The sequence below is a fragment of the Bradyrhizobium sp. P3_C3 genome (genome assembly GCF_056402655.1).
Genome location: NZ_JBFUGY010000003.1, coordinates 221,567 through 320,458, shown reverse-complemented (window position 1 = coordinate 320,458; position 98,892 = coordinate 221,567). Strand labels below are relative to the sequence as shown.

The following is a 98,892-nucleotide window of genomic DNA, read 5'->3' as shown; positions in this document are numbered from 1 at the left end:
CGGCGAGATCGTGCGCAGGGTCTCATCGACAAGACCCTACATCTCCTTCAAGGGACGCTTCTGGAAAGTTCCCCAGGCCTTCGCCCGCGAACGCCTTGCCATCCGGCCACTGGTTCGTGACGGCCACTACGGAATCTTCTTCGCCAGCTGGCAGGTCGCATCGATCGACTTGACCAATGGCCAACCTGTCAGTGATGTGTCCGAACAGGTGTCAGCCATGTCTCCGGACTAAACAGAAAGCGGGTGATCCAGTATTCCAGAGACGGTAGTGGTTCCTTGATAGGCCGCGGCGTACTGGATTCCCCGCCTGCCGCCTACGCTAAAGCTTCGGCGCCCCTGGACCGCAGCCCCGGCGTAGCCGGGTCGCGGGGAATGACAGCAAGTGTGTGGCTAAGCCTTCGCCCCGAGCCACGCCAGGATCATCTCCACGATCTGCGTCCGGCTCGTCGCCAGCACCCTGGGCTCGCTGAGGTCGCGGTCGAACAGGGCGCCGAAGGTGTGGCGGTTGGCGACGCGGAAGAAGCAGTAGGAGGAGATGGCGAGGTGCAGGTCGATGGCATCGACGTCGTCGCGGAAGACGCCTTCGCCGCGGCCGCGTTCGAGGATGCCGTCGAGCGTCGCGATCACGCTGGCGTTGAGCTGGCGCAGTTGCAGATTCTGCTTCAGGTGCTTGCCGTGGTGGATGTTCTCGATGCTGACGAGGCGGATGAAGTTCGGATTGCGCTCGTCATGGTCGAAGGTGGCCTCGATCAGCCTGCGCAATCCCTCGCGGGCGTCGCAGCTTTCGATGTCGAGCTGGTCCTCCAGCGCGCGGATGCTGCGATAGGCCTCCTCCAGCACCGCGAGGTAGAGCTGCTCCTTGCCGCCGAAATAGTAATAGATCATCCGCTTGGATGTGCGCGTGCGCGCCGCGATCGCATCGACGCGGGCGCCGGAATAGCCCTCCGAGGCGAATTCGGCCATCGCCACTTCGAGGATGTCGCGCTTGGTGCGCTCGGGGTCGTTGGTGCGCTTCGATGGGGGCGGCATGCGCTCGAGCATCACTGTTTCTCCCGCCAGTTTCCACGGATCACCTTGAAGGTGAAGGCAAATTTCATTCGTCCGGGCACTGATCCAATGCGTATTGCATAAACGTACTAGTTCGTACATTATCGCCCCAGACCAAAGTTGCGGCAACCAGAACCAGAAAACGCGCGAGGCGATCTGCCTGACGCGAACCGCACCGGCCACATGGGGAGGAGCCTTCAATGACGTTGACGTCAACCGCGCCGCTGCGCGCATCATCCAGCGCGGAAGCCGCGCCGAACAAGCTGCCGAAGCGCGCCGCGCTGGTCAGCTTCGTCGGCAGCATGCTCGAATACTACGACTTCTTCATCTACGGCACCGCCTCGGCGCTGATCTTTCCGAAAGTGTTCTTCGCCAACGTCGATCCCTCGACCGCGACGCTGCTCGCGTTGCTCTCCTTCGGCATCGGCTATATCGCTCGGCCCGTGGGCGCCGTCATCCTCGGCCATTTCGGCGACCGTATCGGCCGCAAGACGGTGCTCTTGTTCACGCTGGTGCTGATGGGCGGCTCGACGCTGGCGATCGGCCTGTTGCCGGATGCCAAAACGATCGGCAATGCCGCGCCTGTCATCCTGACGCTGCTCCGCCTGTTGCAGGGCCTGTCGGCTGCCGGCGAGCAGAGCGGAGCCAACTCGCTGACGCTGGAGCATTCCGCTAATTCGAACCGCGCCTTCTTCACGAGCTGGACCCTGAGCGGCACCCAGGCCGGCGCGATCCTTGCAACACTGGTGTTCATCCCGGTGTCGAGCCTGCCGGAAGACCAGTTGTTGAGCTGGGGCTGGCGCATTCCGTTCCTGCTCTCCGCGCTCGTGCTGCTGGTCGCCTACCTGGTGCGGAGGACCATGCCGGAAACGCCCGTCTTCGAAGACATCAAGGACAAGGCGCAGGTGGCGCGCTTCCCCGTCGTTACGCTCATGCGCGACTACTGGCCGGACGTGCTGCGCGTGATCGTCTGTGCGCTGATCGCCACCGTGAGCACGATGACCGCGGTGTTCGCGCTCGGCTATGCCACCAGCAAGTTCGGCGTCGCGCGCCCGACCATGCTGTGGGCCGGCGTGCTCGGCAATGTCACCGCGCTGATCACCCAGCCGCTGTGGGCGCTGCTGGCCGACAGGATCGGCCGCAAGCCGGTGTTCATCGGTGGCGTGCTCGGCTGTGCAGTGCTGGTGTTCCCGTACTTCATGCTGGTGACATCAGGGAATACGCCGGCGATCTTCGCCGCGGCAATGATCCTCTCGGGCGTCATCTACGCCGCGCCGAACGCGATCTGGCCGTCGTTCTATGCGGAGATGTTCGAGGCGCGCGTGCGCTATTCCGGCACGGCGATCGGCACGCAGCTCGGCTTCCTCGCCGCCGGCTTCACGCCGCTGGTGAGTGCGAGCCTGGTCGGCGAGGGGCCGAACGGCTGGATTCCCGTGGCAATCTTCGTTGCCTGCTGCTGCGTGATCTCGGCGGCATCAGCGGCAACCGCACGCGAAACCCACAATGTCGACATCGCCGATCTCGGCAAGCAGCGCGCCTGAGTCAGGATGAGTGAAAGTCGTATGCTGACCAACGCAGTTTCGACCACCAGCGGGCCGATCATCGGCGCCGAGCAGAACGGCATACGCGCCTTCAAGGGCGTGCCGTTCGCGACCGCGCGGCGCTTTGCCAGGGCGACACCGCCGCTCGCGTGGACGGAGCCGCGCCAATGCACGGACTACGGCGCTTACGCGCCGCAGCCCGGCCATCTCGATCATGCTGACGAGGAATCCTGTCTCAGCCTGAATGTCTGGACACCGGCAGTGGCCGATCGCCCACTGCCGGTGCTGCTCTTCATCCATGGCGGCGCCTTCGTCACAGGTGGCGGCGCTGATTATGACGGCGGCTTCCTCGCTACGCACGGTCCGGCCGTGATCGTCACCGTCAACTACCGGCTGGGCCCGCTCGGCTTCCTGCAACTGCATCGCCATGGCCTGACGGAAGCCAACAATCTTGCGCTCCAGGATACGCTTGCCGCGCTCGACTGGGTCCGTGCCAACATCGCAAATTTCGGCGGCGATCCGGATGCGATCACGCTATCCGGTCAGTCCGCCGGCGCCTCCATGGTGATTGCGCTGGCAACCCTGCCGCAGGCGAGGGGCAAGTTCATTCTCGCCCTTGCGCTCAGCGCGCCCGGGCGCAACATCATGAGCGCGGATCATGCCGACGACGTCGCGCGCCGCGTGCTCGATGAGCTCGAGCTTGCACGCGAGCCGAGCGCGATCGCGTCGGTGCCGCTGCAAGAACTGTTCGCGGCGGTAGAGCGCGTCAGCCGCAGGCTTGCGGACGAGACGGAGGCAGGCACCGTATTTGGTCCGGTGCTCGACGGCGCGGTGATTCCGCGCGAGCCGCGCGATGTTTTCGCCGACGGGACCTTGCGCGACATTCCGCTCTGGCTTGGCTCCTGTCGCGACGAGATGGTGATGTTCCTGAAGAGCACGCCGCCGGCCGCGATGATCCGCACCACCGAGCGACAAGTGCGCGCGGCGTTCGGCGATGCCGGCTGGTGCCGGCTACTATCCTATTATCGCGCCACCGCGCGGCTTGACGAGGATCCGTACGAGGCGTTGCTCTCGGATGCGTTCTGGCATCGTCCCAAGGCCGATCTTGCGCGGGTTCATGCTGCGGCCGGCGGTGTCGTGTGGCTGAGCCGGTTCGACCATCGCCCCGCGCTGGAGCCGTTCCTGTCGCAGGGACCGACCCATGGCGCGGACAATGCCTGCCTGTGGGCGCATCTGCCTGACTTCATCGATCGGCCGATCCTCAGGCGCAAGGGCGGGCCGATGACGCCGGCCGACATCGATGTCGCCGCGCGGTTTCAGGCGAGCGTGCTGCGCTTCGTCACGACCGGCAGGCCGGATGTCGCGCAAGCCTGGCCGCGGTTCGAGCCGGGCCATGAGCCGCTCGCGATCTTCGGCCAGCCGTTTCACATCGTGCCGCTCAACGACGGCACGCGCTTCCGCGTATGGGCGGAGCTATTGGCGCAGTCCGGACCTACGACACAGCAGCGAGAGATCGCTCCATGATGATCGTGCGCTCATCGCCAAAGTAGCTGTCGCGCACGGCCTTGAACCCGAGCCGCGTGTAGAACGATTCCGCGGTGACCGAAGACGGGACGGTCAACAAAGCGAACTTTCGCTCGCGCGCTATGCGCTCGATCTCGGCCATCAGGAGCTTGCCGATCCCCTGGGCCTGAGCGTTGGGAGCCACGAAGACCGTACGGACGACGTTTCCGTCAAGGCTCGCCGTTCCAACGACGCGGCCGCCAAGGGCGGCAACAAGGACCGTGCGTTTGCGGATCAGCTCCAGAACGGCGGTCGGGCTGAAGCTATGCTCGACCCGCTCGATGATCTCGTCTGTGTAATCCCTCGCATTTGTCTCGCGCAGTGCGCGCAGAACGACGGCGCTGATTTCGCCGCTATCCTCTTCGCGCGCCGGGCGGATGCTGCAATCCATTGATCCCCCCACCTCCCGGCAGTCGCTAGCCCTCACTGCATTATCGACGCCGCGATCTTCTCCGCCGACATCAGCACCGGAAAWTTGGTGTTGGCGCACGGCACCACGGGGAAGATCGAGGCGTCGACGACGCGCAGGCCCTGAACGCCCTTGACGCGGCCTTGATTGTCGACCACCGCCATCGGATCGTCGGCCCGGCCCATGCGGCATGAGCACGAGGCGTGCCACACCCCGATGGTCGCCTTGCGGACGAAGGCTTCCAGCGCATCGTCGTCGTTCATCACCTGGTCGAAGGTGAAACCTTCGACGACAAAATTGTCGATCAGGTAGTGGCGCAGCGCCGCCGGCCCGTCCATCAAGGTCGCGGCGATCTTGGTCAGGATCCTGTTCTTGGTATTGACCACGCCGATCTTGCGCACCTTGTCCGTATAGGCGGCCGGAAACGGCTTGTCCGTCACTGCTTTCACCACGTCGCTCATCTGCACGGCCGCCATCTTGCGGAAGCCGCTCATCAGGCGATCGAGATCGCGGCGGTCGGACAGCAGATTGAACTCGACGATCGGCTCGGCGGCGGGATCGCGCGAGGCGAGCTTGACCTGTCCGGTCTCGGAATAGGTCTTGTTGACGAAGGTCAGCAGCGAGCCGATCTGCTCGCCGACCGCGTGCCAGGCCGATTTGCTGAGCAGGACGACGAACATGTCGCCCTTCGGTACGCCCGACAGCCCGGATGAATAACGCAGGCCAAGCTGCATGTGGCGCCTGGTGTGCTCGTTCATGCGCGCGCCGCGGCGGACAAAGGACGACAGCGAAATCGAAGGATGATCCATCAGGCGCTGGCCGACGCCTGCCAGCCCCATCAGGACCGGAATGCCCATATCCTTGAGATGACCGACCGGGCCGATGCCGGCGCGCAGGAGATGCGCCGGCGAATGGATCGCGCCGCTGGAGAGGATGATCTCGCGGCCGCGGAATTCCTGTTCCCGTCCGTCGACCATCGCCTTCACGCCGACGCATTGCGTGCCTTCGAACAGCAGCTCTCTCACCTGCGTGTTGGTGGAGATGGTGAGATTGGCGCGCTTGCGCGTGTCACGATCGAGATAACCCATCGCGGCCGAGACACGTTGCTCGGCCTGATTGGAATGCGTCACCGGAAAATAGCCGTCGACGAACTCGCCGTTCTGGTCCGGCACGAACTGATGGCCGGCCTGCTGGAAGGCGTCGGCGAACGCCTGCGAATGCCGCGTCCAGTGTTCACGGGGAATTCTGCGTACTGGAATTCGGCCGTCCTTGCCGTGGTACGGGCCGTCGAAATCGAGGTCGCGCTCGACCTTCTTGAAGAAGGGCAGCACGTCGTTCCAGCTCCAGCCGTCGGCGCCCCGCGCGTCCCATTCATCGTAGTCGGTCGGTGCGCCACGGTTGGCCATCTGGCCGTTGATCGACGAGCCGCCGCCGAGCACGCGCGCCTGCTCGTATTTGCGCAGGGGAGGACGCGCTTCGTTCGGATTGTTGTGGCTGACGATCTGGGTCGTGACCTTGAGTTCGGTCCAGTGGAAGCGGGGATCGAAATAGGCCGTGCCCGGATAGCTGTCCCTGATCTCGGCGGGCTCGTTGCCGGGCGGTGTGTCCTGTCCGGCCTCGCACAGCAGGACCTTGTTGGCGCTCTTTGCGGAGAGCCGGTGGGCCAGCACGGACCCCGCCGAGCCGCCGCCGACGATAATGAAGTCGTACACGATTGGCGTTTCCTCTTGGTCTTGTCCGGGAAACGTAGCGCGTTATTTTCCCGAGGTCACGTCGGCATTGCCGCGACAGTTCGTAACTCGCATTGCTTGCCTGGCAACCACGATCGTGTAATTCTTCTGCCAGCGCCGATTTGATCCTCAGCTTGCGGGCGCTTCTACAAATGCCGCTAAAGAGACGTAGCTAAATTGACTAGCCAGTCCTGCATCCCCCGCATAGCGAGAACGATCGGCCATTCCGAATGGGAGGGGCCAAATGAGATTTGCTGCCATCGCGGACGTGCATGGGAATCGTCCGGCACTTGAAGCCGTCCTTGCGGACGTTGCCATGCTCGGCATCGACGAGGTCGTGAACCTCGGCGACCACGTCAGTGGCCCGCTCGAGGCAGCCAGGACCGCGGATCTGTTGATGGCGCGAGGCTTTCCGTCGATACGGGGCGATCAGGATCGAATCCTCGTCGAGCTCTGGGAGGCCGGCGGCTCCCCTCGCAGCGATTTCCGTGAGCTCGCGCGCAAGCATTTCGAGTGGATGGCAAGCATGCCGTCCACACTCACGTATCAGGAACGGGTGTTCCTGTGCCATGGATCGCCAAGGGATGACGCAGCTTTCTGGCTCGACCACATCGCCGACGACGGCTGCCCGCGCCCGAGCGGCATCGACGCGATCGAGGCTGAAGCTGAGGGGATCGACGCCGAGATCATCCTGTGCGCCCACACGCACATTCCGCGCGTGGTCCGCCTGAGGGATGGCCGGCTGGTCGTGAATCCCGGCAGCGTCGGCTTGCCCGGTTATGACGGGAAGGCGCCCGTTCCTTACGTGGTCGAGGTCGGTACGCCGCATGCGTGCTACGCGATTCTGGAGCATGCCAGCGCAGACTGGTCCGCGACGATCCGCTACGTGCCCTACGACACCGCGGCCATGGCCTCACTGGCGCGCAGCAAAGGCATGCTCAGCTGGGCAAGCGCGATTGCGACGGGTTGGGTTCAGCGGGAGGGGAGGGAGGCCGACGCGTCCGTCACGCCCTGACGCGTCTCGTTCCGGCCGGCAACGAGGGGCAGCGGGGCTCGTTCAGCGCAGGAACGGCACCGGATTGGCCGCGCGGTAGAACAGATTGATCAACGTGTTGATGTCGAACACCGGAAGGCCCGAGACTTCGGCAACGTCCTTCGAGAACGGGCACATGTTGGTGCATTCGAACAGGATCGCGCCCGGGTTTTTGCAGGACGCCATGAAAGCTTCCGTCATCTCGATCATCTCGGCGCGCAGCACGTCGGTGTCCAGTTCCTCGCGGCCGAGAATGTAGGTTGCGGGAAACTGCGCATCGGGCTTCATGCCCTGGATCTGGACGGCGATCTCGTCCGGCGACCAGCCGACACCGCGGAAATGCCCCTCGTTCATGTGGTGGCCGCGTTCGGTGAAGATGCCGATGACCTTGCCCGGCGGTAGCATGGCATGGATCAACGGCGCCTGGATCAGGCTCGAGGTGAAGACCGGGATGTTCACGGCGGCCGCGAGTTGTTTCTGGAATGGCGCGAGGAAGCCGCAGCTCGTCGTGATCGCCTTGACGCCGTCGGCTTCCAGCTCGCGAGCCGCCGCGATGAACGGCTCGAGCAGGGCGGGATCGGGATGGTCGCCCATGATCCTTGTGGCGTGAGCGCCGCGCACGATCTTGTAGCGCACCGGGAAATCATAGGAGAGCGCATTGCCGATGTCGCCGCGCGGGCGCGGGAAGCGGGTATCGAGCATCAGGATGCCGATGGTCTCGCCGTAGTTCGTGAAGCCGCCGCGGAGTTTCATAATCTACCCACCGATTTGGGATGGTCGTGACGGCAGTCTAATGCGTCTCGTGAAACCGGGCCAGGAACGCCTTCAGCCGCTCGCTGCGCGGCTGGCGGATCGTCTCTTCGGGCGTGCCGATCTCGGCCATGATGCCGTCGTTCATGAAGCCGACGCGGGTGGAGACGTCGGCGGCGAAGGCCATCTCATGCGTCACCAGCACCATGGTCATGCCTTCGCTCGCGAGGCTGCGGATGACGGAGAGGACTTCGCCGACAAGCTCGGGATCGAGCGCCGAGGTCGGCTCGTCGAACAGCATCACGTCTGGCTTCATCGCGAGCGCACGCGCGATCGCGACGCGCTGCTTCTGGCCGCCGGAGAGGCGGCTCGGAAAGGCGTCGGCCTTGTCGGCGAGGCCGACCTTGGCGAGCAAATCGCGGCCAAGCGCATCGGCTTCGTTTCGCGCCATGCCCTTCACCTGCACCGGCCCTTCGGTGACATTGGCGAGCACCGACATGTGCGGGAACAGGTTGAAATGCTGGAACACCATGCCGACGCTGCGGCGAAGCAGCGCAAGCTGCGCATCGCCGGCGGCGCGCATGCCCTTGCCGAAGGCGAATTTGTGCGTGCCGATGGCAAGCTCGCCCTGCTGCGGCATTTCCAGGAGATTCAGGCAGCGCAGGAAGGTGGATTTGCCGGAGCCGGAGGCGCCGATCAAGGTGACGACCTCGCCGCGTGCGACCGAAAGCGAGACGCCCTTGAGCACCTCATGGTCGCCGAACGCCTTGTGGATGTTGTCAGCGATCAGAGCACTCATCGATGCGCTCCCATTTTCAGCTCGACCCGGTCGGCGACCAGCGTCAGCGGGAATAGCACGACGAAATAGAGCACGGCGATCGTGGTGTAGACCTCGAGCGGCTTGTAGCTCGACGCCGTGATGACAGTGCCCTGGTAAAGCAGGTCGCCGACCGCGACCACCGACACCAGCGAGGTGTTCTTGAGCTGCATGATGGTCTGGTTGATGAAGGAGGGGATCATCACCTGCGTCGCCTGCGGCAGCACGATGCGGCGAAAGATCTTGCCGCGGCGCATGCCGATCGCGCGGCCGGCCTCCCACTGGCCGGTGTCGACGGCCTCGATGCCGCCGCGGAAGATTTCCGCATAGAACGAGCCGGCATAGAGCGACAGCGCGATGAAGCAGGCCATCGCCGGCGACATGTCGACGCCGATCAGCACGGGCAGGGCATAGTAGACCCAGATCAGCTGCACCAGCAGCGGCGTGCAGCGGAACACCTCGATATAGAGACGCAACGGCACCGTGACCCAGCGCGGAGCCGTCGTGCGCAGGATGCCGACGAACAGTCCGATGGCGAGACCCGCGACCACCGTGGTCACCGTGTAATACACGGTGACCAGGAGCCCTTGGCAGATCAGGCCCCAATACGGCTTGAGCGCCGCGAAGTCCCAGACGTACATCGATCGACCGTCAGAACTGCACTTCGGGCGGGAGATCGTCGGCGGTGAGGCCGACCGCCTCAAAACCCTTGAGCATCCATTCGCGGGTCTGGCCCATCGCGCGGTTGTAGTCGGCCCAGGCGCTGAGGAAATCCTTGTAGCGGCGGTCGCTCTCGGCGCGGATACCCATGTTGGTCGGCAGCGTCAGCAGCGGCCGCGGAATGGCGAGATCGCCGAGGTTCGGATTCTTCTTCAGGGTCGAGACCGAGAGCACGGCCAGCGAGACGTTGCAGTCGGCGCGGCCGGTCGCAACCGCAAGGATCGCCTCGTCGCGGTTCTTGAAGCCGAGGATGGTGGCCTTCGGGCAGTAGCGGCGCGCGATCGTCTCATGGGTCGAGCCGATGTCGACGGCGATCTTGACCTCGGGCTTGTTGAGCTCGGCCCAGGTCTGCGGCTTGGCAAAGCCCTTCTTGGTGATGACGGTGAAGGAGTGCACCAGGATAGATCGGCGTCGAGAAGTCGATGACGAGCGCGCGCTCCGGCGTCGGGTTCACGGCGAAGGCGAGGTCGACCTTGTCGGCCTGGAGATCGAGGATCTGGTTGCCCCAGGTCGATTCCAGCGTCTCGACCTTGGCGCCCAGCTTGCCGGCGATGTCCTTGGCCATGTCGATGCAGGCGCCCGACCATTCGTTGGTGGCGAGGTCCTTATGGAAATAGGGCTCCTGGCCGACGATGACGGCGACGCGCAGCACGCCATTCTTTTTGATGCGGTCGAGCGTGGAGGTCGGCGCATCGGCCTTGGCCGGGCCGCTCGCGGCGGCGAACGCTGCGCCTGCCAGCGCGACGGTGGTGAGAGCATCCCTGCGATTCATGGTCTCTGTCTCCCTGGAATCTGGGTCGGATCGTGTCCGGCCTCTGGACTATTTCTGTATTCAGGATAAAATGCAATACGGTATTTCGAGTTGCTGGCCATTTGGGCGGCAAGGCAGAAATGAGCCCAATATCTTGGCAGGATTGCGCAAAATTCCTGATGGGGAGGGGTTGTAAATTGCATTTAAGTCTGAATACAAGACTGAACGCAATATGGAAGTGAGCTGAAGGAGAGGCCTGTGCGCGCCCTATTCGTCGATGCGAACGAGACCCTGGCGGCGGTGACCGACAAGCTGCTGCGCTCTGCGAGCCTGCCGGTCGGCATCAACCGCAATCCCTCGATCAAGCCCGACGATCTGCCCGGCCTGCTCGGCGATGCCGAGATCATGATCGTCGACCACACGGCGGTGCCATCAGCGATTGCCGAGAAGTGCGCGAAGCTGAAGCACGTCGTCTTCCTCGGCACCGGCGCGCGCAGCTACATGAATCCGGAAGAGCTCGCTGAGCGCGGCATCTCCGTCCACACCATCAAGGGTTATGGCGACACCGCGGTTGCCGAATGCGCGATCGCGCTGATGTGGGCTTCCGCGAAGAGCTTTGGCGAGATGGATCGCGGCATGCGCGAGGGCAACTGGCTGCGCCGTGACGCGGTTCAGCTCACCGGCAAGACGCTCGGGCTGATCGGTTTTGGCGGCATCGCCGCGGAAGCCGCGCGTATGGCGGCAGGCTGCGGCATGAAGGTGATCGCCTGGAACAGGACGCCGAAGACGCATCCCGGCGTCGAGTTCGTTTCGCTGGAGAAGCTGCTGGCCGAGAGCCACGTCATCTCGCTGCACCTCCTGCTCAACGACGAGACCAAGGGTTTTCTGTCGCGTGAGCGCATCGCCCAGATGCGTAAAGGCAGCATCCTGATCAACACCGCGCGCGGCGCTGTCGTCGACGAGGACGCGATGCTTGACGCGCTGCGTTCAGGCCACATCGCGCATGCCGGCCTCGACGTCTTCACCGTCGAGCCGCTGCCGGCGGGGCATCCCGTAACCAAGCTGCCGAACGTGACGCTGTCGGCGCATTCGGCGTTCCGCACGCCCGAGGCGAGCGACAATCTCATCGGCGCGGCGCTCGACCACTGCCGCCGCATCATCGCCACCGGCAAGTAAAAGCTAGGGACATCCCATGTCTGATATCACCCGCATCGACCAGAACGCCCGCCGCAGCCGCGCCTCCGTGTTCGGTGATCTCGTTTTCCTCGCAGGTCAGGTGGCGGACACCAAGACCGCCGATATCACCCAGCAAACGAAAGAGGCGCTGGCGAAGGTCGACGACATGCTGGCTCGCGCCGGCACCGACAAGTCCCGCCTGCTCAGCGTGCAGGTCTGGCTCAAGACCATGGACGATTTCGACGCCATGAACGCGGTCTATGATGCCTGGGTCGTGCCGGGCAATACGCCGACCCGCGCCTGCGGCAAGGTCGAGCTTGCCGATCCCGCCTTCCGTATCGAAGTGATCGCGATCGCCGCGCGCAGTTGAGGCTCGGCCGTGACCGTCCAGGCGCCCGCATCGACCTTCCGTCCCGCCCAGCGCATCAGCGCGATCGGCGTCTCCGAGATCCTCAAGATCGGCGCGGTCGCGCAGCGGCTGAAGCGCGAGGGGCGACCGGTGATCGTGCTGGGCGCCGGCGAGCCTGACTTCGATACGCCTGATCATGCCAAGGACGCGGCGATGCGCGCCATCCGCGCGGGGCAGACCAAATACACCATCCTCGACGGCACGGTGGAATTGAAGGCGGCGATCGCCGAGAAATTCCGCCGCGAGAACGATCTCGTCTATGCCGCCGACGAGATCACCGCAGGCGCCGGCGCCAAGCAGGTGATCCACAACGCCTTCATGGCGACGCTCAGTCCCGGCGACGAGGTGATTCTCGCCGCACCGTACTGGACCAGCTATGCCGACATGGTGCGCATCGCCGACGGCACGCCGGTGGATGTGCTCTGCCGCGAGGAGAACGGCTTTCGTCTCGACGCCGCCGATCTCGAACGCGCGATCACACCGAAGACGCGCTGGCTGCTGCTGAACTCGCCGTCCAATCCGACCGGGGCCGCCTATTCGGCCGCGCAGCTTCGCCCGATCCTGGATGTGCTCAAGCGCCATCCGCATGTCTGGTTGATGGCGGACGATATCTACGAGCACCTGATCTATGACGGCATGCCGTTCGTGACCGCAGCGGCGCTCGAGCCGAGCCTGAAATCACGCACGCTGACCGTGAATGGTGTTTCCAAGGCCTACGCCATGACCGGCTGGCGCGTTGGCTACGGCGGCGGTCCGCGCGAATTGATCGCGGCGATGGCGGTGGTGCAGAGCCAGAGCACGACCAATCCCTCCTCGGTGAGCCAGGCCGCTGCGATCGCCGCGCTGACCGGCCCGCAGGATGTCCTGATTGAGCGTCGCACCGCGTTCCAGCGCCGCCGCGACATCGTGGTCGATGCGCTCAATGCCATCGACGGCGTCAACTGCCGCCGGCCGGAAGGGGCGTTCTATACCTATGCGAGCTGCGCCGGCCTGATCGGTCGCCGCACGCAGGATGGGACCGTTATCGATAGCGATGCCGCGTTCTGCCGCTTCCTGCTGGAGAGGCATGACGTGGCCGTGGTGCCGGGCAGCTGTTTCGGCCTTGCACCTTATTTCCGCCTGTCCTACGCCACCTCGGAACAAAACTTGCGCGAGGCCGTGATGCGCATCGCCAAAGCCTGCAGGGAGCTGTCATGACCATTCGCAACACCCGCACCGGGGGCCAGATCCTGATCGATCAGCTCGTCGCCCAAGGCGTCGAGCGCGTCACCTGCGTGCCGGGCGAGAGCTACCTCGCGGCACTCGACGCGCTGCATGACAGCCCGATCGACGTCGTGATCTGCCGCGCCGAGGGTGGTGCTGCGATGATGGCGGAAGCCTATGGCAAGCTCACCGGCCGTCCCGGAATCTGCTTCGTCACCCGCGGCCCCGGTGCCACCAATGCCAGCCACGGCGTCCACATCGCGATGCAGGATTCGACGCCGATGATCCTGTTCGTCGGACAGGTCGACACCGGCATGCGCGAGCGCGAGGCGTTCCAGGAGCTCGACTACAAGGCGGTGTTCGGCACCATGGCGAAGTGGGCCGTCGAGATCGATCGCCCCGATCGCATTCCGGAGCTGGTCGCGCGTGCCTTCCGCGTCGCCATGCAGGGCCGTCCGGGTCCCGTGGTGATCGCGCTGCCGGAGAACATGCTGACCGAGACGGCGGCCGTTGCCGATGCCATGCGCATCGAGCCGGCCGTGAGCTGGCCGGCACCATCAGATCTCGAGCGCGTCGGCGCCATCCTCGCGAGCGCCAAGGCGCCGCTCGTCATCCTCGGCGGCTCGCGCTGGACGGATGAGGCGACCAAGAGCATCGCGCGCTTTGCCGAGCGGTTCGACCTGCCGGTCGCGACCTCGTTCCGCCGGGCCTCGCTGATCGACGCCGATCATTCGCATTATGCCGGCGATCTCGGCATCGGGCCGAGCCCTGGCCTGAAGGCGCGTATCGATGGCGCCGACGTCATTCTCCTGATCGGCGGCCGCATGTCGGAGATGCCGTCCTCGTCCTACACACTGTTCGACATCCCGACGCCGAAGCAGAAGCTGATCCACGTGCATCCGGGCTCGGAAGAGCTCGGCCGCGTCTACCAGCCGGCGCTCGCGATCCAGGCGACGCCTGCCGCGTTCGCGGCCGCCGTCGAAACGCTGAAGCCCGCTGGCGCCGTTGCCTGGAAGGGTGAGGCCGCCAAGGCGCATGCCGATTACCTTGCCTGGACCGACAAGGCGCGTGAGCTGCCGGGCACATTCCAGTACGGCCAGGTCATGACCTGGCTGCGCGACCGCCTGCCGAAGGACGCGATCGTCTGCAACGGTGCCGGCAACTATGCCGGCTGGATCCATCGCCATCACCGTTTCCACAGCTTTGCCGCCCAGCTCGCGCCGACTTCGGGCTCGATGGGATATGGCGTGCCGGCCGCGGTGCTTGCAAAGCGGCAATATCCGGATCGCGTCGTCGTCGCCTTTGCCGGTGATGGCTGCTTCCTGATGAATGGCCAGGAATTCGCGACCGCCGTGCAGTACGACGCGCCGCTGGTGGTCATCGTCGTCGACAACTCGCAATACGGCACCATCCGTATGCACCAGGAGCGTGATTATCCCGGCCGCGTGGTCGGAACTCAGCTCAAGAACCCTGACTTCGCGATGTATGCGAAGGCATTCGGTGGCCATGGCGAGCGCGTCGAGCGCACCGAAGAGTTTGCGCCGGCGTTCGAGCGCGCGCTCGCTTCGGGCAAGCCGTCGATCCTCCACTGCATCATCGATCCGCGCGCGATCTCGGTCGGCAAGGATTTCGCGCCGGCGGTGAAGGCGTAGCCGATGTCGGAAGGCCGCCACGTCGCTATCATCGGAGCCGGCGCGGTCGGCGTGATCAGCGCCATCGAGGCGCTGCGCGAGGGGCATCGCGTCACGCTGATCGACGCAGGCGAGCCCGGTGGCGAACAGGCGGCGAGCTACGGCAATGCCGGCTGGCTCTCCTCCCATTCGGTGATTCCGCCGGCCGAACCGGGCCTCTGGAAGAAGGTGCCGGGTTATCTGATGGACCCGCTCGGCCCGCTCGCGATCCGCTGGTCTTACTTGCCGAAGGCGCTGCCCTGGCTGATCAAGTATTTGCTCTCGGGCTGGACCGAGGCACGGGTCGAGAAGACGGCGTTTGCGCTGCGCGATCTGCTGAAGGACGCGCCGCTGCTGCACAAGAAGCTCGCGGAAGAAGCGGGCGTGCCCGAGTTGGTCGAGCGCAACGGCGTGATGCACGTATTCCCGTCGCGCGGCAATTTCGACAGCAATCTCGGCTGGCGCCTGCGCAAGAAGGTCGGCGTCGAATGGATGGAGCTGAACGCCGACGAGATGCGTCAGCGCGAGCCGGATCTGCATCCGCGCTACACCTTTGGCGTGGTGGTGGAGGAAGCCGGCCGCTGCCGCGATCCCGGCGCTTACGTTGCGGCGCTGGCCCAGCATGCGCTCGCGAGCGGTGCCAAGCTCGTTCATGCCAGGGCGACCGGTCTGAAGCTTTCAGGCACCAAGCTCGTTGCCGTTCTCACCGAGACCGGTGAGATTGCTTGCGATGCCGCGGTGGTCGCCGCCGGCGCGCGGTCAAAACAGCTCACCGCATCCGTCGGCGATCCCTTGCCGCTCGAAACCGAGCGCGGCTATCACGTCATGATCGAGAACCCGGAATCGGGTCCGCGCAGCTCGATGATGGCGTCCGACGTCAGCATGGTGGTGAACTGGACCGACAAGGGCCTGCGCGCCGCGGGCACGGTCGAGATCGCGGGCCTCGAGGCCGCGCCGAACTGGAAGCGCGCCGAAATCTTGCGCAACAACCTCTTCAGCATGTTCCCAAAGCTGCCGAAGGACATTCCCCCCTCGCGCATCAAAACATGGTTCGGTCATCGGCCGAGCATGCCGGACGGCCTTCCCTGTATCGGCCATGCGCGTGCCTCGCGCGATATCGTCTACGCCTTCGGCCATGGCCATGTCGGCCTGGTCGGATCGGCCCGCACCGGCCGTCTGGTCGCGCAGCTTCTGAGCGGCAAGCAGCCGGAGATTCCGCTCGCGCCGTTCGCGCCCACTCGCTTCCTCTGAGAACGCAACATGACCTATCCAGCCAACTCGTCCTCTCGCATCGCCCGCGGCGGCAAGGCCATCTATGGCGCGCCGCTCGGCATTTTGATGCTGGAAGCGCGCTTTCCCCGCATTCCCGGCGACATGGGCAACGGCACGACCTGGCCGTTCCCCGTGCTCTATCGGGTGGTGAGCGGCGCTTCGCCGGAGAAGGTGGTACTGAAGGGTGCCGCCGGCCTGCTGCCGGATTTCATCGAGGCGGCGAAGGATCTGGTCCGGTTGGGCGCGGAAGCCATCACCACCAATTGCGGCTTCCTCTCGCTGTTTCAGAAGGAGATCGCGGCGGCCGTCGGCGTTCCCGTCGCGACCTCGTCGCTGATGCAGGTGCCGTGGGTGCAGGCGACCTTGCCCCCAGGCAAGCGCGTCGGCCTCGTCACGGTATCAGGTTCGACCTTGACGCCGGCCCATCTCGAAGGCGCCGGCGTGCCGCTCGATACGCCGCTGGTCGGCACCGAGCACGGCAAGGAATTTTTTCGCGTCCTGATCAAGGCCGAGAAGGACGACATGAATGTGGCCCAGGCCGAGCGTGACGTGGTCGAGGCGGGCAAGGAGCTGGTCGCGAAAAATCCGGATGTCGGCGCCATCGTGCTCGAATGCACCAACATGCCGCCTTATGCGGCAGCTCTGCAGGCCGAAGTTGGCCTGCCGGTCTACGACATCTATTCCATGATTACCTGGTTTCATGCTGGACTGCGCCCGCGCGCGTTTGCCTGAGTCCGGCTGTCGCAAAGCTCTGCACAAGATGTGCTAGGCAGCTGTTTGGATTGCAATCGTCCATGCAGCCCCGGTATATTGGGCTGTGTTCGGGCATGAATGCAGCTTATGAAGAGCAACGTGGAACTGGCTTCCGATAGTATCGTCGATCGCGTCTATGAACAGCTCAAGGCGATGGCCGTGAGCTATGAGTTCAAGCCGGGCGAACGGCTCAACGAGGGCGAGCTGGCAAAACGCCTCGGCGTCAGCCGCACGCCGCTGCGCGAAGCGCTCAACCGTCTCAACACCGAAGGCTTCCTGCGCTTCACGCCGGGCAAGGGCTTCTTCTGCCGCGAGCTCGACGCGCACGAGATCTTCGATCTCTACGAGCTGCGCAAGTCGATCGAGGTCGCCTCGATCCGCCTCGCCATCAAGCGCGCCAGGGACGAGGACATCGACGCGCTCCTGAAATTCCTCGAAGCCACCGGTCCCGATCCCGGTGAGCGTTCGTCGGTGGAGCTGGTCGAACTCGACGAGACCTTTCACGAGCGGCTGATGGCAATGTCGAACAACGCCGAGATGCTGCGCGTGCTGCGCAACGTCAACGCCCGCATTCGCTTCGTGCGCTGGATCGACATGGACCGCATCAATCGCTCCAACACCCAGGCCGAACACCGCGCGGTCGTCGAAGGACTGAAGGCGCGCGACGAAGAGGCTTGCGTCTCGGTGCTGGAGAAGCACATCGACCGCCGATTGGATCGCATCACCTCGGCGATCAAGGAAGGCTACGCGCAGATCTACATGCCGGCTGCGGCGAGGTCCGCGGCGAACTAGGATTCTTTCTTCCCTTCTCCCCTCATGTCCGCCGAAGCCTTGGCGAAGGCGGATGCGGGAGAAGGTGGCGCGAAGCGCCGGATGAGGGGTATCTCTCCGCGCATATCGATGCATATGAATGCGCCGAGAGATACCCCTCACCCCAATGAGTTTGTATCTTCCTGCGGTGATGCCCTCTCCCACAAGGGGAGAGGGCGCAGTCATGCGCATCGTGCTCTGGTCCAGGCGACAACGGAAAAGGCAGCTATACAATCCTTCAATACCTGATCGTGCCAGACGGTCAGAGCCGTCGCGCGGAATAATCGCTAGCGTCTGCCCGAATCTCATGGAGACCTCGCGGTGCACAGCCCTGAACCGAATCCCGAAGCGCGCAGCAGTGACGACTGGCCGTCCGAGCTCTATCGCGTCCTCAAGGCGGCCGACGTGCGGCAGATGTCGTACGTGCCGGATGCCGGCCACAGCCAGCTCATCCGCATGTTCTCGGCCGACCGCGATGTCACCACCAACGTGCTGACGACCGAGGAGGAGGGCATCGCCATCGCCGCGGGCGCCTGGCTTGGTGGCCAGCGCAGCGTGCTGCTGATGCAGTCGAGCGGCGTCGGCAATTGCATCAACATGCTGTCGCTGTCGGCGATCGGCCGCTTTCCGCTGCTGATGCTGGTGACGATGCGCGGTGAATGGGCCGAATTCAATCCGTGGCAGGTGCCGATGAGCCGGGCGACGCAGCCGTCGCTGGAAGCGATCGGCCTGAAGGTGATGCGCGCGGAGACGGCGGAGGATCTGGTCGAGACCGTCGAATCGGCGGCGTCGCTCGCCTACGAGTCCGATCAGCAGATCGCGGTTCTGATCGGGCAGCGCCTGATCGGCAAGAAGAAGTGGTGATGCCAATGCAAGCTCAACTCGATCGTCGCGCCGCTGTCGCCGCGCTCCTGAAGGACCGCAAGGACACGCTGGTCGTCTCCGGTCTCGGCTCGCCCACCTATGACCTGCATTCCGTGGGGGATCACGACGGCAATTTTTATCTTTGGGGCGCAATGGGTGGCGCCGCGCTGATCGCTCTTGGGCTCGCGCAGGCGCAGCCGGGCAAGCGTGTCCTTGCGTTGACGGGCGATGGCGAGCAGTTGATGGGGCTCGGCGGCATAGCCACGATCGGCGTCGCGCGCCCGCGCAATCTCGACATCGTCGTGATCGACAATCAGCATTTTGGCGAGACCGGCATGCAGGCGAGCCACACCGACCGCGGCGTCGATCTCACGGCAATTGCCGCCGCCTGCAGCTTCGCCGCGACCGGAACCGTGCGGACGCTCGAGGAGGTGCAACGCCTCGCCGCGCAGATCGCCGGACCGGCCGATGGCCCGCGGCTTTTTGTCGTCAAGGTTTTGGCCGAAAATCCGCCGCGCTCGCTGCCCTCGCGCGATGCCGTCTTTATCAAGAACCGGTTCCGTGCTCATCTCGGCTTCGCGGCGGCTTGAACCGGGGTCCTCTCCGGGATAGCTCGCTGCCCAAGCAGCTATCCTGGAGTGAGACCCATGAAACTATCCGGCAAGGTCGCCGTCATCACCGGCGCGGCGCGCGGCATTGGCAAGGCGTGCGCAAAGCGGTTCCTCGACGACGGCGTCAAGGTCGTCATCTCGGACGTCGATACGGATGAGCTCGAGAAGACGGTCAACGAGCTGGGCAAGCCCAAGGAATTGTATGCCGTGCCATGTCACGTCGCGCGGCGTGCGGACGTCGATCGCGCGGTGGCGACCGCGGTCAGGGAATTCGGCCGGCTCGACATCATGGTCAACAATGCCGGCGTCGCCCGCAACCGCGACATCCTGGAGATTTCCGAAGAGGAATTCGACGAAATCATCGGCATCAACCTGAAGGGCGCGTTCTTCGGCGTGCAGGCCGCGGCAAAGCAGATGATCGCGCAGGGCGGCGGCGGGGTCATCATCAACATGTCCTCGGTGAACGCGCTGCTGGCGATCCCGACGCTTGCGACCTACGCCATCTCCAAGGGCGGTATGAAGCAGCTGACCTCGGTCGCCGCGGTCGCGCTCGCCCCGCACAACATCCGCGTCGTGGCAGTCGGGCCGGGCACGATTTTGACCGACATGGTGGCGTCGTCCATCTACACCTCGGAGGATGCCCGCAAGACGGTGATGTCACGCACGCCGGCTGGCCGTGGCGGCGAGCCGAGCGAGGTCGCCTCTGTCGTGGCGTTCCTTGCGAGTGATGACGCGTCTTACATCACCGGGCAGACGATCTATCCGGATGGTGGGCGGTTGATCCTGAACTACACGGTGCCGGTGAAGGAGAAGTAGGGCTTCAAGACTTCACCGCGCCCGACGTCATGCCGTCGATGAACTGACGCTGCAGCAGCACGAAGATCGCAACGATCGGCAGCACGATGGTGACGGCTGCGGCCAGCATCTCGCCCCAGTCGGTCGAATACTGGCCGGTCAGATTGTAGAAGCGCACGATCGCGGTGACGTTGCTGTCGTTCTGCAGGAACGTCACGGCGATGACGAACTCGTTCCAGGCGTTCAGCCCGACGATGATGGCGACCGTGAGCAGCCCGGGCCGCATCATCGGCAGGATCACGTACCAGAAGGTCTGCCACGGCTTTGCGCCGTCAACTTGGGCTGCTTCCTCGAGCGCGACGGGAATCGCGAGCGCGTAGGTGCGCAAGAGGAAAATCGCAAACGGCGAGAACATCGCCGTGTAGATCAGCGCCACCGCGGGGATCGAATTGACCAGCCCGAGCTTCGCGAAGATGAAGTAGAGCGGGTAGAGATAGAGCTGCACGGGCACGGTGATCGTGGCCATGAAGTAGAAGGTGATGAAACGCCAGAATTTCCCCTTCTGCCGCGCCAGCACATAGGCGCAGGGCGTCGCGGTGACGCACACCATCAGAATGGTCAGGATCGCGACTTCGGCACTGTGCAGCAGGCTCGGGCCAAGCTGGGCGTTGCGCCAGGCCGAGGAAAAGTTCTCCCAGTGCAGCTGCGTCGGCAGCGCGAGCGGGTTGCTGCCGATCTCGACCGTCGTCTTCAGTGCGTTCATCACGGCAAGCACGATCGGCAGCAGCGAGCTGAACGATGCGATACCGATCAGCCCGAGGCTGATTGTCCTGCTCCAGCGATTCCCGATCATGTCGATTGCGCGTCGTCGGTGATCTGGAGCCAGAGATAGACGGCGGTGGCACACAGGCCGAACAGGCTCATGACGCAGGCGGCGGCTGCAGCCTGGCCGACGTCGCCTTCGAAGAAGGCGTGGCGGTAGGCAAACGTCGCCAGCACCTCGCTGCCATAGGCGGGGCCGCCGCGGGTGACGATGAAGATGAATTCGAAGACCTGGAACGACCAGATCACGGTCAGGATCAGCATCAAGGTCAGCGTCGGGCGGATGCCCGGGATCAGAACGTAGCGGAACAAAGCAAAGAAGCCGGCTCCGTCGAGCCGCGCGGCTTCGATCTGGTCGATGCTGATCTGCCGCATCGCCGACAGGAACACGACCGCGAGAAAGCCCCACCAGTGCCAGATGTCGACCGCGGCGACAGCATAGAGCGAGCGGTCGGGATCGGCGAGGGGATCGGAGATCGAAAAGCCGTGCTCGTTCAACCAGGCGACGACGCCGGTCGCGGGGCTGAAGATCATGCCCTGAAAGATGCGGCCCGTGACTGCGACAGCGATGATGCGCGGCAGGAAGATGATGGACTGGACCACGATGCGCGCCTTCGGCGCCATCAGCAGCGCCGCTGCCATCACGAGCGCGAGGCAGACCGGCACGGTGAGGAAGATCGCCGTCCAGATGAAGTTATTTGTCAGCGCCGACCAGAACACGGGATCGGCGAACATGTTCTGGAAGTTGGTCAGTCCCGCCCACGCCGGCTTTCCGACACCGTCCCACATGAAGAACGCCGCCGTGAATGTCAGTACGGCGGGAACCAGGATGATGCAGACGTTAATCAGGAGCGCTGGAAGCGCGAAGAGCCCCATCGTGCGTCAGGCCGTCCGCGGCGGCAGCGGCGGCACCTTGCCTTCCTTTGCTTCCTGGCTGAAGAGCGTCTGCATCCGCGTGAGGTAAGCGTCCGGCGTGATCTTGTTGAGCCAGACCTGCTCGATGCCTTCGATCAGATAGGAGTTGGTGGCGCCGGGCCAGAACGTCCAGGTGGTGAAGCCGTACTGCCCCTTGCTGAACGCTTCGTGCAGATTCGCGATCGTCTTCTCGAATAGGGGATAGCCGATGCCCTGGAGCATGTCCGGCGGCAGCTCCTTGACCGGGAGTGCCCATTTGCCGGGCCAGTCGCGGTTCATGGTCTCGTAGAACTTGCGCGTCAGCATGAACTCGAACACTGCGGCTGCGCCTTCCGCATTCTGCGAGTTCTTGGCGATCGACAGCGTCGCGCCGCAGGCGAGATGTACCAGTGATCCCGTGAAGGCCGAGCCGAGGGTCGGCGTCGGCATGACGTCCATCACGGTATCGGGCTTCGACATGCCGTAGGATTTGGTGCCGAACGACCAGGTGCCGCTGAACGCCATCGCCGCCTTGGCGTTGACGACCTGGAGGAAGCTCTGCTCGATGGTCAGCGAGAAATAGTTCTTGCCGAAATAGCCCTTGTTGTACCACGCCTTTGACAGTTCGACCGCCTCGACGAACGGCGGCGCGGTCCAGGGCAGTTCGCCGGCAAGTGCCTTGCGCACGTTGTCGGGGCCAGCGACGTTGTTGAAGAACACCGTCATCAGCCACTCGTTCACGCCCTTCCAGTCGGCATTGCCGGCGCCGAAGGGGATGATGCCTTTGGCGAGCGCTGCGTCTGCGATCGCCTCCATCTCCTGCCGGTTGGTCGGCTGCTTCCAGCCGTTCTGCTTGAACAGCTCTTTGTTATAGAACAGGTGCATCGACTCGTAGTCGCGCGGCAGCGCGTAGAGCTTGCCGCCGTAGACGCTGGTGTTGAGCAGCGGCGCCAGGAAGCGATCCTTCCACTTGTACTTCTCGGCGAAATCGTCGAGCGGCAGCACCTGGCCGGCATTCGCGATCGCGGTGAGATAGGCGGGACCCGCTGTCTGCACGATGTCCGGGCCGTTACCGGCGACGAGTGCGACCTTCAGGAGGTTGTTGACGGCGGCGCCCTTCACCTCGAGCTGGAGCAGATATTTGTCCTGCGAGGCGTTGAACGCCTCGACCAGATCGTTGCGCAGAGCGGCCTGGCCGTCCGAATTCGCCTGGCCGAACCAGAAAGTCACGACCTTGCGCCCGTCCTCGGCGCGAACGTCGCGCGGCAAGCTAACGGCAAGCGCGGCAGCGGGGATGGCGGCAACAAGCTGGCGTCGGGTCATGGTCATGGCGATGAACCTCGGTTTCCTCAGGTCATTGGCGGGTGATTGTTGATTTTCCTTTAGTAATACGTATAACTAAGCCAAATGGCGACGTCAACAACGAGGACGAAGCGGGGGAAGGGGCGCGACAAGCAGGCGCCAGCCCGCCCCACGCAGAAGGATATCGCGCTCGCGGCCGGTGTTTCGCAGGCCGCGGTGTCGCTTGTCCTGAACAAGACGGAGACGCCGTCCGTTCCGCCTGCGACGCGCACGCGCATTCTTCAGGTCGCACAGGATCTGGGTTACCAGCCGAACCATCCGGCGCGGATGCTGCGCAGCGCGCGGACCATGACGTTTGCCTGTGTCATTCCAGATATCACCAATCCGTTCTATCCAGGCCTCGTCCGGGGATTGCAGACGGTCGCGGCGCCGGCTGGCTATGACGTCCTGATCTTCGACACCGACGGGCGGCCGGAAGGCGAGGCCCGCGCCATCGACTGGCTGCTCCAGGGACGGGCCGATGGCGTCGTCGCAACGTTCTTTCATCTGCGGGCGCCCCAGCTCGCCGTGCTCGCGCGTAAGGGCATCCCGCTGGTGCGGCTGGAGAGCCAGCACAAGCCGGACGGACCGCTCGCGATCGACAGCGTCTATATCGACAATGCCGAAGCGGCCGCGGAAATGACGCGGCTTCTGATTGCGCGCGGGCACCGGCGTATCGCGATGATCCAGGCCGAGTTCGGCCCGAGCCAGCGGCGCGCGCAGGGTTACGGCGCGGTGATGCGGGAAGCGGGACTTGCGCCTGATTTCATTACCGACAGCGCCTATTCCGAGGAATCCGGCGCGCGTGCGATGAAGCGGCTGCTCGAAAGAAAGGGCGATCGCCCGACCGCCGTGTTCGGCGCGAGCGACGTGCTGGCGCTCGGTGCGATGGAGGCGGCGCGTGCTTCCGGGCTCTCGATCCCCAGCGACATTGCAATCGCTGGCTTCGACGATATCCCGGTCGCAAAGCTGCTCGGGCTCACCACGGTGCGGCAACCGGAGTTCGATCTCGGCGCGCTTGCGGCGGAGACGTTGGTCAAGCGGTTGCAACCGGGCGGGCTCGCGGCGCCGGGCCGGAGCCATGAATTGAAATTCGAGATCATGAAGCGCTCGTCGGTTTGACCCGCGAGCCAAGCAATTGGATATGGGAGTGAACTCGTGACAGCTATTCCTCATGACTACGCGGAGCGGGTCTATGCCGGCGTGCTTGGCAAGCTCATCGGTGTCTACCTCGGCCGGCCCTTCGAGGGCTGGACCTATGAGCGCATCATGAAGGAGCTCGGGCCGATCAACTACTATGTCAACGAGCGTCGTGACGTCGCGTTGCGATCCCATCATCTCGTCGTTACCGACGACGACGTCTCTGGCACTTTTGCGTTTCCCCGCGCGCTTGCCGACAATGGCTATCCGAAGCGTCTCACCTCGAAGCAGATCGGGCAAGCCTGGCTGAACTACATCGTCGAGGAGCGCGCCATCCTGTGGTGGGGTGGCATCGGCAATTCCACCGAGCACACCGCCTATCTGCGGCTGAAGTCCGGTATCCCGGCGCCGCAGAGCGGCTCGATCGAGCTGAACGGCACGACCGTAGCCGAGCAGATCGGTGCGCAAATCTTCATCGACGGCTGGGCGATGGTGAGCCCGGGTAATCCGGAGCAGGCCGCTTATCTGGCCGAGCAGGCCGGGCGCGTGAGCCATGATGGTGAATCCGTACATGCCGCAAAACTGCTCGCGGCGATGGAGGCGCTGGCCTTCGTCGAGCACGACGTGCAGAAGCTGATTGATGTCGGGCTCGGCTTCGTGCCGAAGGACGCGCTGATCCGGCGCGTCGTCAACGACGTCCGGGAATGGCACGCCGGCGACAACGGCAACGACTGGGAACGGACCCGTGCGCTGATCGCCGAACGTTACGGCTACGACAAATTCCTCGGCAATTGCCATGTCGTGCCCAACCACGCGCTGATCATTCTGGCGACGCTCTACGGCGGGAACAGCCTTCAGGAGGCGATGCGCATCGCCAACACGGCCGGCTGGGATACCGACTGCAACGCCGGCAATGTCGGCTGCCTGTTCGGCATCCGCACCGGACTTGCCGGCCTCGACGCCGGGCCGGACTTCCGCACCCCCATCGCCGACCGCATGTACATCTCGACGGCCGATGGTGGCGCTGCGATCTCCGACGCCGTGATCGAGACGCAGTCGCTGGTCGCGGCCGGGCTTGCGCTCGCCGGTGCGCCGGCGCTGGCGGTCGCCAAGGACGGCGCGCGCTTCAACTTCAACTTTCCGGGCAGCCTGCAGGGCTTCCACGTGAAGGGCGGCTCGCCCGCACGGCTCCACGAGGTCGAGCTCAGCAATGTCGCCGGCCACAGCCGCACTGGGGAGCGGAGTCTGGCGATCGACTTCCGCCGTCTGGCCCCCGGACGCGTGGCACGCGTTGCGAGCCCCACCTTCTTCGACAAGGAGGTGTTTACGATGCCGACCTACCAGCTTGTGGCCTGTCCGACGCTGTATTCGGGGCAACGGGTCGAGTGCCGGATCGAATCGGAGGCGGATAGCGGCACCGTGGCGGTGCGGCTGTTTTCCAGCGTCTATGACGAGCACGACGAGCTGATCCAGATCTACGGCGATGCGCAGGAACTGACCGGCGGCTGTCACGCCGTGCTGAGCTGGGAGGTGCCGGAGACCCATGCCTATCCGATCTTCGAGATCGGAGTGGAGATCGAAACGCGCGATCCGCTCGGCGTCGATGGCACGCTCTATCTCGACTATCTGACCTGGGGTGGCGCGCCTGACACCGTGCTGAAGCGGCCGGACAACAATCGGAGCACGATGTGGAAGCACGCCTGGGTCAACAATGTCAGCCAGTTCCAGACCCGCTGGGAGGGCCTGCGCGTTACCAATGGCGACGGGCTCGGCTTCATCGCGCAAGGTACGCGCGACTGGAAGGATTATCGCGTAACGTCCGAGATCATGCCGCTGCTGGCGAACGCCTGGGGCCTCGCGGCGCGGGTGCAGGGACGCGAGCGCTATTACGCGCTGATGTTCGACCGTGCCGAGGGCGGCCGCGTCCGTTTGGTCAAGCGCGTGCATGACGAACTCGTGCTCGCCAGCGAACGCTTCGACTGGCAGCTTGACCGGAGATATCGGATTGAGCTGCGCGTGGCCGGAAGCGACATCGAAGCCCATGCCGATGGTAAAAAACTCTTCAGCGTTCAGGACACGGGCGATCTCCCATTGACCAGCGGCGCCGTCGCGCTCGTCGTCGACAGCGGATCGATCTCCGCGGAGGAGGTGCGCGTGTCGCCGGCCTAACAGGCCTCACTCCGCCGCGATCGTCATCCCGTAGCCGAGCCGCTTCGAGATGCCGCCGGCGCAGTCGCGCAGGGCATGGGCGATCGGGCTGTCCCAGCGCGCATCAAACGTGCCTTCCGGCCCCATCGCGGTGATCACCAGTGCGACATGGCCGGAATGATCGAAGACCGGCGCCGAGAATGCATTGACGCCGGGCAGGGGATCACCAAGCGCGCGGGCGAGGCCGTGCTTGCGGACCTCCGTGAGCATCTCGGCGACCTTCGCGCCCTTCACCGCCCGCTTCGGATTGTAGCCGACGCCGTGACGGTCGAGGCCGCTCTCGAGCGCCGCGTTGATCGTCTTCTCCGGCAGGAACGCCGCAAAGGCGCGGCCGGTCGCGGTCTCCAAGAGCGCCATCACCGAACCGGCGCGCATCACGATGTGAACGGGTTGGCCCGGCTCTTCGAGCTGCACCACGGTCGGGCCGTGCGTCCCCCAGACCGCGAGCGAGACGGCATGGCCGATCTGACTTGCGAGCGCTGCGATCTTCGGACGCGCGATCCGCACGCCGGAGAGCCGGCGCAGGCTGATCAGGCCGAGCTCCAGCGCCAGCGCGCCGATCTCGTAGCGGCCGGTGGTCTCGTCCTGCTCGATCAGCCCGATGCGGGAGAAGCTGGCGAGATAGGGATGCGCCTTGGCCGGCGTCATGCCGGCCTCGCGCGCGAGATCGCGCAGCATCATCGGTTCGCCGCATCTCGCGAGCGCACGAAGCAATTCTCCGCCGACCTCGATCGACTGGATGCCGCGGCTTTCTCTCTTCATGCGTCTCCTGGCGCGTGGCTTACGCCGCGTTGCGCTTCGCGGCGCTGTCGGCGAGATGACGGCCGGCAATGTAGCCGAAGGTCAGCGCCGGCCCAAGCGTGATGCCGGCACCGGGATAATTGCCGCCCATGATGCTCGTCATGTCGTTGCCGGCGGCATAGAGCCCGGGAATCACCCGGCCTTCGGCGTCCAGCGCCCGCGCGTTCTCGTCGGTGACGATGCCGGCATAGGTGCCGAGATCTCCGATCACCATCTTGATGGCGTAGAACGGGCCGTTCTCGATCGGCGCGATGCAGGGGTTCGGGCCGTGCATGGCGTCGCCCTGGTAGCGGTTATAGGCTTTTGAACCTTTGCCGAAGGCGGCGTCGTGCCCTAGCGGCGCAGTCGCATTGAACTGCCTGACCGTCTCGGTGAACGCCGTCGCATCGATGCTGGCCTTTGCCGCCAGCGTCTCCAGCGTGTCGCCACGCATGAGATAGCCGGTATCGAGGTGATGACCGAGCGGCATCGGGAACGGCGGCACGCAGCCGAGGCCGTATTTGCGCAGCGTCGGGTGATCGCAGACGAGAAATGCCGCGATCTCCTCGCCGGGCTTGGCGGCCTTGATCATGGCCTGGACGAAGTCGTGATAGGAATTGCCCTCATTGGCAAAGCGCTTGCCGTCGCGCATCACCGCGATCACGCCGGGTTTGGCGCGGTCGATGAAATGCGGCATCACTCCGCTCGAACCGTCCTTGCGTTTGGTCACCGACACCGGCACCCAGGCCGCCGCGTTCGGCAGACGATCCTCGACATGCCCGCCGGCGCTCTCTGCAAGGCGCAGGCCGTCGCCGGTGTTGCCGGCCGGTCCCGGCGAATAATGCTCATGGCCGGTCGGTGCGTGTGGAAACATCTTCTTGCGGCGCTCGACGTCATGCGGGAAGCCGCCGCAGGCGAGCACGACGCCTTGGCGCGCGCGAATGCGGATCTCGCGTCCTTCGCGAGTCACAATGGCACCCGTGACCGCGCCGTTCTCGACCGTCAGCTTGCGCACCGGCGAGGACAGCCACATCGGAATCTTCAGATCCTGTGCGGATTTTGCGAGGCGCCCGGCGAGCGCGTTGCCGTTGGTCAAGGTCATGCCGCGGCCATAGCGCAGCACGTCCATCAGGTGCCGTGACAGGCGCTTGGCGACGTATACCGCCGAGGTCAGCGACTTCGTCACGCGCATGAAATGGATGATCTCCTTGCCGGAGCCGAGCATCATGCCGAACACGGTCAGCTCGGGCAGCGGCATACCCAGCGTCTTGATCTGGTCACCGAGCTCGCGGCCGTCGAACGGGCGCGTCACCATGGAGCGGCCGCCTTGGGCGCCGCCCGGCGCTTCGGCGTGATAGTCGGGAAACACGAGCGGCATGTCGAAGCGCAGCGCGGTCCTGGTGGTGAAGAAATCGACCGCTTCCGGACCCGCACTCAGGAATGCGTCGACCCGCGCGGCATCAAAATTGTTGCCGGCTTCGTGCCGCAGGTAGGTGCGGGCCTGCTCCGGCGCCTCCTCGATGCCGTAGGCCTTCGCCAGCGAGGTGCCGGGGATCCAGAGCCAGCCGCCGGAGCGGGCGGTGGTGCCGCCGAAGCGCGGCTCCTTCTCGACGATCAGCACGTCGAGGCCGCGATAACCCGCGGTGATCGCGGCCGACATGCCGGAGGCACCCGATCCGGCCACGAGCACATCGCACTCGTAAGTCTCAATTGCGTTGCGCTCGTTGCCGGTCATGCGGGCCTCATTTCTTCAGCAGCGGACATTTGGATTCGGAGACCGGGCGGAAGGCGTCCTCACCCTTCACGGTCTTGACGATCTCCAGATAGTCCCACGGCTCCTTGGACTGCTCGGGCGATTTCACCTTGGCGAGATACATGTCGCGGATGACGCGGCCGTCCTCGCGCAATTTGCCGCCATGCACGAAGGTATCCTCGATCGGCAGCTCGCGCATCTTGGCCATGACCTTGGCGGGATCGTCGGTGCCGGCGGCCTTGATGCCCTTCAGATAATGCAGCACCGAACCGTAGACGCCGGTCTGGATCATGGTCGGCATCACCTTGGTGCGCTCGTAGAATTTCTTCGACCAGGCGCGGGTCGCCTCGTCCATGTTCCAGTAGGACGCCGTTGTCATGTAGGTGCCCTGCGCGGCCTTCAGGCCGACCGCATGCACGTCGGTGTCGAACATCAGGAGACCGACCAGCTTCTGGCCGCCCTGCACCAGGCCGAACTCGCCGGACTGCTTGATGGCGTTGTCGGTGTCCTGGCCGGCATTGGCGAACGCCACCACGTCGGCCTTCGAACTCTGCGCCTGGAGCGCAAAGGAGGAGAAGTCGGCTGTGTTGGTCGGATGCTTCACGCCGCCCAGCACCTTGCCGCCCATCTCGTTGATGAACCGCGAGGCGTCCTTTTCGAGCTGCTGGCCGAAGGCATAGTCCGCGGTGATGAAGTACCAGGACTTGCCGCCTTCCTTGATCACGGCGGAGGCCGTCACCTTGGACAGCGCGTAGGTATCGTAGGTGAAGTGCACGGTGTTCGGGCTGCACAGCTCGTCGGTCAGTGAGCTCGCCCCGGGGCCGGAGAGCAGCGCGATCTTGTTGCGTTCGCGCACCATGTTGTGCACGGCGATCGCGATGCCGGAGTTGGGGATGTCGACGACCGCGTCGACCTTGCCGTTGTCGAACCAGCCGCGCACGATCTGCACGCCGACGTCGGTTTTCATCTGATGGTCGGCGCTGATGATCTCGATCGGCATGCCGAGCACGGTCGGCCCGAACTCCTCGACCGCCATCTTGGCCGCCTCGACCGATCCCGGCCCGCTGTTGTCACGGCCCCAGCTCGACAAATCCGTCAGCACGCCGATCCGCACCGCGTCATCGGAGACTTGCGCGCGCGCCGCCGTGGTCATGGCAGCCGAAGTCATGGCCGCGAGCAAGGTGCAGGCCAAAAGCCCTCTCATCGTCGATCCCTCTCTTATTGGCCGCTTGGCGCGGCTGGTTATTGGGGGTAAATTAGATATTGGCGAATGAGTTTGTCAATGGCGAATAAAGGGGGTTGATGAGTTCCATGGTCGCCCGGGAGACATTGCCGGAGGCGTGCGCGCAACTGCCGCCACACCCGTCATTGCGAGCGCAGCGAAGCAATCCAGACTTTCTCCGCGGAGGCAGCCTGGATTGCTTCGTCGCAAGAGCTCCTCGCAATGACGGAGTGCGGAGCAGCGACGCGCAAAAATCTCGCATCGTAATCTCGCACACAGATCACACCTCCGCAGGTTGCAACCGCCATCGCGATTAGCCATGATGCCGTCAGGAAGCTTTGGGGCATGGCATGACGGCAGCAACGGGGGTCTCCGCGGCCGCGGAGAGATCGACGACGGCGCATGTGGTGTGGGCAAGCGCGCTCGGCACCGCGATCGAGTGGTACGATTTCCTGATCTACGGCACGGCGGCTGCGCTGGTCTTCAACAAGCTGTTCTTTCCGAGCTTCGATCCCTTCGTCGGAACGCTGGTGGCGTTCTCGACCTATGCGGTCGGCTTCGTGGCGCGCCCGATCGGCGGCGCCATCATCGGGCATTACGGCGACCGGCTCGGGCGCAAGACCATGCTGGTCGCGACCATGATCGCGATGGGGCTCGGCACCTTCCTGATCGGCTGCCTGCCGACTTACAGCCAGATCGGCGTCTGGGCGCCGATCCTGCTCATCATCCTGCGCTTCGTCCAGGGCATCGGGCTCGGGGGCGAATGGAGCGGCGCGGTCGTGATGGTGATCGAGCACGCCGGTGATCGGCGCGGCTTCTACGGCAGTCTGGTGCAGATCGGCTTTCCGGTCGGCGTCGCCGCTTCGACCGGTATCTTCGGCCTGATGACGCAACTGCCCGAGGCGGACTTTTTGAGTTGGGGCTGGCGCGTGCCGTTCCTGATCAGCGTCCTGCTCGTCGGCGTCGGCTTCATCGTGCGGCTCAAGCTCGCGGAAACACCGCATTTCAAGGAAGTCGTCGAGCGCAAGGAAGTGCTGGCGCAGCCGGTGCTGGAGGTGCTGCGCCGCGACTGGCGCAGTTTTCTGCTCGCGATCGGCATCACGGTGTCGGAGGTCGGGCTCGCCTATCTCCTCACCGTCTTCACCGTGGTCTATGCGACGACGAAACTCGGCCTGCCTCGCCAGGTGATCCTGAACGCGGTGGTCTATGCCGCGCTCGTCGAGTTCGCGACGCTGCCGCTCGCCGGCTGGCTCTCCGATATCTTCGGCCGCAGGGCGCTGTATCTCGCCGGCGGGGTGTTCTCGGTGGCGCTGGCGTTTCCGCTGTTCTGGTTCCTCGACACCAGGGAGCCTGCGCTGATCACGTTCGCGCTCGTCGTCACGATGACGCTGACGCACGCGCTGCTGTTCGGGCCGAAGGCGGCCTTCATGCCGGAGCTGTTCCGCACCCAGGTGCGCTACAGCGGCGCATCGCTTGGCGCCAACGTCGCGGCCGCGCTCAGCGGCGGCTTCTCGCCGCTGATCGCAACGGCGCTGCTCGCATGGGCCGGCGCCTACTGGCCGGTGTCGGTCTACATCATTGCGCTCTCGATCATCACGATCATCGCGACGCTGATGGCGCCGGAGACGGCGCGCGACGCGCTGAAGTCGTAAGCGCGGTCACCGGCAGGCGGGGTTTGCTGCGTCCGGAAACGCCAGGAAGGTGACGGTCGCCGGCACCAGCCGGATCGCTCCCGCAGGTGTTGCGCGCGGCTCAAGCCGGGGCAGCTCGTCGTCGGCGCTCAGCGCGAGCGTCTTGCCGTTCAGCTGAACTGTCGCGTCTTGCAGCCGCGTCGCATGGATCGTGTAACGCTCGGCGGGGTGTGACAGCGTCAGGGTCGATGATGCGTGCCGCGATGCGTTGATTGCGAGCACGGACACGGCGCCCCGCATGCCCGGATGGCAATGTGCGTAGAGATGGAGATCTGGAGCGGCGACCGGGTTCGCGTCGAGCACGATCGTTCCCATCAGCCGATGCCAGAGCAGCGCAGCCCAGTAGTTCGGCCGCGGACGAAACGTTCCCTCGTCGAGCAGGCCGTAGTCGCTGGCGGCCAGCGTGTTGTGCATCACCACCTGGACGCCGGCCCTTGCGAGGCGTCCGTGCTGGTCGAGATAGCGAAAGGTGTCGAGAAAGGTCGAGTCCGATGGATTGCCGCCGCAGGCGGCGTTCGCCGTCTCCGTCAGCCAGATCGGCTTGCGAGGCTCGAATGCGTCGCGCAGGGCGCGGTAGGTCGCGAACGTCGCGTCGGTGCGTGCCAGCCAGTCCGAGGAGAGCGCCTGCGCTGGATCGTCGCGGCCGCCGCAGCGCGGCGAGAGCGTGTTGTAGTGATGATAGGAGAAGCGATCGATGCCGGGGGCGGATGCGGCGAGCAGATCGCGCGTGGTGATGCCCGACCCGGATGGCGACGGCGCGTCGCCGGTTGAACCCGGACCGACGATCAGCGTCTCGGGCGCCGCGCGTTGCATCCATTCGCGAAAGATCCTGAAGTCCCGGCCATAAGCGGCCGCATCATATCCCGGCGGCGCGCCGTTCGTCGCCGCAAGTGTCGGCTCGTTCATGAATTCCACCGCCGCGATGTGGCCACCCAGCGAACGCGTCCTGTCGATCAGGCGCTGCGCCTGATCGGTCTTCCACGCGCCATCCGCATCGCGGCTGCCCGGACTGATCGCGAAGGACGTGACGATCTCCGCGTCGACTGCGCGAGCAAAGTCGATGACGTCGCGCCATCGGTTGCGGCTGAGCACGTCATTGAATCCCGGCGGGGGCTTGGCCGGCGCATGGTTCGTGTCGGCAAAGAACGTCGCATTGGCCCAGGTGCCGCTCACGCGCAGATAGGCCGGCGCCAAAGCGGCGGCGAGCTTGCGCAGCCGCGCATTGGCAAGATCGATCGGCGGCCTCTCGTCGTAACGATCCCGCTCATCGAGCGCGCGCATCGTTCGCGGATAGGGCTTCCAGAACCGGCCGCCGGTCACCTCCACCATCTCGATATTGTAGGATTGAAAGCGCGCATCGATCGTGCCGATCGCTTTCAGCTCGGCGGGTGCGATGGAGACGCCGCCGGCGCGCGCCGCGTCTAACGTTGTGGCAGCGAGCAGGCTCATCAGCAGCATCTGCGGCCGAAGCAGCCCGAAGGCCGACTTGATCCGCGACACGGTCATCTGGTCCGCGGCGCAGCGGCGATGGATTTCCCTCCCGGCCGGCCCTTGCGCACCGAATTCCAGAAATTCTCGGCCGCCCGGGTCATGCGGGCCCGCGTGCGGAACAGCGAGACGCTGATCGGAATGTCCCAATCCGCGCCGCCGGCGCGCAACAGGCGGCCGCTGTCGAGATCGGCGCGGACGAGGCTCATCGGAGCCCACGTCACGCCGCGCCCTTCGCGCGCCATGTCGACCAGCAGCATGACCGGCGCGGCGAAGCCGGGCGCTAGCCACGCCGTCGAATCCTTCGCGGCCAGGAACGAGGTGACGAGCCGCCCCACGCCCGAGCCGGGGTGATAGGCGAGATAGGGCAGCGGCGCGCCCGATGCGCCGGGCAGGGCGTAACGAGGCTGTGCCTTTTTGCTGCTGCGTCCACCGCGGCCCGGTTTTGCGGCCGGCGCGCTGATCGGGATCAGCACGTCGGTCGCGAGATCGACGCGCTGGAAGCGGTCCATGTCAAGCCGGCTCACCAGCGTCGGATGGTAATGCGCCAGCATGAAATGCGCTTGCGCGTCCAGAAGTAGCTTCTCGCAGCCGGCGAAATTCGAAGCGACGAGCTGAACGGCCGAGTCGGCCCGCGCGCTGTCCGAATTGCGGATCCATTCCGGAAAGAAGGTCTGCGACAGTGAATGCGTGGCGGCAAAGGTGATGGTCTCGGCCTTCAGCCGCGCCATTTCGAGCGCTTCCTCGCGCCCGACCAGGACCCTGCGCAGCACGTCCTCCGCGACGGGGCGGAAACTCTCGCCGGCCGGCGTCAGCGTGATCGTATGGGTCGAGCGTTCGAACAGCGGCGTGCCCAGCCACTCCTCGAGCGACCTGATGCGGCGGCTCAGCGCCGGCTGGGTCACATGTCGTCGCTGGGCGGCGCGCGAGAACCCGCCTTCCTCGGCGATGGCAAGGAAATCCTCCAGCCAGACCAGGTCCATGATGCGGTTTTGTCCTCAAATCATACCGATACGGCATTAGCGCCTGACACGCCGCTGGTCCAATGTAAACGGCATCGCAAGACAAGAACAAAGCGCCACCTTCGCATGGCGCGACGATGCCGTTGGAGGAAGCAAATTGCAGATCGCCGCAACGCCGCTGTCTGAGCCCATATCGACTGAGCCGATGTCGCGCTCGGTTTCCGAACGCCGCCGCAAGCCGCTCTGGCGCGAGCAATATGTCCTGGTCGTCGCCGGCGCCGCGCTCGGCGCACTGTTCGGCTTCCTGCTTCCGACCGTCGCCGTCGACTTCAAGCCGCTCGGCGATGCCTTCATCTCGCTGATCAAGATGACGATCGCGCCGCTAATCTTCCTGGTGGTGGTCACCGGCATCGCGCAGGTCGGCGACATGAAGGCGGTCGGCCGCATCGGGCTCAAGGCCTTCGCCTATTTCGAGGCGGTGACGACCGTCTGTCTGTTGATCAGTTTTGTGGTGGTGCGCTGGATGCAGCCCGGCGCGGGCGTGGCGCATGCCACGGCGCAGCAGGCGGAGACCGTCGCGCGCTATTCGCAGGCCCATGTCGGGTCGCTGTCAGCCTACATCCAGCACATGATCCCGGAGAGTTTTGTCGGCGCGTTCGCGGCCGGCGACGTGCTCCAGGTTCTCGTGCTCGCGCTTCTGTGCGGTATCGGCTTGCTGCTGCTCGGCGAAAAGGCAGCGCCGCTGCGGACGGGCCTTGAGCGGATCACCGAACTCGTGTTCAGCGTCGTCCACGTCGTGGTGGCGCTGGCGCCGATCGGAGCGTTCGGCGCCATGGCCTTCACGGTGGCGAAGTTCGGCGCCGCCACGCTCTATGCGCTGGCGCTGCTGGTCGGCACCGCCTGGGCGATGATGGCGTTCTTCATCTTCGTCATTCTCAACGTGATCTGCCGTCTCGCAGGCATCCGCCTGATGGACCTGTTGCGACTGCTGCGGAACGAACTGCTGGTCGTGCTCGGCACCTCCTCGTCGGAAACTGCCATCCCCGGCATGATGGAGAAGCTGCCGAAGGCGGGTGTGGGGCGGGCAGTAGCTGGCCTCGTCATTCCCTCCGGCTATTCCTTCAATCTCGATGGTGTCGCGCTGACGCTGCCGCTCTCCACGATGTTCGTCGCTCAGGTCTACGGCATCGAATTGTCGGCCGGCCAGCAATTGAGCCTGTTCGTGGTGATGCTGTTCACTAGCAAGGGCGCCGCGGGCGTCACCGGCGGCGCTTTCGCCGCGCTCGCCGCGACGGTGATCGCCGCGGGGTTGCCGGCGGAGGGACTGGCGCTGCTGCTCGGCATCGACCGCTTCATGTCGCTGGCGCGCGCCATCACCAACACCATCGGCAATGCCGTCGCCGCCGTCGTGGTCGCGAAATGGGATGGGGAATTCAACCGCGAGGACTGGGCTCAGTCCGCCGCTCAAATCCAAGCAGTGAAGTAAGGACTCAGGTTTCTATCATGGCTACCAGCACCAAAGAACTGCCCGTCATCGCGCTCACCCCCGGCGATTGCACTGGCATCGGCCCCGAACAGGTCGCGCGCATTCTGTCCGATGACCGGCTCGCGGATGCGGCCCGTCTCGTCGTCGTCGGCGATGCCCGCGTGCTCGAGATGGGCATGGCGCATGCCGGCGTGAAGCTGAAGGTCGAGCGGATTGCCTCGCCCAGGGCTGCCAATTGGGGCCGTGGCGCTGTGCAGCTCGTCGACCTCGGCAACACCGATCCCGCCCAATTCCCGATAGGCAAGGCCAGCGCGGAATCGGGCCGGCTGACCGGCGAGACGCTGTCGCGTGCGATCGATTTCGCCAAGGCGGGCGAGGTCGATGCGATCACGTTTGCGCCGCTGAACAAGCGCGCGATGTTCGACGGCGGCTGGAAGTTCCCCGACGAGCACAAGATGTTCGCGAGCCTGCTCGGGCACAAGACCTACTTCTCCGAGATGAACGTGCTCGATGGGCAATGGATGTCGCGCGTCACCGGGCATCAGTCGTTGCGTGAGGCGCTCGACGGCATCAATCCGGTAAGCATCACCGACTCGATCGAGCTGGTCGACCGCATGATGCGGAGGGCTGGCGTCGCCAGGCCGCGCATCGCGGTCGCCGCGCTCAATCCGCATGCCGGCGAGAACGGCCTGTTCGGCCGCGACGAGATCGAGATGATCCGCCCGACGGTCGAGGCCGCCGCGAAGACCGGCATCGCCTGCACCGGGCCTTATCCCGCCGACACCGTCTATATCCGCGCCTTCGCCGGCGAATTCGACAGCGTGGTCGCGATGTATCACGACCAGGGCCAGATCGCGACCAAGCTGCGCGGCTTCAACCGCGGTGTCACCGTCACCGCGGGCCTCGAGACCGTCTTCACTACGCCGTCGCACGGCACGGCGTTCGATATCGTCGGCACGGGCGTCGCCAAGACCGGCGCGCTCGAAAGCGCGGTGCGGCTCGCGGCACAACTGGTATCGATCAAGGCCAAGGAGGCTGCCTATGTACACTGATCGCAGGACTCTGCTTCAGGCGGCGGCCGCACTGCCGCTTGCCACTGTCGGCGCCAACTCGGCATTCGCGCAGGCACCCACCGCAGCTCCCGCAGCGGCGCCACCCAAGGAGGTGACGCGTGCGCTGGCGCATTATCTCGTGACCGCGAGTTATGACGACCTGCCGGCCAATGTGCGCAAGGAAGGCGTGCGCACGCTGCTGAACTGGGTCGGCGTTGCCATCGGCGGCTCGCATCACGAGACGGTCGATATCGCGGTCTCCGCGCTCGGTCCGTTCTCCGGGCCGCAGCAGGCCTCGCTGTTCGGGCGGCGCGAGCGGTTCGACATCATGAACGCGGCCTTCATCAACGGTGTGTCGAGCCATATCTTCGACTATGACGACACCCACCTGAAGACGATCATCCATCCTGCCGGTCCCGTGGCCTCGGCCATTCTCGCGCTGTCGGAAATGCAGCCGGTATCGGGCAAGGAATTCCTGAACGCGCTGGTGCTCGGCGTCGAGACCGAGTGCCGGATCGGCAACTCGGTCTATCCGAACCATTACGATGTCGGCTGGCACATCACCGGCACCGCCGGTGTGTTCGGCTCGGCCGCGGCCGTCGGCAAGCTGTTGAATCTGAACGAGCAGCAGATGACATGGGCGCTCGGCCTTGCCGCCTCGCAGCCGGTGGGCCTGCGCGAATCCTTCGGCTCGATGAACAAGAGCTTCAATCCAGGCCGTGCCGCATCAAGCGGCATTTTCGCGGCGATCCTGGCCTCGAAGAATTTCACCTCGTCCGACGCCATGATCGAGGCCAAGCGCGGCTGGGCCAACACGATCAGCACCAAGCAGGACTACAACGAGATTCTGGGCGACCTCGGCAAACGCTATGAGGCCGCGCTCAATACCTACAAGCCATTCGCCTGCGGCATCGTCATGCATCCGGCGATCGACGCCGCGATCCAGCTCCGCAACGAGAGCAAGGTGACTGCGGACCAGATCGAGCGCGTCGACCTCAAGGTCCATCCGCTGGTGCTGGAACTCACCGGCAAGAAGACGCCGAAGGCGGGCCTCGAAGGCAAGTTCAGCATCTATCACGCGGTCGCGGTCGCCATCGTCGAGGGCGCCGGCGGTGAGAAGCAGTTCAGTGACCGGGCCGTGACCGATCCGACCGTCGTCGCGCTGCGCGGCAAGGTGAACCCGGTCATAACATCAGKCATCAAGCCGGAGCAGGTCGATCTCACCATCGTGCTCAAGGACGGCCGCAAGCTCAACCGCTACATCGAGCATGCGATCGGCAGCGTCGAGGTGCCGATGACGGACAAGCAGCTCGAAACCAAATTCTCGGACCTTGCAGAGGGTATCATCCCTGCTGCGACGATCCGGCGCGTGATGGACGCCTGCTGGAATGTTGAGAACCTGCCGAACGCGGCGGAGATCGCAATGATGTCGGTTGCAACCTGACCGCGGAGGAGAACAGCATGCCGTCACGCCGCCGTTTCCTGCAATCCGCCGGTTCGGTTGCCGCCCTGGCCGCGACCGGCGGCCGTGCGGCTCTCGCGGCGAGCCCAGGTGTCACCGAGCGTCTCGCCCGCTACATGGTCGCCGCGCGCGACCAGGAGCTGCCGGAGCAGGTGCTGCGTGAATGCAAGCACCGCATTCTCGATACGCTCGGCGCGATGGTGTCGGGCTCGCGAATGAAGCCGGGCGAAATGGCGCTGAAATATGTGCGCACCCTCGGCGGCGATGCCCAGGCGTCCGTCGTCGGCTCCGATTTCCGGACCACGGCTGTTAACGCGGCGTTGGCGAACGCGATGTGTGCGCATGCCGACGAGACCGACGATTTCGAGCCCGTCACCAAGGCGCACCCGGGCTGCTCAGTGGTGCCGGCCGCACTTGCTATTGGCGAGCGCGAGCATCGCAGCGGACAGGATTTCATTCGCGCCGTTACGCTCGGCTACGACCTGACCTGCCGGCTGCTGATGGCGCTGGGCCCGGATCTCGTGCGCGGCTCGCATCGGAGCGCGGAGGGAACGTCGTCGACATTTGGCGCGCTCGGCGCCGCCGCATCGCTGGCTCAGCTCGACGAGAAGGGGACGCGCTACGCGATCTCCTATTCGTCGCAGCAGGTGTCCGGCCTCTGGAGCTGGAGAAGGCCTTCGACTTCGCCGGCATGGGCGCACGCAACGGCGTGATGGCCGTCGACATGGTGAAGAATGGCTTGACAGGCGTCGACGACGTGCTCGACGGCACGCATAATCTCTTCATTGCACTGTCGAGCGATCCGAAGCCGGAAGAGATGGTGAAAGAGCTTGGCAGTCGCTTCTACGTCACGGAGACCGCAATCAAGACCTTCTCGGTCGGCTATCCCATCCAGTCGCCGCTGGATGCGATGCTGACGCTGCGCAAGCAGCACAGCCTCACGCCAGATAATGTGCGTAGCATCCTGGTCAGGCTGCCGACCGATGCGATGGGAATTGTGGGCGAGAGCGCGATGCCAGACGTCAACTGCCAGCATCTCGTCGCTGTCGCGCTGGTCAAGGGCGCCGTGTCGTTCAACGACAGTCATGACGTCGCGCTGATGCACGATCCGAAAATCCTGGAGCAGCGCGCCAAGGTGACGCTGGCCGGCGACAAGGCACTGATGGACCCGGCAGCGCCGCGCGGCGCTGTCGTCGAAGTGACATTGACCGATGGCAAGAAGGTCGAGCACTTCACGAAGTATCCGCCGGGCACCAAGGAGAATCCGCTGAGCACGGAAGCAGTGGCGGCCAAGACGCGGGATTTGATTGCACCGGTATTGGGCAGTGACAGGGCCGAGAGGCTGATCGACCAGATCGGCAATCTCGAACGGCTTGACGACGTCGGCAAGTTGAGGCCATTGCTGACGGCGTGATGAATCAATCAACAACAAGACAAACATCAAGGAAGTGCCCATGCGCGGGGTTATGCGACGCACCTTTCTGACCGCCTGTGCGGCCGTTCTGTTCTCCGGCTTCGCGGTAGCGCAGGATTATCCCTCCCGACCCGTCAAGATCATCGTGCCGTTCCCGGCCGGCGGGTCCAACGACATCATCGCCCGCATCGTCGCGCAGAAGCTGACTGAACGGAACGGCCAGACCTTCCTCGTTGAGAACCGGGGCGGCGCCGGCGGCAATATCGGCGCCGAGACGGTCGCGAGCGCAGAGCCCGACGGCTACACCCTGCTGCTGACCGCGCCGCCTCCGCTGACGATCAACGGCTCCCTCTACAAGAAGCTGCCGTTCGATCCTGCGAAGGCCTTTGCGCCGGTGGCGCTGATCGCCTCGGTGCCGATTGTGCTGGTCGTCAATCCGTCGGTGCAGGCGAAGAACGTGGGTGAGCTGATCGCGCTGGCCAAGGCCAAGCCCGGCTCGCTCAATTTCGGCTCGTCCGGCATCGGCTCGACGAATCATCTGGCGGGCGAATTGCTCAAGAGCATGGCCGGCGTGGACATCGTCCACGTGCCCTATCGCGGTGCTGCGCCGGCGATGAACGATCTGCTCGCAGGGCAGATCCCGTTCATGTTCGACAACATGCCCGCGGTGTTGCCGCAGGTGCAAGGCAAGGCCATCAATGCGATCGCGGTCGCAGGCGCCAAGCGTGCGGAAGCACTGCCCGACGTGCCGACGGTGGCTGACACCATTCCCGGCTTCGAGGCTTCGTCCTGGTTCGGACTGGTGGCGCCGGCCAAGACGCCAGCGCCCGCGCTCGCCAAGCTGAGCGGCGAGCTCGAGACCATTCTGAAGATGCCGGATGTCAAGAAGCGGCTCGCTGAACTCGGGGCCGAGCCCGGCGCCGTTTTCGGCGACGCATTCGGTCAATTCATGACGGACGAAACCGCAAAATGGGGCAAGCTCGTCAAGGCCTCCGGCGCCACGGTTGATTAGCGAGTTGGGGTAGCGTCATGGATCTGAACCTGGGCGGCAAGGTTGCCGTCGTGACCGGCGGCAGCATCGGCATCGGCCGTGCCATTGCCGCCGAACTGGCGCGCGAGCAGGCGCATGTCGTCATCGTCGCGCGCGACGCGGAGCGCCTTGCCGCGTCCGCGCAGGAGATGTCGCGGGATACGGGCCGGCGCGTGATCGCCTGTGCCGGCGACATGACCAAGCCCGACGACATCGCCCGAGCGATGGCCACCGCGCGCGAGGCCTTCGGCCGCATCGATATCCTCGTCAACAACGCCGGCGCCTCTCCGATGGGCCGGATCGCGGAGACGCCGGATGCGACCTGGGCCAAATCGATCGAGCTGAAGCTGCTCGGCTACATGCGCTGTGCGCGCAATGTCCTGCCTGAAATGCGCGACCGCCGCTGGGGCCGCGTCATCAACATCATCGGCCGCAGCGGGCATCAGCCGCGCGCGGCCTATATGGCGGGCGGCGCGGTCAATGCCGCGCTGCTGAACTTCACGCTGGCGCTCGCCGAGGAATGCGCGCCGGACAATGTGCTGGTGACCGGCGTCAATCCCGGACCGGTGCAGACCGATCGTTGGGACAGCCTCATCTCTCAAGGTGCGGCGATCTCGGGCCAGGATCAGGGCGCGACCAATGCTGCGGCGATCGCCTCGGTTCCGCTCGGCCGCGTCGGGCAGCCGCATGAAGTGTCCGGCCTCGTCGCGTTCCTCTGTTCAGACCGCGCGTCCTTCATTACTGGTACCTGCATCAATGTTGATGGCGGCGGAACGAGGTGTATCTGATGGGTAGCGAACTGCGGAAGATCGGTGTCAGCGAGGATTGCGAGCTTGCGGTTCGCATCGACGATTATCTGCTGCCGTGGGACACCAAGCCGCCGGTCGTGATGCTGCACGGGCTCGCCGAAAGCGGCGAGGCGTTTCGGCGCTGGGTGCCCTATTTCGCCACGCATCACCTCGTGGTGCGCCCTGACCTGCGCGGCTATGGCGATTCGACGCCGATGCAGGGCGACTATGTCTACCGCTTCGCAGGCCTTGGCGACGACATCATCCGGATGCTGGACGTGCTGAAGCTCGATCGCGTTTTCCTGGTTGGCGGCAAGATCGGTGGCACCCTGGCGATGCACCTGGCCGCAAAACACCCGGATCGCGTGATCGCAGTCGCCGCGGTCGGTGCGCCGGCCTCGCTGACCTCGTTCAACGAGCGGGCGCCGACCTGGCGCAAGCAGATCCGCGAGCAGGGCGTCGAGCCCTGGGTGCGCGAGACCACGGCCGGCCGCCTCGGCTCCTCGCTGCCGCCGGCGGCGCTCGACTGGTGGATCAAGCTGATGTCGAAGACCAAGGCCTCGACGTTGGAAGCGTTCCTCCAGATGGTGCCGACGGTCGATGTCACCAGCGAGCTTCCGTCCATCAAGCGCCCGGCGCTGGTCATCACCACAACCGGTTCGGGTCTCGGCGACGTCGCCTCCGTGAAGGCATGGCAGGAAACGATTCCGGGCTCGAAGCTGGAAGTGCTGCCGGGCGATTCCTATCACGTCGCCGCGACTGACCCGGACGCATGCGCGCAAAAAGTTCGCGCGTTCTTCGATCGCGTCGCGACTTAAGACGTACAGGGCGGGCCATTGGCCCGCCCTGCATTTGGCTCTAAGACTACCGTTCGACAAGAAACGGCAAATATCAGGGAGTGAAGCCATGACAAAAACCACGCGACGCAGCGTGCTCACGGCCGCAGCCGCGATGACGGCGGCGGGCCTCACTGAGGTGACGTCGGCTGCGGCGCAGGCCGCACCCAAGCCGATCTTCCCGGTGCCGATGGTTTCGATCCCGATCGTCGGCGAAGCGAGTGTGTTCCAGGTTCGCCGCATCTACTGCATCGGACGCAATTATGCCGCGCACGCCATCGAGCGCGGCTCGGATCCGAACCGCGAGCCGCCGTTCTTCTTCCAGAAGCCGACGGATGCGATCCAGAACGTCGCGGTCGGCGAGGTCGCCGACCATCCCTATCCGTCGCTGACCAAGAACTATCACCACGAGGTCGAGCTGGTTGCCGCGCTGAAGTCCGGTGGCACCAACATCCCGGTCGAGAAGGCGCTCGACCATGTCTATGGTTACGCGCTCGGCCTCGACATGACCCGGCGCGATCTCCAGAACGGCATGGCCGCGGAGAAGAAGCCCTGGGAGATCGGCAAGAGTTTTGACCACGCCGCGGTGATCGGACCCATCCACCCCGCGAGCAAAACCGGCCATTTCGAGAAGGGCGCCATCTCGCTCGCGATCAACGGGACGGTGAAGCAGAGCTCGGATCTCAGCAAGATGATCTGGAGCGTGGCCGAGCAGATCGCAAAGCTGTCGGACGCGTTCGAGCTGAAGGCCGGCGACATCATCTATTCCGGCACGCCGGAGAATGTCGGCCCGGTGGTGAAGGGCGACGTGCTGCTGTGCAAGCTCGAGGGCTTGCCGGATATGTCGATCAAGATCGTTTAATCCCTGCAGCCAAGTATCGCGTCGGGAGGTGCTCATGTTGCGGCATGCTGTGATCGCCACGTTGAGTCTGGCCTTTGCGATCACCGTTGCAAAGGCCGAAGGTCCCGTCGACATCGCGCCGACGGGAGCGCTCCGCGTGGCTGTGGCCGTCGGCCCGGCCGCGTCGGCCTTCTGGACGACGCGCGATCCATCGACCGGAAAACCGCGTGGCGTCACCGTCGAGCTCGCCAAGGCCGCCGCCGACAAGCTGCACGTTCCGCTCCAGCTCCTCGAATATCAGAGCTCCGACGAGATCGCCGCAGCCAGCAGCAAGGACGTCTGGGATCTCTCCTTCATGCCGGCGGACGTCAAGCGCGAACAGTTTGTGGACCAGGGCCCCGCTTACGTCGCCTATATGAGCGGCTATCTCATCCGCGCCGGATCGGACATCCGGATCGTTGCGGATGTCGATCGCGCCGGCATGCGGGTCGGCTGTATCGAAGGGACATCGACGTCACGCACGGTCGAGAAATCCTTGAAGCAGGCGAAGCTGACAAAGTTCGTGAAGCCGGAAGAGGCGGCCGAATTGATCGGCAAGGGGCAGCTCGATGCTCTCGCCATGGGAATGGGAGCCTTGGAAGACCTTTCGAGAAAGCTGCCCGGAACCAAGGTGCTGGACGAAGTGATCCAGTCGACCGGCGTGGTCGTGGTCGTTCCCAAGGGCAAGGCCGTGGCGAAGACCTGGGCGGCGCGCTTCCTGGATGAAGCCAAGGTAGACGGCACCGTGCGTCGTGCGCTCGATGGTAACGGATTTACCAGCGACAAGATCGCGCCGTAGTTGCGCCGAACTGCGTCCGCTGGAACCGCGACTGGCGGCGGGGGTCTTTGAATTGCCGGAGTTCCATCGGCCATTGCCCCGTGTTGGGCAACGAACAAACCTCGTGCGGCCATATTTGAGTAAGAGTGATCTCCCGAGAGGGAGGCGCTCCGATGAAGAAAGTTTTGATCACTGCGGTCGTGCTGCTGGCTGGCGTGCCTGCGAGCGCCGTTGCGCAGGAGCGCGCTGGTGCTGCGGCGATAGGCGCCGTGTCCGGGGCCGTCGTGCTCGGTCCGGTCGGTGCGGTCGCGGGTGCAGTGATTGGCTATACCGCCGGTCCTTCAATCGCGAGGTCATGGGGCGTGAGAGGTTCGCGGTCGGCAAGACACCAGCAGCCGCCACGCCGCGAGGCGTACCGCGCAGCCGCGACCGGCGCTCCGCCGCGCGCGCGTGAGGCGATGAATGCTAACGGCCAGATCAGAGCTGCCAGCAATCCGCCGGCTCAAGCCACGCCCCCGGTGCAGCCAGTTCAAGCTGCCCCGGCTCCGCCGGCGGAGACTTCGACCCCGCCCGTTCAGGGACTCGAATGAGGCTCCGGCTTTAGGCCGCGGTCGTCTTCGGCCGCAGCCGGTCGACGGTCCGTGCGATCAGCGCGGCCACCTCCGGCACTTTTGGACCAATGCGAAATTCCGGCCCTGCGACGACGACCGAGAGCCGGCGATCACCGATCGGCAGTGGGATCGCCGCGCCGGCGAGGTCGCGGCTGTAATCGGCGAAGCTCTGGCAGTAGCCGCGCGCGATCGAATTGCGCAGCTCGATCTCGACCGCCTCGATGCTGATCGGCGTCGAGGGCCCGTATTGCTTGAACTCGATCTTGCGATAGACGGAGTCGCGCTCTTCCTGCGAATATTGCAGCAGCAGGGCGCGGCCGCTGGCGGTGGCGTGGATCGGCACGCGGTGGCCGATGGTCGCGAAATAGCGGATCGCGGCCTGGGATTCGACGACGTCGATGAACACCGCCATCACGCCGGCCGGCGCCACGATCGATGCGGTCTCACCCGTCTCGGCGGAGAGATCTGCGATCAGCTGATGCGTCCACGGCGGCAGCGGCTCGACCTCGGAGATCATCCGTGCCATCGCCAGCCAGCGCGGCGTCGGATAGAATCCGGCGCGCGGCCGCGGCTCATAGAGGTAGCCCTTCTCGGACAGCGTCGCGAGCAGGTTGAWGGTCGACGAGCGCGGCCAGCCGAAATGATCGGCGATCTCGGCAAGCGTCGCCGGCTTCCTCGTTTGCGCGAAGAATTCCATGATCTCCAGGACGTTGGCGGCTTGGCGAACGATCATGGTGGCGGCGTTCCAATCTAGGTCTGGCCGAGGATCTTCTTCGCGGCGCGAAGGTGCGGCTTGTCGATCATCTGGCCGTCGAGCCGCAGCGTGCCGGAGTTCGGATTGTTCGCGAATGCGGCGATCACTTTTTCCGCCCAGGTGCGCTCAGCCTCGGTCGGCTCGAATGCCGCGTTGACGACGTCGACATGTTTCGGATGGATCAGCGCCTTCGCCGAAAAACCGTCACGGCGCGCCGCGCGCGTTTCTTGCTCGAGGCCGGCGAGGTTGTCGATGTCGGTATAGACGGTGTCGATCGGTGCGACCTCGGCTGCGGCCGCCGCCATCAGGCAGAGATCGCGCGCGAGGCGGTAAGGGCTGTGGAATACGCCGCCCGAGGCCTTTTCCGTGGCGCCCAGCGAAGCCGAGAGATCCTCCGCACCCCACATCAGGCCTGCGAGGCGAGGGGAGCAGCCCTTGTAGCTGCCAAGGCCGAAGATCGAACTGGCCGTCTCCGTCGCGACGCAAACGATGCGCGTCGCGCCGACGGTGATACCGGCGGCTGCTTCCAAGGCTTCGAGCCAGGTCGCAACCTGGCGCACGTCATCGCCGCCTTGCGATTTCGGCAGCACGATGCCGTCGGGCTTGCCGGGCATCACCGCTGCGAGATCGGCGAGCGTCAGGCCGGTGTCGAGCGCGTTGACGCGGACATAGAGCTGATGCGGGCCGGGGCGGCCCTTCAGCATCGCAAGCGTCAGGGTGCGCGCCTCCGGCTTCTTGTCGGTGACGACGGAATCCTCGAGATCGATGATCAGCGCGTCGGCCTTGCCTTCGCTCGCCTTCTCGAATTTGCGCGGGGAATCGCCCGGCACGAACAGCATCGAACGCATCAGGCCGGCCTCTTGTGCATCATCGCCATGCGGCGGCATTTGCCGACGATCTCGTCATTCTGGTTCAAGGCGTGGTGCTCGAACTCGACGATACCCGCTCTCGGGCGCGATTTGGATTCCCTCAACGAAAGCACCTTCGTCGTCGCCCGCAAGGTGTCGCCATGGAAGACCGGTTTTGGGAACGTGACGTCGGTCATGCCGAGATTGGCAACGGTGGTCCCCATGGTCGTATCATAGACCGTCATGCCGATCATGATGCCGAGGGTGTAAAGGCTGTTGAAAATGCGCTGGCCGAACTCGGTCTTTTCAGCGAAATGTGCGTCGATATGCAGCGGCTGCGGGTTGAGCGTCAGCAGGCTGAACATGGTGTTGTCCATCTCCGTGACGGTCCGGGTCAGCGGATGCCTGAACTCCTGGCCGACGGAAAAGTCCTCGAAATAAAGTCCGGCCATCGCGGTTTCCTCCCTGTATCGTTGCGATTTGGCCCGCGCTGCCGTTAGGGCGGCGCGGCCAGGTGAACTGCTTTTTGCTCTGCGAGCTGTTCGATTTCCTCGGTCGAGAAACCGGCCTCGCGCAAAATGTCGCGGCCATGCTGGCCGAGTGTCGGTGCGGGGCCGGCGGCTTCCGGCTGGGTCACGCTCCAGGTGGAGGGCACGCGCATCTGGCGGATGCGGCCTTCCACGGGATGATCCACGGTCCTGAAGAAGTCGATCGCATTGAGATGCGGATCGTCCAGGATCGTTTCCAGAGTATGCATCGGCATCACCGGAATGTCGGCGCGCTCGAGCAGATCGCGCCATTCTGCGGTGGTGCGTGTGAGGAAGATGTGGCCGATCTCCTCGTAGATCTCGTCGATGTGTTTCGTGCGTGACGCGTGGTTGGCGAAACGCGGCTGATCGAGAAAATGAGGTTGCCCGATCGCCTCGAAGAAGCTGCGCCAGTGCTTGTCGTTGTAGATGAGGACGCAGAGATAGCCGTCGCTGGTCTTGTAAGGGCGGCGATAGCGCGACAGCAGGCGGGCATAGCCGCCATGGTCGAGCGGCGGATCGTAAGTCAGCCCGCCCAGATGATCGACCAGCACGAACTCCGTCATCGATTCGAACATGGGAACGTCGATGCGCTGGCCGACGCCGGTGCGGCTCTGATGCATGAGCCCGCCCATGATCGCATTGACCAGCATCAGGCCGACGATGCGGTCGGCGATGGTGACGGGGACGTAGCGCGGCGTGCCGTCGCCGGCCGCCGCAAGCAGCGTCGGAATCGTGGCGGCGCCCTGGATCAGATCGTCATAGGCGGGCTTTGCGGCATAGGGCCCGGACTGGCCGTAGCCGAACGCGCCGACATAGACGAGCGCGGGGGTGATCTCGCGAAGTGTCTCGTAGTCGAGGCCGAGCCGCGCCATTGCCTGCGGGCGCACATTGTAGACGAGCGCGTTGGCGTGCTTCGCCAGCCGCAGCAAGGTGTCGCGGCCTTCCGTCTTCTTCAGGTCGAGCACGATGCTGCGTTTGCCGCGATTGGCATTGAGGAACATCCCGCCCATGCCGGGCGTGCGGCCGGGACCGATCTGGCGAACGATGTCGCCCTCGGGGCTTTCGACCTTGATGACGTCCGCGCCCATGTCCGCCAGCACCTGGGTGCCGTAGGGGCCCATCAGCACCGAGGTCAGGTCGAGAATGGTGAAGCCGGCGAGCGGTCCCATGAGGCCTCGTTGGATAAATTCATATACGTGGAGTTAGAGTTCATAAAGTAGCCGTGTCAATTCGGCGGCTCCGGTCTACGGCGCATAGCCCCATGAATAGTTCATATACTTGACATATAAATTCACCTATATGTACATTTTCAAGCAAGAAATAGAGCGAGGGCCGGACGGCGCCGCAGCAATTCGCTGCCGCGTTCGGCGTGGGGACGCGTCAAGGAGAACGACATGAAGAAGAATCTGGTCAGGGCCGCAGCAGTGCTCGCTCTCTCGCTGCCGGTCTCGACGCTGGAGGCGCAGGCGCTGGAGCTGAAGGTCGCCGATAGCTTCCCCGCCGGTCACTATCTCGTCCGCCTGATGCTGAAGCCCTGGATGGACGACGTCACCAGGCGCACCAATGGCACGGTGACCTTCACCTATTATCCGAACCAGCAGATCGGCAAAGCCGCCGACATGCTGCGTCTGACGCAGTCCGGCGTGGTCGACATCGGCTACATCGGACCGTCCTATGTCTCCGACAAGATGCCGCTCTCGGAAGTCGCGCAATTGCCGGGTGCGTTCGCAACCAGCTGCCAGGGCACGCTCGCCTATTGGAAGATCGCGCGTGAAGGCATTCTCGCCAAGCAGGAATACGCGCCGAACAAGATCAAGCTGCTGCTCGCCGTGGTGCTGCCGCCCTACCAGGTGTGGACCGTCAAGTCGAAGGTGGAAACCACCAAGGACATGCAGGGCCTGAAGCTGCGCACCACGGGCGGTGCGCAGGACCTGACGCTGCGTGCGCTCAACGCCGTGCCGGTGCGCATGGCTGCGCCCGATGCCTATGAGTCGCTGTCGCGCGGTACCATGGACGGCCTGCTGTTCCCGCTGGACAGCGTCGTCTCCTACGGCCTCGACAAGCTGGTCAAGCACGCCACCGAAGGCGTCAGCTTCGGCAGCTTCATCGTCGCCTACTCGATCAACCAGTCGGTCTGGGACAAGCTGCCCGACGACGTGAAGAAGGCGATGAACGAGGCTTCGGAGGCGATTACGCCGCAAGCCTGCGCCGGCGTCGAAAAGGAAGGCGAAGTCACCAAGAAGCAAATGCAGGACGAAGGCATCAGCTTCGATCCGCTGCCGGAGGCGACGCGCACCGACATCAAGGACAAGCTCAAGGGCGTCGGCAAGGAGTGGGCGAGCGGGCTCGACAGCCGCGGCAAGCAGGCCTCCGCCGCGCTGAAGGAGTTCGACGATCTGCTCGCCGCCGGCGGCGCCAAGTAGAGCGCCAGGTAGTCCGACATCCAACAGGGAGACGCTAGAGGTGATCAAACGAGCAGGAGATGTGCTCGGCGCGCTGGAGCGCGCGCTGACGGTGATCGCGGTGGTGTTCATGTTCGTGATCATGCTGCTGGTGGTGGCCGACGTGTTCATGCGTTACGCGCTGAACAGCCCTTTCTCCTTCACCTATGATCTGATCGGGCTCTATCTCCTCGCCGGCGTGTTCTTCTTCACACTGTCGGATGCGTTGCGCGAGCATGTCCATGTCGGCGTCGACATCCTCTTGTCGCGCTTCTCGCTGACCGGGCGGCGGTTGTCCGAGATCGTCACGGCGCTCGCCGGCCTGTTCGTGTTCATCCTGATCTGCAAGGTCGGCTTCGAGCGCGCGCTGGAGAATTACGAGCAGCACGACGTGCTCTCCGGCGCGATCCCCTGGCCGACCTGGATTTCGGCGGCGCTGGTGCCGTTCGGCTGCGGCGTGCTGGTGCTGCGGCTCGCGCTGCAGCTCGTAGGCAATGTGCTGAGCCTCGTCAGCGGCCGCGATCTGTATCCGCTGCCGCCGGTGACCGGTGTCGGCGAAGCACGCGGCTTCGAGTAACGGGCGATATCCATGACACCTTTCATCGTTCTCGCCCTGCTGTTCGGCTTGCTCGCGCTTGGCACGCCCGTCGGCTTCGCCATGGCCTTTTCCGGCTCGGTCGGCCTCGTGATGGTCGGCGGATGGGGCACGCTGCTCGGCATCTTGCAAACCGCGCCGCTCTCGACCGTCTCGGCCTACGAGCTGATCACCATTCCGATGTTTCTCCTGATGGCAGACCTCGTGCTGCTCTCGGGCGTCGCGGACGATCTGTTCAAGACCGCCTCTGCCTGGGTCGGCCGCATCCCCGGCGGCCTCGGCATGGCCACCGCGCTCGCCGGTGCCGGCTTTGGCGCGATCTGCGGCACCTCGACGGCCTCGGCCGCGACGTTGTCCTCGACCAGCCTTCCCGCAATGATTCGTCAGGGCTATGAGCCGAAGATGGCCGCGGGCGTCGTTGCGATCTCGGGCACGTTGTCGATGCTGCTGCCGACCAGCGTTGCGCTCGTCATCTTCGGCCTGCTGGCCGAGGTGAATATCGGCAAGCTGCTGATCAGCGGCATCATCCCGGCAATCCTGGTGACGTTTACCATCATGGCCACGATCTACTTCCTGGTCTGGCAGGATCCCTCGCGCGCGCCCGCTGCGAAATCAGTGCCGTGGCGGGAAAAATTCGCGCTGCTGTGGCAGGTCTCGCCGATGGTGGTGCTGTTCTCGATCGTGACAGGCACGATCTATCTCGGCGTCGCGACGCCGACGGAAGCCTCCGCCTTCGGTGCGTTCGGCGCCTTCCTGCTCGCCATCGTCAAGGGCAAGATCACGCCGTCATCGCTCTATGCGACGCTGCTGCGCGCCTGCCACGGCACCTGCATGATCATCATGATCCTGGTCGGTGCCTCGATCTTCGGCTATTTCTTCACGCTCACCCATGTCACGCAGGACCTCGTCGCCTGGATCGGGTCCTTGCCGGCCTCGCGCTGGGTGATCATCACGCTGATCCTGTGCGGCTATATCGTGCTCGGCTCGTTCATGGACCAGATCGCGATCCTGGTGCTGACCGTGCCGATCGTGCTGCCGCTGATCAAGACGCTCGGCTTCGATCCGATCTGGTTCGGCGTCATCAAGATCGTGACCGCCGAGGTCGGCATGATCACGCCGCCGGTCGGGCTGAACTGCTTCATCGTCGCCCGCTACGCCAAGCGGCCGGTGGCGGAAGTCTTCCACGGTACCTTCCCGCACTTCATCGCCCACCTGATCGCGATCGCGATCCTGGTGGCGTTCCCCTCGATCATTCTCTGGCTGCCCTCGCAGATGGGGCGCTAGGATCGGAGCCCGGCTCCCAATAAGGAGATCAAGAACATGGATTTCGCGCTCACCGATCAGCAGGAAGCCATTCGTGCCGCCGTCGCAAAAGTTTGCGAGGACTTTCCCGACGCCTATTGGCTGAAGAAGGACCACGACGGCGGCTTTCCCCATGACTTCCATAAGGCGATGGCCGATGCCGGCTGGCTCGGCATCTGCGTGCCGGAGGAATATGGCGGCTCCGGGCTCGGCATCACCGAAGCCGCGATCATGATGCGTGCCATCGCGGAATCCGGCGCCGGCATGTCCGGCGCGTCGGCCGTGCACATCAACGTGTTCGGTCTCAATCCCGTCGTCGTGTTCGGCACCGAAGAGCAGCGCAAGCGCATGCTCCCGCCGATGGTCGAGGGCTGCGAGAAGGCCTGCTTCGCCGTCACCGAGCCCAACACCGGGCTCAACACTACCCAGCTCAAGACGCGTGCTGTGGCCAAGAACGACCGCTACATCGTCAACGGCCAAAAAGTGTGGATCTCCACCGCGCAGGTCGCGCACAAGATTTTGCTGCTGGCGCGCACCACGCCGCTGGAGGACGTGCGCTCGCCGACCCATGGCCTCAGCCTCTTCTACACGGATTTCGACCGCAAGAAGATCAAGGTCCACGAGATCGAGAAGATGGGTCGCAAGATCRTCGATTCCAACGAGCTGTTCTTCGAGGATTTCGAGATCCCGATGGAGGACCGCATCGGCGAAGAGGGCAAGGGCTTCCAGTATATCCTCGAAGGCATGAACCCCGAGCGTATCCTGATCGCCGCCGAAGCCGTCGGCCTCGGCAAGCTCGCGCTGTCGCGCGCGACCGAATACGCCAAGACGCGCGTGGTGTTCAACCGGCCGATCGGCAAGAACCAGGGCATCCAGCATCCGCTCGCGGTGAACTGGGTCGAGCTCGAGGCAGCCTGGCTGATGGTGATGCAGGCAGCCTGGCAGTACGACAAGGGCTTGCCCTGCGGCGCTGGCGCGAACGCCGCGAAGTATTTCGCAGGCGAAGCCGGCTACCACGCCTGCGAGCAGGCGGTGATGACCCATGGCGGCTTCGGCTACGCCAAGGAATTCCACGTCGAGCGTTATCTGCGCGAGGTCCTGATCCCGCGCATCGCGCCGGTCAGCCCGCAGCTCGCGCTCAGCTTCATTGCGGAGAAGGTGCTCGGACTGGCGAAGTCCTACTAGTCTTCGCGCGGATCGCTTAGCGGGGAGGCCAATGGACCTCGACTTCTCCGGCCTGATCCGGGAGAGCGACCGTGTCGTGTGCGGGCAGGCAACGGCTGAGCCGGTCACCCTGACCGAAGCGCTGGTCGCGCAAGCCGGGCATCTGCCGGCGTTCCGCATGATGGTCGGTCCAATATTCTCCGACACCTTTTCCGCGGCGTGCGCGCCCAACATCTCGTTCCAGAGCTATGGTGTGATCGGCAATGCGCGGCGGCTCGCGAAAGCGGGACGGCTCGACGTGATCCCGAGCAACTACAGCGCCTTCTGCGCCGATTTCGCCTCACGGCGCCACCGTGCGGATGTGGTGCTGGTGCAACTCGCCGAGTCCGGCGATGGTCGATTGAGCGCAAGCCTCTCCAACGATTATGTCATCGATGCCGCACGGGGCGCGCGCATCGTCGTCGCCGAGATCAATCCGGATGCGCCTTGGACGTTTGGCGCGGAATGGCCTGCGGACGCGCCGATCCATCTGCGGGTCGCCGCTCGCCGTCCGCCCGTCGAACTGCCGCCGGCGCCACTTGATGACGTCTCACGGAAAATCGCGTCACATGCGGCGAGCCTGATCGCCGACGGCAGCACGCTTCAGTTCGGCGTCGGCCGGATTCCGGATGCGATCCTGTCTTCGCTGTCGCATGCGCGCAATCTCGGCATCCATTCCGGCCTGATCAATGACGCCGTCGTCGACCTGATCGAGCGCGGCGCGGTGACGAATGCGGAGAAGGGAATCGATGCCGGGATCACGGTGACGAACCAGGTGATCGGCACGAAGCGGCTCTATCGCTTCGTGCACGACAACAAGGCTGTTTCGGTGCGACCGACGTTGTACACGCACGGCCAGAACGTGCTGGCGCGGATCAGCCGGCTGGTCGCGATCAACTCGGCGCTCCAGGTCGGGCTCGACGGCAGCGTCAATTCCGAGACGCTGAACGGCGTCGCGATCGGCGCCATCGGCGGGCAGCTCGATTTCGTGCGCGGTGCCAATGCATCGCCCGGGGGCAGGGCGATCATCGCGCTGCCGGCGACGGCGTCCGACGGGACCAGCCGCATTGTCGTCAATGTGGAGACCGTGACGACGCCGCGCGCCGACGTCGATGCCATCGTGACCGAATGGGGCGTTGCGGAGCTGCGCGGTTGCGGACTTGCCGAGCGCGCGCGCCGCATGATCGCGATCGCGGCGCCCGGGCACCGCGATGCGCTGTCGGCACAACTTCGCGCCGCGCACTAGCGAGCTATCTGAAACAGGCCGGCCTATTCGGCGGCGATCCGTTCCATTGCCATGGCGCGAAGCCGGGCGCGCTGGATTTTCACACCGTTGGCGCTGTCGGTGACGGGGAAAGCGTCGACGATATAGATTCGGGCCGGCACCTTGTAGCCGGCCAGCCGCTCGCGCAGGCGCGCAACCAGCATCTCCTGCTGCGGCGGCTCCTTGGCCGGGATCACAAAGGCGACGCAGCGCGCCTGACCCCTGAGATCGATCGCGACAGCCTGGGCGTCGGCTACCCCCGTGCAGGCTTTGAGCTCGTCCTCGATCTCGCCGGGGGCAACCAGGAAGCCGCCGAGCCGCATCGCATCGCCCGCGCGGGTCTCGTAGACGAAGGCGCCGTCGCCGCGCATCCGCCCGATGTCGCCGGTGCGGAAGAAGCCGTCGGCGGTGATCGCATCGCGCGTCGCATCCGGGTTGTTGAAATAGCCGAGGAAGCACGAGGGCGCGCTGATCTCGATCTCGCCGGAGACGCCTTGCGCCGCCAGCTCCCCGGTCTCGGTATCGCGCACGCGCACCTTCGCGTCGGGAGACATCGGCCAGCCGCCGCCTTCGATACGATCGGCGAAGGCATCACCGGGGCGGGCGATCGAGAACAGCGCCTGCACCTCGCTCGAACCGTAGAGGCCGAACAGCGGCATGCCGCGCGCCTCGGCCTCCGTGGCGAGCTCACGCCAGCCGGGCTGGAACGCGGCGAAGCCGCAGACTTCGAGATGCGGGAATGGCCGTGGTGTGTCGGCGAGCGCGAGGATGCGCCGGAACATCTCGTCGGAGCCGAAGGCGTGCGTGATCTTGTGTTCGCCAAGGACCTTCGACGCTGATGCCGCCTCGAAAGCATCGAGCACATGGATGGTCGCGCCGGCTGCTATGAAGCCGAGCAGGCTGGTCATGCCGAAGGTGCCGCAGAACGGCAGCATGGCCAGCAACGAATGGCGCTGTGGCGCGAGTTTTAGCGCCTTGGCGACGGAGGCGGCGTGCGTGGCGAGCGTCCGCTGCGAATGCGCGACGAGCTTCGGTCCCTTGGTCGTGCCCGATGTCGTGTAGAGCAGCACCGGCAGATCGACATCGTCCTGCGCCGGCGGTGCTGGCAGATAGGACTTCTCGAACGCATCGAAGCGCACACAGGGCCAGTGTGCGGGGATCGCATCTCCGCCGACCACCGCGAGCCTTTGCAGCGCGGGCACTTCGTCCCTGCTGACCTCGGCGAGGATGGCGGCAAAATCGATCGAGCGGAACGCGGCCTCGACCACCATCAGCCTGGCGCCGGACACCTTGAGCAGATGGCCGACTTCCGCGCTGCGGTAGCGGGTATTGACCGAGGCGACGATCGCACCGCAGCGGGCGGCGGCTAACAGCAGTGCGATCCATTCGACCCGGTTGACCAGCCAGACCGCGACCACGTCGCCCTGGCCGATGCCTTGCGCGGCAAGCCATGCGGCGGTCTGCTCGACCTTTCCGGAGAATTCCGCGCGCGAGACCGGCCTGCCGTCAAACACGAAGGCGGGCTCGGCACCTTCGGCACCGATCAGCGATTGAAGCGAAAATTGGTTGACGCTCATGGCAACCGGACTAACCCGATCGCGCAGACCTGTCTACTTGGTGCCGAACATCCGGTCGCCGGCATCGCCCAGGCCCGGCACGATGTAGCCGTGGTCGTTGAGCCGCTCGTCGATCGCGGCGGTCCAGACCGGCACGTCGGGATGCTCGCTCTGGAATCGCGCGATACCTTCGGGCGCGGCCAGAAGGCAGACGAAGCGGATGTCGCGGGCGCCGCGCGCCTTGAGCAGGGAGGCGCCGGCGCAGGCCGAGTTGCCGGTCGCCAGCATCGGGTCCATCAGGATCACGGTGCGGTCGGACAGGTCCTGCGGCGCCTTGAAGTAATATTCCACGGCCTGCAATGTCTCGGGATCGCGGTAGAGCCCGATATGGGCGATGCGCGCCGACGGCATCAGCGCCAGCATGCCGTCGAGGAAGCCGACGCCGGCGCGCAGGATCGGCGCCAGCGTGAGCTTCTTGCCGGCGATCTTCGGTGCCCGCATCGGGGAGATCGGCGTCTCGATCTCCACCAGCTCCAAAGGCAGATCGCGCGTCACCTCGTAGCCGAGCAGCATCCCGATCTCGTTCAGGATCTCGCGAAAACTCTTGGTCGAGCGGTCCTTCTCCCGCATGAGGGAGAGCTTGTGCTGGACCAGGGGGTGGGCGACGACATTGACGCTGCTTGTGCTCATGAAACCGATCTACACGGTTCCGTGAAATTGCGCCAGATCGGCCAGATCTTTTCGCGGGGATACGCGGCCTCAGGCGGGCATCGCGACGGCGCCGCGCACCCGGCTGCTCGCCGCGTAGGCAGCCATGGTCAATTCACGGTCCATCGATGTGCCGGATTCTAAACTCCCAGCCCGCGTGCCACGAGCGTGATCACGATTGTCAGGATCGCGCCCATGGTCAGGATCGTCGTCGTGACCGCCTGCTCCAGATTTCCCTTGAGGAGCTGCATGCTACTTGTCCGTGGCAGGCGCGGCGCCGATGCGCATGCCGAGCAGCAATGCCCCCATCACCGCAACCAGGATGGCGATCTTGAGCTCGATCATGTCCGCAGCCTTGCCGCCGCGCGGGCCAGGAGCCGCCTCGCGCCCTCCGCCAGCGCAATCAGCGGATTGCCGCGGTTCTCGATATCGAGCTCGAAGGTCTCGGCGGGAAACACCAGCGCGCATCTTGCGAGGCCACTCTGCCGGTTGGCGAAATCGACCGCTGAGCTCTTGAACAGGAAGAGACCGCCGATGCGTCCATGCGCCTCGCGCGCGACCCAGAGGCCGGCGCTGTTGCGCCCGATGAAGAAGGCGGGGATGGCGGTGCTTATGACATCCGGGTCGATCGGTCCAAGGCACGCCGCGGACGCGGCCATTGTCGGTCGCTCGGGCTGGCGGCGCGTGGCTTGAAGGGCGATCGCGGCCATGGCGGCCTCCTCACACATCTGCAAGGTCATGATGGTCTCCCATGCCGTCAGGCGTGGAGGTGCCAGACATAGATCGCGGTCTTCAGCGCGATCAGCGCTGCGAGCACGCTGCCCATCGAGAGCAGGGTCAGCGCGCTGAGCGCGATGCGCTTGAGCTGCGCCTTGCGCTCCGGCGAGATCCGTGCGGGGCGTTCGGCCCAGCCAAGGGAGCGCTCAACGCCATGTGTCAGCATCGACATGTCTGCATTCCTTCGTCAGCATGGCGGCGGCCGAGGCCGCCGCAATCTGCCTCCTATGATGTCCATCGTTGCGTAGGATTGCGAGATGAGCGCCGAGGCACCAGTATAGGAATGCTATAAGGATGCCGACCGTCGCGCCGGCAGCCCTCTGAAGAGACCGGGGTTCCGCTTCGGCCGGGCCTGAGACGGCGCAGGATCCGAATGCGTCATCCCGATCGCTGCGGCAAAGGCGTTCCGCAGCCGCGGTTCCTCGATCTGCTCGCAGAAGCATTCCAGCGTCGCTTCCACACTCTGCCGCTGCCCGCTGATGGCCGCACAGAGTTGCGAGCTGGTCCGCCGAAAGAAGTGGAGGGAGTCCCTGGCGCCGCCGCCCAGATGATCGAGCTCCGCCGCGAGCGCGGCGACATTAAGCCTGTCGGACTCATCGAGCGTCACGGCAAATCGCAGCAGCGCGAGCTGCCAGGCGCGGAGCAGCCTGTGAGGCCTTTCGATTGATTGCCGCATGGGGATACCCGGATGCCGTGCGACGCCTCAGGCGCCGACGCGGTCGATCAGCTCCTCGTCGGCGATCGCGGCGAACGCGCGTACCACTTCCCTCTGCGCGGCTGCGTCCAGCGGAACGATCGGAAGCCTTATGGCGGGCGACATCAGGCCAAGCACGCCGAGTGCACATTTAAGTGCGGCCGGGCTCTCCTTCCCGAGGCAGGCGATCAAGGGGATCAGGCGCCTGTGCAGGTAGCGGGCGGATTGCAGCCGGCCCTGCCTGACATGTGAAAAAATCGTACGGCAGAGATCCGGCGCGACGTTGGCAATCTCCGAGATCGCGCCATCGCCGCCGTCCGCGATGAAGCCGAAGGCGGTGGTGTCGTCGCCGGATAGACAGCGAAAGCCGGCAGGCAGGTGGCGGGACAGGCGCATCGGACGGGTGATGTCGCCGCTCGCATCGCGCAGGCCGACGAACTGGCGCGATTCGACGAGACGCAGAAGCGTCTCGTCGGCGAGCGGGCGCAGCGTGCGGGAGGGTGCGTCGTGCAGGATCACGGGCAGGCCGATCGCGCCGGAAATGGCGCGGAAGTGCGCGAGCATTCCTTCCTGCATCGGCTTGTTGTAGGCGGGCACCACCGACATCACGGCATCGGCCCCGGCGGCCTCCGCGCGCCGCGCGAGTTCGATGGCGTGGCTCGTTGAATTCGACACGGCGCCGGCAATGATCCGCACGCGGCCACGCGCGACATCGACCGCGGTGCGAATGATCAGCGCCTGCTCGGCCGGCGAGAGCGTCGGTGCCTCGCCGGCGGTCTCAGACACCACCAGCGCGGGTACGCCGGCTGCGATCTGACGCTCGCAGAGCGCGGCGAACGCCTTCAGGTCGATCGCGTCGGCCGAATCGAACGGCGTCGGCAGGTCCGGTATGAACCCGGTGAACCAGGCGGAGGGTGGGATGAACATGGTTTTTGCCGAGGAACTCAGGCGGCGCGCTTGGGAGCGGCGGCATCGGGCCTGCTGCCCATGTCGAGCTCGATCTCGCGTGGCAGCTCGATGATGGTCTCGGGATGCTGTCCGTTTTCGAACAGCGCATATTTGATGGCCTGGGCGCGGTTGACGAACAGGCCACCGTAGAGGCCGTTCTGCTGCTGGGCGACCCACTGTCCCCTGTGGTTGCGGCCGATGAAGACGATGGTCGAGGGAGAGCTGCACGAGGGAGGTTCGACGAGTTTCACTTTCGTATTCCTTCCGATTGACGCGGGCGGCGGGTGCGTGTCCCGCGACCACCCGATCAATATCTTTTCAAGCGAATATGATTTCGAGTGAGGCTGCGCGACGATCTCATAGGAAGGTCATAAAGCCCGATGTTCAGGCCAGCTCGTTGACGACCTGAACCAGCGCGAACAGGGCGCCGAAGGCAACGCCCTCGTCCCAATGATTGAGGACGGCACCGAACAGCGGCTCGCGCCTGACGAGGCCGGCGAGGGCGCACAGGATGATCGACATCCAGAGCAGAGCGGAGAGGCTGCGTGCAAAGCCGACGCTGCCGAAGGCTGCAAAGGCGACGAGCAGTGCGATGCGGACGGCAAAGCGCGCGATCAACCGCGTCGGGCTGAGGCCCCGCGACATGTCTGAAGATTGCGGCAAGGCGCGAACCTCCGCTTGGCCTAGCTGAAATTCTCGCAAGCGACCGGCTGATAGAGCGGGTCCGGGGCGGGGCGCACGGTGGGAACGCTCGGCCGCGATACCTCCAYGGCCAATGCCTGTACTTCGATGAAGGCCGACAGCAAGGCCAGTGCGAGATCGGCATGCCGGGCTTCGACAGCGGCGTCGAGCCAGTCCGGCAATTCGCGCTCGCGCGACAGCGCGCAATGCCACTCGCCCTCGTCATAGGCGATGCGGCGGACCTGCCACAGCGGCAGCTCGAGCTCGATCAGCGCCAGCGCGGCGTCGGTCCAGGCCTCGGCATCGACCAGGCGCATGATACGCGCACTGCGCTCGCTCCGCCCGCGCGACGGGAAGCGCCGACAGGCCTGATCGATGATGTCGAGCATCAGCGGACGCGTCATTGCCGGTGCCGCGCGAAGCTGCTGGTTGAGGGAAGGTGGGGCAAGGCGTCGGAGAACGGCGGTCATGTCAGGCCTCCTGGAATTGGCGTCGGTCAGTCGGCCGGCCTCTCCAAGATGGCTGGAAGCGCATTTGAAAACGAGATGGGGACGGGACGGGAGATATAAGGATTTCATAAGTGCACGGAATCTTCCGGATAAGAGCGACAGATCCCCGGCCGCCGTCGCCGCCGAAGGTCGAGGCTTATAGAAGCAGGGCTTTTTGAAAAGACCCTGGCCATGGCCTGCCTTAACAACGGTAGTGAAAGCAACGCTGGCTTGTGTCGCTGCGCTGCCGGCTCGGAACGACCGCCCGGAATACAGTGTCGGCGCCACATGGCGGACAGCCACGACGCGTCGGCCTTTATGGAATTCATATAACTTCGCCATAGGCCTCATCTCGAAAACCTATGCCGGTGGTGGCACTTCAACACGGTCAAAAGTCCCGGCTGGTGCCGTGGAAATGCTTTGCATTTCCTTCGTTCCACGCGCTCGCCGGACGCCTGAGAAACGGTTGCGTCCGACATAAAGCCGCAACGAGGAGCATTCCCATGATGGACATTCTGATGCTGGCGCTGGGCTTTGGCTTCTTCGCGCTCGCGATCGGCTACACCTACGCCTGCGAACGGCTGTGAGGGAGCGGACCATGACCTTCGATTATTCGCTCGCCGCCGTCGTCTCGCTCGGTCTCCTGTTCTACCTCACTTACGCGCTGCTGCGGCCCGAGCGGTTCTGACCCGTGCTGCTGCTTCTCGAATTGCTGCTCGCGGACGCCGCGCTCGTCGCGTGCCTGCTTGCCCTGATCCTGCCGCTCCTGCGCAGGTCAAACGTCCTAAAGGGTTGATGCCATGACTATGATCGGTTGGCTCCAGATCATTCTCTTTTGCGCGATCATTGTCGCGCTGACCAAGCCGCTCGGCTGGTACATGACGCGCGTTTTCAACGGCGAGCGGACGTTCCTGTCGCCGGTGCTGCGGCCGATCGAGGCCGGCATCTACTGGTTTTCCGGCGTCGAGGAGAGGCGCGAGCAGCATTGGCTGACCTACACGGTCTCGATGCTGCTGTTCCATGTCGGCGGCTTCCTCATCATCTACGGCGTGATGCGGCTTCAGGCGGTGTTGCCCTTCAACCCGGCCGGGCAGGGCGCGGTCGCCCAGGATCTCTCCTTCAACACCGCGATTTCCTTCATCACCAACACCAACTGGCAGAATTACGGCGGCGAGAGCACGGTATCCTATCTCGTGCAGATGCTCGGCCTGACGCACCAGAATTTCCTGTCGGCGGCGACCGGCATCGCGCTCGCGGTGGCCATGATCCGCGGATTCTCGCGCGCCTCGATGCGCACGGTCGGCAATTTCTGGGTCGACGTCACCCGCACGACACTTTACGTGCTGCTGCCGATCTGTGTCGTCTACACGCTGTTCCTGGTCTGGCAGGGCATGCCGCAGACGCTCGGTGCTTACGTCGAGGCCACGACGCTCGAAGGCGCCAAGCAGACCATCGCGGTCGGCCCGGTGGCCTCGCAGGTCGCGATCAAGATGCTCGGCACCAATGGTGGCGGCTTCTTCAACGCCAACGCCGCCCATCCCTTCGAGAACCCGACCGCGCTGTCGAATCTCGTGCAGATGCTCTCGATCTTCCTGATCGGCGCGGCCATGACCAATGTGTTCGGCCGCATGGTCGGCAACCAGCGCCAGGGCTGGGCGATCTTCGCGGTGATGGGCGTGCTGTTCATCGCCGGTGTCTCCATCACCTACTGGGCAGAAGCCAACGGCACCTCGATGATGCATGCGCTCGGCCTCACCGGCGGCAACATGGAGGGCAAGGAAGTCCGCTTCGGCATCGTCGCATCCTCGCTGTTCGCTGTGGTGACCACGGCCGCCTCGTGCGGCGCGGTCAACGCCATGCATGACAGCTTCACCGCGCTCGGCGGCATGATCCCGCTGATCAACATGCAGCTCGGCGAAGTCATCATCGGCGGCGTCGGCGCCGGCCTCTATGGCATGCTGCTGTTCGTCGTGCTCGCGATTTTCGTCGCCGGCCTGATGGTCGGCCGCACACCGGAATATGTCGGCAAGAAGATCGAGGCGCGCGAAGTCAAGATGGCGATGCTCGCGATCCTGGTGCTGCCGCTGATGTATCTCGGCTGGACCGCGGTCGGCGTGGTCTATCCGGCGGCGGTCGCCTCCATGGCGAATGCCGGCCCGCATGGCTTCACCGAGGTGCTCTACGCCTTCACCTCGGCGACCGGCAACAACGGCTCGGCCTTCGCGGGCCTCACCGGCAACACGTTGTTCTACAACCTCACGCTCGCATCCGCGATGTTCGTCGGCCGGTTCTTCATGATCGTTCCGGCTATGGCGATTGCGGGCTCGCTGGCCGCCAAGAAGTCGATCCCGCCGTCGGCGGGCACGTTCCCGACCACGGGTGGGCTGTTCGTCGGCCTCGTCGTGGGCGTGATCCTGATCATCGGCGGCCTGACCTTCTTCCCGGCACTCGCGCTCGGCCCGATCGTCGAGCAACTCGCGATGAACGCCGGCAACGTCTTCTGATTGTTTGGAGTGACCTCCATGGATACGATGAAACTGCAAAAACGTGCCCCGATGTCGGCAATGCTCGATCCCAAGATCGTTCTGCCTGCGATCAGCGCGTCCTTCACCAAGCTCGACCCGCGGCTGATGATCAAGAACCCCGTGATGTTCGTGGTCGAGATCGTGGCCGCGCTCACCACGGTGATCTTTCTGCGCGACCTCGTCACCGGCGGCGAGAATCTCGGCTTCACCTTCCAGATCATCCTCTGGCTCTGGTTCACGGTGCTGTTCGCCAATTTCGCCGAAGCGGTGGCCGAAGGCCGCGGCAAGGCACAGGCGGAATCTCTGCGCAAGACCCGCACCGAGAGCCAGGCCAAGCTCCTGAGCGGCGCGGGCCAGGCCTTCACGCTGGTGCCGGGCACCAGCCTGAAGGTCGGCGATATCGTGCTGGTCGAGGCCGGTGACGTCATCCCCTCCGACGGCGAGGTGATCGAGGGCGTGGCCTCCGTCAACGAAGCCGCCATCACCGGCGAGTCCGCGCCCGTGATCCGCGAGTCCGGCGGCGACCGGTCGGCGGTGACCGGCGGCACGCAGGTGCAGTCCGACTGGATCCGCGTCCGCATCACGGCCGCGCAAGGCTCGACCTTCATCGACCGCATGATCAAGCTGGTCGAGGGCGCCGAGCGCCAGAAGACGCCGAACGAGATCGCGCTCAACATCCTGCTCGCAGGCCTCACCATCATCTTCGTGTTCGCCACCGTCACCATTCCGAGCTATGCGGCTTATGCCGGCGGCTCGATCTCGGTGGTCGTGCTGGTCGCACTGTTCGTGACGCTGATCCCGACCACGATCGGCGCGCTGCTGTCGGCGATCGGTATCGCCGGCATGGACCGCCTGGTCCGCTTCAACGTGCTGGCGATGTCCGGCCGCGCGGTCGAGGCTGCCGGTGACGTCGACACGCTGCTGCTCGACAAGACCGGTACGATCACGCTCGGCAACCGCCAGGCCACTGCCTTTCGCCCGGTGCGCGGCGTCACCGAGCAGGAGCTCGCGGACGCAGCCCAGCTCGCCTCGCTCGCCGACGAGACACCGGAAGGCCGCTCGATCGTCGTGCTGGCGAAGGAGAAGTATTCCATTCGCAGCCGGGACATGGCCGAGCTTGGCGCCACCTTCATTCCGTTCACGGCACAAACCCGCATGAGCGGTGTCGATGCCGGCGGCTCGTCGGTGCGCAAGGGCGCGGTTGATGCCATGCTCAACTATGTCGGCGGCGGTGCGCCGCTGGCCGTTGCCTCCGGCAACACCGCGCGCGCCATCCAGCCTGCGGTGCTTTCCGACGCCGGCCGTGAAGTCCAGACCATTGCCGACGAGATCTCGAAAGCAGGCGGAACGCCGCTTGCGGTCGCCAAGGACGGCAAGCTGCTCGGCGTCATCCAGCTCAAGGACATCGTCAAGGGCGGCATCCGCGAGCGCTTCGCAGAACTGCGCCGCATGGGCATCCGCACCATCATGATCACCGGCGACAACCCGATGACGGCCGCTGCGATCGCGGCGGAGGCGGGCGTCGATGATTTCCTCGCGCAGGCAACGCCCGAGGACAAGCTGAAGCTGATCCGCGACGAGCAGGCCAAGGGCAAGCTGGTCGCCATGTGCGGCGACGGCACCAACGACGCGCCGGCGCTTGCCCAAGCCGACGTCGGCGTCGCCATGAACACCGGCACCCAGGCCGCCCGCGAGGCCGGCAACATGGTCGACCTCGATTCCAACCCGACCAAGCTGATCGAGGTGGTCGAGATCGGCAAGCAGCTGCTGATGACACGCGGTGCGCTGACCACGTTCTCGATCGCCAACGACGTCGCAAAGTATTTTGCGATCATCCCGGCAATGTTCCTGGCGTTCTACCCGCAGCTCAACGTGCTCAACGTCATGAACCTGTCGAGCCCGCAGAGCGCCATCCTGTCGGCGATCATCTTCAACGCGCTGGTCATCATCGCGCTGATCCCGCTGGCGCTGAAGGGCGTGGCCTATCGCGCGGTCGGTGCCGGCGCATTGCTGAGGCGCAACCTCCTGATCTACGGCCTCGGCGGCATCGTGATTCCCTTCATCGGCATCAAGGCGATCGACCTCGTCGTCACCGCCTTGCATCTGGCTTGATCGTCGCCGCGGGGCGCACCGCGCCCCGCGCAATGACGAAAGATTTGGAGACCTAACATGCTCAGAGAAATCCGCCCCGCCATCGTCCTGCTGCTGGTGCTCACCGCCATCACCGGCCTGGCCTATCCGCTCGCAATGACCGCAATTGCCGGTGCGATCTTCCCCTCGCAGGCGCAGGGCAGCCTGATCGAGCGGGACGGCAAGGTGATCGGCTCCGCCCTGATCGGGCAGGAGTTCAAGGAGGACAAATATTTCCATGGCCGCCTCTCGGCGACTTTGGCGCCGGACCCGAATGATTCGACCAAGACGGTGTCGGCGCCCTACAACGCGGCCAACTCGGGCGGCTCCAACCTTGGCCCAACCAGCAAGGCGCTGGCCGACCGGCTCAAGGAGGATGTGGACAAGTTGAAGGCTGAAAATCCGAACGCCGCCGTGCCGGTCGACCTGGTCACCACCTCGGCCAGCGGCCTCGACCCGGACATCTCGCCGGAAGCGGCTGAATTTCAGGTGCCGCGGGTGGCGAAGGCGCGGAATCTGCCGGACGATCAGGTCAAGCAGCTCGTGGCCTCCAACACCCAGGGCCGTTTGCTCGGCCTGATTGGCGAACCGCGGGTTAACGTTCTGGCACTGAACCTCGCGCTCGATCGCGCCACCGCGAAGTAGCGGTCTAGGCTGGGGGCGGGCGGATGATTATATTGGCCTGATGGTCCGAGAGCGCCGCGATCCCGAACAACGTCCGTCCCCTGAGGCGCTGCTTGAAGCCGCGCGCCGGGAGGAGAGCGCGAGCGGCAAGCTGAAGATCTTCGTCGGCGCCGCCCCCGGCGTCGGCAAGACCTACGAGATGCTGCAAAGCGCCCATGCCAGGCGCAAGGCGGGCATCGACGTGGTGGTCGGCTTTGTCGAGACCCATGGCCGCGCCGAGACCGAGGCGCTGGTGCGCGGGCTCGAGGTTGTGCCGCGCAAGAGGTTCGATTACCGCGGCCAGAGCGTCGAGGAGATGGACCTCGATGCCGTGATCGAGCGCCGCCCTCGGATCGCGCTGGTTGACGAGCTCGCTCATACCAATGCCGCCGGCAGCCGCCATCCCAAGCGCTATCTCGACGTCGAGGAGCTGCTGTCCCACGGCATCGACGTCTACACCGCCGTCAACATCCAGCATATCGAGAGCCTGAACGACGTCGTCGCCCAGATCACCCATGTGCGGGTGCGCGAGACCGTGCCGGACTCGGTCTTCGACCGCGCCGATGCGATCGAGCTGATCGACCTCACGCCCGACGATCTGATCCAGCGGCTGCGGGAGGGCAAGGTCTATGTGCCCAAGCAGGCCGAGCGGGCGCTGGAGCACTATTTCTCGCCGGGCAATCTGACCGCGCTGCGCGAGCTGGCGCTGCGGCGTACGGCCGAGCGGGTCGACGAGCAGCTTCTCAATCACATGCAGGCGAATGCCATCGCCGGCCCTTGGGCCGCGGGCGAGCGCATCCTCGTCTGCATCAGCGAGGATCCGCGCGCGGCCGGGCTCGTCCGCTACACCAAACGGCTGGCCGACCGGCTGCATGCGCAATTCACCGCGATCTCGATCGAGACCCGGCGGTCGCTCCAGCTTTCGGACGAGGAACGCGATCGTCTCGCCGATACGCTGCGGCTTGCCGAATCGCTCGGCGGTGAAGCGCTGACCATTCCCGCTGTCGGCCGCCGCATCGCCGACGACGTCATCAACTTCGCGCAAGGCAACAACGTCACCCAGATCGTGATCGGGAAATCGACGCGCTCGCGGTGGTTCGAACTGACGCGCGGCTCCGTCGTGCATGATCTCGTGCGCAGTTCCGGCAATATCAGCGTTCACGTCATTCCCGGCGATGAGCTCGCGGCCGAGCCGGCGCCGAAGACGGCGGTTCAGACGGCGGCACGGGCAGAGGCGTTTGATGCTCGTCCCTATTTGAAGGCGCTCGGGATCACCGCGCTCGGCCTTGCCGCAGCGGTGGCCATCAAGCCGTATTTCGGCATCGAAAACGTCGACCTGATGTTCCTGACCGCGGTTGTCGCCGTGGCTGTTCGCTACGGGTTGTGGCCGTCGCTCCTTGCGAGCGTCGCGGCGTCGCTGGCGTACAACTTCTTCTTCCTGCCGCCGGTCTACACTTTCACGATTACCGACCCGACCAATGTTGCGGCGTTCTTCTTTTTCATGTTGATCGCGTTCGTGGTATCGAATGTCGCCGGGCGGGTGCGCACGCAGGCGGACACCGCGCTCGGCCGCATCCGCACGACCGAGCAGCTCTATGCGTTCAGCCGCAAGCTCACGGGCACCGGCACGCTCGACGACGTGCTCTGGGCAACTGCCTATCAAACCGCGCTGATGCTGAAGGTTCGCGTGGTCCTGCTGCTGCCGGAGGAAGGGCTGCTCACAGTGAAGTCCGGCTATCCGCCCGAGGACCAGATCGAGCAGGCCGATCTCGCCGCCGCCAATTGGGCCTGGAGTAATGATCGTCCCGCCGGCCGCGGCTCGGACACGCTTCCCGGCGCCAAGCGGCTGTTCCTGCCGATGCGCACCGGGCGTGGTCCGATCGGTGTCATCGGTATCGACAATGATCGCACCGGTCCGCTGCTGACCCCGGACCAGCGCCGGCTGCTCGATGCACTCGTCGACCAGGGCGCACTGGCAATCGAGCGCGTGCTGCTGGTCGAGGACGTGGATCGCGTCAAGCGCACCGTCGAATCCGAGCGGTTGCGCTCTGCGCTGCTGACCTCGATCTCGCACGATCTCAAGACGCCGCTGGCCTCCGTGCTTGGCGCGGCCTCGACCATGCGCGATCTCGCCGGTGCCTTGTCCGACACCGAGAAGCGCGATCTGCTCGCCACCGTGATCGACGAGTCCGAGCGGCTCAACCGCTTCATCGCCAATCTGCTCGACATGACAAAGCTCGAATCCGGCGCCATCGTGCCCAACGCGGCACTGCACGATCTCGGCGAGATCGTCGGCAGCGCGCTGCGGCGTGCGAGCAAGATATTGACGGCGCACAAGGTGGAACTGGTGCTGGCCGCCGATCTGCCGATGCTTCAGCTCGATGCCGTGCTGTTCGAGCAAGTGTTGTTCAATCTGCTCGACAATGCGGCGAAATATTCGCTGCCCGATACAACCATCTCGATCCGCAGCCGGCGCGAAGGGAATCAAGTTGTGTTAGAGATCGCCGACCAGGGTGGCGGCATTCCGCCTGACGAGCTCGAGAGCGTGTTCGACAAGTTCTATCGCGTGCAGAAGGGCGACCATGTCCGTCCCGGCACCGGGCTGGGGCTCGCCATCTCCCGCGGCTTCGTCGAGGCGATGCAGGGCACGATCTCGGCCGCCAACCGCGGCGACCGCAGCGGCGCGATCCTCACCATCCGGCTGCCCGTTCCGGCACGGACCCACGCATTGGATACAGCCGCATGAGTGCCGCCCCGATCAAGGTTCTGGTCATCGACGACGAGCCGCCAATCCGAAAATTGCTGCGGATGGGACTCTCGACGCAAGGCTACGAGATCCTGGAAGCGTCGAATGGAAAGACCGCGCTCGAGAAGCTCGCGGAAGAACCCGCGCTGATCATTCTCGATCTCGGCCTGCCCGACATCCAGGGCCACGAATTGCTGCGCACCATCCGCGGCCGCAACGAGGGCGTGCCGATCGTGGTGCTGTCGAGCCGCGGCGACGAGGCCGGCAAGGTGCAGGCGCTCGATCTCGGCGCCGACGATTATCTGACAAAGCCGTTCGGCATGGACGAGCTGTTGGCGCGCCTGCGCGCGGCGCTGCGGCACCAGCTCCAGGTCAAGGGCGAGCGTCCGGTGTTCCGCACCGGCGATCTCTCGGTTGATCTCGTGCGTCGCATCGTCAAGGTCGGCGAGCGCGAGATAAAGCTGTCACCGAAGGAGTACGATCTCTTGCGCGTGCTGGTGCAGCACGCCGGCAAGGTGCTGACCCATCGTTTCCTGCTCAAGGAGCTCTGGGACGAGCTCACCGACGCACAATATCTGCGCGTCTATGTCCGCCAGCTCCGCCAGAAGATCGAAGCCGACCCCGAACGCCCGCAATATGTGCTGACGGAGACGGGGATCGGGTACCGGCTGAAGGCGGGGGATTAGCTTTCGATCCTCATCCTGAGGAGCGCGGAACGCGCGTCTCGAAGGATGAAGGCCCGGCTGCAGCAGCGAGGCCTGCATGGTTCGAGACGGCGCTTCGCGCCTCCTCACCATGAGGGCAGAGAGTGGGTCGCGCGGCGAAATCACCCCGCCTTCCTCTGCCGCGCCGTCGAGCGCTGCGTCTTCTTCGCGGCTCGCGGGCGCCCGGCGGCACGACGCGCATGGGACTTCGCCGCCGTCTTCTTCCCGCCGCGTCCCTTCAGGCTCTGCTTCAGCGCGTCCATCAGGCTGACGACGTTGCTCGGCCGCTCCTCGCGCTCCGGCGGCTCGATTGTCTTGCCGCTGGCCTTGCGCTTCACCAGCGCCTTCAGCGCGGTCTCGTACTCATCCTTGAACTTGCTCGGGTCGAAATGTGCGGCCTTGGTACGCAGGATGTGGCCGGCGAGCTCGACCATGTCCTTGGTGATCTTGGGGCTCTTGATGCCGTCGAAGAACTGGTCCTCGTCGCGGAGTTCGTAGGGGAATCGCAACGTGGTGCCGAGCAGGCCCTTGCCGAGCGGTTCGATCGCGATGATGTGCTCGCGGTTGGTGAGCACGATCTTGGCGAGCGCCACGCGGTCCTGGTCCTTCATGGCGTCGCGGATCACGGCGAAGGCATCGACCGCAGCCTTGCCGTCGGGCGCGATATAATAGGGATGATTGAGATAGCGCTGGTCGATCTCGTCGCTCGGCACGAAACTCTCGATGTCGATGGTGTGGTTGCTTTCGATCTGGACCGCCTCGAGCTCCTCCGGCTCGATCTCGACGTATTTGCCCTTGCGCAGCTCGTAGCCGCGTCCCTTCTGGCCGCTCTCGACCACGTCACCGGTCTCGGAGTCCACCATCTGCTGCTTGAGCCGGTTTCCGGTCTCGCGGTTGATCATGTGAAACCGCGTCTTCTCGGCCGCGGTGGTCGCCGGATAAAGCGCGACCGGGCAACTGACCAGCGAGAGCTTTAACGTTCCCTTCCAATAGGCGCGCGGGGCCATTCCGTTCTCCAGCGTTTCAAGGCATTTTGGAACCCCAACAGTCCCATCGGGTTTTGGTTCCGGGTGGGACTTCCGCCGTGATAGGCTTCAACGCCGAAAGAGAATGCGGGACCGGTCGTGCTGCGAAAACTCTCCACCTACCGACAGAAACGCGATTTCGAGAAGACACCGGAGCCGTCGGGCAAGACCGCGGTGGCGCCATCGGCGCAGCGGCGCTTCGTGATCCAGAAGCACGATGCGACGCGGCTGCACTATGATCTGCGGCTCGAGTTCGACGGCGTGTTCAAGTCGTGGGCGGTCACCAAGGGACCCTCGCTCGATCCGCATGACAAGCGGCTGGCGGTCGAGGTCGAGGACCATCCGCTCGACTATGGCGATTTCGAAGGCACGATTCCGGAAGGGCAGTATGGCGGCGGTACGGTCATGCTCTGGGACCGCGGCACCTGGGAGTCCGAGGATCCCCAGCGCGGCTTCCAGAAGGGCGACCTCAAGTTCACGCTCCACGGCGACAAGTTGCATGGAAGCTGGGTGCTGGTGCGGATGAGGCATGACCGCACCGGCGGCAAGCGCACCAACTGGCTGCTGATCAAGCATCGCGACGAATATGCCAGCGAGAGCGACGACATTCTCGGCGAGGACAAGTCGGTGGCCTCCGGCCGCGCGATGGCAGAGATCGCCGATGGCAAGGGTCGCGCGCCAAAACCGTTCATGCTGGCGAAGGGTGCCAAGGCCAAGGCCGATGCGGTCTGGCAGTCCAATCGTGCCGAGGAGCCGAAAGGGCGCACCGTCAGGCCGGCGCCCGGCGCGGCGTTGAAGCGCGGGACGGGCGCAAAGACGAAAGCGACGACCGCGACAAACGCGAAAGAAGTCTCGGAGATGCCGGACTTCGTCGCGCCGCAGCTCTGTACCCCGGTCGAGCGGCCGCCGGCGGCCGATGGCTGGTGCCACGAGATCAAGTTCGACGGCTATCGCGTCCAGCTCCGCGTCGAGGACGGCGAGGCGACGCTGAAGACGCGCAAGGGCCTCGACTGGACCGACAAGTTCGCAGCCATCGCGAAGGAGGCGGGCGAGCTTCCCGACGCCATGATTGACGGCGAGATCGTCGCGCTGGATCACAACGGCGCGCCGAATTTCTCCTCGCTCCAGGCCGCGCTGTCGGACGGCAAGACCGAGGACCTGATCTTCTTTGCCTTCGACCTCCTGTTCGCCGAGGGGCTCGATTGCCGGCGCCTGCCACTCGGCGAGCGCAAGGACCGCCTCAGGCAACTCCTGGACGCAGGCAAGAAGAAATCGGGCCAAATCCGCTATGTCGAGCATTTCGAGAGCAGCGGCGATGCCGTGCTGCAATCTGCCTGCAAGCTCGAGCTCGAAGGTGTGGTGTCGAAGAAGCTCGATGCGCCTTACCGGTCGGGGCGAACGGAAAGCTGGACCAAGGCCAAATGCCGCGCCGGCCATGAGGTCGTGATCGGCGGCTGGAAGACCACCAACGGCAAATTCCGCTCGCTGATGGCCGGCGTGCACCGCGGCGATCATCTTGCCTTCGTCGGTATGGTCGGCACCGGCTTCGGCGCGGACACGGTCAAGCGCATCATGCCGTCCTTGAAGGCCATGGAGGCCAAGCAAAGCCCCTTCGGCGGCAAGAACGCGCCGAAAAAGACGCGCGACATGCACTGGCTGAAGCCGGAGCTCGTCGCCGAGATCGAGTTCGCCGGCTTCACCGCCGACGGCAATATCCGCCAGGCCGCCTTCAAGGGCCTGCGGCAGGACAAGCCGGCCGAGGAGGTCGGGGCGGAAACACCCGTCGATACCGAACTCGCAAAACCCTCGACCAGGAAGCCTGCTGTGCCGAAGGCAGGCAAGCGGAAGGATGCCGGTACGGCCGAGGTGATGGGTGTCGTCATCTCGAAGCCGGACAAGGAGCTGTGGCCGGATGGCGGCGACGGCGCGGGCGTGACCAAGCTCGATCTTGCGCGCTATTTCGAGGCCGTCGGCGCCTGGATGATCGAGCACATCAAGGGCCGGCCCTGTTCGATCCTGCGCGCGCCGGATGGCATCGGCGGCGAAAAATTCTTCCAGCGCCATGCCATGCAGGGCACGTCGAACCTGCTGGAGCTCGCGAAGGTCTCGGGCGATCGCAAGCCGTACCTGCAGATCGATCGCGTCGAGGGGCTCGCCGCGGTCGCGCAGATCGGCGGCGTCGAACTGCATCCCTGGAATTGTGCCCCGAACGCCTACGATACGCCGGGCCGGCTGGTGTTCGATCTCGATCCCGCGCCGGACGTCAAATTCGCCGATGTCGTGGACGCCGCCAAGGAGATGCGGCAGCGCCTCACTGACGTCGGCATGGAGAGCTTTTGCAAGACCACCGGCGGCAAAGGCCTGCACGTGGTGGTGCCGCTGCTCCACGGCGCGCGCGACAAGGTGAGCTGGAAGGAGGCCAAGGCGTTCGCGCAAGGCGTTTGCCAGTGGATGGCCGACGACGATCCCGAGCGCTATCTGCTCAACATGTCGAAGAAGCTGCGCAACGGAAAGATCTTCCTGGATTATTTGCGCAACGATCGCCTGTCGACGGCGGTAGCTCCGCTGTCACCCCGTGCGCGCGATGGCGCGACCGTGTCGATGCCCGTGACATGGGCGCAGGTGAAGGGCGATCTCGATCCGAAGCGGTACACGGTGCGGACGGTGCCGGGCCTGCTGGCGCGCTCGAAAGCCTGGGATGGCTATGACGACGCGGCCACATCAATCAAGGCGGCGGCGAAGAAGCTCGCGGGGAAGAAGAAGTAGGGTGGGCAAAGCGAAGCGTGCCCACCAGCTTTCTTATTGCGGCGAAGAGGTGGGCACGGCGCGTTGCGCCTTTGTCCACCCTACGAGGCCGCTACAGCTCCTTGCGCTAGATCCGTCCGAGCAACAGCAGGATCAGCAGGATGACGATGACGAGCCCGAGGCCGCCGCCGCCGTAATAGCCGGTGCCGTAGAACGGGCCGCCGCCGATACCGCTGAAGCCGCCGAGCAGCGCGATGACCAAGATGATCAGAATGATCGTACCGATAGACATGCTAGTCTCCTCCAGCCCTTTGTTGAAAGGGTCGTTTGCACCTGTCCCGTGGTGCGAGGGCAACTTGCCGCAGGTTCTATAGTTCCGACGATGAAACACGGCGAACGGGGCGAACTTGCATGGAACCTTTGCCAGTCCAGGCGGCATGACTATGTAAGGATCAGTCACCACAGGGCAGCGCCATGTCAGCACCGCTTGTCGTCTCCATTCCGCATCGTCTCGGCCGCGAGGAAGCCGTGCGCCGGCTCAAGACCGGGCTCGGCCGCGCCGCAGCCAGCATTCCCGTGATGCAGGTCGAGGAGGAGCGCTGGAACGGCGACAGCATGAATTTTCGCATCCGCGCGCTCGGGCAGATCGCGAGCGGTCAGGTCGATGTCGCAGACGACCACGTCAAGGTTGAGGTTGTGTTGCCGTGGCTGTTGCAGCGCTTCGCCGAGATGGCGCAGGCGACCATCCGCAAGCGCGGGCAGCTGCTGCTGACCAAGGACGGGGGCAAGTAGCCGTCAGCTACGAGCGCGCTGTTGCCTGGGTCTCGCCGTGCTGGCGGCACGTGCTTCGATGACCGCAGCGGGAATATCCCGGAAGGCTTGCGCGAGCGGCAATTGATTGCCGGCAAGGTCCGGCCCGGTGTAGCCGGTGATGTCGATCGTCGCGTCAACGCCCTCGAACGCGGGCCATTGTCGGCCCTCTTGCGTGAACGGCGCAAACTGGCGCCCGACCACGACGATCGCAGCCGTGCGGCCGTGTCGGCGGACAAAGGCAATGACGTGGTCTGCGTGCGCGCCCCGGACCTGCAGCGGCTGATACTCGCCCTGCGCGAACACATCGGCGAGTTCGTTGCGCAGTTTGAGCAGGTGCCGCGTCCAGGCCAGCTTGAGCTGGCCGTTCGGCCAGGTCTTGGTCAGCCCGCGCCAGTCCGGCGCTTCCAGTGACGTCAGCGCCGTCTGCCGCGCGGCAAAGTCCACCGGGCGGCGGTTGTCGGGATCGACCAGCGACAGGTCCCAGTATTCGGTGCCCTGGTAGAAGTCCGGCACGCCGGGCAGCGTCGCCTTGAGCGTGAGCTGGCTCAGCGAATTCAAGGCGCCGAGCAGCGCGACGCGGCGTGCCAGGATTTGCAGCGCGTCCGGGAACTCGCTGGATTGTACTGGATCGAGGATCTTCCCGATGAAGCTCGCGACGCCGTTCTCATAGGCCTCGTGCGGGTTGAGCCAGCTGGTCTCCTCCTTGCCCTCGCGCGCGGCCTTGAGCGCATAGGCCTGGATGCGCTCGACGAAGCCAGCATCGGCCGTCTCCCCAAGCGGCCAGGTACCGAGCAGGGTCTGGTAGAGCATGTATTCGAACGTCGCCGACGGGGCGCGCAGATTGCCGTCGAGCGCGAGATGCGGCGCGTTCAGGACTTTCCAGCGCGCCACCGCACTGGTCCATTCGCCGGGAATTTCGCTGAGCGCCGCGATCCGCGCGCGCGCGTCCTCGCCGCGCTTGGTGTCGTGGGTCGCGGTCGCCGTCATCCCTTGCGGCCATTCGTTGGCACGCGCGCGCATGGCCTCATGGAAGGCAGGTACCGTGAGGCCGTTGCTCGCGGGGTCGCCGCCGACCTCGTTGAGGGCGAGCAGCCGGTGGGATTGATAGAACGCGGTGTCCTCCAGCGACTTCGCCATCATCGGTCCCGTGAACTGCTGCACCTTCAGCGCGAAGCGGCGCACCCGCGGGGCGCTGTGCGGGGGACGGCCGGGTTTGAGCAGGTCCATGGTCAGGGCATCGTGCAGGAAGTCGAAGATGCCTTCATCCGCGGCGAACCATTCCGCGCGGGCCCGTTCGATGGTGTCGTCGATCAGCTTGCGGTCGAGCGCGGTCGGGCCGCTATGCGTCAAATAGGTGCGATAGACCGGGAAGTGCAGCACGTACAATTCGAGCGCTTGGCGCAGGCTGTCGGCGGAGAAGTCGCGCGTCGAGTAATGCCCGTTGGCGATGCGCGCGAGCAGGCGGGTCAGCACGGTGAATTCGCTGGTCAGCAGCGTCTCCAGCACGCGCCGCTTGGCATCCTTGACGTAAGGCGCCAGCCGCGGCGGACGGTTGCTGATCTGCCGCCAGGTCTCGTTCAGCGCCTCCAGCCCCTTCGCGTCGACCAGAACCTGAGTGATGACATTCATCCACTCATAGCCCGTGGTGCCCTGAACGCCGGCAAAACGCGGCAGGCGCTCATGCTCGCACAGGATCTTTTCGATCACGGTATAGAACGGTTTGGTGTTGCCTTGCGCGTCGCGCACCAGCCGGCGCAGCCGCTGACAATATTGTGCGGGATCGCGCAGGCCGTCGATGTGATCGAGGCGGATGCCTTGCAGCTTGCCGTCGGCAATGAGCTGCTTCACCAGCCGGTGCGTGGCGGCGAACGTGCTCGCGTCCTCGACGCGCAGGCCCGCAAGCCCGTTCACGTCGAAGAAGCGGCGATAGTTGATGTCGCTGGAGGCAAGCCGCCAGTGCCCGAGCTTGTAGTGCTGGCGCTCCAGCAGATGATGCAGCGCCAGCGTCTGCGCCGGACGATCCTTGGCGGAACGATAGGCGGGGAGGCCGCGCTCGATGATGTCGGCGCTGCCGGCGATTTCCTTGAGCTCCGCCTTGAAGCCGGGCGCTTCCCTGCGGTTGGGGCGACGCAGCCCCGTGTAGCGGGCCGCGAGCGCGAGCAGACGCTTGCCGGCCTCGGTCTCGGCGGCGTCGGCTTCCTTCACGATCACGCGCAGCATTTCGCCATAGCGTTCCGGCGCGATCGGCAGGCGATGCTCGAAATACCAGGCGGAAAAACTGCCTTCATCGGCATCGTAGCGCAGCTCGATGTCGCCGCGCTCCAGCGCCTCGCCATAGGGCGCGCCGAGGATCGGCAGCAGCACGCCGCCGCGGGCGCGATAGGCCAGTTGATCCCAGTCGATGTCGAAGGAAACCGCATGCGGCGAGGCCTGCCCCCATTCCAGCACGTCGAGCCACCAGGGATTGTCGGCAAAGTGCACGCCGACATGGTTCGGCACGAAGTCGATGATGAGGCCGAGGTCGTGCTCCTTGAGGGCATCACTCAGCCGGGTAAAGCCGGCCTCGCCGCCGAGCTCGGGATTGAACTGGCTGTGGTCGACGGTGTCGTAGCCATGGGTCGAACCCTTGCGCGCCTTCATCACCGGCGAGGCGTAGAGATGCGTGATCCCGAGTGCCTTGAGGTAAGGCACGACCGCGGCGGCCTTGTCGAAGTCGAAATCCGCGGTGAGCTGAAGCCGATAGGTCGCAAGGGGAATGGCAGGAGGCATGCTAACCTCCGAGATGCCAGATCACCGACCAGGGTGGGAGCCGATCGCCGCTGACAGAGCCCCAGATCGGCGCGCCTGTCGCGTCGCTGGGATGTGCGATGTCCTTGTCCGAGAGATTGGCGGTCAGGCGCAGCTTCGCGCCGTCGCCCATGCGCCAATGCGCGGTGAGCAGGCCGCTATCGGCCGTCCCGGCATCGCCGAACCTCGCACCCTTCAGCCGCGGTGCGATCTCCTTGTGACGGAGCGCGAGCAGCTCCCGCACCAGCGCGAGCCGCGCATCCTGCTCCGGCGTGTGGCCGGTCCAATCCAGCACGGCCGATTGCAGCGTTTTGGGATCGAGCGGATCGGGGACCTCGTCGCCGTATTTCTCGTAGGCCCAGGCATATTCCTGCTTGCGACCCTTGCGCACGGCGTCGGCAAGGCCACCCTGGAAATCGCAGAAGAACGGGAAGGGCACCGTGGAGCCCCATTCCTCGCCCTGAAACAGCATCGGCACCATCGGTGCGAGCAGGGTCACCGCGAGCGCGGCTTCGATCTGTCGCGGCGATGCCAGGCTCTCGAGCCGCTCACCCAGCGGGCGATTGCCGATCTGGTCGTGGTTTTGCAGGAAGTTGACGAAGGTCGCCGGCGGCAGCTCGCCGCTCGCCTCGCCGCGCGGCTTCTTGCCCCAGAACTCCGAGATCTCGCCCTGGTAGACGAAGCCCGACGCGAGCGCGCGCGCAAGATCCATGCGCGGCGTCTGGTAGTCGGCGTAATAGCCCGCGAGCTCGCCGGTCAGCATCACGTGCCAGACGTGGTGATAATCGTCGTTCCACTGCCCGCGATATTTGCCGTTGGGCGGATCCTGCGCGGCATCGAGCAGGCTGGCGCGGTTGTCGCCGTTCTCCAGCACGAGATGGATGTGCCGTCCGGTGGCCTTGGCAAGCTCGCCGGCGGCGACGCTGAGATCCTGCAACATCGACTGCTCGCCCGGGATCGCCATGATGTGATTGGCGGCATCCAGTCTCAGGCCGTCGAAGCGGTAGTCGGTGAGCCAGGACAGCGCGTTCTCGACTGCGAAGGCCCGGACCTGCGGCACGCGATAATCGATCGCGCTGCCCCATGGCGTATGCGCATCGGTGAAGAAGGCCGGCGCATAGCGGCCGAGATAATTCCCCTCGGGGCCGAAATGATTGTAGACGACGTCGAGAAACACCATCAGCCCGCGCAGATGCGCCTCGTCGATCAGTGTCTTCAGGTCCTCGGGCCGGCCATAGGCGCTGTCGGGCGCGTACCAGAGCACACCGTCATAGCCCCAGCCGCGGCGGCCGGCGAAATCGGCTAGCGGCATCAATTCCAGCGCAGTGATCCCGGTCGCAACGAGATGATCGAGCTTGTCGATCATGGCGCGGTAGGTGCCCTCAGGCGTGAAGGTGCCGACATGGGTCTCGATCAGCACCGTCTCTTCCCAGGGACGTCCGCGCCAATCGCGCGCGCGCCACGCGAAGGCATCATGATCGACGACTTCGCTCGGGCCAAAAACGTCCTCCGGCTGGAAGGCCGATGCGGGATCGGGCACGTCGATCTCGTCGTCGATCCTGAACTGGTAGGGACTGCCGACGGGCAGGTCGGCAATCTCGGCGACATACCAGCCATCCTGCCGGCGTTGCATCGCGTGCCTTCTGTCGAGCAGGAGATCGACTCGGCGAGCACCGGGCGCCCACAGCCGGAACGACACGCCGTCCTTGGTCGGCCTCGCCCCGAAGGATGGTCTCATAGCGCCCCCGCGAAGGCGAGCACGGAGCGCGGCGGCGCCTTGCTGTCGCTTCCGGGCTGCAGATCAACACTGTTCGGCCTGGCATCGGTGGTGTTCAGGATCTGCTGCCAGCTTTTGTATTCGGCCATTTTGGGCAATTTGAATGCGATCTCTTCGGGGGCGGCGTTCAGTACGATAAAGATCGCGGCGCTCCCCGGTTCCATCGGCCCCATCACATAGGAGAGGAACCGCCCTTCCGGAAATTTCCAGTCGTTCTCCGTCATCTCGTCGCCGGCGGGCGTCAACCACAGCGCGCCGTAGGAGACGCCGTCCTTGGGCCGGCCGTCGAGCCAGCGATGGCTGCGAAGCTGCGAGAAGCGGCGGCGGATCTCCGCGAGCCCGGCGACGAAATCGACCATGTCGTCGCCATCCTTGCCGAGATTGTCCCAGCCGACCCAGCCGACCTCGTTGTCCTGGCAATAGGCGTTGTTGTTGCCGGACTGCGAATTGCCGACCTCGTCGCCTGCCAGGATCAGCGGAACGCCCTGCGCCAGCATCAGGCAGGCCAGCACGTTCTTGCGAAGCTGCCGCCGCAGCCCGAGAATCCCGGGATCGTCGGTCGGACCCTCGACACCGCAATTGTTGCTGTGGTTGTCGCTGGAGCCGTCGCGATTGTCCTCGCCATTGGCCTCGTTGTGCTTCTCGTTGTAGCTGAAGAGGTCGGCGAGCGTGAAGCCGTCATGCACCGTGATGTGGTTGATGCCGGCGCGCGGCCGCCGTCCGTCATGGTTGAACAGGTCGGATGAGGCCGTCATGCGGCTCGAGATGTCGCCGATCAGGCTGCCTTCGCCGCTCCAGTAGCGGCGCATGGCGCTGCGATACCGATCGTTCCACTCCGACCATTGGGAAGGGAATGCGCCGACCTGGTAGCCGCCGAGCCCGAGGTCCCAGGGTTCGGCGACGAGCTTCACCGCCGCCAGCACCGGGTCCTGCCGGATCGCCGTCAGGAACGAGCTGCCGCGATCATAACCGTTCGGTCCGCGCGCGAGCGTGGTGGCGAGGTCGAAGCGGAAGCCGTCGACATGGCAGACCTCGACCCAGTAGCGCAGCGAATCCATCACCATCTGGAGCACGCGCGGATGGGTGAGGTTCACCGACGAGCCGCAGCCGGTGAAGTCGTCGTAATAGCGCGGGTTCTCGCGGTTCAGCCAGTAATAGGAGGCATTGTCGATGCCGCGGTAGCACAGGGTCGGACCGAGGTGATTGCCTTCGGCGGTGTGGTTGTAGACGACGTCGAGCATCACCTCGATGCCGGCATCGTGCAGGCGCGCGACCGTGGTGCGGAAGGAATCGAGCGCATTGTCCTGGGCGTAGCGCGGTTCGGGCGCGAAGAAGGACAGCGTGTTGTAGCCCCAGTAGTTGACGAGCTTCTTCTCGACCAGAATGCGGTCGTCGATGAAGCTGTGGATCGGAAGCAGCTCGACGGTGGTGACGCCGAGCGTTTTCAAATGCTCGATCATCGCCGGCGACGACAGGCCGCCATAGGTGCCGCGCAAATTCGGCGGCACGTCGTCGCGCTTCTGCGTCAGGCCCTTGACGTGGGCCTCGTAGATGATGGTGTCTTCCCAGGGGATGTTGGGCCGGATCTCGCGACGGCCCCAGTTGAAGGTCTCGTCGACGACGACCGCCTTGGGCATGCCGCGCGCGTTGTCGCGCCGGTCGAAGGAGAGGTCCTCGCGCGGCGAACCGGTGCGATAGGCGAAATGGGCATCGCTCCAGACCAGCCGCCCGGCGAGCCGTTTGGCGTAGGGGTCGAGCAGCAGCTTGTTGGCGTTGAAGCGGTGGCCGTGCTCGGGCTCGTAGGGGCCGTGCACGCGATAGCCGTAGAGCTGGCCCGGCGAGATGTCGTTGAGATAGCCGTGCCAGACGTCCTCGGTCCGCTCGGGCAGCTCGACACGCTCGAGTTCGCGCCTTCCTTGCGTGTCGAACAGGCACAGCTCGACTTTCTGCGCATTGGCGGAGAACAACGCGAAATTGGTGCCGCGTCCGTCCCAGCTTGCGCCGAGGCGTGCGGGCGATCCAGCGGTCAGGCGCATCGGTCAGCTTTCCGGAACGAGGAAGATCGCGGCGAGCGGCGGAACGGTGAGGCGAAGCTCGGGCGCCTTGCCGCCAGCGGCATGAACCTCGCCGATGTTTCCGACATCGGTGCCGCCGTAATGGGCGGAGTCCGAATTGAACACTTCTTTCCACTTGCCGGCAAAGGGCACGGGGACGCGATAGTTGCGATAGACGTTGGGTGAGAAGTTGATGATCACGAGACACCGTGCGTGCTCGTCGAATCCCTTGCGCAGCCAGGCGAACACGTTGCGGTTGGCGTCATCCGTGATCAGCCATTCGAAGCCGGCCGGTTCGCAATCCATCTGGTGCAGCGCCGGCACCGCGCGATAGAGCCGGTTGAGGTCGCGGATCAACGCCTGGATGCCGGAATGGTACTTGTATTCGAGCAGGTGCCAGTCGAGCGACTGGTCGTGATTCCATTCGCGGCTTTGCGCGATCTCCGCGCCCATGAACAGCAACTTCTTGCCGGGATGGCCGAACATGAAGCTGTAATAGGCGCGCAAATTCGCAAAGCGCTGCCATTCGTCGCCGGGCATGCGGCCGAGGATAGAACGTTTGCCGTGCACGACCTCGTCATGTGACAGCGGCAGGATGAAGTTCTCCGAGAAAGCGTAGTGCAGGCCGAACAGGATATCGCCGTGATGATGCTTGCGGTGGATCGGATCCTTGCTGATGTAGTTCAGCGTGTCGTGCATCCAGCCCATGTTCCACTTGTAGCCGAAGCCGAGCCCGCCGAATTCGACCGGGCGCGAGACCTGCGGCCACGCGGTGGATTCCTCGGCCGCCGTGGTGGCCTGCGGGAAGCGCGCGAACAATTCGGTGTTGAAGCGGCGCAGGAACGCGACCGCCTCGATGTTCTCGCGGCCGCCATACTGGTTGGGAATCCAGGCACCCGGCGGGCGGCTGTAGTCGAGATAGAGCATGGAGGCGACCGCATCGACGCGCAGGCCGTCGATCGCGTAACGCTCGAGCCAGAACAGCGCGTTCGACACCAGGAAGTTCGTCACTTCGGTGCGGCCGTAATTGTAGATCAGCGTGCCCCAGTCGAGGTGGCGGCCCTGGAGGGGATTGGCATGCTCGTAGAGCGAGGTGCCGTCAAAGCTGCCGAGCCCGTGCGGATCGTCAGGGAAATGGCCGGGCACCCAGTCGAGCAGCACGCCGACGCCCTCGCGATGGCAGGCATCGACCAGCGCGGCGAAATCCTCAGGCCCGCCGAAGCGGCTGGTTGGCGCATAGAGGCCGGTCGGCTGATAGCCCCAGGAGCCGTCGAACGGATGCTCGCTGACGGGCAGGAATTCGAGATGGGTAAAGCCCATGTCGCGGGCATAGGCCGGTAGCTGCTCGGCCAGTTCGCGATAGGTGAGCCATTCGTTGCCGTTCTTGCGCCGCCAGGAGCCGAGATGGACCTCGTAGATCGACATCGGCGCCGAGAGCGCGTTGATGCCATCCGGCGCCGGGCGCGGGCGTGCGAGATGTGCCTCGTCGAACACGATGGAAGCCGTCTTCGGCCGCACCTCGCTCGCAAAGGCCATGGGATCGGACTTCAGCGGCACCTGATGGCCGTGCGGCCCGATGATATCGAACTTGTAGTGGTCGCCGGCCTTGGCGTGCGGGATGAACAGCTCCCAATAACCGGCACCGCGGACCCGCATCGGATGGCGCCGCGCGTCCCAGAAATTGAAATCGCCGACCACGGATACGCGCCGCGCATTCGGCGCCAGCACGACGAAGCCGATGCCGTCGATGCCTTCGAGCCGCATCGGATGCGCGCCGAGCTTGTCGTAGAGGCGCTGATGGGTGCCTTCGCCGAGCAGATAGAGATCGAAATCGGTCAGGATCGGCGGGAAGCGATAGGCGTCCTCGAACTCGACGATGTTGTCGCCGAACCTGGCGCGGAGCTGATAGCGCTTCGAGCCGTTCGGCAGGGCGCCGATGAACAGGCCCGAAGCGTGGACGCGATCGAGCTTCGCCACCTCGCCATGTTCGCCCACCGCCTCGACATTGGTGGCCTCGGGGAGGAACGCGCGCACCACGCTCTTGCCGCCCTCGGGATGCAACCCGAGATAATGGAAGGGGTCGGAGTGGCGGCCCTCGATGATCGCGTAGGCCTCGGCTGGCAGTTTAGGCATGGGCTTCGCTCTCATTGGACAGAATGCGAAGCAGTCCGGTCAGCGGCGCGCGGAGCCCCTCAGGCCGGTGGGACAGCTCGTACTCTACTTCGTCGAAGGCTTGATCAAGCAGGAAAAACCTTAACAGGCCGTCCGCGGATTGCCGATCTTCCGGCCACAGCCGGCGATCGGTCATGGCTTCGCGGTAAGCGTTAAGGAATGTCGCGGCGGCGCGTTCGCGCCATTCGCCGAGTGCGGTCGTGAGCCGGTCCTGCTCGTCGGATGCGCCCGTCAGCGCGCGGCCGAGCGCTGTGTTAACCGAAAGCTCAATCGAGCGGATCAGGCCGGCGACGTCGCGTGCGGCCGGTGCCTTGCGCCGCTTGTCGGCCAGCGGCAGACGCGGATCGCCGTCGAAGTCGATGATGAAGATATCGTCCTTCACGATCAGAATTTGCCCGAGGCGGAAGTCGCCATGATGACGGATGTTCAACCCGCCGATGTCGGATGGCAAGAGTGCATAGAGGTGGTCGGGCAGGGTCGTGCGCACCGCGACGAGCTGGTCGATCAGAGGCCGGTCGGCCTCGCGCAGGCCGTCGCGGCTGTCGGCCAGCCGTTCGAAGATCCGCTCGGCCCGTGCCTTGAGCCCGGATGCCCAGCGCTCGACGTGTGCGGAGCCGATCGGCTCCGGCGCGAGATCATCGGGCTTTGCGGCGGCGAGAGCCACATGCAGCTCGGCGAGCCGCCGGCCGATCTGCGCCATGAAGTGCAGATAAGGCGCCTGCTCCTGGGTCTCTCGGGGCGCTTCGCTCATCGGCGCCAACCGCTGCTCGTCGATATAGCGGTCGAGATAACCCGTGGTGACGGCCCAGCCGTCGCCCTGGTTCTCGACGTAGGCGTGCAGCACGCCGACCGCGCTGCTTCTGTCGCCTTCGACCAGTTCGACGCTGCCGAGCAGCGCCGGCGTATTGGCGAAGTGCGCGACGTCGGTGAGGTAGGAGCCAATCTCGATCTCGGGATTGATGCCGCCTTCGAGCTGGCGATAGATCTTGGCGACGTACTGGTTGTCGACCAGCGCCGTGCTGTTCGACTGCTCGATGGCGCGGATGCGTTCGGGCTCCTTGATGATGTAATCGGCGAACCGGCCGGTCGCCTTGAACTCCAGACGCAGATTGTTCTCTTCCACCACCAGGTTCTGCGACAGATTGCGCAGGAACAGGCCGATGAAGATCTGCTCGGTCGCAACGTCGAGCAAGGTACCTTCGCGCGCGCCCTGACGTACGGCGGCGAGCGCCTTCGGGTTGAAGCGTTCGCGGTCGAAGCGCACCCATTCGATCTGCATCGGCAGCACGTAGCGCGCCGTGGCATCCTGTTGCGGGGTTTCGAAGACCGCGATCCAGGGCCTGTTGTCGCCGATGTCGCAGAACGGCACCGCCGAGGTCAGCGTCGGCTTGATCTGCTTGGGATCTTGCTCGGGATACCAGCGCGTGCGCGACAGGAAGCCTGGCAGCACCTCATGCTCGAACACGCCGCGCTCGCGCGCCAGCGACACCCAGGTCGAATTGACCGGCACCACCAGCGTCTCGAACTCAGGCACCGCGCGCGGCGTCACCGGCTCGGACTTGTTGCGCTCGGTGAGCTGGAACCAGTAGAAGCCGTAAGGCCCCAGCGTGATCATGTAGGGCACTTCGCCGATCGGCGGAAAACGCGTGCGTCCGAGCATCTCCTGCGGAATGCGGTCCTTCCACGGCGACAGGTCGAGCTCGGTCGCCTGGGCTGCGCGCGAGAGGTTGGCGACGCACAGGATCACCTCGTCGTTGTACTGCCGGACATAGGCCAGCACGGCGCGGTTGGCCGGGCGGATGAAGGTCATGGTGCCGCGGCCGAAGGCGAGGGTCGATTTGCGCACCGAGATCAGGCGCTTGGTGGCGCTGAGCAGCGAGGACAGGCTGCGCGACTGCGCCTCCACGTTCACCGACTCGTAGCCGTAGACGGGGTCCATGATCAGTGGCGCGTAGAGACGGGCGGGATCGCAGCGGGAGAAGCCGCCATTGCGATCCGGGCTCCACTGCATCGGGGTGCGCACGCCGTTGCGGTCGCCGAGATAGATGTTGTCGCCCATGCCGATCTCGTCGCCGTAATAGATGATCGGCGTGCCGGGAAAGGACAGCAGCAGCGAGTTCATCAGCTCGATCTTGCGGCGGTCATTGTCCATCAGCGGCGCCAGCCGCCGGCGGATGCCGACATTGATGCGGGCGCGGGGATCGTTGGCGTAGGTGGTCCAGAGATAGTCGCGCTCGACGTCGGTGACCATCTCCAGCGTCAGCTCGTCATGGTTGCGCAGGAACAGCGCCCATTGGCAGCTTGCGGGAATGTCCGGCGTCTGGCGCAAGATGTCGGTGATCGGAAAGCGGTCTTCCTGCGCGATCGCCATGTAGATGCGTGGCATCAGCGGGAAGTGGTAGGCCATGTGGCACTCGTCGCCGCGGCCGAAATATTCCTGCACGTCCTCCGGCCATTGATTGGCCTCGGCCAGTAGCAGCTTGCCCTTGGAGTAGGAGTCCAGCTCCTGACGCAGGCGCTTGATGATGGCATGCGTCTCGGGGAGGTTCTCGTTGTTGGTGCCGTCGCGTTCGCAGAGATAGGGAATGGCGTCGAGGCGGAATCCGTCGACGCCGGCATCCAGCCAGCGCTTCATCACCTGGATCAGGGCGCTGACCACGCGCGGATTGTCGAAATTGAGGTCCGGCTGGTGCGAGAAGAAGCGGTGCCAGTAGAACGCCCCGGCCTCGTGGTCCCAGGTCCAGTTCGACTTCTCGGTGTCAGTGAAGATGATCCGCGTGCCCTGGTATTTCTGGTCGGTGTCGCTCCAGACATACCAGTTGCGGGCGCTCGAGCCCGGATGGCTGCGGCGCGCGCGCTTGAACCATTTGTGCTGGTCGGAGGTGTGATTGACGACGAGCTCGGTGATGACGCGCAGGCCGCGCTTCTGCGCTTCCTGGATGAAGCGCTTGAAGTCCTTCATCGTCCCGAAATCGGGATTGACCGAGCCGTAGTCGGCGATGTCGTAGCCGTCGTCGCGTCCTGGCGATGGATAGAACGGCAGCAGCCACAGCGCGGTGACGCCGAGCTCCTGGAGATAGGGCAGCTTCTCGGTCAGTCCGGCGAAATCGCCGATGCCGTCATGGTTGCTGTCGGCAAACGCCTTGACGTGGAGCTGGTAAATAATGGCGTCCTTGTACCAGAGTTCATCCACGATCTCGGCTGCCTCGGCTTTTTGGGGGTCGACGGAAGACAAAACATTCATGGCGTGATCCTTACGCCAGGCAGCGGAACAGCAGCGCCGGGTCGCGGTCGGGATCGATATATAATCTGATCCCGCCCCATTCGATGCGGGACAGTTCGCCTGTGATGAGATTTTCGAGTGCGGTGACGTGGCGGCGTGCGCCGCCGGCGTCGATGGTGAGGTCGCCGAGCGGCAACCAGACTTCGCGGACATGGTGCGAGAGGGCGATGACCGCGACGACGGCGTTGGCCGGATCGGCCGCTTCCTTGGCAAAGGCGATCGTCTCGCCGTCCTCGACGCCGAGGAAGCGCAAATTCTCCATTTGTTGAAGTGCGGCGTTATCGTTGCGGATGCGATTGAGCGCGGCGATGTAGGTCTTGATGTTGCCGGGCCGGTCCCAGTCGCGCGGCTTGATCTGGTACTTCTCGGAATCGAGATATTCTTCGCGGCCGGGAATCGCGTCATGCTCCAGCAGCTCGAACCCGCTGTAGATGCCGTAACTGCCGGACAGCGTCGCGGCCAGCGCGACCCGCGACTTGAACGCCCAGGGCTCGCCGCCCTGGAGATGATAGGGCAGCAGGTCGGGCGTGCTCACGAACAGGTTCGCCCGATAGAAATCGCGCTCGGGATAGCGCGTCAGCTCGCCCAGATATTGCTCCAGCTCCCATTTCGCCGTGCGCCAGGGGAAATAGCTGAAGGACTGTGCAAAGCCGAGCTTGGCGAGGCCCTGCATCAGCTTCGGCCGCGCAAAGGTCTTGGAGAACAGGATCACCTCGGGATGGCGGCGGCGGATGTCGCTGATCAGCCACTCCCAGAACGGCAGCGGCGCGGTGTCGTGATTGTCGATGGCGAAGATGGTGACGCCGTGGTCGATCCAGAACAGCATGGCATCGCGAAACGCGTTCCACAGCCCGGCCCTGTCGACGGAGGCGAAATCGGGGATGACGATGTCCGAATAGGGATCATTCGCCGTCCGCACCGAGCGGTCCGGCCGCCATTTGAACCATTCCGGATGCTGCCTCAGCCAGGGATGGTCCGGCGAGCATTGCACGGCGAAGTCGAGCGCGAGCTCGAGGCCGTATTCGAGACAGGTCGCGACCAGCGCGCGGAAATCCTCGATCGTGCCGAGCTCGGGATGCAGTGCATCGTGCCCGCCCTCGGTCGTGCCGATCGCATAGGGCGAGCCGGGATCGCCTTCGGTCGCCACCGGCGCATTGTTGCGGCCCTTGCGGCGAGTGCGGCCAATGGGGTGGATGGGCGTGAAGTAGAGCACGTCAAAGCCCATCGCGGCGATGTCGGGCACGCGCGCGATACAGTCACGCAGCGTGCCGTGCCGGCCGGGATTCTGGCTTTGGCTGCGCGGCATCATCTGATACCAGGCGCCGAAGCGCGCTTTGTCGCGGTCGACGATCAGCGGCAAGTTCTGCGAGCGGGTCAGGTCGGGCCGCGACTGGCTCTCGGCCATGGCCGCGCCGAGATCGGCTGCAAGCAGCGAGCCGACATCGCCGGTCTGAAGATAATCCTCGCATTGCTTGACGATGACCGCCGCGGCGTCCTGCCGGGCGCCATGTGCCTTGGTCAGGAGGCCGGCGCCCTCGATGGCATCGAGGCTGACGTCCGCACCGGCGCGCCGCTTGCGCTCGACCCCGTGCGACCAGGTCGCGAATTCGTCGGTCCACGCTTCGATCGCATAGACATATTGACCGGGCTCGACGGGGGTGAACGCGCCGGACCAGCGGTCATTGCCGTGATGGATCATCGGCTCGCTCCACCATTCCCGGTCCTGCTCTCCTCGCCAGATCAGTGCGGCACCGATCACCGCGTCGCCGTCGCGATAGATGTCCGCCCAGACGTCGACCCGTTCGCCCGCAATCCGCTTCACGGCGAAACGGCCGCTGTCGATCGAGGGATAGATATCTTCGATGAGGAAAGCGCCGCCGGCTGCGGCACTCTCGACAGTTTGAATTGTCTTGTTCACGGTGATGCCATTGACAAGAAAGCAGGAGCCCGTTTCCCTTGTCGGGAACCTACGCTTGATACCAATATAGAAAGCCGCTTGTGTGTCATTGGTTCCCTTGGGAACGGCAGGCGCGGTCTGCGAGTTAGCCCTGACTAACCTCTTCCACGACCTCGTTAAATTCCCTGCCCCCGGCCGGATGACGGCCAGCAAGCTGCGTGCCGAATGGATCTTTTAGCTCAAGCCCGGATCAAGGGCGTTCAGTCCGAATTCGTCGATGCCCTCGGAAAGCTGCGGGTCACCGATCCCGTGGCCCTCAAATCCATCCTCGAGGCCCTGCCGGAGAAGCGGGTTTACCGCTTCGTCGGCGGGCCCGTGGTGGTGCGCGCCCTGGGACATCCGCGCACCGAATTGACGACAATCGGCGCGCCGCCGCTGCAATGGACATTGCGCGCAAACGGCAATGTGATCGCGCAAGGCGAGACCCACGAGCCCGTGATCGCCTGGCCCGCCGGCCTTCCGCTCGGTTATCACCGGTTGACGCTGACCGATGCCGAGGGTGTTGCGGAAGAGGTGCCGATGATCGTGGCGCCCGAACGCGCCTTCGGCGGCGATTTCGCCCGTGGCTGGCTGCTCGCCGTGCAGCTCTACAGCGTCCGCTCGGACCGCAATTGGGGCATTGGCGATTTCACCGACCTCGCCGATCTCGTTCGGCTCGCCAGGCAGCTCGGCGCCGATGGCGTCGGGCTCAATCCGCTGCATGTCCTGTTCGACAACCACCCCGCCGATTGCAGCCCCTATTCGCCGAACAGCCGGCTGTTTCTCAACCCGCTCTATATCGACGTCGAGGCGATCCCGGAATTTTCCGCCGACCTCGTCCCCGACGCGGCCGCGACCGCCGCGCGGCTGCGCGAAGGCGATCGTGTGCCCTATGCGGACATGGCGGCGCTGAAATGGCTCGGCCTGCGCGCCGCCTACAACAGTTTCGTGACGGGCGCGAGCGAGGCGCGCCGCAAGGAATTCGACGCCTTCCGCGCGGACCGCGCGCCGCTATTGTCCCGCTTTGCCTGCTTCGAGGTGCTGCGGCATCGCTTCTCCGGGCCTTGGTGGGAGTGGCCGCAAGAGTGGCAGCAGCCGGATGAAGCCAAATGCGCCGAGCTCCGCAACGGTCCCGACAAGCGCGAGGTCGAGTTCGTCGAATTCGTGCAATGGACGGCCGATAGCCAATTGCAGGCCGCCAAGGAATTGGCCGGCCAGCTCGGCATGCGCGTCGGGCTCTATCTCGACGTCGCCGTCGGCGTGCAGTCCAACGGCTTCGACGCCTGGAACGAGCAGATGGCGATTTCGCGCCATCTCGCCGTCGGCGCGCCGCCCGACGTGCTCAACACCGTCGGACAGGATTGGGGCCTTGCCGGCTTCAATGCCGGTGGTCTGGAGGCGCAATCCTTCGTGCCGTTCGCCGACATGCTGGCCGCCTCGATGCGCCATGCCGGCGCGATCCGGCTCGATCACGTGCTGGGGTTGAAGCGGCTGTATCTGGTGCCGCGCGGCTTCAAGCCGGACAACGGCGCCTATGTTCAGATGCCGTTCGAGGCGCTGCTCGGCGCCGTGGTGCGCGAGAGCGCGGCGCACAAATGCATCGTGATCGGCGAGGACCTCGGCACCGTGCCGGAAGGTTTCCGCGAGACCATGCAGGATTTCGGCATCTGGTCCTACCTCGTCATGATGTTCGAGCGCGACGATGCCGGCCGCTTCCGCAATGCCGACCATTACCGGCCCAATGCGCTGGTCACGCTGAACACGCATGATCTGTGCACCTATGCCGGCTGGCGCTCCTTCAGCGATCTCAAGATGAAGCGCTCGCTCGGGCTCGATCCCGGCGAGAACGACCAGGCGCGCTGGGATGCGCTCGGCAGGCTCGACGAGATCCTGCGCCAGAACGGCATCAACGCCAACGATCTCTATTCGGTGCTCGCGTTCCTGTCGCGGACGCCGTCGCGTCTTCTGGCGGTGTCGCTGGAGGATCTGCTCGGCGTGATTGACCAGCCCAACATTCCCGGTACGATCGACGAGCATCCGAACTGGCGCCAGCGCCTGCCGGTGGCGCTCGACAAGATCGCCGCGAAGGTCGATGTTACGGCCTTGAAGGCGGCGACGCGGGAACGCTCGTTGACCGGCGGGAGTTGAAACGGCGGATTTTCCGGGGCTCGTAACACATTGGCTCAGAGGATCGAGGACTATGCGCTGATCGGCGATTGCGAGACCGCAGCGCTGGTCGGGCGCGACGGCTCGATCGACTGGCTGTGCTGGCCGGCCTTCGATTCAGATGCCTGCTTTGCCGCGATCCTCGGCACGCACAAGAACGGCCGCTGGCTGATCGCGCCGGGCGAAGACACGACCTCCATCTCGCGCCGCTATCTCGGCAACACCCTCATCCTAGAAACGCGCTTCGAGACCAGGAGCGGCACCGTTGCGCTGATCGACTTCATGCCGCCGCGCGGCAAGGCCTCCGACATCGTGCGGCTGGTCCGCGGCCTCACGGGCACGGTGAAGATGCGGATGGAGCTTGTCATCCGCTTCGGCTTCGGCGTCGACATTCCCTGGGTGCGACGCATCGACCATTCGCTGCTGGCGATCGCCGGCCAGGACATGACGGTGCTGCGCACCCCGGTGGAGACCCGCGGCGAGGATCTCACCACGGTCTCCGACTTCGACGTGAAGGCGGGTGAGACCGTGCCGTTCGTGCTGACCTACGGCCCCTCGCATCTCGATCCGCCCGCGCCGATCGATCCGGAGATCGCCTTCCAGGAGACCGAGAAATTCTGGAACGAATGGTGCAGCCGCTGCACCCGCGACGGCGAATATCACGATCTGATCGTACGCTCGCTGATCACGCTGAAGGCGCTGACCTTCGCCCCCACCGGCGGCATCGTCGCGGCGCCCACCACCTCGTTGCCGGAAAAGCTCGGCGGCGCCAGGAACTGGGATTACCGCTTCTGCTGGCTGCGCGATGCGACCTTCACGCTGCTGGCGCTGATGAACTCGGGTTACACCGAGGAAGCGTTGGCCTGGCACAATTGGCTGCTGCGCGCGGCGGCAGGCTCGCCGGCGGACATGCAGATCATGTACGGCATCTGGGGCCAGCGGCGTCTGCTGGAATGGGAAGCGGGCTGGCTCGACGGTTATGAGGGCGCCCAACCGGTGCGCGTCGGCAATGCCGCGCATGCGCAGCTCCAGCTCGACGTCTACGGCGAACTGATCGACGCCTTCCACCAGTCGCGCATGGCGAAGCTGAAGCTCGACGACGAGACGACCTGGGCGCTGGAATGCGTCGTACTCAACCATCTCGCCGAGGTCTGGGACCATCCCGACAACGGCATCTGGGAGCTGCGTGGACAGCCGAAGCACTACGTGTTCTCCAAGGTCATGACCTGGGTCGCCTTCGACCGCGGCATCAAGAGCGCCGAGACCTTTGGCTTCAAGGCGCCGCTGCTGCATTGGCGTGCCCTGCGCGAAGCCATTCATCGCGATGTCTGCAACAAGGGATTTGACGCGGAGGAGAATGCCTTTGTCGACTTCTATGGTTCAAAGCTGCTCGATGCCAGCGTGCTGCTGCTGCCGGCCGTCGGCTTCCTGCCGCCATCGGACCCGCGCATTCGGGGCACCATCGCCGCCGTCGAGAAACACATGATGCGCGACGGTTTTGTGCTGCGCCACGATCCCCGCGAAGTGTCCGAGGAGACGCAGCCGATCGAGGGCGCGTTCCTGGCGTGCAGCCTGTGGCTGGCCGATGCGCATGTGCTGGCGGGTGATCTCGACAAGGCGCAAGCCTTGCTCGATCGCGTGGTCGGCATCGCGAACGATGTCGGCCTCCTGGCTGAAGAATATGATTCAGGCGCCCGGCGCCAGACCGGCAATTTCCCGCAGGCCTTGACCCACATCGCGCTGATCAATACCGCGCACAATCTCTCGGCCGCGAGGCAGGAGAGCGAGAAGCCGGCGGTTCAGCGGTCGAAGTAAGGGGGGAGGGAGCGCACCTCCGTCGCGGCGCCAGTCGAGTCTCATCTCATCAGATCTCAGCCCACCCCGTTCCGCTTCAAAATCACCTCCATCGCCTCCGCAAAGCCGTCCTGCTCGTTGGTCGCGGTGACGTGGGTGGCCTGGTCCTTGACGCTGTCGGTGGCATTGCCCATGGCGATCGAGGTGCCGCTGACGCGGAACATCGCAAGGTCGTTCTGCATGTCGCCGATGGTGGCGACCGCGTCGGTGGAAATCCCAAGGCGCTTGGCCATGGCCTGCACGAAGGTGCCCTTGTCGAAGCCGGGCGGCGTGATGTCGAGATAATAGGTCTGCGAGCGCACCGCGGTGGCCGCGCTGCCCAGCGCTTCCTGCATCGCCTTCTCGCAGCGCTCAAGGCCGGCCGCATCGGCGCTGGCGCCGACGATCTTGCAGGCGTTCGCAAGGTACGGCGAGAAATCCGTCACGATGGTGGGATCGGAGCGGATCGTGTGCTGCTCGTGCGCGACGTATTTACCATCAGGGTTGTCGATCAGCCATTTGTCGGTGGTGAAGAGCCAGATGTCGGCGCCGAACTCCCGGAGGATCTGCAAGGACCGTTCGGCGGCGCTCGCCGGGATCAGGTGCTGCTCGACCGGATGCATCTCGGGATCGACGATCGAGGAGCCGTTGAACGGACCGATCGGCAGCCAGAGCGCCAGCGGCTCGACCAGGAACCGCATGCCGATCGCGGGGCGGCTGGAGGTGATGGTGAAGCCGATGCCGGCCTTGTGCAGCCGCTGCACCGCGGACCGCGCGCGCTCCGTCAGCGTCTTGTCCTTGGTCAGCAGCGTGCCGTCGACGTCGGAGACGACCAGTGAGATTTTCGTCATGGCAGGACCTCAGGGTTTGTCGGCCTCAGCGTTTCGCCCCGCTCAGCTTCAATTGCCGTACCACGCCGTCCACGATCGCCTCGACGGATTCGTCGATCGAGACGGTGACGACGTGCTCGCCGGCCTCGGGCGGCTCCAGCGTCGTGAATTGGCTCGTCAGCAGTCCGGGCGGCATGAAATGGCCCTTGCGTTGCGCGAGGCGGGCGGCGATCAGCTCCTTGGTGCCCCTCAGGAAGACGAAGCGGACGTCGTCGCGTCCGCGCAGCAGCACGTCGCGATAGGTGTGCTTCAGCGCCGAGCAGGCGATGATCACGTGCTCGCCCTTGTCGCAAACCCGCGCGATCTCGTCGGCGATGGCGTTGAGCCAGGGCCAGCGGTCCTCGTCGGTGAGGGGATGGCCCGCCCGCATCTTCTCGACATTGCTGGCGGGGTGAAAGCTGTCGCCGTCCTCGAAACGCCAGCCGAGCCGCTGCCCGAGCGCCTCCGCAACCGTACTCTTGCCTGAACCCGACACGCCCATCACGATCAACGCACAAGGTGCTTCAACGCCCGCCACGAATTCCCTCCGGAAGCGCGGCCTGGTCGACCAGCCAGACGGTCTCACCATTCGAGCGCGCGCGTACAGCCGGCAGAGTCTCGCCATTGAGCAGGCGCGTCAAGATCGGCTGCTTGTCGTGCCCGGCAATCTCGAACAGCATTTCGCGGCAGGAGGCCAAGGCGGGCAGGGTCAGCGACACCCGCGGCACGAACGGCGCGACATTGGCCTTGGGGACGCCGACCACCCAGCGCGTGGTCTCCTCGATCGCGGGGTAGCCGGGGAAGAGCGAGGCGGTGTGGCCGTCCGGGCCCGCGCCCATCAGGACCATGTCGAACAGCGGCCGTGCCGGATCGAGGTTTTTGGCGCCGTAGAAGGACTGAAGCTCGCGCGCATAGGCGTCGGCACCCGCTTCGGGGCTTTCAGCCGTGGTGGGGATCGGGTGAATATGCCCGGACGGCGCATTGCGGTCGAGAAAGGTCGCGCGCGCGACTGCCATGTTGTTGAGGGGATCGCTCGAAGGCACGAAACGCTCGTCACCGATGAACCAGTGCACGCGGTCCCACGGGACCTTGCCGCGATAAGCGTCGCTGCCGAGCAATTGATAGAGCTTCTTCGGGCTGGAGCCACCCGTGAGGCAGATCGCGATCCGCCCGGGATTGGCTGATATCCGCGCCATCACCCGTTCGGCTGCGGCCTGCGCCAACGCCTCGGCGTCGGCCTCGACGATCAGCTTCGGCTGGTCGGCCGCTTCCATCACGTAAACTTCCGCCAGCTTCGCCCGTCGCGCCGGAGCAGCTCATCGGCGCAGGCGGGGCCGTCGCTGCCGGCGGAGTAGGTCTCGATGCCGTTGGTGCCTTCACTTTTCCAGGCGTCCAGGAACGGCTGCACCGCCTGCCATCCGGCCTCGATGCCGTCCGCGCGCTGGAACAGGATGTTGTCGCCGATCATGCAGTCGTAGATCAGCGTCTCGTAGCCGGTCGAGGGATCGGCGCGGAAATAGTCGCCGTACTTGAACTTCATCTCGACGCCGTCGATGGTGATGCTCGGCCCCGGGATCTTGGCGTTGAACTGCAGCTCGATGGTTTCGGTCGGCGCGATGCCGATGGTGAGGAAGTTCTGCGACAGGCGGTCGACATCCGTGCCTGAGAACATCGACAGCGGCGCCTGCTTGAACTTGATCGCCACTTCCGTGCGCTTGTGGCCGAGCGCCTTGCCGGTGCGCAAATAGAACGGCACGCCGGCCCAGCGCCAATTGTCGATCATCAGCTTCAGCGCGACGAAGGTCTCGGTGCTGCTGCCGGGCTTGACGTCCTCGGTCTTGCGATAGTCCGTGATCGCGTCGTCGCCGATGCGGCCGGCGAGATATTGCGCGCGCACCGAATTCTTCAGCGCCTCTTCCCGGGTCGGCTGCTGGATCGACGTCAGCACGTCGGCCTTTTCGGAGCGCACGGAATGCGCATCGAACCGCGCCGGCGGCTCCATCGCGACCAGCGACATCAGCTGGAACAGATGGTTCGGCACCATGTCGCGCAGTGCGCCGGTGGCATCGTAGAAGCCGCCGCGATGGCCGACGCCGAGCTTCTCCTCCACGGTGATCTGGATGTGATCGATATGGTTGCGATTCCAGATCGGCTCGAACATGCCGTTGGCAAAGCGCAGCACCAGGATGTTCTGCACCGTCTCCTTGCCGAGATAATGATCGATCCGGTAGATCTGGTGCTCGTCCATGATCTTCAAGAGCTCGGCATTCAGCGCCTTGGCTGACGCGAGATCGGTGCCGAACGGCTTTTCGATTACGAGCCGACGCCAGGCGCCGTTCTCCTTCATCATGCCGGTGCGGCCGAGCTCGCGCGCAGTCGGCGCGAACGCGGCGGGCGGCGTTGCCAGATAGAACAGTCGGTTGCCGCCGGTGTCCTGCGCGCATTCCAGCGAATCCAGATGCTCGCGCAAGCGGTCGAAGGACGGGGGATCCTTCGGATCGGCCTCGACGAAGGTCACGCATTCCAGCAGCTTCCGGGCGATGTCGTCGTCCACGGGACGGGTTGCGAACTGGCGCAGCCCCTTCAACAGGCTGTCGCGCAGCTCGTCATCCGACTGGCGGTTGCGGGCCACACCGACGACGCAGAACTTCTCCGGCAACAGGTGCTCGGCGGCCAGATTGTAGAGCGACGGCATCACCAGCCGATGGGTGAGGTCACCGGTCGCGCCAAAGATGACGAAGGCGCAATTTTCGGGCTTGCGCTTGGCCTGCGGGTCTTTTGTCACGAATGATCGGCCTTCGCTCTGTTACTTGTTACTTCGGCTCTTATTTGGGTTTCGAAGCGCCCGGCTGCTTCGGCTCCTTGTGGCCGCCGAAACCCGCGCGCATTGCGGAGAGAATTTTTTCGGCGAAGGTGTGTTCCTTGCGTGAACGGAAACGTGTGTAGAGGGCCGCGGTCAAAACTTCGGCCGGCACGGCCTCGTCGATCGCGGCATTCACAGTCCAGCGGCCTTCGCCGGAATCCTCGACGAAGCCGGAATATTCCGCAAGGGCAGGGCTGTCGGCGAGCGCCGTCGAGGTGAGGTCGAGCAGCCAGGACGGGATCACGCTGCCGCGCCGCCACACCTCGGCGATGTCGGCAAGGTCGAAATCGTAGCGATGATCAGCCGGCAAGGCCTCGATGTTGGCATTCTTGAGGATGTCGAAACCTTCGGCATAGGCTTGCATCAGGCCGTATTCGATGCCGTTGTGGATCATCTTGACGAAATGGCCGGCGCCCACGGGGCCTGCATGGATGTAGCCCTGCTCGATGCGGGGATCGCGCCCCTCACGTCCTTCCGTGCGCGGAATGTCGCCGGCGCCGGGCGCAAGCGCGGCGAAGATCGGATCGAGCCGGTCGACCACCTGCTTCTCGCCGCCGATCATCATGCAATAGCCGCGGTCGAGACCCCAGACTCCGCCGGAGGTGCCGACGTCGACATAGTGGATGCCGCGCTCCTTGAGCGCCTTGCCGCGCCGGACGTCGTCCTGCCAGAACGTGTTGCCGCCGTCGATGATGACGTCGCCTTCCTGCATCACGCCCGCGATGGTGTCGATCGTGGTCTCGGTGATGTGGCCGGCCGGCAGCATCACCCAGGCCGTGCGCGGCCGCTCGAGTTTCGAGATGAATTCTTCGAGCGTCGTTGAGCCCACAGCGCCGTCTGCGGCGAGACCCGCGACGGCCTTGGCGTCCTTGTCGTAGACCACGGTCGTATGACCGTGGCGCATCAGGCGGCGAACGATGTTGCCGCCCATCCGGCCGAGGCCGATCATGCCGAGTTGCATCGAGAGATTCCCTTAGTTCAGCGCATCGTTAAGCGCCGCGTTGAGCGCCGCGAGACCTTTCTTGAGCCCGCCCTTGAGGTGGACCCTGAGCGCGCGCCGGCCGCGCTCGGTGAGCACGTCGAAGTCGCCGCGCGCCTGCGCGGCCTTGATCACGCCGAAGTTCGCCTTCTGGCCCGGCACCGACAAGTCCTTGGCATCGTCGGCCGTGATCTGGAGAAACACGCCGCTGTCGGGCCCGCCCTTGTAGGCCTGCCCGGTCGAATGCAGGAAGCGCGGTCCGAACTCGGCGCAAGTCGCGACGTGACGCTTCTCGCGCACTTCGAGACGCATCGTCTGGAGTGCGTCGATCGTCGCCTTGTCGCGCGCGATGTAGCCGAGCAGGGCGACATAGTCGCCATGACCCGAGCGGGAGAGATGCGCTCTCAGCCACGAGGTGAGGTCGCCGTTGGCGCCGGCGGCGCGCAGCGCCGTGGCGTTGGCCTCGTCGGTGTAGAGATCGGCCTCGTCGGTGCTGACCACCGGCTGTTCGGCCGGCAATGCACCGGTCTTCTCGAACGACGCGGTGAGCTCGCGGGTCTTGATCTTGGCCGCTTCCACGTCCGGCTGGTCGAACGGGTTGATGCCGAGGATGCTGCCCGCGACCGCCGTCGCCATCTCGAAGCGGAAGAACTCCTGACCGAGATGGTCGATCGATTTCATCACGATGCGCACGACGGGATGGCCGGCGGCTTCGACCGCGGCGAGCTTGGAGTCATGCGCGGCGTCCGCTTCGCCTTCGGTGCGAATGTCGATGAAGAAGCGGTCGTTGCCGTAGAGCGCGGGCTCGCCGAGCGGTTCGCCGGCGATCGGGATCAGGCCCTTGCCTTCCTTGCCGGTCGATTCCGCGATCAGCTGTTCGGCCCAGGCGCCGAAATCGGCGATCTTCTTCGACGACAGGATCGTCACCTTGTCGCGCCCTTCGAGGCCGGCGAGGCCCATGGCAAGGCCGAGCTGGACGCCCGGGTTCTCACCTGGCGGCACGTCGGGTCCGCAGGAGCGGGCCATGGAGAGCGCGTGCTTGATCAGCGTCTTGACGTCGATGCCCGCGGTCGCCGCCGGCACCAGGCCGAACGGCGAAAGCACCGAATAGCGGCCGCCGATCGAGGGTTCCCCATGGAAGATGCGGGCGTAGTTGAGGCTCTTCGCCGCCTTCTCCAGCGACGAGCCGGGATCGGTCACCGCGATGAAGCGATGGCCGGTCTTCACTTTCGGCCCGACCGCCTGTGCGACGCGTTCGTGGAAATAATCCTTCATCGCGTTCGGCTCGGTGGTCCCGCCGGATTTGCTGGACACGATGAACACGGTGTTGGCGATGTCGATCCTGGCCTCCATGGCCCGGACCTGTGCCGGATCGGTGGAATCCAGCACGTGCAATTTCGGGAAGCCGGACTTCCGCGCAAAAGTCTCGGCCAGCACCTCGGGGCCAAGGCTTGATCCGCCCATGCCGAGCACGACGGCATCGGAGAACTTTTGGCCCTTCACGCGGCTCGCATAGTCCTCATAGTCGGCGACGTCGGCCTTCGCCGCGCTGTCGAGCCAGCCGAGCCATTTGTCCTCGTCGGTGCCGGTCCAGACCGATTTGTCGCGCTGCCACAGCCTGCGGATCTTTGCCGAGGCGCGCCATTCCTCGGTGCTCTTGGCCACCGCCTTGCCGAGGCCGTCGCCGAGCGAGAGAAGCTGGTGGTCGATCGCGGGCCCGAGCACGGTCGCCCGCTTGTGGGCGACGGCGCCATAGAGCTTGTCAGCGGCATCGGCGAACTGCTTGACGCCGTCCTTGACGAGTTCCTCGGTGATCGCCTCGAGCGAGACGCCGGAGCGCTCCAGTTCTTCCAGCACGCGGCGGGCGTCGTCGACGTTCTCTTCAAGGCTGTCGCGCGGCTTGCCGTGGTCGCGGAACGCATCGAGCGTCGCCGGCGGCACGGTATTGATGGTGTCGGGACCGATCAGCTCCTCGACATAGAGGACGTCGCTGTAGTCCTTGTTCTTGGTGCCGGTGGAGGCCCACAGCATCCGCTGCGGCTTGGCGCCCTTGGCAGCCAGCTTGTCCCAGCGCGGGCCGGAAAACAGGCGCTTGTAATCCTGGTAGGCGACCTTGGCGTTGGCGATCGCGACCTTGCCCTTCAGCGCGGCGAGCCGCTCCTTCTCGGATGGATCGTTGGCGCGGGCGATCCTCTCGTCGAGCTGCTTGTCGACGACCGAGTCGATGCGGCTGACGAAGAAGCTCGCGACGCTCGCCACGTGCGACGGGTCGCCGCCGCCGGCGACGTATTTTTCCAGACCGGCGAGGTAGGCCTCGGCGACCTGGAGGTAGACGTCCCTGGCGAACAACAGCGTGATGTTGATGCTGATGCCGTCGCCGATCAGCGTCTCGATCGCCGGCAGGCCCTCCGGCGTCGCCGGCACCTTCACCATCAGGTTCTTGCGGTCGACATCCTTCCAGAGCCGCCGCGCCTCGGCGACCGTGCCGGCGGTGTCCATCGCCAGATAGGGCGAAACTTCCAGGCTGACATAGCCGTCGCCGGCCCTCAGGCGGTCATAGACCGGGCGGAGCACGTCCGCGGCGTTCTGGATGTCCTCGATCGCGACGGCCTCGAACAGGTCGGCCACGGTCCGGTCGCCGCGCTTCAGCGCCTTGCCGATCGGGGCGTCATACTCGTCCGAACTGCCGATCGCCTTCTCGAAGATCGATGGGTTGGAGGTGACGCCCTTGACGCCGTCGGTGTCGATCAGCCGCTTCAGGTCGCCCTTGGCGATGAAGCCACGGGCCAGGAAGTCCAGCCAGACGGCTTGTCCGTGCTTTTCCAGTTCTTTGACGGGATTCATGATGTTTATTTATCTCCAAGCCTGCGGCGAGGGGTTTCCGCACCGGTCCTGACGCGCTATCCTCTAACCTACATGCTCCCGGGAGGGAACCAATCAAGGGGATAGGCGTCTACCCTCCAGTGTAACTCCGTCGCGATCATGGCGATCCAGGCGGAAGTAGCCGTGTTGCGTAAAAAGTCGTCGGCCGGAGCAATGGCCAAGGGCTCGTTACCAACGTAGCCGCTTCGTCTCGTCAGCCCAGTCTGCGTGGAGTGTCATCAGCGGATTACGGTCCGCCTGATAGATCGTCGCTCGGCCGCGAATGGCCATGCTGGGGAAAAGCATGCACGCACATCATGACCGCCTGACGCTCGCTGTTGCCGACAGCCCGCAATCGGTCGCGCCGGCCGCATGCATCGATGCGACCCACGATCTCGAAATCAGCCCGTGTACGACCCAGCTGCGGCTGCTGGTCGCGGCGGGCTTCGCGATGACCCTGTTCAGTGCGACCCTTGCCTTCGACTGGTGGGACGGTCTGGGCGACTACGATACGACGGTCGGCTATGCCGGCGTCGTGCTGTTCGGCCTGGTGACCGGCCGGCTGATCTGGCTGCTGCCCGCCGAGCGGGGACCGGTGGTGATCGTCAC

82 protein-coding genes and 4 pseudogenes (1 of these 86 running past the window's edge) are annotated in these 98,892 nt (G+C 64.9%); 45 read left to right on the top strand and 41 right to left on the bottom strand.

The genetic code is table 11. From position 1 onward, the window contains the following. Nucleotides 1-232: pseudogene (locus tag AC1DW2_RS06145) on the top strand (IS481 family transposase); the annotation flags it as partial. Nucleotides 233-390: 158 nt separating this feature from the next. On the opposite strand, the gene AC1DW2_RS06140 reads toward AC1DW2_RS06145, so the two are convergent. After that, nucleotides 391-1,041: a TetR/AcrR family transcriptional regulator gene (locus AC1DW2_RS06140; protein WP_063981336.1), complete on the bottom strand. Its 651-nt coding sequence runs from the start codon at nucleotides 1,039-1,041 to the stop codon at nucleotides 391-393. A gap of 206 nt (nucleotides 1,042-1,247) precedes the next feature. On the opposite strand from AC1DW2_RS06140, the gene AC1DW2_RS06135 reads away from it, so the two are divergent. Beyond that, nucleotides 1,248-2,588, top strand: a complete 1,341-nt coding sequence (locus AC1DW2_RS06135) for an MFS transporter (RefSeq protein ID WP_477005451.1) — start codon at nucleotides 1,248-1,250, stop codon at nucleotides 2,586-2,588. Nucleotides 2,589-2,609: 21 nt separating this feature from the next. Next, nucleotides 2,610-4,112 carry a carboxylesterase/lipase family protein gene (locus AC1DW2_RS06130; RefSeq protein WP_477005450.1) on the top strand — a complete coding sequence of 501 codons (1,503 nt, stop codon included), beginning with the start codon at nucleotides 2,610-2,612 and terminating at the stop codon, nucleotides 4,110-4,112. On the opposite strand, the gene AC1DW2_RS06125 is transcribed toward AC1DW2_RS06130, so the two are convergent. Continuing rightward, nucleotides 4,081-4,542, bottom strand: coding sequence for an N-acetyltransferase family protein (locus AC1DW2_RS06125; RefSeq protein WP_477005449.1), 462 nt, complete (start codon nucleotides 4,540-4,542; stop codon nucleotides 4,081-4,083). The genes AC1DW2_RS06130 and AC1DW2_RS06125 overlap by 32 nt on opposite strands. A 32-nt stretch (nucleotides 4,543-4,574) precedes the next feature. Beyond that, the gene (locus AC1DW2_RS06120; RefSeq protein ID WP_477005448.1) at nucleotides 4,575-6,272 is read right to left on the bottom strand and encodes a GMC family oxidoreductase; all 1,698 of its coding nucleotides are present in this window, start codon (nucleotides 6,270-6,272) and stop codon (nucleotides 4,575-4,577) included. Nucleotides 6,273-6,534: 262 nt separating this feature from the next. Here AC1DW2_RS06120 and AC1DW2_RS06115 point away from each other — a divergent pair, with 262 nt between their 5' ends. Next, the gene (locus tag AC1DW2_RS06115; RefSeq protein ID WP_071910027.1) at nucleotides 6,535-7,305 is read left to right on the top strand and encodes a metallophosphoesterase family protein; all 771 of its coding nucleotides are present in this window, start codon (nucleotides 6,535-6,537) and stop codon (nucleotides 7,303-7,305) included. 42 nt (nucleotides 7,306-7,347) lie between these two features. Here AC1DW2_RS06115 and AC1DW2_RS06110 read toward each other — a convergent pair whose 3' ends face one another. The 4 genes and pseudogenes from AC1DW2_RS06110 to AC1DW2_RS06095 all read right to left on the bottom strand — a co-directional run bounded on the left by AC1DW2_RS06110 (nucleotide 7,348) and on the right by AC1DW2_RS06095 (nucleotide 10,382). After that, the gene (locus AC1DW2_RS06110; protein WP_477005447.1) at nucleotides 7,348-8,076 is read right to left on the bottom strand and encodes an aspartate/glutamate racemase family protein; all 729 of its coding nucleotides are present in this window, start codon (nucleotides 8,074-8,076) and stop codon (nucleotides 7,348-7,350) included. Between the two features lie 37 nt (nucleotides 8,077-8,113). After that, complete coding sequence (locus tag AC1DW2_RS06105) at nucleotides 8,114-8,872, bottom strand: amino acid ABC transporter ATP-binding protein (RefSeq protein WP_071910031.1); 759 nt, start codon at nucleotides 8,870-8,872, stop codon at nucleotides 8,114-8,116. Beyond that, nucleotides 8,869-9,531 (bottom strand): amino acid ABC transporter permease, encoded by a 663-nt coding sequence (locus AC1DW2_RS06100; protein WP_166102640.1) that lies wholly within the window; start codon nucleotides 9,529-9,531, stop codon nucleotides 8,869-8,871. Before AC1DW2_RS06100 ends, AC1DW2_RS06105 begins: the two co-directional genes overlap by 4 nt. Nucleotides 9,532-9,541: 10 nt before the next feature. Then, nucleotides 9,542-10,382, bottom strand: a pseudogene (locus tag AC1DW2_RS06095) (transporter substrate-binding domain-containing protein). Between the two features lie 237 nt (nucleotides 10,383-10,619). Between AC1DW2_RS06095 and AC1DW2_RS06090 the strand changes: the two are divergent. The 10 genes from AC1DW2_RS06090 to AC1DW2_RS06045 all read left to right on the top strand — a co-directional run bounded on the left by AC1DW2_RS06090 (nucleotide 10,620) and on the right by AC1DW2_RS06045 (nucleotide 19,945). Continuing rightward, nucleotides 10,620-11,537: an NAD(P)-dependent oxidoreductase gene (locus tag AC1DW2_RS06090; protein ID WP_477005446.1), complete on the top strand. Its 918-nt coding sequence runs from the start codon at nucleotides 10,620-10,622 to the stop codon at nucleotides 11,535-11,537. 16 nt (nucleotides 11,538-11,553) lie between these two features. Then, nucleotides 11,554-11,907 (top strand): RidA family protein, encoded by a 354-nt coding sequence (locus AC1DW2_RS06085; protein ID WP_028160714.1) that lies wholly within the window; start codon nucleotides 11,554-11,556, stop codon nucleotides 11,905-11,907. 9 nt (nucleotides 11,908-11,916) lie between these two features. Next, nucleotides 11,917-13,143, top strand: a complete 1,227-nt coding sequence (locus AC1DW2_RS06080; protein ID WP_477005445.1) for a pyridoxal phosphate-dependent aminotransferase — start codon at nucleotides 11,917-11,919, stop codon at nucleotides 13,141-13,143. Further along, nucleotides 13,140-14,801, top strand: coding sequence for a thiamine pyrophosphate-binding protein (locus tag AC1DW2_RS06075; protein ID WP_477005444.1), 1,662 nt, complete (start codon nucleotides 13,140-13,142; stop codon nucleotides 14,799-14,801). Before AC1DW2_RS06080 ends, AC1DW2_RS06075 begins: the two co-directional genes overlap by 4 nt. A 3-nt stretch (nucleotides 14,802-14,804) precedes the next feature. Then, nucleotides 14,805-16,070: an NAD(P)/FAD-dependent oxidoreductase gene (locus AC1DW2_RS06070; protein WP_477005443.1), complete on the top strand. Its 1,266-nt coding sequence runs from the start codon at nucleotides 14,805-14,807 to the stop codon at nucleotides 16,068-16,070. 9 nt (nucleotides 16,071-16,079) lie between these two features. Then, nucleotides 16,080-16,823, top strand: coding sequence for an aspartate/glutamate racemase family protein (locus AC1DW2_RS06065; protein ID WP_477005442.1), 744 nt, complete (start codon nucleotides 16,080-16,082; stop codon nucleotides 16,821-16,823). A 108-nt stretch (nucleotides 16,824-16,931) separates the two neighbouring features. After that, a complete protein-coding gene (locus AC1DW2_RS06060) occupies nucleotides 16,932-17,636 on the top strand; it encodes a GntR family transcriptional regulator (RefSeq protein WP_477005441.1) in 705 nt (234 codons plus the stop codon). Between the two features lie 339 nt (nucleotides 17,637-17,975). Beyond that, entirely contained in the window at nucleotides 17,976-18,518 is a 543-nt protein-coding gene (locus AC1DW2_RS06055) for a thiamine pyrophosphate-binding protein (RefSeq protein WP_477005440.1), read from the top strand. Beyond that, nucleotides 18,518-19,108 carry a thiamine pyrophosphate-dependent enzyme gene (locus AC1DW2_RS06050; RefSeq protein WP_477005439.1) on the top strand — a complete coding sequence of 197 codons (591 nt, stop codon included), beginning with the start codon at nucleotides 18,518-18,520 and terminating at the stop codon, nucleotides 19,106-19,108. The genes AC1DW2_RS06055 and AC1DW2_RS06050 overlap by 1 nt, the downstream gene beginning before the upstream one ends. Before the next feature lie 57 nt (nucleotides 19,109-19,165). Then, the gene (locus AC1DW2_RS06045) at nucleotides 19,166-19,945 is read left to right on the top strand and encodes an SDR family NAD(P)-dependent oxidoreductase (protein WP_038934859.1); all 780 of its coding nucleotides are present in this window, start codon (nucleotides 19,166-19,168) and stop codon (nucleotides 19,943-19,945) included. Between the two features lie 4 nt (nucleotides 19,946-19,949). Here the strand turns inward: AC1DW2_RS06045 and AC1DW2_RS06040 are convergent, their stop codons facing one another. Genes AC1DW2_RS06040 through AC1DW2_RS06030 form a run of 3 tightly spaced genes read right to left on the bottom strand, consistent with a single transcriptional unit; the run spans nucleotide 19,950 to nucleotide 22,969 of the window. Next, on the bottom strand, nucleotides 19,950-20,777 hold the full coding sequence (locus tag AC1DW2_RS06040; RefSeq protein ID WP_477005438.1) for a carbohydrate ABC transporter permease: 828 nt from the start codon (nucleotides 20,775-20,777) through the stop codon (nucleotides 19,950-19,952). Further along, nucleotides 20,774-21,622, bottom strand: a complete 849-nt coding sequence (locus tag AC1DW2_RS06035; RefSeq protein ID WP_477005437.1) for a carbohydrate ABC transporter permease — start codon at nucleotides 21,620-21,622, stop codon at nucleotides 20,774-20,776. Before AC1DW2_RS06035 ends, AC1DW2_RS06040 begins: the two co-directional genes overlap by 4 nt. A 6-nt stretch (nucleotides 21,623-21,628) precedes the next feature. Beyond that, the gene (locus tag AC1DW2_RS06030; RefSeq protein ID WP_477005436.1) at nucleotides 21,629-22,969 is read right to left on the bottom strand and encodes an ABC transporter substrate-binding protein; all 1,341 of its coding nucleotides are present in this window, start codon (nucleotides 22,967-22,969) and stop codon (nucleotides 21,629-21,631) included. Nucleotides 22,970-23,047: 78 nt separating this feature from the next. Between AC1DW2_RS06030 and AC1DW2_RS06025 the strand changes: the two genes are divergently transcribed. Both AC1DW2_RS06025 and AC1DW2_RS06020 read left to right on the top strand, forming a co-directional pair. Beyond that, entirely contained in the window at nucleotides 23,048-24,103 is a 1,056-nt protein-coding gene (locus AC1DW2_RS06025) for a LacI family DNA-binding transcriptional regulator (RefSeq protein WP_477005435.1), read from the top strand. Between the two features lie 36 nt (nucleotides 24,104-24,139). Beyond that, complete coding sequence (locus AC1DW2_RS06020) at nucleotides 24,140-26,290, top strand: ADP-ribosylglycohydrolase family protein (RefSeq protein WP_477005434.1); 2,151 nt, start codon at nucleotides 24,140-24,142, stop codon at nucleotides 26,288-26,290. Nucleotides 26,291-26,296: 6 nt separating this feature from the next. Here the strand turns inward: AC1DW2_RS06020 and AC1DW2_RS06015 are convergent, their stop codons facing one another. The 3 genes from AC1DW2_RS06015 to AC1DW2_RS06005 are packed head-to-tail and all read right to left on the bottom strand — an operon-like array spanning nucleotide 26,297 to nucleotide 30,066. Further along, nucleotides 26,297-27,091, bottom strand: a complete 795-nt coding sequence (locus tag AC1DW2_RS06015) for an IclR family transcriptional regulator (protein ID WP_063981360.1) — start codon at nucleotides 27,089-27,091, stop codon at nucleotides 26,297-26,299. 19 nt (nucleotides 27,092-27,110) lie between these two features. Next, a complete protein-coding gene (locus AC1DW2_RS06010) occupies nucleotides 27,111-28,844 on the bottom strand; it encodes an FAD-dependent oxidoreductase (RefSeq protein WP_477005433.1) in 1,734 nt (577 codons plus the stop codon). Nucleotides 28,845-28,851: 7 nt separating this feature from the next. Then, nucleotides 28,852-30,066, bottom strand: a complete 1,215-nt coding sequence (locus tag AC1DW2_RS06005; protein WP_477005432.1) for an ABC transporter substrate-binding protein — start codon at nucleotides 30,064-30,066, stop codon at nucleotides 28,852-28,854. A 368-nt stretch (nucleotides 30,067-30,434) separates the two neighbouring features. On the opposite strand from AC1DW2_RS06005, the gene AC1DW2_RS06000 reads away from it, so the two are divergent. After that, complete coding sequence (locus AC1DW2_RS06000; RefSeq protein ID WP_477005431.1) at nucleotides 30,435-31,736, top strand: MFS transporter; 1,302 nt, start codon at nucleotides 30,435-30,437, stop codon at nucleotides 31,734-31,736. Nucleotides 31,737-31,742: 6 nt separating this feature from the next. On the opposite strand, the gene AC1DW2_RS05995 is transcribed toward AC1DW2_RS06000, so the two are convergent. Then, on the bottom strand, nucleotides 31,743-33,281 hold the full coding sequence (locus tag AC1DW2_RS05995; protein ID WP_477005430.1) for a glycosyl hydrolase family 79 N-terminal domain-containing protein: 1,539 nt from the start codon (nucleotides 33,279-33,281) through the stop codon (nucleotides 31,743-31,745). Next, nucleotides 33,278-34,246 (bottom strand): LysR family transcriptional regulator, encoded by a 969-nt coding sequence (locus AC1DW2_RS05990; protein WP_166102573.1) that lies wholly within the window; start codon nucleotides 34,244-34,246, stop codon nucleotides 33,278-33,280. Before AC1DW2_RS05990 ends, AC1DW2_RS05995 begins: the two co-directional genes overlap by 4 nt. Nucleotides 34,247-34,382: 136 nt before the next feature. Between AC1DW2_RS05990 and AC1DW2_RS05985 the strand changes: the two genes are divergently transcribed. From AC1DW2_RS05985 to AC1DW2_RS05940, 10 genes and pseudogenes are all read left to right on the top strand, one after another. Beyond that, nucleotides 34,383-35,711, top strand: a complete 1,329-nt coding sequence (locus AC1DW2_RS05985) for a cation:dicarboxylate symporter family transporter (RefSeq protein WP_477005429.1) — start codon at nucleotides 34,383-34,385, stop codon at nucleotides 35,709-35,711. Nucleotides 35,712-35,728: 17 nt separating this feature from the next. Next, nucleotides 35,729-36,763, top strand: a complete 1,035-nt coding sequence (locus tag AC1DW2_RS05980) for a PdxA family dehydrogenase (RefSeq protein WP_477005428.1) — start codon at nucleotides 35,729-35,731, stop codon at nucleotides 36,761-36,763. Then, a complete protein-coding gene (locus AC1DW2_RS05975) occupies nucleotides 36,753-38,207 on the top strand; it encodes an MmgE/PrpD family protein (protein WP_477005427.1) in 1,455 nt (484 codons plus the stop codon). The genes AC1DW2_RS05980 and AC1DW2_RS05975 overlap by 11 nt, the downstream gene beginning before the upstream one ends. A gap of 17 nt (nucleotides 38,208-38,224) precedes the next feature. Continuing rightward, a pseudogene (locus AC1DW2_RS05970) lies at nucleotides 38,225-39,639 on the top strand (MmgE/PrpD family protein). A gap of 40 nt (nucleotides 39,640-39,679) precedes the next feature. Continuing rightward, complete coding sequence (locus AC1DW2_RS05965) at nucleotides 39,680-40,651, top strand: Bug family tripartite tricarboxylate transporter substrate binding protein (protein ID WP_477005426.1); 972 nt, start codon at nucleotides 39,680-39,682, stop codon at nucleotides 40,649-40,651. A gap of 17 nt (nucleotides 40,652-40,668) precedes the next feature. Continuing rightward, complete coding sequence (locus AC1DW2_RS05960; protein ID WP_354176311.1) at nucleotides 40,669-41,457, top strand: SDR family NAD(P)-dependent oxidoreductase; 789 nt, start codon at nucleotides 40,669-40,671, stop codon at nucleotides 41,455-41,457. Next, nucleotides 41,457-42,275 (top strand): alpha/beta fold hydrolase, encoded by an 819-nt coding sequence (locus AC1DW2_RS05955; RefSeq protein ID WP_477005425.1) that lies wholly within the window; start codon nucleotides 41,457-41,459, stop codon nucleotides 42,273-42,275. Before AC1DW2_RS05960 ends, AC1DW2_RS05955 begins: the two co-directional genes overlap by 1 nt. Nucleotides 42,276-42,363: 88 nt before the next feature. Further along, nucleotides 42,364-43,155, top strand: coding sequence for a fumarylacetoacetate hydrolase family protein (locus AC1DW2_RS05950; protein ID WP_477005424.1), 792 nt, complete (start codon nucleotides 42,364-42,366; stop codon nucleotides 43,153-43,155). A gap of 34 nt (nucleotides 43,156-43,189) precedes the next feature. Then, on the top strand, nucleotides 43,190-43,972 hold the full coding sequence (locus AC1DW2_RS05945; protein WP_477005423.1) for a transporter substrate-binding domain-containing protein: 783 nt from the start codon (nucleotides 43,190-43,192) through the stop codon (nucleotides 43,970-43,972). A gap of 152 nt (nucleotides 43,973-44,124) precedes the next feature. Further along, a complete protein-coding gene (locus AC1DW2_RS05940) occupies nucleotides 44,125-44,541 on the top strand; it encodes a hypothetical protein (protein WP_084794986.1) in 417 nt (138 codons plus the stop codon). A 10-nt stretch (nucleotides 44,542-44,551) separates the two neighbouring features. Here the strand turns inward: AC1DW2_RS05940 and AC1DW2_RS05935 are convergent, their stop codons facing one another. The 4 genes and pseudogenes from AC1DW2_RS05935 to AC1DW2_RS05920 form a co-directional block, all read right to left on the bottom strand. After that, a complete protein-coding gene (locus AC1DW2_RS05935; RefSeq protein ID WP_477005422.1) occupies nucleotides 44,552-45,295 on the bottom strand; it encodes an IclR family transcriptional regulator in 744 nt (247 codons plus the stop codon). Nucleotides 45,296-45,312: 17 nt separating this feature from the next. Beyond that, nucleotides 45,313-46,164: an HpcH/HpaI aldolase/citrate lyase family protein gene (locus AC1DW2_RS05930; RefSeq protein ID WP_477005421.1), complete on the bottom strand. Its 852-nt coding sequence runs from the start codon at nucleotides 46,162-46,164 to the stop codon at nucleotides 45,313-45,315. Next, a pseudogene (locus AC1DW2_RS05925) lies at nucleotides 46,164-46,631 on the bottom strand (MaoC family dehydratase); the annotation flags it as partial. The gene AC1DW2_RS05930 and the pseudogene AC1DW2_RS05925, both read right to left, overlap by 1 nt. Before the next feature lie 29 nt (nucleotides 46,632-46,660). Beyond that, nucleotides 46,661-47,863, bottom strand: a complete 1,203-nt coding sequence (locus AC1DW2_RS05920) for a CaiB/BaiF CoA transferase family protein (RefSeq protein WP_477005420.1) — start codon at nucleotides 47,861-47,863, stop codon at nucleotides 46,661-46,663. A 225-nt stretch (nucleotides 47,864-48,088) separates the two neighbouring features. Between AC1DW2_RS05920 and AC1DW2_RS05915 the strand changes: the two genes are divergently transcribed. Genes AC1DW2_RS05915 through AC1DW2_RS05895 form a run of 5 tightly spaced genes read left to right on the top strand, consistent with a single transcriptional unit; the run spans nucleotide 48,089 to nucleotide 53,481 of the window. After that, nucleotides 48,089-49,117 (top strand): TRAP transporter substrate-binding protein, encoded by a 1,029-nt coding sequence (locus AC1DW2_RS05915; RefSeq protein WP_477005419.1) that lies wholly within the window; start codon nucleotides 48,089-48,091, stop codon nucleotides 49,115-49,117. A 40-nt stretch (nucleotides 49,118-49,157) separates the two neighbouring features. Further along, nucleotides 49,158-49,712: a TRAP transporter small permease gene (locus AC1DW2_RS05910; RefSeq protein ID WP_208069839.1), complete on the top strand. Its 555-nt coding sequence runs from the start codon at nucleotides 49,158-49,160 to the stop codon at nucleotides 49,710-49,712. 12 nt (nucleotides 49,713-49,724) lie between these two features. Next, nucleotides 49,725-51,014 (top strand): TRAP transporter large permease, encoded by a 1,290-nt coding sequence (locus AC1DW2_RS05905; RefSeq protein ID WP_038941832.1) that lies wholly within the window; start codon nucleotides 49,725-49,727, stop codon nucleotides 51,012-51,014. 36 nt (nucleotides 51,015-51,050) lie between these two features. Continuing rightward, complete coding sequence (locus tag AC1DW2_RS05900) at nucleotides 51,051-52,217, top strand: acyl-CoA dehydrogenase family protein (protein ID WP_477005418.1); 1,167 nt, start codon at nucleotides 51,051-51,053, stop codon at nucleotides 52,215-52,217. Between the two features lie 31 nt (nucleotides 52,218-52,248). Continuing rightward, complete coding sequence (locus AC1DW2_RS05895) at nucleotides 52,249-53,481, top strand: acetyl-CoA hydrolase/transferase family protein (RefSeq protein WP_477005417.1); 1,233 nt, start codon at nucleotides 52,249-52,251, stop codon at nucleotides 53,479-53,481. A 23-nt stretch (nucleotides 53,482-53,504) separates the two neighbouring features. Here the strand turns inward: AC1DW2_RS05895 and AC1DW2_RS05890 are convergent, their stop codons facing one another. The 4 genes from AC1DW2_RS05890 to AC1DW2_RS05875 all read right to left on the bottom strand — a co-directional run bounded on the left by AC1DW2_RS05890 (nucleotide 53,505) and on the right by AC1DW2_RS05875 (nucleotide 56,712). Beyond that, nucleotides 53,505-55,076, bottom strand: a complete 1,572-nt coding sequence (locus tag AC1DW2_RS05890) for an AMP-binding protein (protein WP_477005416.1) — start codon at nucleotides 55,074-55,076, stop codon at nucleotides 53,505-53,507. A gap of 33 nt (nucleotides 55,077-55,109) precedes the next feature. Next, nucleotides 55,110-55,745: a uracil phosphoribosyltransferase gene (gene upp / locus AC1DW2_RS05885; protein ID WP_354239483.1), complete on the bottom strand. Its 636-nt coding sequence runs from the start codon at nucleotides 55,743-55,745 to the stop codon at nucleotides 55,110-55,112. Nucleotides 55,746-56,104: 359 nt separating this feature from the next. Further along, complete coding sequence (locus AC1DW2_RS05880; protein WP_477005415.1) at nucleotides 56,105-56,503, bottom strand: hypothetical protein; 399 nt, start codon at nucleotides 56,501-56,503, stop codon at nucleotides 56,105-56,107. 17 nt (nucleotides 56,504-56,520) lie between these two features. Further along, entirely contained in the window at nucleotides 56,521-56,712 is a 192-nt protein-coding gene (locus AC1DW2_RS05875) for a hypothetical protein (protein WP_063981384.1), read from the bottom strand. 201 nt (nucleotides 56,713-56,913) lie between these two features. Between AC1DW2_RS05875 and AC1DW2_RS05870 the strand changes: the two genes are divergently transcribed. Then, nucleotides 56,914-57,207 (top strand): hypothetical protein, encoded by a 294-nt coding sequence (locus AC1DW2_RS05870; RefSeq protein WP_166344033.1) that lies wholly within the window; start codon nucleotides 56,914-56,916, stop codon nucleotides 57,205-57,207. A gap of 36 nt (nucleotides 57,208-57,243) precedes the next feature. Here the strand turns inward: AC1DW2_RS05870 and dapA are convergent, their stop codons facing one another. The 4 genes from dapA to AC1DW2_RS05850 all read right to left on the bottom strand — a co-directional run bounded on the left by dapA (nucleotide 57,244) and on the right by AC1DW2_RS05850 (nucleotide 59,333). After that, nucleotides 57,244-58,161: a 4-hydroxy-tetrahydrodipicolinate synthase gene (gene dapA, locus AC1DW2_RS05865; protein WP_477005414.1), complete on the bottom strand. Its 918-nt coding sequence runs from the start codon at nucleotides 58,159-58,161 to the stop codon at nucleotides 57,244-57,246. A gap of 17 nt (nucleotides 58,162-58,178) precedes the next feature. After that, nucleotides 58,179-58,433 (bottom strand): hypothetical protein, encoded by a 255-nt coding sequence (locus AC1DW2_RS05860; protein ID WP_063981387.1) that lies wholly within the window; start codon nucleotides 58,431-58,433, stop codon nucleotides 58,179-58,181. A 133-nt stretch (nucleotides 58,434-58,566) separates the two neighbouring features. Further along, on the bottom strand, nucleotides 58,567-58,845 hold the full coding sequence (locus tag AC1DW2_RS05855; protein ID WP_081369150.1) for a hypothetical protein: 279 nt from the start codon (nucleotides 58,843-58,845) through the stop codon (nucleotides 58,567-58,569). A 20-nt stretch (nucleotides 58,846-58,865) separates the two neighbouring features. Next, a complete protein-coding gene (locus tag AC1DW2_RS05850) occupies nucleotides 58,866-59,333 on the bottom strand; it encodes a hypothetical protein (RefSeq protein ID WP_477005413.1) in 468 nt (155 codons plus the stop codon). A gap of 380 nt (nucleotides 59,334-59,713) precedes the next feature. Here AC1DW2_RS05850 and AC1DW2_RS05845 point away from each other — a divergent pair, with 380 nt between their 5' ends. The 7 genes from AC1DW2_RS05845 (at nucleotide 59,714) to AC1DW2_RS05815 (ending at nucleotide 68,101) form a co-directional block, all read left to right on the top strand. Beyond that, nucleotides 59,714-59,938, top strand: coding sequence for a hypothetical protein (locus tag AC1DW2_RS05845; RefSeq protein ID WP_085965673.1), 225 nt, complete (start codon nucleotides 59,714-59,716; stop codon nucleotides 59,936-59,938). A gap of 11 nt (nucleotides 59,939-59,949) precedes the next feature. Further along, entirely contained in the window at nucleotides 59,950-60,039 is a 90-nt protein-coding gene (locus AC1DW2_RS05840) for a K(+)-transporting ATPase subunit F (RefSeq protein ID WP_041953522.1), read from the top strand. A 112-nt stretch (nucleotides 60,040-60,151) separates the two neighbouring features. Then, the gene (gene kdpA, locus AC1DW2_RS05835; protein WP_477005412.1) at nucleotides 60,152-61,855 is read left to right on the top strand and encodes a potassium-transporting ATPase subunit KdpA; all 1,704 of its coding nucleotides are present in this window, start codon (nucleotides 60,152-60,154) and stop codon (nucleotides 61,853-61,855) included. Between the two features lie 18 nt (nucleotides 61,856-61,873). Further along, nucleotides 61,874-63,988: a potassium-transporting ATPase subunit KdpB gene (kdpB, locus tag AC1DW2_RS05830; RefSeq protein WP_166344025.1), complete on the top strand. Its 2,115-nt coding sequence runs from the start codon at nucleotides 61,874-61,876 to the stop codon at nucleotides 63,986-63,988. Nucleotides 63,989-64,045: 57 nt separating this feature from the next. Beyond that, on the top strand, nucleotides 64,046-64,651 hold the full coding sequence (locus tag AC1DW2_RS05825) for a K(+)-transporting ATPase subunit C (protein ID WP_063981392.1): 606 nt from the start codon (nucleotides 64,046-64,048) through the stop codon (nucleotides 64,649-64,651). A 40-nt stretch (nucleotides 64,652-64,691) separates the two neighbouring features. Continuing rightward, nucleotides 64,692-67,415, top strand: coding sequence for a DUF4118 domain-containing protein (locus AC1DW2_RS05820; protein WP_477005411.1), 2,724 nt, complete (start codon nucleotides 64,692-64,694; stop codon nucleotides 67,413-67,415). Then, nucleotides 67,412-68,101, top strand: coding sequence for a response regulator (locus AC1DW2_RS05815; RefSeq protein ID WP_028147071.1), 690 nt, complete (start codon nucleotides 67,412-67,414; stop codon nucleotides 68,099-68,101). Before AC1DW2_RS05820 ends, AC1DW2_RS05815 begins: the two co-directional genes overlap by 4 nt. A gap of 140 nt (nucleotides 68,102-68,241) precedes the next feature. On the opposite strand, the gene ku is transcribed toward AC1DW2_RS05815, so the two are convergent. Further along, nucleotides 68,242-69,126, bottom strand: coding sequence for a non-homologous end joining protein Ku (gene ku, locus AC1DW2_RS05810; protein WP_477005410.1), 885 nt, complete (start codon nucleotides 69,124-69,126; stop codon nucleotides 68,242-68,244). A 117-nt stretch (nucleotides 69,127-69,243) separates the two neighbouring features. Here ku and ligD point away from each other — a divergent pair, with 117 nt between their 5' ends. Continuing rightward, complete coding sequence (gene ligD / locus AC1DW2_RS05805) at nucleotides 69,244-71,910, top strand: DNA ligase D (RefSeq protein ID WP_477005409.1); 2,667 nt, start codon at nucleotides 69,244-69,246, stop codon at nucleotides 71,908-71,910. Between the two features lie 106 nt (nucleotides 71,911-72,016). Here ligD and AC1DW2_RS05800 read toward each other — a convergent pair whose 3' ends face one another. Beyond that, complete coding sequence (locus AC1DW2_RS05800; protein ID WP_007595743.1) at nucleotides 72,017-72,181, bottom strand: DUF3309 family protein; 165 nt, start codon at nucleotides 72,179-72,181, stop codon at nucleotides 72,017-72,019. 182 nt (nucleotides 72,182-72,363) lie between these two features. Here AC1DW2_RS05800 and AC1DW2_RS05795 point away from each other — a divergent pair, with 182 nt between their 5' ends. Beyond that, complete coding sequence (locus AC1DW2_RS05795; RefSeq protein WP_085405235.1) at nucleotides 72,364-72,681, top strand: polyhydroxyalkanoic acid system family protein; 318 nt, start codon at nucleotides 72,364-72,366, stop codon at nucleotides 72,679-72,681. Nucleotides 72,682-72,684: 3 nt separating this feature from the next. Here the strand turns inward: AC1DW2_RS05795 and treY are convergent, their stop codons facing one another. The 6 genes from treY to AC1DW2_RS05765 are packed head-to-tail and all read right to left on the bottom strand — an operon-like array spanning nucleotide 72,685 to nucleotide 86,693. Beyond that, nucleotides 72,685-75,471 carry a malto-oligosyltrehalose synthase gene (gene treY / locus AC1DW2_RS05790; protein ID WP_477005408.1) on the bottom strand — a complete coding sequence of 929 codons (2,787 nt, stop codon included), beginning with the start codon at nucleotides 75,469-75,471 and terminating at the stop codon, nucleotides 72,685-72,687. Between the two features lies 1 nt (nucleotide 75,472). Next, a complete protein-coding gene (gene treZ / locus AC1DW2_RS05785; protein ID WP_477005407.1) occupies nucleotides 75,473-77,227 on the bottom strand; it encodes a malto-oligosyltrehalose trehalohydrolase in 1,755 nt (584 codons plus the stop codon). Beyond that, the gene (gene glgX / locus AC1DW2_RS05780) at nucleotides 77,224-79,302 is read right to left on the bottom strand and encodes a glycogen debranching protein GlgX (RefSeq protein ID WP_166344014.1); all 2,079 of its coding nucleotides are present in this window, start codon (nucleotides 79,300-79,302) and stop codon (nucleotides 77,224-77,226) included. The genes treZ and glgX overlap by 4 nt, the downstream gene beginning before the upstream one ends. 3 nt (nucleotides 79,303-79,305) lie before the next feature. Continuing rightward, on the bottom strand, nucleotides 79,306-81,453 hold the full coding sequence (gene glgB / locus AC1DW2_RS05775) for a 1,4-alpha-glucan branching protein GlgB (protein ID WP_477005406.1): 2,148 nt from the start codon (nucleotides 81,451-81,453) through the stop codon (nucleotides 79,306-79,308). Beyond that, a complete protein-coding gene (treS, locus tag AC1DW2_RS05770) occupies nucleotides 81,446-84,736 on the bottom strand; it encodes a maltose alpha-D-glucosyltransferase (RefSeq protein ID WP_477005405.1) in 3,291 nt (1,096 codons plus the stop codon). Before treS ends, glgB begins: the two co-directional genes overlap by 8 nt. Before the next feature lie 10 nt (nucleotides 84,737-84,746). Next, the gene (locus tag AC1DW2_RS05765) at nucleotides 84,747-86,693 is read right to left on the bottom strand and encodes a maltotransferase domain-containing protein (protein ID WP_477005404.1); all 1,947 of its coding nucleotides are present in this window, start codon (nucleotides 86,691-86,693) and stop codon (nucleotides 84,747-84,749) included. A gap of 204 nt (nucleotides 86,694-86,897) precedes the next feature. On the opposite strand from AC1DW2_RS05765, the gene malQ reads away from it, so the two are divergent. Together malQ and AC1DW2_RS05755 are read left to right on the top strand one after the other, a co-directional pair. Further along, entirely contained in the window at nucleotides 86,898-88,859 is a 1,962-nt protein-coding gene (gene malQ, locus AC1DW2_RS05760; protein WP_477005403.1) for a 4-alpha-glucanotransferase, read from the top strand. Between the two features lie 30 nt (nucleotides 88,860-88,889). Then, a complete protein-coding gene (locus tag AC1DW2_RS05755) occupies nucleotides 88,890-90,692 on the top strand; it encodes a glycoside hydrolase family 15 protein (RefSeq protein WP_477005402.1) in 1,803 nt (600 codons plus the stop codon). A gap of 56 nt (nucleotides 90,693-90,748) precedes the next feature. Here the strand turns inward: AC1DW2_RS05755 and AC1DW2_RS05750 are convergent, their stop codons facing one another. From AC1DW2_RS05750 to AC1DW2_RS05725, 6 genes are read right to left on the bottom strand one after another with little or no spacing between them, the layout of a single operon-like run. After that, nucleotides 90,749-91,561: an HAD family hydrolase gene (locus AC1DW2_RS05750; protein ID WP_477005401.1), complete on the bottom strand. Its 813-nt coding sequence runs from the start codon at nucleotides 91,559-91,561 to the stop codon at nucleotides 90,749-90,751. A 25-nt stretch (nucleotides 91,562-91,586) separates the two neighbouring features. Next, complete coding sequence (locus AC1DW2_RS05745; protein WP_071910141.1) at nucleotides 91,587-92,117, bottom strand: gluconokinase; 531 nt, start codon at nucleotides 92,115-92,117, stop codon at nucleotides 91,587-91,589. After that, entirely contained in the window at nucleotides 92,104-92,853 is a 750-nt protein-coding gene (gene pgl, locus AC1DW2_RS05740) for a 6-phosphogluconolactonase (protein WP_477005454.1), read from the bottom strand. Before pgl ends, AC1DW2_RS05745 begins: the two co-directional genes overlap by 14 nt. Further along, on the bottom strand, nucleotides 92,853-94,364 hold the full coding sequence (gene zwf, locus AC1DW2_RS05735; RefSeq protein WP_477005400.1) for a glucose-6-phosphate dehydrogenase: 1,512 nt from the start codon (nucleotides 94,362-94,364) through the stop codon (nucleotides 92,853-92,855). Before zwf ends, pgl begins: the two co-directional genes overlap by 1 nt. A 40-nt stretch (nucleotides 94,365-94,404) precedes the next feature. Continuing rightward, complete coding sequence (gnd, locus tag AC1DW2_RS05730; protein ID WP_476077742.1) at nucleotides 94,405-95,403, bottom strand: phosphogluconate dehydrogenase (NAD(+)-dependent, decarboxylating); 999 nt, start codon at nucleotides 95,401-95,403, stop codon at nucleotides 94,405-94,407. 12 nt (nucleotides 95,404-95,415) lie between these two features. Beyond that, entirely contained in the window at nucleotides 95,416-98,265 is a 2,850-nt protein-coding gene (locus AC1DW2_RS05725; protein WP_477005399.1) for a bifunctional transaldolase/phosoglucose isomerase, read from the bottom strand. Between the two features lie 301 nt (nucleotides 98,266-98,566). On the opposite strand from AC1DW2_RS05725, the gene AC1DW2_RS05720 reads away from it, so the two are divergent. After that, on the top strand, nucleotides 98,567-98,892 hold the start of the coding sequence (locus AC1DW2_RS05720; RefSeq protein ID WP_166343992.1) for an STM3941 family protein. The gene runs 337 nt beyond the window's last position; 326 of the gene's 663 nt are visible here — the first part of the coding sequence; it begins with the start codon at nucleotides 98,567-98,569; its stop codon lies off the right edge, out of view.

What these genes read in the sequence shown, in the direction of transcription:
- AC1DW2_RS06140 (WP_063981336.1), bottom strand. Translation starts at nt 1,041, where the DNA reads ATGCTCGAGCGCATGCCGCCCCCATCGAAGCGCACCAACGACCCCGAG.
- AC1DW2_RS06135 (WP_477005451.1), top strand. Translation starts at nt 1,248, where the DNA reads ATGACGTTGACGTCAACCGCGCCGCTGCGCGCATCATCCAGCGCGGAA.
- AC1DW2_RS06130 (WP_477005450.1), top strand. Translation starts at nt 2,610, where the DNA reads ATGCTGACCAACGCAGTTTCGACCACCAGCGGGCCGATCATCGGCGCC.
- AC1DW2_RS06125 (WP_477005449.1), bottom strand. Translation starts at nt 4,542, where the DNA reads ATGGATTGCAGCATCCGCCCGGCGCGCGAAGAGGATAGCGGCGAAATC.
- AC1DW2_RS06115 (WP_071910027.1), top strand. Translation starts at nt 6,535, where the DNA reads ATGAGATTTGCTGCCATCGCGGACGTGCATGGGAATCGTCCGGCACTT.
- AC1DW2_RS06110 (WP_477005447.1), bottom strand. Translation starts at nt 8,076, where the DNA reads ATGAAACTCCGCGGCGGCTTCACGAACTACGGCGAGACCATCGGCATC.
- AC1DW2_RS06105 (WP_071910031.1), bottom strand. Translation starts at nt 8,872, where the DNA reads ATGAGTGCTCTGATCGCTGACAACATCCACAAGGCGTTCGGCGACCAT.
- AC1DW2_RS06100 (WP_166102640.1), bottom strand. Translation starts at nt 9,531, where the DNA reads ATGTACGTCTGGGACTTCGCGGCGCTCAAGCCGTATTGGGGCCTGATC.
- AC1DW2_RS06085 (WP_028160714.1), top strand. Translation starts at nt 11,554, where the DNA reads ATGTCTGATATCACCCGCATCGACCAGAACGCCCGCCGCAGCCGCGCC.
- AC1DW2_RS06075 (WP_477005444.1), top strand. Translation starts at nt 13,140, where the DNA reads ATGACCATTCGCAACACCCGCACCGGGGGCCAGATCCTGATCGATCAG.
- AC1DW2_RS06070 (WP_477005443.1), top strand. Translation starts at nt 14,805, where the DNA reads ATGTCGGAAGGCCGCCACGTCGCTATCATCGGAGCCGGCGCGGTCGGC.
- AC1DW2_RS06065 (WP_477005442.1), top strand. Translation starts at nt 16,080, where the DNA reads ATGACCTATCCAGCCAACTCGTCCTCTCGCATCGCCCGCGGCGGCAAG.
- AC1DW2_RS06060 (WP_477005441.1), top strand. Translation starts at nt 16,932, where the DNA reads ATGAAGAGCAACGTGGAACTGGCTTCCGATAGTATCGTCGATCGCGTC.
- AC1DW2_RS06050 (WP_477005439.1), top strand. Translation starts at nt 18,518, where the DNA reads ATGCCAATGCAAGCTCAACTCGATCGTCGCGCCGCTGTCGCCGCGCTC.
- AC1DW2_RS06045 (WP_038934859.1), top strand. Translation starts at nt 19,166, where the DNA reads ATGAAACTATCCGGCAAGGTCGCCGTCATCACCGGCGCGGCGCGCGGC.
- AC1DW2_RS06040 (WP_477005438.1), bottom strand. Translation starts at nt 20,777, where the DNA reads ATGATCGGGAATCGCTGGAGCAGGACAATCAGCCTCGGGCTGATCGGT.
- AC1DW2_RS06035 (WP_477005437.1), bottom strand. Translation starts at nt 21,622, where the DNA reads ATGGGGCTCTTCGCGCTTCCAGCGCTCCTGATTAACGTCTGCATCATC.
- AC1DW2_RS06030 (WP_477005436.1), bottom strand. Translation starts at nt 22,969, where the DNA reads ATGACCATGACCCGACGCCAGCTTGTTGCCGCCATCCCCGCTGCCGCG.
- AC1DW2_RS06025 (WP_477005435.1), top strand. Translation starts at nt 23,048, where the DNA reads ATGGCGACGTCAACAACGAGGACGAAGCGGGGGAAGGGGCGCGACAAG.
- AC1DW2_RS06015 (WP_063981360.1), bottom strand. Translation starts at nt 27,091, where the DNA reads ATGAAGAGAGAAAGCCGCGGCATCCAGTCGATCGAGGTCGGCGGAGAA.
- AC1DW2_RS06010 (WP_477005433.1), bottom strand. Translation starts at nt 28,844, where the DNA reads ATGACCGGCAACGAGCGCAACGCAATTGAGACTTACGAGTGCGATGTG.
- AC1DW2_RS06005 (WP_477005432.1), bottom strand. Translation starts at nt 30,066, where the DNA reads ATGAGAGGGCTTTTGGCCTGCACCTTGCTCGCGGCCATGACTTCGGCT.
- AC1DW2_RS06000 (WP_477005431.1), top strand. Translation starts at nt 30,435, where the DNA reads ATGACGGCAGCAACGGGGGTCTCCGCGGCCGCGGAGAGATCGACGACG.
- AC1DW2_RS05995 (WP_477005430.1), bottom strand. Translation starts at nt 33,281, where the DNA reads ATGACCGTGTCGCGGATCAAGTCGGCCTTCGGGCTGCTTCGGCCGCAG.
- AC1DW2_RS05990 (WP_166102573.1), bottom strand. Translation starts at nt 34,246, where the DNA reads ATGGACCTGGTCTGGCTGGAGGATTTCCTTGCCATCGCCGAGGAAGGC.
- AC1DW2_RS05980 (WP_477005428.1), top strand. Translation starts at nt 35,729, where the DNA reads ATGGCTACCAGCACCAAAGAACTGCCCGTCATCGCGCTCACCCCCGGC.
- AC1DW2_RS05965 (WP_477005426.1), top strand. Translation starts at nt 39,680, where the DNA reads ATGCGCGGGGTTATGCGACGCACCTTTCTGACCGCCTGTGCGGCCGTT.
- AC1DW2_RS05960 (WP_354176311.1), top strand. Translation starts at nt 40,669, where the DNA reads ATGGATCTGAACCTGGGCGGCAAGGTTGCCGTCGTGACCGGCGGCAGC.
- AC1DW2_RS05955 (WP_477005425.1), top strand. Translation starts at nt 41,457, where the DNA reads ATGGGTAGCGAACTGCGGAAGATCGGTGTCAGCGAGGATTGCGAGCTT.
- AC1DW2_RS05950 (WP_477005424.1), top strand. Translation starts at nt 42,364, where the DNA reads ATGACAAAAACCACGCGACGCAGCGTGCTCACGGCCGCAGCCGCGATG.
- AC1DW2_RS05945 (WP_477005423.1), top strand. Translation starts at nt 43,190, where the DNA reads ATGTTGCGGCATGCTGTGATCGCCACGTTGAGTCTGGCCTTTGCGATC.
- AC1DW2_RS05940 (WP_084794986.1), top strand. Translation starts at nt 44,125, where the DNA reads ATGAAGAAAGTTTTGATCACTGCGGTCGTGCTGCTGGCTGGCGTGCCT.
- AC1DW2_RS05930 (WP_477005421.1), bottom strand. Translation starts at nt 46,164, where the DNA reads ATGCGTTCGATGCTGTTCGTGCCGGGCGATTCCCCGCGCAAATTCGAG.
- AC1DW2_RS05920 (WP_477005420.1), bottom strand. Translation starts at nt 47,863, where the DNA reads ATGGGACCGCTCGCCGGCTTCACCATTCTCGACCTGACCTCGGTGCTG.
- AC1DW2_RS05915 (WP_477005419.1), top strand. Translation starts at nt 48,089, where the DNA reads ATGAAGAAGAATCTGGTCAGGGCCGCAGCAGTGCTCGCTCTCTCGCTG.
- AC1DW2_RS05905 (WP_038941832.1), top strand. Translation starts at nt 49,725, where the DNA reads ATGACACCTTTCATCGTTCTCGCCCTGCTGTTCGGCTTGCTCGCGCTT.
- AC1DW2_RS05895 (WP_477005417.1), top strand. Translation starts at nt 52,249, where the DNA reads ATGGACCTCGACTTCTCCGGCCTGATCCGGGAGAGCGACCGTGTCGTG.
- AC1DW2_RS05890 (WP_477005416.1), bottom strand. Translation starts at nt 55,076, where the DNA reads ATGAGCGTCAACCAATTTTCGCTTCAATCGCTGATCGGTGCCGAAGGT.
- upp (WP_354239483.1), bottom strand. Translation starts at nt 55,745, where the DNA reads ATGAGCACAAGCAGCGTCAATGTCGTCGCCCACCCCCTGGTCCAGCAC.
- AC1DW2_RS05880 (WP_477005415.1), bottom strand. Translation starts at nt 56,503, where the DNA reads ATGACCTTGCAGATGTGTGAGGAGGCCGCCATGGCCGCGATCGCCCTT.
- AC1DW2_RS05875 (WP_063981384.1), bottom strand. Translation starts at nt 56,712, where the DNA reads ATGTCGATGCTGACACATGGCGTTGAGCGCTCCCTTGGCTGGGCCGAA.
- AC1DW2_RS05870 (WP_166344033.1), top strand. Translation starts at nt 56,914, where the DNA reads ATGCGTCATCCCGATCGCTGCGGCAAAGGCGTTCCGCAGCCGCGGTTC.
- dapA (WP_477005414.1), bottom strand. Translation starts at nt 58,161, where the DNA reads ATGTTCATCCCACCCTCCGCCTGGTTCACCGGGTTCATACCGGACCTG.
- AC1DW2_RS05845 (WP_085965673.1), top strand. Translation starts at nt 59,714, where the DNA reads ATGCCGGTGGTGGCACTTCAACACGGTCAAAAGTCCCGGCTGGTGCCG.
- AC1DW2_RS05840 (WP_041953522.1), top strand. Translation starts at nt 59,950, where the DNA reads ATGACCTTCGATTATTCGCTCGCCGCCGTCGTCTCGCTCGGTCTCCTG.
- kdpA (WP_477005412.1), top strand. Translation starts at nt 60,152, where the DNA reads ATGACTATGATCGGTTGGCTCCAGATCATTCTCTTTTGCGCGATCATT.
- kdpB (WP_166344025.1), top strand. Translation starts at nt 61,874, where the DNA reads ATGGATACGATGAAACTGCAAAAACGTGCCCCGATGTCGGCAATGCTC.
- AC1DW2_RS05825 (WP_063981392.1), top strand. Translation starts at nt 64,046, where the DNA reads ATGCTCAGAGAAATCCGCCCCGCCATCGTCCTGCTGCTGGTGCTCACC.
- AC1DW2_RS05820 (WP_477005411.1), top strand. Translation starts at nt 64,692, where the DNA reads ATGGTCCGAGAGCGCCGCGATCCCGAACAACGTCCGTCCCCTGAGGCG.
- AC1DW2_RS05815 (WP_028147071.1), top strand. Translation starts at nt 67,412, where the DNA reads ATGAGTGCCGCCCCGATCAAGGTTCTGGTCATCGACGACGAGCCGCCA.
- ku (WP_477005410.1), bottom strand. Translation starts at nt 69,126, where the DNA reads ATGGCCCCGCGCGCCTATTGGAAGGGAACGTTAAAGCTCTCGCTGGTC.
- AC1DW2_RS05800 (WP_007595743.1), bottom strand. Translation starts at nt 72,181, where the DNA reads ATGTCTATCGGTACGATCATTCTGATCATCTTGGTCATCGCGCTGCTC.
- AC1DW2_RS05795 (WP_085405235.1), top strand. Translation starts at nt 72,364, where the DNA reads ATGTCAGCACCGCTTGTCGTCTCCATTCCGCATCGTCTCGGCCGCGAG.
- treY (WP_477005408.1), bottom strand. Translation starts at nt 75,471, where the DNA reads ATGCCTCCTGCCATTCCCCTTGCGACCTATCGGCTTCAGCTCACCGCG.
- treZ (WP_477005407.1), bottom strand. Translation starts at nt 77,227, where the DNA reads ATGAGACCATCCTTCGGGGCGAGGCCGACCAAGGACGGCGTGTCGTTC.
- glgX (WP_166344014.1), bottom strand. Translation starts at nt 79,302, where the DNA reads ATGCGCCTGACCGCTGGATCGCCCGCACGCCTCGGCGCAAGCTGGGAC.
- glgB (WP_477005406.1), bottom strand. Translation starts at nt 81,453, where the DNA reads ATGCCTAAACTGCCAGCCGAGGCCTACGCGATCATCGAGGGCCGCCAC.
- treS (WP_477005405.1), bottom strand. Translation starts at nt 84,736, where the DNA reads ATGAATGTTTTGTCTTCCGTCGACCCCCAAAAAGCCGAGGCAGCCGAG.
- malQ (WP_477005403.1), top strand. Translation starts at nt 86,898, where the DNA reads ATGGATCTTTTAGCTCAAGCCCGGATCAAGGGCGTTCAGTCCGAATTC.
- AC1DW2_RS05750 (WP_477005401.1), bottom strand. Translation starts at nt 91,561, where the DNA reads ATGACGAAAATCTCACTGGTCGTCTCCGACGTCGACGGCACGCTGCTG.
- pgl (WP_477005454.1), bottom strand. Translation starts at nt 92,853, where the DNA reads ATGGAAGCGGCCGACCAGCCGAAGCTGATCGTCGAGGCCGACGCCGAG.
- gnd (WP_476077742.1), bottom strand. Translation starts at nt 95,403, where the DNA reads ATGCAACTCGGCATGATCGGCCTCGGCCGGATGGGCGGCAACATCGTT.
- AC1DW2_RS05725 (WP_477005399.1), bottom strand. Translation starts at nt 98,265, where the DNA reads ATGAATCCCGTCAAAGAACTGGAAAAGCACGGACAAGCCGTCTGGCTG.